At 69.3% G+C, this 112,296-nt stretch carries 107 protein-coding genes and 4 pseudogenes (2 of these 111 only partly in view); 59 read left to right on the forward strand and 52 right to left on the reverse strand.

All coding sequences use genetic code 11. The annotated features are described in order from the left end of the window. The 5 genes from AB0H50_RS11620 to AB0H50_RS11640 all read right to left on the reverse strand — a co-directional run. A protein-coding gene (locus AB0H50_RS11620) for an acyl-CoA dehydrogenase family protein (RefSeq protein ID WP_357450016.1) crosses the window boundary here: on the reverse strand, positions 1-759 show its 5' portion. The gene continues 396 nt to the left of window position 1, outside the view; 759 of the gene's 1,155 nt are visible here — the first part of the coding sequence; it begins with the start codon at positions 757-759; its stop codon lies beyond the left edge, outside the window. After that, the gene (locus AB0H50_RS11625; RefSeq protein WP_357450018.1) at positions 743-2,284 is read right to left on the reverse strand and encodes a 3-hydroxyacyl-CoA dehydrogenase; all 1,542 of its coding nucleotides are present in this window, start codon (positions 2,282-2,284) and stop codon (positions 743-745) included. Before AB0H50_RS11625 ends, AB0H50_RS11620 begins: the two co-directional genes overlap by 17 nt. Continuing rightward, positions 2,284-3,069 carry an enoyl-CoA hydratase-related protein gene (locus AB0H50_RS11630; RefSeq protein WP_357450021.1) on the reverse strand — a complete coding sequence of 262 codons (786 nt, stop codon included), beginning with the start codon at positions 3,067-3,069 and terminating at the stop codon, positions 2,284-2,286. Before AB0H50_RS11630 ends, AB0H50_RS11625 begins: the two co-directional genes overlap by 1 nt. 73 nt (positions 3,070-3,142) lie before the next feature. Beyond that, the gene (locus tag AB0H50_RS11635) at positions 3,143-3,910 is read right to left on the reverse strand and encodes a CoA-transferase (protein WP_357450024.1); all 768 of its coding nucleotides are present in this window, start codon (positions 3,908-3,910) and stop codon (positions 3,143-3,145) included. Then, positions 3,898-4,833: a CoA-transferase gene (locus AB0H50_RS11640; RefSeq protein WP_357450027.1), complete on the reverse strand. Its 936-nt coding sequence runs from the start codon at positions 4,831-4,833 to the stop codon at positions 3,898-3,900. Before AB0H50_RS11640 ends, AB0H50_RS11635 begins: the two co-directional genes overlap by 13 nt. Positions 4,834-4,939: 106 nt before the next feature. Between AB0H50_RS11640 and AB0H50_RS11645 the strand changes: the two genes are divergently transcribed. Continuing rightward, a complete protein-coding gene (locus tag AB0H50_RS11645) occupies positions 4,940-5,854 on the forward strand; it encodes a LysR substrate-binding domain-containing protein (protein ID WP_357450029.1) in 915 nt (304 codons plus the stop codon). Between the two features lie 6 nt (positions 5,855-5,860). Here the strand turns inward: AB0H50_RS11645 and AB0H50_RS11650 are convergent, their stop codons facing one another. The 7 genes from AB0H50_RS11650 to AB0H50_RS11680 form a co-directional block, all read right to left on the reverse strand. Then, positions 5,861-7,018: an acyl-CoA dehydrogenase family protein gene (locus tag AB0H50_RS11650; RefSeq protein ID WP_357450032.1), complete on the reverse strand. Its 1,158-nt coding sequence runs from the start codon at positions 7,016-7,018 to the stop codon at positions 5,861-5,863. 97 nt (positions 7,019-7,115) lie between these two features. Then, on the reverse strand, positions 7,116-7,874 hold the full coding sequence (locus AB0H50_RS11655; protein WP_357450035.1) for a hypothetical protein: 759 nt from the start codon (positions 7,872-7,874) through the stop codon (positions 7,116-7,118). 79 nt (positions 7,875-7,953) lie between these two features. Then, positions 7,954-9,204: an ABC transporter substrate-binding protein gene (locus AB0H50_RS11660; protein WP_357450038.1), complete on the reverse strand. Its 1,251-nt coding sequence runs from the start codon at positions 9,202-9,204 to the stop codon at positions 7,954-7,956. Then, positions 9,194-10,261 carry a branched-chain amino acid ABC transporter permease gene (locus tag AB0H50_RS11665; RefSeq protein WP_357450041.1) on the reverse strand — a complete coding sequence of 356 codons (1,068 nt, stop codon included), beginning with the start codon at positions 10,259-10,261 and terminating at the stop codon, positions 9,194-9,196. The genes AB0H50_RS11660 and AB0H50_RS11665 overlap by 11 nt, the downstream gene beginning before the upstream one ends. Further along, positions 10,258-11,139, reverse strand: a complete 882-nt coding sequence (locus AB0H50_RS11670) for a branched-chain amino acid ABC transporter permease (protein ID WP_357451520.1) — start codon at positions 11,137-11,139, stop codon at positions 10,258-10,260. Before AB0H50_RS11670 ends, AB0H50_RS11665 begins: the two co-directional genes overlap by 4 nt. 2 nt (positions 11,140-11,141) lie before the next feature. Beyond that, positions 11,142-11,867, reverse strand: a complete 726-nt coding sequence (locus AB0H50_RS11675) for an ABC transporter ATP-binding protein (protein WP_357450043.1) — start codon at positions 11,865-11,867, stop codon at positions 11,142-11,144. Then, positions 11,864-12,622, reverse strand: coding sequence for an ABC transporter ATP-binding protein (locus tag AB0H50_RS11680; RefSeq protein WP_357450046.1), 759 nt, complete (start codon positions 12,620-12,622; stop codon positions 11,864-11,866). The genes AB0H50_RS11675 and AB0H50_RS11680 overlap by 4 nt, the downstream gene beginning before the upstream one ends. Before the next feature lie 225 nt (positions 12,623-12,847). On the opposite strand from AB0H50_RS11680, the gene AB0H50_RS11685 reads away from it, so the two are divergent. From AB0H50_RS11685 to AB0H50_RS11705, 5 genes are all read left to right on the forward strand, one after another. Then, positions 12,848-14,131, forward strand: a complete 1,284-nt coding sequence (locus tag AB0H50_RS11685; protein WP_357450049.1) for a helix-turn-helix domain-containing protein — start codon at positions 12,848-12,850, stop codon at positions 14,129-14,131. A gap of 79 nt (positions 14,132-14,210) precedes the next feature. Next, positions 14,211-15,692 (forward strand): long-chain fatty acid--CoA ligase, encoded by a 1,482-nt coding sequence (locus AB0H50_RS11690; protein ID WP_357450052.1) that lies wholly within the window; start codon positions 14,211-14,213, stop codon positions 15,690-15,692. A gap of 66 nt (positions 15,693-15,758) precedes the next feature. Beyond that, the gene (locus AB0H50_RS11695; RefSeq protein ID WP_357450055.1) at positions 15,759-15,884 is read left to right on the forward strand and encodes a hypothetical protein; all 126 of its coding nucleotides are present in this window, start codon (positions 15,759-15,761) and stop codon (positions 15,882-15,884) included. 362 nt (positions 15,885-16,246) lie between these two features. Continuing rightward, complete coding sequence (locus AB0H50_RS11700; protein WP_357450057.1) at positions 16,247-16,648, forward strand: STAS domain-containing protein; 402 nt, start codon at positions 16,247-16,249, stop codon at positions 16,646-16,648. A gap of 203 nt (positions 16,649-16,851) precedes the next feature. Further along, entirely contained in the window at positions 16,852-17,343 is a 492-nt protein-coding gene (locus AB0H50_RS11705; RefSeq protein ID WP_357450059.1) for a hypothetical protein, read from the forward strand. Positions 17,344-17,347: 4 nt separating this feature from the next. Here AB0H50_RS11705 and AB0H50_RS11710 read toward each other — a convergent pair whose 3' ends face one another. Together AB0H50_RS11710 and AB0H50_RS11715 are read right to left on the reverse strand one after the other, a co-directional pair. Further along, positions 17,348-18,298 carry a helix-turn-helix transcriptional regulator gene (locus AB0H50_RS11710; protein WP_357450062.1) on the reverse strand — a complete coding sequence of 317 codons (951 nt, stop codon included), beginning with the start codon at positions 18,296-18,298 and terminating at the stop codon, positions 17,348-17,350. Between the two features lie 148 nt (positions 18,299-18,446). Then, on the reverse strand, positions 18,447-18,638 hold the full coding sequence (locus AB0H50_RS11715; protein WP_357450065.1) for a hypothetical protein: 192 nt from the start codon (positions 18,636-18,638) through the stop codon (positions 18,447-18,449). A 199-nt stretch (positions 18,639-18,837) separates the two neighbouring features. Here AB0H50_RS11715 and AB0H50_RS11720 point away from each other — a divergent pair, with 199 nt between their 5' ends. Then, on the forward strand, positions 18,838-19,329 hold the full coding sequence (locus tag AB0H50_RS11720) for a VOC family protein (RefSeq protein ID WP_357450068.1): 492 nt from the start codon (positions 18,838-18,840) through the stop codon (positions 19,327-19,329). 1 nt (position 19,330) lies between these two features. Here AB0H50_RS11720 and AB0H50_RS11725 read toward each other — a convergent pair whose 3' ends face one another. Then, positions 19,331-19,936 carry a TetR/AcrR family transcriptional regulator gene (locus tag AB0H50_RS11725; protein WP_357450071.1) on the reverse strand — a complete coding sequence of 202 codons (606 nt, stop codon included), beginning with the start codon at positions 19,934-19,936 and terminating at the stop codon, positions 19,331-19,333. A gap of 74 nt (positions 19,937-20,010) precedes the next feature. On the opposite strand from AB0H50_RS11725, the gene AB0H50_RS11730 reads away from it, so the two are divergent. After that, positions 20,011-20,418, forward strand: a complete 408-nt coding sequence (locus AB0H50_RS11730) for a RidA family protein (protein WP_357450072.1) — start codon at positions 20,011-20,013, stop codon at positions 20,416-20,418. Positions 20,419-20,475: 57 nt separating this feature from the next. Here the strand turns inward: AB0H50_RS11730 and AB0H50_RS11735 are convergent, their stop codons facing one another. After that, positions 20,476-20,958 (reverse strand): CinA family protein, encoded by a 483-nt coding sequence (locus tag AB0H50_RS11735; RefSeq protein WP_357450075.1) that lies wholly within the window; start codon positions 20,956-20,958, stop codon positions 20,476-20,478. A 156-nt stretch (positions 20,959-21,114) separates the two neighbouring features. On the opposite strand from AB0H50_RS11735, the gene AB0H50_RS11740 reads away from it, so the two are divergent. Beyond that, positions 21,115-21,378 (forward strand): cold shock domain-containing protein, encoded by a 264-nt coding sequence (locus tag AB0H50_RS11740; RefSeq protein WP_067779444.1) that lies wholly within the window; start codon positions 21,115-21,117, stop codon positions 21,376-21,378. 405 nt (positions 21,379-21,783) lie between these two features. Next, entirely contained in the window at positions 21,784-22,599 is an 816-nt protein-coding gene (locus tag AB0H50_RS11745) for a helix-turn-helix transcriptional regulator (protein WP_357450078.1), read from the forward strand. Positions 22,600-22,684: 85 nt separating this feature from the next. On the opposite strand, the gene AB0H50_RS11750 is transcribed toward AB0H50_RS11745, so the two are convergent. Beyond that, the gene (locus AB0H50_RS11750; RefSeq protein ID WP_357450080.1) at positions 22,685-23,494 is read right to left on the reverse strand and encodes a VOC family protein; all 810 of its coding nucleotides are present in this window, start codon (positions 23,492-23,494) and stop codon (positions 22,685-22,687) included. 141 nt (positions 23,495-23,635) lie between these two features. Beyond that, positions 23,636-24,694 (reverse strand): alpha/beta hydrolase family protein, encoded by a 1,059-nt coding sequence (locus tag AB0H50_RS11755; RefSeq protein ID WP_357450083.1) that lies wholly within the window; start codon positions 24,692-24,694, stop codon positions 23,636-23,638. Positions 24,695-24,832: 138 nt separating this feature from the next. Between AB0H50_RS11755 and AB0H50_RS11760 the strand changes: the two are divergent. The 3 genes and pseudogenes from AB0H50_RS11760 to AB0H50_RS11770 all read left to right on the forward strand — a co-directional run. After that, a pseudogene (locus tag AB0H50_RS11760) lies at positions 24,833-25,015 on the forward strand (aldo/keto reductase); the annotation flags it as partial. A 100-nt stretch (positions 25,016-25,115) separates the two neighbouring features. Beyond that, positions 25,116-25,355 (forward strand): annotated as a pseudogene (locus tag AB0H50_RS11765) (aldo/keto reductase); the annotation flags it as partial. Between the two features lie 258 nt (positions 25,356-25,613). Next, positions 25,614-27,026 carry a hypothetical protein gene (locus tag AB0H50_RS11770; protein ID WP_357450086.1) on the forward strand — a complete coding sequence of 471 codons (1,413 nt, stop codon included), beginning with the start codon at positions 25,614-25,616 and terminating at the stop codon, positions 27,024-27,026. On the opposite strand, the gene AB0H50_RS11775 is transcribed toward AB0H50_RS11770, so the two are convergent. After that, positions 27,013-27,996 (reverse strand): TIGR03557 family F420-dependent LLM class oxidoreductase, encoded by a 984-nt coding sequence (locus AB0H50_RS11775; protein ID WP_357450088.1) that lies wholly within the window; start codon positions 27,994-27,996, stop codon positions 27,013-27,015. The two genes, AB0H50_RS11770 and AB0H50_RS11775, sit on opposite strands and share 14 nt — an antisense overlap. Before the next feature lie 223 nt (positions 27,997-28,219). Here AB0H50_RS11775 and AB0H50_RS11780 point away from each other — a divergent pair, with 223 nt between their 5' ends. The 6 genes and pseudogenes from AB0H50_RS11780 to AB0H50_RS11805 all read left to right on the forward strand — a co-directional run bounded on the left by AB0H50_RS11780 (position 28,220) and on the right by AB0H50_RS11805 (position 33,183). Further along, positions 28,220-29,221 (forward strand): glycosyltransferase, encoded by a 1,002-nt coding sequence (locus AB0H50_RS11780; RefSeq protein ID WP_357450090.1) that lies wholly within the window; start codon positions 28,220-28,222, stop codon positions 29,219-29,221. A gap of 111 nt (positions 29,222-29,332) precedes the next feature. Continuing rightward, positions 29,333-30,349, forward strand: coding sequence for an iron-containing redox enzyme family protein (locus tag AB0H50_RS11785; protein WP_357450093.1), 1,017 nt, complete (start codon positions 29,333-29,335; stop codon positions 30,347-30,349). A gap of 31 nt (positions 30,350-30,380) precedes the next feature. Next, entirely contained in the window at positions 30,381-31,031 is a 651-nt protein-coding gene (locus AB0H50_RS11790) for a HemK2/MTQ2 family protein methyltransferase (protein WP_357450095.1), read from the forward strand. After that, a complete protein-coding gene (locus tag AB0H50_RS11795; RefSeq protein WP_357450097.1) occupies positions 31,009-31,218 on the forward strand; it encodes a CDGSH iron-sulfur domain-containing protein in 210 nt (69 codons plus the stop codon). The genes AB0H50_RS11790 and AB0H50_RS11795 overlap by 23 nt, the downstream gene beginning before the upstream one ends. Then, positions 31,217-32,215, forward strand: a pseudogene (locus AB0H50_RS11800) (thiamine pyrophosphate-dependent enzyme); the annotation flags it as partial. The gene AB0H50_RS11795 and the pseudogene AB0H50_RS11800, both read left to right, overlap by 2 nt. A 134-nt stretch (positions 32,216-32,349) precedes the next feature. Further along, positions 32,350-33,183, forward strand: coding sequence for an RNA polymerase sigma factor SigF (locus AB0H50_RS11805; RefSeq protein WP_357450100.1), 834 nt, complete (start codon positions 32,350-32,352; stop codon positions 33,181-33,183). Positions 33,184-33,189: 6 nt separating this feature from the next. Here the strand turns inward: AB0H50_RS11805 and AB0H50_RS11810 are convergent, their stop codons facing one another. Beyond that, positions 33,190-33,780 carry an LppA family lipoprotein gene (locus AB0H50_RS11810; RefSeq protein ID WP_357450103.1) on the reverse strand — a complete coding sequence of 197 codons (591 nt, stop codon included), beginning with the start codon at positions 33,778-33,780 and terminating at the stop codon, positions 33,190-33,192. Between the two features lie 274 nt (positions 33,781-34,054). Here AB0H50_RS11810 and AB0H50_RS11815 point away from each other — a divergent pair, with 274 nt between their 5' ends. Next, positions 34,055-34,576, forward strand: coding sequence for a hypothetical protein (locus AB0H50_RS11815; protein WP_357450106.1), 522 nt, complete (start codon positions 34,055-34,057; stop codon positions 34,574-34,576). Between the two features lie 56 nt (positions 34,577-34,632). On the opposite strand, the gene AB0H50_RS11820 is transcribed toward AB0H50_RS11815, so the two are convergent. From AB0H50_RS11820 to AB0H50_RS11830, 3 genes are all read right to left on the reverse strand, one after another. Then, on the reverse strand, positions 34,633-35,814 hold the full coding sequence (locus AB0H50_RS11820; RefSeq protein ID WP_357450108.1) for a cation:proton antiporter: 1,182 nt from the start codon (positions 35,812-35,814) through the stop codon (positions 34,633-34,635). Between the two features lie 3 nt (positions 35,815-35,817). After that, complete coding sequence (locus tag AB0H50_RS11825; RefSeq protein WP_357450111.1) at positions 35,818-36,297, reverse strand: TrkA C-terminal domain-containing protein; 480 nt, start codon at positions 36,295-36,297, stop codon at positions 35,818-35,820. A 68-nt stretch (positions 36,298-36,365) separates the two neighbouring features. Further along, a complete protein-coding gene (locus tag AB0H50_RS11830) occupies positions 36,366-37,028 on the reverse strand; it encodes a TetR/AcrR family transcriptional regulator C-terminal domain-containing protein (protein ID WP_357450114.1) in 663 nt (220 codons plus the stop codon). Positions 37,029-37,202: 174 nt separating this feature from the next. Here AB0H50_RS11830 and AB0H50_RS11835 point away from each other — a divergent pair, with 174 nt between their 5' ends. After that, positions 37,203-38,339, forward strand: coding sequence for an alpha/beta fold hydrolase (locus tag AB0H50_RS11835; protein ID WP_357450116.1), 1,137 nt, complete (start codon positions 37,203-37,205; stop codon positions 38,337-38,339). Positions 38,340-38,411: 72 nt separating this feature from the next. On the opposite strand, the gene AB0H50_RS11840 is transcribed toward AB0H50_RS11835, so the two are convergent. The 3 genes from AB0H50_RS11840 to AB0H50_RS11850 all read right to left on the reverse strand — a co-directional run bounded on the left by AB0H50_RS11840 (position 38,412) and on the right by AB0H50_RS11850 (position 41,301). Then, on the reverse strand, positions 38,412-39,539 hold the full coding sequence (locus AB0H50_RS11840; RefSeq protein WP_357451523.1) for a lipase family protein: 1,128 nt from the start codon (positions 39,537-39,539) through the stop codon (positions 38,412-38,414). Between the two features lie 614 nt (positions 39,540-40,153). Continuing rightward, entirely contained in the window at positions 40,154-40,543 is a 390-nt protein-coding gene (locus AB0H50_RS11845; RefSeq protein ID WP_357450119.1) for a DUF5360 family protein, read from the reverse strand. A gap of 197 nt (positions 40,544-40,740) precedes the next feature. Next, a complete protein-coding gene (locus tag AB0H50_RS11850) occupies positions 40,741-41,301 on the reverse strand; it encodes a hypothetical protein (protein ID WP_357450122.1) in 561 nt (186 codons plus the stop codon). A 493-nt stretch (positions 41,302-41,794) separates the two neighbouring features. On the opposite strand from AB0H50_RS11850, the pseudogene AB0H50_RS11855 reads away from it, so the two are divergent. The 6 genes and pseudogenes from AB0H50_RS11855 to AB0H50_RS11880 form a co-directional block, all read left to right on the forward strand. Continuing rightward, positions 41,795-41,965, forward strand: a pseudogene (locus tag AB0H50_RS11855) (SDR family oxidoreductase); the annotation flags it as partial. Positions 41,966-42,208: 243 nt separating this feature from the next. Beyond that, positions 42,209-43,399, forward strand: coding sequence for an FAD-dependent oxidoreductase (locus tag AB0H50_RS11860; protein ID WP_357450125.1), 1,191 nt, complete (start codon positions 42,209-42,211; stop codon positions 43,397-43,399). 137 nt (positions 43,400-43,536) lie between these two features. Further along, on the forward strand, positions 43,537-44,490 hold the full coding sequence (locus AB0H50_RS11865; RefSeq protein ID WP_357450127.1) for an RNA polymerase sigma-70 factor: 954 nt from the start codon (positions 43,537-43,539) through the stop codon (positions 44,488-44,490). A 29-nt stretch (positions 44,491-44,519) separates the two neighbouring features. Then, a complete protein-coding gene (locus AB0H50_RS11870; RefSeq protein ID WP_357450130.1) occupies positions 44,520-45,578 on the forward strand; it encodes a hypothetical protein in 1,059 nt (352 codons plus the stop codon). Positions 45,579-45,908: 330 nt separating this feature from the next. Beyond that, positions 45,909-46,235, forward strand: coding sequence for a hypothetical protein (locus AB0H50_RS11875; protein ID WP_357450133.1), 327 nt, complete (start codon positions 45,909-45,911; stop codon positions 46,233-46,235). Positions 46,236-46,293: 58 nt separating this feature from the next. Continuing rightward, a complete protein-coding gene (locus AB0H50_RS11880; RefSeq protein WP_357450136.1) occupies positions 46,294-46,668 on the forward strand; it encodes a hypothetical protein in 375 nt (124 codons plus the stop codon). A gap of 23 nt (positions 46,669-46,691) precedes the next feature. On the opposite strand, the gene AB0H50_RS11885 is transcribed toward AB0H50_RS11880, so the two are convergent. Next, a complete protein-coding gene (locus AB0H50_RS11885; protein WP_357450139.1) occupies positions 46,692-47,234 on the reverse strand; it encodes a YaeQ family protein in 543 nt (180 codons plus the stop codon). A 157-nt stretch (positions 47,235-47,391) separates the two neighbouring features. Here AB0H50_RS11885 and AB0H50_RS11890 point away from each other — a divergent pair, with 157 nt between their 5' ends. Both AB0H50_RS11890 and AB0H50_RS11895 read left to right on the forward strand, forming a co-directional pair. Continuing rightward, on the forward strand, positions 47,392-48,315 hold the full coding sequence (locus tag AB0H50_RS11890; protein ID WP_357450142.1) for a LysR family transcriptional regulator: 924 nt from the start codon (positions 47,392-47,394) through the stop codon (positions 48,313-48,315). A gap of 145 nt (positions 48,316-48,460) precedes the next feature. After that, a complete protein-coding gene (locus AB0H50_RS11895) occupies positions 48,461-49,996 on the forward strand; it encodes a DHA2 family efflux MFS transporter permease subunit (RefSeq protein ID WP_357450145.1) in 1,536 nt (511 codons plus the stop codon). Positions 49,997-50,157: 161 nt separating this feature from the next. Here AB0H50_RS11895 and AB0H50_RS11900 read toward each other — a convergent pair whose 3' ends face one another. Continuing rightward, positions 50,158-50,589 (reverse strand): SRPBCC family protein, encoded by a 432-nt coding sequence (locus AB0H50_RS11900; RefSeq protein WP_357450147.1) that lies wholly within the window; start codon positions 50,587-50,589, stop codon positions 50,158-50,160. A 143-nt stretch (positions 50,590-50,732) separates the two neighbouring features. Between AB0H50_RS11900 and AB0H50_RS11905 the strand changes: the two genes are divergently transcribed. The 3 genes from AB0H50_RS11905 to AB0H50_RS11915 all read left to right on the forward strand — a co-directional run bounded on the left by AB0H50_RS11905 (position 50,733) and on the right by AB0H50_RS11915 (position 52,670). Next, the gene (locus tag AB0H50_RS11905) at positions 50,733-51,827 is read left to right on the forward strand and encodes an LLM class flavin-dependent oxidoreductase (protein WP_357450150.1); all 1,095 of its coding nucleotides are present in this window, start codon (positions 50,733-50,735) and stop codon (positions 51,825-51,827) included. Next, positions 51,824-52,009, forward strand: coding sequence for a hypothetical protein (locus AB0H50_RS11910; protein WP_357450152.1), 186 nt, complete (start codon positions 51,824-51,826; stop codon positions 52,007-52,009). Before AB0H50_RS11905 ends, AB0H50_RS11910 begins: the two co-directional genes overlap by 4 nt. 112 nt (positions 52,010-52,121) lie before the next feature. Then, positions 52,122-52,670 (forward strand): YceI family protein, encoded by a 549-nt coding sequence (locus AB0H50_RS11915; RefSeq protein ID WP_357450155.1) that lies wholly within the window; start codon positions 52,122-52,124, stop codon positions 52,668-52,670. Positions 52,671-52,800: 130 nt separating this feature from the next. Here AB0H50_RS11915 and AB0H50_RS11920 read toward each other — a convergent pair whose 3' ends face one another. After that, positions 52,801-53,673: a hypothetical protein gene (locus AB0H50_RS11920; protein ID WP_357450158.1), complete on the reverse strand. Its 873-nt coding sequence runs from the start codon at positions 53,671-53,673 to the stop codon at positions 52,801-52,803. A gap of 645 nt (positions 53,674-54,318) precedes the next feature. Between AB0H50_RS11920 and AB0H50_RS11925 the strand changes: the two genes are divergently transcribed. The 6 genes from AB0H50_RS11925 to AB0H50_RS11950 are packed head-to-tail and all read left to right on the forward strand — an operon-like array spanning position 54,319 to position 59,550. Beyond that, complete coding sequence (locus tag AB0H50_RS11925) at positions 54,319-55,698, forward strand: ATP-binding protein (protein WP_357450161.1); 1,380 nt, start codon at positions 54,319-54,321, stop codon at positions 55,696-55,698. After that, positions 55,698-56,129, forward strand: a complete 432-nt coding sequence (locus AB0H50_RS11930) for a roadblock/LC7 domain-containing protein (RefSeq protein WP_357450164.1) — start codon at positions 55,698-55,700, stop codon at positions 56,127-56,129. The genes AB0H50_RS11925 and AB0H50_RS11930 overlap by 1 nt, the downstream gene beginning before the upstream one ends. Further along, on the forward strand, positions 56,126-56,476 hold the full coding sequence (locus AB0H50_RS11935; RefSeq protein ID WP_357450167.1) for a DUF742 domain-containing protein: 351 nt from the start codon (positions 56,126-56,128) through the stop codon (positions 56,474-56,476). Before AB0H50_RS11930 ends, AB0H50_RS11935 begins: the two co-directional genes overlap by 4 nt. Then, complete coding sequence (locus AB0H50_RS11940) at positions 56,451-57,056, forward strand: ATP/GTP-binding protein (RefSeq protein WP_357450170.1); 606 nt, start codon at positions 56,451-56,453, stop codon at positions 57,054-57,056. The genes AB0H50_RS11935 and AB0H50_RS11940 overlap by 26 nt, the downstream gene beginning before the upstream one ends. After that, complete coding sequence (locus AB0H50_RS11945) at positions 57,053-58,309, forward strand: cytochrome P450 (RefSeq protein ID WP_357450173.1); 1,257 nt, start codon at positions 57,053-57,055, stop codon at positions 58,307-58,309. Before AB0H50_RS11940 ends, AB0H50_RS11945 begins: the two co-directional genes overlap by 4 nt. A 14-nt stretch (positions 58,310-58,323) precedes the next feature. Then, entirely contained in the window at positions 58,324-59,550 is a 1,227-nt protein-coding gene (locus AB0H50_RS11950; protein WP_357450176.1) for a cytochrome P450, read from the forward strand. 41 nt (positions 59,551-59,591) lie between these two features. Here AB0H50_RS11950 and AB0H50_RS11955 read toward each other — a convergent pair whose 3' ends face one another. From AB0H50_RS11955 to AB0H50_RS11965, 3 genes are all read right to left on the reverse strand, one after another. Beyond that, positions 59,592-59,975 (reverse strand): DUF1304 domain-containing protein, encoded by a 384-nt coding sequence (locus AB0H50_RS11955; RefSeq protein ID WP_357450179.1) that lies wholly within the window; start codon positions 59,973-59,975, stop codon positions 59,592-59,594. Positions 59,976-60,104: 129 nt separating this feature from the next. Continuing rightward, a complete protein-coding gene (gene glpK / locus AB0H50_RS11960) occupies positions 60,105-61,613 on the reverse strand; it encodes a glycerol kinase GlpK (protein WP_357450182.1) in 1,509 nt (502 codons plus the stop codon). 8 nt (positions 61,614-61,621) lie between these two features. Next, positions 61,622-62,395, reverse strand: a complete 774-nt coding sequence (locus AB0H50_RS11965; protein ID WP_357450185.1) for an IclR family transcriptional regulator — start codon at positions 62,393-62,395, stop codon at positions 61,622-61,624. Positions 62,396-62,535: 140 nt separating this feature from the next. Between AB0H50_RS11965 and glpK (AB0H50_RS11970) the strand changes: the two genes are divergently transcribed. The 3 genes from glpK (AB0H50_RS11970) (at position 62,536) to ald (ending at position 67,230) form a co-directional block, all read left to right on the forward strand. Next, positions 62,536-64,050, forward strand: a complete 1,515-nt coding sequence (glpK, locus tag AB0H50_RS11970; protein WP_357450188.1) for a glycerol kinase GlpK — start codon at positions 62,536-62,538, stop codon at positions 64,048-64,050. A 79-nt stretch (positions 64,051-64,129) separates the two neighbouring features. Next, on the forward strand, positions 64,130-65,884 hold the full coding sequence (locus AB0H50_RS11975) for a glycerol-3-phosphate dehydrogenase/oxidase (protein ID WP_357450191.1): 1,755 nt from the start codon (positions 64,130-64,132) through the stop codon (positions 65,882-65,884). Positions 65,885-66,120: 236 nt separating this feature from the next. Continuing rightward, positions 66,121-67,230, forward strand: coding sequence for an alanine dehydrogenase (gene ald, locus AB0H50_RS11980; protein WP_357450194.1), 1,110 nt, complete (start codon positions 66,121-66,123; stop codon positions 67,228-67,230). Between the two features lie 24 nt (positions 67,231-67,254). Here the strand turns inward: ald and AB0H50_RS11985 are convergent, their stop codons facing one another. Continuing rightward, positions 67,255-67,722 carry an Lrp/AsnC family transcriptional regulator gene (locus AB0H50_RS11985; RefSeq protein ID WP_357451526.1) on the reverse strand — a complete coding sequence of 156 codons (468 nt, stop codon included), beginning with the start codon at positions 67,720-67,722 and terminating at the stop codon, positions 67,255-67,257. Between the two features lie 329 nt (positions 67,723-68,051). Here AB0H50_RS11985 and AB0H50_RS11990 point away from each other — a divergent pair, with 329 nt between their 5' ends. Both AB0H50_RS11990 and AB0H50_RS11995 read left to right on the forward strand, forming a co-directional pair. Next, positions 68,052-68,954, forward strand: coding sequence for an EamA family transporter (locus AB0H50_RS11990; protein WP_357450197.1), 903 nt, complete (start codon positions 68,052-68,054; stop codon positions 68,952-68,954). A gap of 328 nt (positions 68,955-69,282) precedes the next feature. Beyond that, the gene (locus AB0H50_RS11995) at positions 69,283-70,959 is read left to right on the forward strand and encodes a hydrogenase maturation protein (protein WP_357450201.1); all 1,677 of its coding nucleotides are present in this window, start codon (positions 69,283-69,285) and stop codon (positions 70,957-70,959) included. 33 nt (positions 70,960-70,992) lie between these two features. Here AB0H50_RS11995 and AB0H50_RS12000 read toward each other — a convergent pair whose 3' ends face one another. From AB0H50_RS12000 to pruA, 3 genes are all read right to left on the reverse strand, one after another. Next, a complete protein-coding gene (locus AB0H50_RS12000) occupies positions 70,993-72,444 on the reverse strand; it encodes an amino acid permease (RefSeq protein WP_357450203.1) in 1,452 nt (483 codons plus the stop codon). Between the two features lie 184 nt (positions 72,445-72,628). Then, positions 72,629-73,594 carry a proline dehydrogenase family protein gene (locus tag AB0H50_RS12005; RefSeq protein WP_357450206.1) on the reverse strand — a complete coding sequence of 322 codons (966 nt, stop codon included), beginning with the start codon at positions 73,592-73,594 and terminating at the stop codon, positions 72,629-72,631. Beyond that, positions 73,594-75,258, reverse strand: a complete 1,665-nt coding sequence (gene pruA / locus AB0H50_RS12010; RefSeq protein ID WP_357450209.1) for an L-glutamate gamma-semialdehyde dehydrogenase — start codon at positions 75,256-75,258, stop codon at positions 73,594-73,596. The genes AB0H50_RS12005 and pruA overlap by 1 nt, the downstream gene beginning before the upstream one ends. A gap of 136 nt (positions 75,259-75,394) precedes the next feature. Here pruA and AB0H50_RS12015 point away from each other — a divergent pair, with 136 nt between their 5' ends. Further along, positions 75,395-77,032 carry a helix-turn-helix domain-containing protein gene (locus tag AB0H50_RS12015; protein WP_357450211.1) on the forward strand — a complete coding sequence of 546 codons (1,638 nt, stop codon included), beginning with the start codon at positions 75,395-75,397 and terminating at the stop codon, positions 77,030-77,032. A 112-nt stretch (positions 77,033-77,144) separates the two neighbouring features. On the opposite strand, the gene AB0H50_RS12020 is transcribed toward AB0H50_RS12015, so the two are convergent. Next, complete coding sequence (locus tag AB0H50_RS12020; protein ID WP_357451529.1) at positions 77,145-77,861, reverse strand: uracil-DNA glycosylase; 717 nt, start codon at positions 77,859-77,861, stop codon at positions 77,145-77,147. Between the two features lie 262 nt (positions 77,862-78,123). Here AB0H50_RS12020 and AB0H50_RS12025 point away from each other — a divergent pair, with 262 nt between their 5' ends. Genes AB0H50_RS12025 through AB0H50_RS12035 form a run of 3 tightly spaced genes read left to right on the forward strand, consistent with a single transcriptional unit; the run spans position 78,124 to position 79,516 of the window. Further along, positions 78,124-78,486, forward strand: coding sequence for a hypothetical protein (locus AB0H50_RS12025; RefSeq protein WP_357450214.1), 363 nt, complete (start codon positions 78,124-78,126; stop codon positions 78,484-78,486). After that, the gene (locus AB0H50_RS12030; RefSeq protein WP_357450216.1) at positions 78,483-79,127 is read left to right on the forward strand and encodes an LUD domain-containing protein; all 645 of its coding nucleotides are present in this window, start codon (positions 78,483-78,485) and stop codon (positions 79,125-79,127) included. Before AB0H50_RS12025 ends, AB0H50_RS12030 begins: the two co-directional genes overlap by 4 nt. A 29-nt stretch (positions 79,128-79,156) precedes the next feature. Beyond that, positions 79,157-79,516, forward strand: coding sequence for a DUF488 family protein (locus tag AB0H50_RS12035; RefSeq protein ID WP_357450219.1), 360 nt, complete (start codon positions 79,157-79,159; stop codon positions 79,514-79,516). 92 nt (positions 79,517-79,608) lie between these two features. Here the strand turns inward: AB0H50_RS12035 and AB0H50_RS12040 are convergent, their stop codons facing one another. Together AB0H50_RS12040 and AB0H50_RS12045 are read right to left on the reverse strand one after the other, a co-directional pair. Then, positions 79,609-80,676: a GNAT family N-acetyltransferase gene (locus AB0H50_RS12040; protein WP_357450222.1), complete on the reverse strand. Its 1,068-nt coding sequence runs from the start codon at positions 80,674-80,676 to the stop codon at positions 79,609-79,611. A gap of 154 nt (positions 80,677-80,830) precedes the next feature. Then, a complete protein-coding gene (locus AB0H50_RS12045) occupies positions 80,831-81,451 on the reverse strand; it encodes a QsdR family transcriptional regulator (protein ID WP_357450225.1) in 621 nt (206 codons plus the stop codon). 106 nt (positions 81,452-81,557) lie between these two features. Here AB0H50_RS12045 and fabG point away from each other — a divergent pair, with 106 nt between their 5' ends. The 4 genes from fabG (at position 81,558) to AB0H50_RS12065 (ending at position 85,311) form a co-directional block, all read left to right on the forward strand. Next, a complete protein-coding gene (gene fabG / locus AB0H50_RS12050) occupies positions 81,558-82,319 on the forward strand; it encodes a 3-oxoacyl-ACP reductase FabG (RefSeq protein ID WP_357450228.1) in 762 nt (253 codons plus the stop codon). Between the two features lie 200 nt (positions 82,320-82,519). Next, positions 82,520-82,945 carry a hypothetical protein gene (locus AB0H50_RS12055; protein ID WP_357450231.1) on the forward strand — a complete coding sequence of 142 codons (426 nt, stop codon included), beginning with the start codon at positions 82,520-82,522 and terminating at the stop codon, positions 82,943-82,945. 60 nt (positions 82,946-83,005) lie between these two features. Next, on the forward strand, positions 83,006-85,099 hold the full coding sequence (locus tag AB0H50_RS12060; RefSeq protein WP_357450233.1) for a serine/threonine-protein kinase: 2,094 nt from the start codon (positions 83,006-83,008) through the stop codon (positions 85,097-85,099). 68 nt (positions 85,100-85,167) lie between these two features. Further along, positions 85,168-85,311, forward strand: coding sequence for a hypothetical protein (locus AB0H50_RS12065; protein WP_357450236.1), 144 nt, complete (start codon positions 85,168-85,170; stop codon positions 85,309-85,311). 52 nt (positions 85,312-85,363) lie between these two features. Here AB0H50_RS12065 and AB0H50_RS12070 read toward each other — a convergent pair whose 3' ends face one another. The 6 genes from AB0H50_RS12070 to AB0H50_RS12095 form a co-directional block, all read right to left on the reverse strand. After that, positions 85,364-85,870, reverse strand: a complete 507-nt coding sequence (locus tag AB0H50_RS12070; protein ID WP_357450239.1) for an SRPBCC family protein — start codon at positions 85,868-85,870, stop codon at positions 85,364-85,366. Positions 85,871-86,087: 217 nt separating this feature from the next. Further along, entirely contained in the window at positions 86,088-88,874 is a 2,787-nt protein-coding gene (locus tag AB0H50_RS12075; protein WP_357450242.1) for a DUF5682 family protein, read from the reverse strand. Beyond that, positions 88,871-89,986 carry an AAA family ATPase gene (locus tag AB0H50_RS12080; RefSeq protein WP_357450245.1) on the reverse strand — a complete coding sequence of 372 codons (1,116 nt, stop codon included), beginning with the start codon at positions 89,984-89,986 and terminating at the stop codon, positions 88,871-88,873. Before AB0H50_RS12080 ends, AB0H50_RS12075 begins: the two co-directional genes overlap by 4 nt. 13 nt (positions 89,987-89,999) lie before the next feature. Continuing rightward, complete coding sequence (locus AB0H50_RS12085) at positions 90,000-91,373, reverse strand: VWA domain-containing protein (protein ID WP_357450248.1); 1,374 nt, start codon at positions 91,371-91,373, stop codon at positions 90,000-90,002. Beyond that, a complete protein-coding gene (locus AB0H50_RS12090; RefSeq protein WP_357450251.1) occupies positions 91,370-92,746 on the reverse strand; it encodes a hypothetical protein in 1,377 nt (458 codons plus the stop codon). The genes AB0H50_RS12085 and AB0H50_RS12090 overlap by 4 nt, the downstream gene beginning before the upstream one ends. Then, a complete protein-coding gene (locus tag AB0H50_RS12095; RefSeq protein ID WP_357450254.1) occupies positions 92,746-93,240 on the reverse strand; it encodes a hypothetical protein in 495 nt (164 codons plus the stop codon). Before AB0H50_RS12095 ends, AB0H50_RS12090 begins: the two co-directional genes overlap by 1 nt. A 342-nt stretch (positions 93,241-93,582) precedes the next feature. Here AB0H50_RS12095 and AB0H50_RS12100 point away from each other — a divergent pair, with 342 nt between their 5' ends. The 3 genes from AB0H50_RS12100 (at position 93,583) to AB0H50_RS12110 (ending at position 96,861) form a co-directional block, all read left to right on the forward strand. Next, positions 93,583-95,130, forward strand: coding sequence for an NAD(P)/FAD-dependent oxidoreductase (locus AB0H50_RS12100; protein ID WP_357451532.1), 1,548 nt, complete (start codon positions 93,583-93,585; stop codon positions 95,128-95,130). 144 nt (positions 95,131-95,274) lie between these two features. Further along, entirely contained in the window at positions 95,275-96,063 is a 789-nt protein-coding gene (locus AB0H50_RS12105; RefSeq protein ID WP_357450257.1) for an SAM-dependent methyltransferase, read from the forward strand. A gap of 72 nt (positions 96,064-96,135) precedes the next feature. After that, a complete protein-coding gene (locus AB0H50_RS12110; RefSeq protein WP_357450260.1) occupies positions 96,136-96,861 on the forward strand; it encodes a ferritin-like domain-containing protein in 726 nt (241 codons plus the stop codon). On the opposite strand, the gene AB0H50_RS12115 is transcribed toward AB0H50_RS12110, so the two are convergent. Further along, entirely contained in the window at positions 96,862-99,390 is a 2,529-nt protein-coding gene (locus AB0H50_RS12115) for an Hsp70 family protein (RefSeq protein WP_357450263.1), read from the reverse strand. Next, positions 99,377-99,763, reverse strand: coding sequence for a hypothetical protein (locus AB0H50_RS12120; protein WP_357450266.1), 387 nt, complete (start codon positions 99,761-99,763; stop codon positions 99,377-99,379). The genes AB0H50_RS12115 and AB0H50_RS12120 overlap by 14 nt, the downstream gene beginning before the upstream one ends. A gap of 153 nt (positions 99,764-99,916) precedes the next feature. On the opposite strand from AB0H50_RS12120, the gene hutH reads away from it, so the two are divergent. Both hutH and hutU read left to right on the forward strand, forming a co-directional pair. Further along, positions 99,917-101,488: a histidine ammonia-lyase gene (hutH, locus tag AB0H50_RS12125; RefSeq protein WP_357450268.1), complete on the forward strand. Its 1,572-nt coding sequence runs from the start codon at positions 99,917-99,919 to the stop codon at positions 101,486-101,488. Next, entirely contained in the window at positions 101,485-103,146 is a 1,662-nt protein-coding gene (gene hutU / locus AB0H50_RS12130) for a urocanate hydratase (RefSeq protein WP_357450271.1), read from the forward strand. Before hutH ends, hutU begins: the two co-directional genes overlap by 4 nt. A gap of 10 nt (positions 103,147-103,156) precedes the next feature. Here the strand turns inward: hutU and AB0H50_RS12135 are convergent, their stop codons facing one another. Beyond that, on the reverse strand, positions 103,157-104,269 hold the full coding sequence (locus tag AB0H50_RS12135) for a PQQ-dependent sugar dehydrogenase (RefSeq protein ID WP_357450274.1): 1,113 nt from the start codon (positions 104,267-104,269) through the stop codon (positions 103,157-103,159). Between the two features lie 632 nt (positions 104,270-104,901). On the opposite strand from AB0H50_RS12135, the gene AB0H50_RS12140 reads away from it, so the two are divergent. Then, positions 104,902-106,542: a CocE/NonD family hydrolase gene (locus tag AB0H50_RS12140; RefSeq protein WP_357450277.1), complete on the forward strand. Its 1,641-nt coding sequence runs from the start codon at positions 104,902-104,904 to the stop codon at positions 106,540-106,542. A gap of 124 nt (positions 106,543-106,666) precedes the next feature. On the opposite strand, the gene AB0H50_RS12145 is transcribed toward AB0H50_RS12140, so the two are convergent. Next, positions 106,667-107,599, reverse strand: a complete 933-nt coding sequence (locus AB0H50_RS12145; RefSeq protein ID WP_357450280.1) for a DUF5995 family protein — start codon at positions 107,597-107,599, stop codon at positions 106,667-106,669. 433 nt (positions 107,600-108,032) lie between these two features. On the opposite strand from AB0H50_RS12145, the gene AB0H50_RS12150 reads away from it, so the two are divergent. Then, complete coding sequence (locus tag AB0H50_RS12150) at positions 108,033-108,569, forward strand: nuclear transport factor 2 family protein (RefSeq protein ID WP_357450282.1); 537 nt, start codon at positions 108,033-108,035, stop codon at positions 108,567-108,569. A gap of 215 nt (positions 108,570-108,784) precedes the next feature. Here AB0H50_RS12150 and AB0H50_RS12155 read toward each other — a convergent pair whose 3' ends face one another. Next, complete coding sequence (locus AB0H50_RS12155) at positions 108,785-109,231, reverse strand: DUF4345 domain-containing protein (protein WP_357450285.1); 447 nt, start codon at positions 109,229-109,231, stop codon at positions 108,785-108,787. A 62-nt stretch (positions 109,232-109,293) separates the two neighbouring features. Here AB0H50_RS12155 and AB0H50_RS12160 point away from each other — a divergent pair, with 62 nt between their 5' ends. After that, positions 109,294-109,890: a TetR/AcrR family transcriptional regulator gene (locus AB0H50_RS12160; RefSeq protein ID WP_357450288.1), complete on the forward strand. Its 597-nt coding sequence runs from the start codon at positions 109,294-109,296 to the stop codon at positions 109,888-109,890. An 80-nt stretch (positions 109,891-109,970) separates the two neighbouring features. On the opposite strand, the gene AB0H50_RS12165 is transcribed toward AB0H50_RS12160, so the two are convergent. Both AB0H50_RS12165 and AB0H50_RS12170 read right to left on the reverse strand, forming a co-directional pair. Continuing rightward, positions 109,971-111,629 carry a serine/threonine-protein kinase gene (locus tag AB0H50_RS12165; RefSeq protein ID WP_357450291.1) on the reverse strand — a complete coding sequence of 553 codons (1,659 nt, stop codon included), beginning with the start codon at positions 111,627-111,629 and terminating at the stop codon, positions 109,971-109,973. Positions 111,630-111,708: 79 nt separating this feature from the next. Then, positions 111,709-112,296 carry the 3' portion of an LLM class F420-dependent oxidoreductase gene (locus AB0H50_RS12170; RefSeq protein WP_357450293.1) on the reverse strand. Its footprint extends 333 nt past the window's final position, so only the last 588 of its 921 coding nucleotides appear in the window; its start codon lies beyond the right edge, outside the window; it ends in the stop codon at positions 111,709-111,711.

Consider the following 112,296-nt stretch of genomic DNA (forward strand, 5'->3'; position numbering starts at 1 on the left):
CTGCGCGACTCCGACGCTGCCCGCGGCCACGGAGATGCGCCCTTTGGCCAAGGCGCCCAACGCGATACCGAGACCCTTGCCCACCGCGCCCAGACGCGCCGAGTCGGGCACTCGGACTTCTTCGAACGACAGCGCGGCCGTGGCTTGCCCGCGCAGCCCGAGCTTGCCGTGGATGGTCGTCGCCGTGAAACCCGGTGTGTCCGTGTGCACGAGGAAGGCGGTGATGCCTTTGCCGCCCTCGGCCGAGGTGCGCGCGAACACCAGGGCGACCTTGGCCCAGGTGCCGTTGGTGATGAACATCTTCTCGCCGGAGATCACCCAGTCGTCGCCGTCGCGCACCGCCTTGGTGCGCAGCGAGGCCGCGTCGGAGCCGCTGTCGGGTTCTGTCAGCGCGAAGCAGCCGAGCGCGCGGCCCGCGGTCAGCTCCGGGAGCCACCGGTGTTTCTGCTCGTCGGTGCCGTGCGCGGCAATCGATTTGGCGACCAGCCCGAGCGACACCGAGACGATGCCGCGCACAGCGGAGTCGCCGCGCCCGAGTTCCTCGCAGACCAGGATGTAGGAGAGCATGTCGACCTCGGTGCCGCCGAATTCCTCGGCGATGCCGAGCCCGAGGAAGCCGAGTTCGCCGAGTCGTTCGACGATGGCAAGGTCGACGGTTTCGGCGCGGTCCCAGTCGCGCGCATGCGGGGTGATCTCGGTGTCGACGAAATCGGCGGCCAGCGCGCGGATCTCGCGGTGCGTGTCATCGAGAACGAACATCGGTTCCTCGGTTCGGGAGCAGGTCTTCGGGACGGGCGCCCCTGGCGTGCAAGGGGATCCGCTGCTCGGCGCGGGCACGGAGCCAGGTGCTCACCCGGTAGCGGGGATCGCGGGTGTAGGCGTACAAGCCGTCGAGTATCGCGGTGATCCGCTCGGTGCCGACCGACTCGCCGAATTCCAGCGGTCCGAGCGGATAGCCGAGACCGAGGCGCGCGCCGCGATCGATGTCCTCGGGTGTGCCGATGCCGTGCTCGGCGAGGGCGCAGGACAGGTTCACTATGGCGGCCAGGATCCGTTGCGCCACAGGGGCGGTGACGTCGGCGGTCGGTGTCGGGGTGTAACCGGCGGCGGCCAGGACGCGCAATGCCGGTGCGACGACGACGAGGTCGACGGCACCCGGCACGATCACGGTGAGGCGGCGGCGATCGATCCCGAGCGGATCGATGCCGAGGGTGCGGGCAGGGTCGAGGCCGTAGCGGGCGGCGACCCGATAGGTCGGTTCGCCGATCGGCAGGACGAGCGAGACCACCTCGGCGCCGGGAGTTTCGAGCACCGTCGCTCCGGATCGCCGCAGTATCGCCGCGAAATCGGGGTGATTGTGGACATGGACCGGGATGGCCGCGGCGTCCGGCGTGATCTCGGGCTCGGCGGGCAGCCGCGGTGCACCGTCTTCGTAGCGGTAGAACCCTTCGCCCGTCTTGCGTCCGAGCAGACCGGCGGCGACGCGGGTGGCCGCGATCGGGGAGGGCCGAAGGCGCGGGTCGCCGTAGAACCCGGCGGAGACGGTCTCCATGACGGGATGGCTGACGTCCAATCCGGTGAGGTCCATCAGCTCGAACGGGCCCATCCGCAGGCCGAGGGTGTCGCGGACGATGCGGTCGATGTCGGCGGGGGAGGCGACCTGTTCGGACAGGATGGCCAGCGCCTCGCTGGGCAGGGCGCGCCCGAGGTGGTTGACGAGGAACCCGGGGGTGTCCCGCGCCAGGATCGGGGTGTGGCCCAGCCGGGTCACGAAAGATGTTGCGGTGTCGAGCAGTTCGGGCGCGGTGCGCAGGCCCGGAACGACCTCCACCAGCGACATCAGCGGAACCGGGTTGAAGAAGTGCAGCCCGATGAGCCGAGAGGGATCGTGCAGCGCCGACGCGATCGCGGTGATGGACAGCGAACTGGTGTTGGAGGCGAGCACGGCGTTCGGCGTCGCGCTCTCCAGTTCGGCGAAGATCGCCTGCTTGACCGGAAGCTTCTCGACCACGGCCTCGATCACCAGATCGATGTCGGCGGCGGGTGCGGTCGGGGCGGTGCCCGCCGTGAGCCGCGCCAGGATGGCCTCGCCCTCCTCGGCGCTGCGTTTGCCCTTGTCGACGGAGCGGTGAACCATCGACGCGACGAACTCGAGCGCGGCGCGCACCGCGGCGTCGTCGGCGTCGGTCAGCTCGACGCGGTATCCAGCGGTCGCGGCGACCTGCGCGATGCCGCGGCCCATCGCGCCCGCGCCGACGATGCGAATGCGTTCGATCGGTTCCATCAGTGTCCTTCGTAGGTCGGGGAGCGCTTGGCGAGGAAGGCGGCGATGCCCTCGGCGTGATCGGCGGTGTCGAACAACATTTGAAAAGTCGTGCGTTCCAAGGCGATCGCGGTGTTCAGCGGAGCGTTCTCGGCGTGCCGCGCAATGCTGCGGATCGCGCGGACGTTCAACGGCGGCTGGCGCAGGATGGTCGCCGCGATGTCGACGGCCGCGTCCAGCGCGGTGCCGTCGGGCACGATGTCGGCGACGATGCCGATCTGCTGTGCGGTCACGGCGTCGATCGGCTCGCCGGTGAGCACCATGCGCAACGCGCGCGCCCGTCCTGCCCGCTGCACGAGGCGGCTCAGTCCGCCCGCGCCCGGAATGAGCCCGACCCGGATCTCCGGCTGGCCGAACCGCGCCGACGCCCCGGCGACGACGAGATCGCACGCCATCGCGAGTTCGCATCCGCCGCCGAACGCGTAGCCTTCGACCGCGGCGATCACGGGTGTGCCGAGTTCGTCGAGCACCGAGAACACCTTGCCGGTCTCCTGCGCGAGCAGATCGGTGGGGCGGTACGTGCTCATCTCCTTCAGGTCCGTTCCCGCGACGAAAACGCCCGCGTCACCGGTGAGGACGACGGCGCGTACGGCGCGATCGGCGTCCGCTGCCGAAAGTTCTTCAGCGAGCAGCATTTTCGTCGGCAGATTCAGCGCGTTGCGGGCCTGCGGCCGGGAGATGCGCAGCACGCGGATGCCCGCGTGTTCACCGGACAGGTCGGAACGGAGGACGGAAGCTTCACTCATGCCGAGACCTCGCTGGCGCTCGGCCCCGATATGCGCGAGGCGCGCTGGCACAAATTTCGCTCACTGCGTTCGTTCATCGGAGATACACCCTGGTCGGATCGATGGTGGTGCGCAGCAGGTCGAGCTCCGCTGCGGTCGGGGGTTCGGTGACGGTGACGGTGCCCGCCACCCGAAGCGGCCAGCCGGTGGCGGCCAGTACTTGCTCGACGGAAACGCCGGAATGCGTTGCGGTGAGCCGCAATTGGCCGTCTTCATCTGCTGTGAGCACGCCGAGTGGGGTGATCACGGTCGTCACGCCGCGCCCCCGGGTGCGCACCCGAGGCTCGGCCCGGCGCGCCACCGACGGCGCCGGGCTGGTGGTGAAATCGAGCCGCTCGACGAACGAGCGCGGGTCGTGGCGCCGCAGGACCACGAAGACCTCGTCGGCGTTGGCCATCACCTCGGTGGCCCCGCCCGCTCCGGGCAACCGCGCGGCTGGAGCCGCGTAATCGCCGATCACGGTGCTGTTGAGGCTGCCGAAGGGATCGATCTGGGCCGCGCCGAGAAAGCCGACGTCGATGTAGCCGCCCTGCAAGACGTATCCGAAGAGCGCGTGCATCCCGAGGATCGCCTCGGCACCGGTGGCCAGCGGTGCGTCGCCGATGGTCTGCGGCAGGCGCGGGGGATGCGCGCCGCAGACCCCCGACTCGTACACCTGCTCGAGGTCGGGCGAGGTGGTCGCCCGCGCCAGCGCTACGGCGAGGGTCGGCAGGCCGATCCCGGCGAAGACCCGGCGTTTGCCGCGCAGGTGGCGGGCGCTGAGCACGGTCAGCAGCTCACTGGTGGTCGTCACGGGGTGCATCCGTAGTCGACGGGGTGGGACATGGCGGGCTCCGGGATGAGGCGGTCGAAGTAGCCAGTACCGAGTTTTTCCAGGTAGGCGGCGTGATCGGGCAGGTCGTAGATCCATTCGTGCAGCCACCGGTCCAGCGCGGCGGGGTCCTTGCTGATCTCGGGCCAGGATCGGTAGAAGTCGTTGTCGCGGTCGTAGTACCCCTGCACGAAGGAGGGATGCGCACCGCGCGGGCACTCGACGACCGCGTCGACCGCGAATCCGGGGATCACGGTGCGGTTCGGGTCGGCGCGGATCACCTCGTCGTCGACGATCTCCTCGACCACGACGATGGTGCGGGCCGACGCGAACGCCACTTCTTGGAGCGGGCCGAGAATGCCCCACGCCTGGACGTTGCCCGCGCGGTCGGCGCGTTGCGCGTGCAGGATCGCGACGTCGGGCCGCATCGGCGGGACCACGTAGATCTCCTCGACACCGCCGTCCGGGTCGGGGAACGGCGACGCCACCTTCGCGATGCGCGGATTGTGCGCGGGCAGATCGCTGCCCGCGTACGAACGCAGCGGGTAGAAGGGAAGATTCGCGGCTCCGGCGAGATAGCGGGCGAGCAGGCCGAAGTGGCTGTACTCCTCGATCTCGATGCCGCGCGATTCCCCGCGCTCCACGGCCCTGCGGATGGCGTGCAGTGAGCCGACCGAGCTGTTGCCGGTGAACGAGAAGATCATCGCGCGCGCCGCGCCCGCCGCGATCAGCTGGTCGAAGACGATGTCGGGCGTCATCCTGACCAACGTCAGGTCGCGCCTGCGCTGGCGGATCAGTTCGTGACCGGCGGCGACCGGGATCAGATGGGTGAATCCCTCCAAGGCCACGGTCGCGCCGTCGTCGACGAACGCGGCGATGGCCTCGCGCATCGTCAGCTGCTTGGACCGGGGCATCGGGCTCCTTCGTTCGGATCGATCCTCACGGTGCCTTGTTCGACCGATATAGTCCAATACTCAATTCGCAATGCAGTGATACCGATTCTTACCGAATGGGGACGTCGTGGAGTTCCGTCATCTCGCCGGGTTCGTCGCGGTCGCCGAGGAGTTGCACTTCGGCCGCGCCGCCGAGCGCCTGCACATGGCCCAGCCGCCGCTGAGCCAGCAGATCCGTGCGCTGGAAAAGGAACTCGGGGTCGCGCTGTTCGAACGGAACACGCGCTCGGTGCGGTTGACCGCCGCGGGCGAGGTGCTGCTGCCGCACGCGCGCAAGGTGCTCGACGACATCGAGCTGGCCAGGCGGGCGGCGGTCGCCTCCGGCCGTGGCGAGGTCGGCCGGGTCTCGATCGGCTTCGCCGGCGCCAGTAGCCACGAGGCGCTGCCGACGCTGACCAGGGCGGTGCGCGCCGCGCACCCCGGCATCGAGGTGCGCCTGCGCGGGCAGACCTACGCGGGCGCCGCGCTGAACCTGGTCGCGGCGCGCGAGCTGGATCTCGGTTTCGTCCGGCTGCCGGTGCGGCGCGAGGGCGTCGCGGTGCGGGTGATCCAGTACGAGCGGGTGGTCGCGGCGCTGCCCGTGGAGCATCCGCTCGCCGACGCCCCCGACATCGATGTCGCCGACCTCGCCGACGACGCCTTCGTCACCTTCCCCGGCACGCAGGGATCGAGCGTGCGCGACCATCTGGTGCGCACGGCGCTCGACGCCGGGTTCACACCGCGCATCGTGCAGGAGGCCCCGGACTCGTACACGATCCTCGACCTGGTCGCCGCCGGGGTCGGCGTGACGCTGACTGTCTCCTCGGTGCAGCACATCCACCGGTCCGGCATGGTCTACAAGGAATTGCGCGGCGACGTGCCCGCGCTCGCCTCCGCCCTGGCCTGGCGGGCCGACAACACCTCGCGCGCCCTCGCCGCCGTGCTCGAGGTGGCCGAAGAGGTGCTGCCGACCCCGCCCGAGCCTGCGCCGGGCGAGCGCTGAAATCCGCTACAGGCCCATGTCTTTGGCGATGATCATGCGCATCACCTCGCTGGTGCCGCCGTAGATCCGGTTGACGCGGTTGTCGGCGTAGAGCCGGGCGATCGGATACTCGGTGATGTAGCCGTAGCCGCCGTGCAGTTGCAGGCAGCGGTCGATCACGCGGGAGGCGGTCTCGGTGCAGAACAGCTTCGCCGAGGCGGCGTCGGCGGGCGTCAGCTCGCCGCGATCGTGCGCGGCCAATGCCCGATCGACGACCGCTTCGGCGGCGTCCACCTCGGCACGGCAGGCGGCCAGCTCGAACTTGGTATTCTGGAAGCTGGCCACCGGCTTGGCGAATACCAAACGGTCCCTGGTGTATTGGTGCGCGAAGCGGACGGCCGCCTTGGCCTGGGCGTAGGCGCCGACGGCGATGCTGAGCCGCTCCTGAGGCAGGTTCTGGCCGAGGTAGGAGAAGCCGCGGTGCTCCTCGCCGAGCAGATCCTCGACGGGCACCCGGACGTCGGTGAAGGTGAGTTCGGCGGTGTCGGAGACCTTCAGACCCAGCTTGTCCAGCTTCCGCCCGACGGAGTAGCCGGAAGAGCTGGTGTCCACCACGAGCAGGGACAGGCCGTAGCGGCGGTCCTCCGCCGTGGTCGGGGCGGTGCGCGCGCACACGATGACCCGGTCCGCGTGCACGCCGCCGGTGATGAAGGTCTTGGCGCCGTTGAGCACGTAGTGCGTGCCGTCCTCGGACAGGGTCGCGGTGGTGCGGATGCCCGCGAGATCCGAGCCGGTGCCGGGTTCGGTCATGGCGATGGCGAACATCGTCTCGCCGCTGACGAACCCGGGCAACCAGCGCCGCTTCTGCTCCTCGGTGGCCAGCGCCTTCAGGTACGGAAGGCACAGCGACACATGCACACTGGAGCCGCCGAAGGATACCGCGGCGCGCGCGATCTCCTCGGTGAGCACGGCCTGGAAGGAGAACGATTCGATGCCTGCGCCACCGTATTCGGTGGGCACCTCGATGCCGAACACGCCGAGTTCGCCGAGCTTGTAGTAGAAGTCGCGGGGCACGATGCCGTCGGCGTACCACTTGTCGTAGACCGGCACGACCTCGGACTCGATGAAGGACCGGACGGTCTCCCGGAACGCCTCGTGGTCGGCCTCGAAAACTTCTCTGCGCACGATGATTTCCTTCCATGTCGGGGCGGCGCATGAGCACCGCCGAGCAGGCCTGCCCGGTTGTGCGCCGGACAGGCCTGCGGGTTGTGTTCTCGCGGAACTACTTCGGGGGCGCCGGAACCGAGGGGTCCTTGCAGTAGGGCAGTTCCGCCGGGCAGGGGGCGATGATGGTGGAGAAGTACTGGAACGCCGAGAACAGCGCGATCGGGCCGCCCACCGTGATCAGTCCGACCATGGCGCCCACCGCGCCCAGCGTGGCGGCGCCGAGCACGCACCCGGCGATGGTGGCGCCGACCCAGGGCAGCAGCAACGCGATCACCGGGCTGGCGACCGTGGCGCCTGCCGCCCCGCCGAGCAGGCAGCCGACGCCGCCGCCGAGCACCGCGCCGACGACAGCGCTGACCGCGGCGCTGATGGTCATCCGCTGGGCGAACACGCCGAGCGCGGATTGGTCACGCGGCGTGAAGGATTCGGCGACCTGCTTGGCCGCCTGATCCGTGCTGATGACCTCGTTCGGCGACACCGCGGCCACCGGCTTTCCGCCCTCGCGGGACGGGGTCAGGATCGCGCGGTCACCCTCGACCCGCGCCGCGATCGGATACGCCATGGCGTCCATGCGGTAGGTGAGCGGCACGGCGGCGACGGGGGTGTCGTGCGTGTCGGTGACCACCAGCTGGTCCGCGACCACGCGCAACTTGCCGTCGCCGATGGTCACCACGGCGGAATCACCTTGGCGGGTGACCTCGTAGTGCACCGCACCCTGTTCCTCGGCGGGCTGGGCGTTGGTGACGCCCGCACCGCCGACACCGACGGCAACGGCCGCCAGAGCTGCGGTCACGACGCTGTTTCGCAGTTTCATTGTTGATCCTCATCGATCGGTTTTCTTCGTGCTTGCCGACGACGCCGGAATGCGCCGCGGCACGTGGTGGGGGAGTGGTTTACCGGCCGGTGTCGATGACGTCGCCGGTGAGCACCCAGTGGTCACCCTCGAACCGCTGGATGCGCAGGGACTCCATCGGGAACGCGTCGCCTTCGCCGGTCTTCAGCGTGATGCCGGGCAGCAGCAGGTCGATGCCGACATCGTTCAGCGAGCGCATGGCGTCGCGAAGTCCCTCGCGGGTGGGGCATTTCGCGGCTTCCATCGTCTTGTGGAAGCTCTCGGCGGCCGACCAGCCGACCACGGTGTACTGGTTGGTCGGGTCGGCGCCGGGCGCGTACTTGGCCAGCTTTTCTTGGTAGAGACGCATCGCGGGATCGGCCGACCACTGCGGGTCGGACGGGTCCTTGGTGAACGCCGCCGACACCACGCCCTGGGCGTTGTCCAGGCCGACCGGTTTCAGCGTGCTGATGGTGTTGGCCACCTGGGTCAGGATGTGCAGCGGGTTCCAGTCGGTGTTGCGCCGCTCGGCGGCCAGTGCCTGGGAAGCGAACTTCGGCGTGGAGAAGTTCAGCAGCACATCGGCTTTCGAGCCCGCCAGATTGCGTACCTGCGGTTCCACGGTCGGGTCGGTGACCTCGTAGCTCTGCTCGGCGACCACCCGGACGCCGCTGCCCGCGACGGCCTCGGTGAAGCTGGTCAGCAGGTCCTTGCCGAAGTCGTCGTTCTGGTAGAGCACGGCCACGGTCGCGTCGGCCTTCTGCTGGCGCACGTACTGCGCGAAGGCGCGGCCCTCGGCGCGGTAGCTGGGCTGCCAGCCGATGGTCCACGGATGTCCGTCGTCCGCACCCCATTTCGTCGCGCCACCCGCGACGAACACCTGGGGTACCTTGCGCTGGTTGAGGTAATCCCACACGGCGGAGGAGGTGGGGGTGCCCAGCGTCTGGAAGACGGCGAACACCTGATCCTGCTCCACCAGCCGCCGGGTCTCCTCGACGGTCTTGGGCGGCTGGTAGCCGTCGTCGCGGACCAGGTACTCGACAGTGCGGCCACCGATTCCGCCGTGCTCGGCGTTGAGGTAGTCGAAGTAGGCGCGAACGCCCTTGGGCAGCTCGCCGTAGGCGGAGGCCGGACCCGACAGCGGGTAGACCCCGCCGAGCTTGATGCTGCTGTCGGAGATGCCGGTGGTCTGCTGACCACGGCATTCGCCCTGCCCGACGGTGCTGCCCGCGTCGCCGCGGCCGCCGCAGCCGGAGACCGCGAGCAGGACGGCGGCCGCGACGCCGGCGGCGCGGATTGCCTTAGTGCGCATTGTTCTTCCCTTTCCGAACGAGACGTTCGAGCCAGCGCGCCGTGCGGCCGATGAGTCCGGCCAATCCGTTGGGCGCGAGGTACATGACCGCGATGATCAGCAGCCCGAAGATCACTCCGGGGGCGGCCTGGTTGAGGTCCTGGGCGAAGCTCGGGACGTACATCACGAAGAGCCCGCCGAGCAGCGGCCCCCACTGGCCGCCGAGCCCGCCGACCACCAACCCGGCCAGCAGCGTGATGGACAACCCGACGGCGAAGGAATCCGGGGAGACGAACCCGATCACCCAGGTGTAGACGCAGCCTGCCGCTCCGGCGAGCATGGCGCCGCAGGCGAAGGCGAGGGTCTTGTAGAAGGCCAGGCGCACGCCCATCACCTCGGCGGCGATCTCGTTGTCGCGGATCGCGTGCAGCGCCCGGCCGACCCGCGACCGCAGCAGCCCGGCCACCAGGAGGAAGCTCGTGACAGTGACGAGCAGCGCCAGGAAGTACAGCCACTGGTCCTCGGCCAAACCGGTCCACACCGGCGGCGCGGGCTTGGTCAGCGTCAGCCCCATGGAGCCGCCGGTGACCGACTCGAACCGCTTGAGCAGCGGCACCAGGAAGATCGCGATGGCCAGGGTGACCAGCGCCAGATACAGCCCGCGCAGCCGCAGCGCGGGAATGCCGAGGGCGAACCCGAGCGCGAAGGCCACCGCCGCGGCGACCGGAAGGGTCGCGAAATACGGTGTGTCCCAACGGTCCATCAACACCGCGCTGGTATAGGCGCCGACGGCGAAGAACGCTCCGTGCCCCAGCGAGATCTGGCCGGTGTGCCCGACCAGTAGGTTCAAGCCGAGCAGGGCCACCGCGTAGATCATCGCCAGCGCCAGCTGGAAGGTGCGGAACGGCACCAGCTGGAACGGTGCGAGACAGGCGATCAGCAGCAGCGCGCCGATCGCGAGCCATGACCAGTCCGGCATCCGAAGTCGTCGCGATTCGGTGCGCGGGGAGACGGTTTCGGTCGGCGGAGTGGACGTTTCCGCCGCGACGGATGTGTTTCGAGTTCCCATGTCGCTCATACCCGTTCCACCACCGCGCGACCGAACAGCCCCTGCGGTCGCAGCAGCAGGACACCGAGAATGATCACCAGTGGCACGCCGATCTTGAGTTCGGTGCCGATGACGTCGAGGTAAGCGCCGGTGAGGGTTTCGGCGACCCCGACGATGAGCCCGCCCGCCACCGCGCCGCCCGGGCTGTCGAAGCCGCCGAGCGTCGCCGCCGCGAAGGCGTAGATCAGGACGCCGCCCATCATGTTCGGCTCGAGGAACAGCAGCGGCGCCGACAGCACCCCGGAGACCGCGCCGACCAGCGCGGCCAGGCCCCAACCCAGCGCGAGCACGGTGCCCACCCTGATGCCGACCAACCGCGCCGACTGCGGGTTGCAGGCGACCGCTCGCATCGCCAGGCCGATCTTGGTGTAGCGAAACAGCAAGTACAGCAGGCCCATCACCGCGGCCACCACCGCGAGCACACCGAGGCTGCCGTATCCCGCGGTGACGCCGCCGGCGCGGAAAGCGCCCTCCGGGAATGGGTTCGGGAACGACTTGACCTGGTAGGACCAGATCCAGCCCGCCGCGGCGTTGACGAAGAAGAACAGGCCGACGGTGACGATCACCAGCGTCAATTCCGGTGCGCCTTCGACGGGCCGGATGATCACGCGTTCGATCAGCATGCCGCCGAGGAACGACACCGCGAGCGTGGCGGGCAGCGCCAGCCAGAACGGCCATCCGCTCTCGACGAACTGCCAGGCCAGGAAGGCCGAGAACATGGCAAGCTCGCCCTGGGCGAAATTGACGATGCCGGTGAACCGGTAGATGAGCACCAGCGCCAAGGCAAGCCCGGCGTAGAGCGCTCCGGCCGTGAGGCCTTCGATGATCTGTTGCAGAAATCCGGCCATGGTCACACCCGGTATCCGAGATAGGATTCGGCGACCTGCTCGTCGGCCTTGATCTGGGCCGCGGTGCCGGACAAGACGATTCGGCCCGTTTCCAGGACGTGCGCCCGGTGCGCGGTGCCGAGCGCGAGATGCGCGTTCTGCTCGACGACGATCACGGTGGTGCGCTCCTCTTCGTTGATGGTGTGCACGATTTGAAAAAGCTCCTGGGTGACCAGGGGCGAGAGGCCGAGCGATGGCTCGTCCAGCAGCAGCAGCCGGGGCCGGGACATGAGCGCCCTGCCGATCGCCAGCATCTGTTGCTGACCGCCGGACAGTCCGCCCGCGGTCTCGCGCAGCTTGTCGCGCAGGATGGGGAAGAAGTCGAAGACCCGGCGCAGGTCGGCCTCGGTGCGGACACGGTCGCGGTGCTGATAGGCGCCGAGGCGGAGGTTCTCCTCGACGGTCAGCGGCAGGAAGGTGCCGCGGCCCTCGGGCACGTGCGCGACGCCGAGGCGGGCGATGGCTTCCGGTGTGCGGCCGGTGATTTCGGCGTCGCCGAGGCGAACCGCCCCGCGCACCCGGATCATCCCGCACAGTGCCCGCAACAACGTCGTCTTGCCCGCGCCGTTGGGGCCGAGGATCGCGCAGACCTCGCCGCGGGCCACCGAGAAGCTCAACCCGTGCAGCACCTTGGCCGCGCCGTACCCTGCGCGCAGATCGGTGATGGTGAGGAACGGTTCGTCGGTCATGCCGCTGTCCCCAGGTAAGCCCGGATGACCGCCGGATCGCGTTGCACCGCTTCGGGTTCGCCCTCGGCGATGACCCTGCCGAATTCCAGGCACACCACCCGATCGCAGGTGCCCATCACGAATCCCATGTGGTGTTCGACGACGATGACCGTCAGGTCGAACTCGGTGCGCAGGGCGCGTAGGCGCTCGGCGAACACGTCGACCTCACCGTGGCTGAGTCCGTTGACCGGCTCGTCGAGCAGCAGCAGGCGCGGCCCGACGGCCAGCGCGCGCGCCAGTTCGATCCGCTTGAGCGTGCCGAACGGCAGGCCTGCGGCCGGATGGTCCGCGATGTCGGCAAGGTCCAAGCGCTCCAGCAAGGCGTCGACCTCGGCGCGCAGCCGCCGTTCCTCCTTGCGCACCCCCGGCAGCCGCAGGCTCGCGGAGACGAAGCCGGCGCGAGCCCGGTGGTGCGCGCCGACGAGGACGTTGTCCCGCACCGACATGCGGGGGAACAGGCCGAGGTTCTGGAAGGTGCGGGCGATGCCGAGTTCGGCCAGCGCGTCCGGACGAACGGTCAGCAGGTCGTCACCCTGGTAGCGCATGACGCCTTCGGTGGGCTGGTACCGCCTGGTCAGGCAGTTGAACAAGGTGGTCTTGCCCGCGCCGTTCGGACCGATCAGGCCGACCATCTCGCCCGGCGCCACGGCGAAGCCGACGTCGTGCAGGGCGGTGATGCCGCCGAAGCGAACGGTCAGGTGGGATATCTCGAGCATTCGTCCTCCGGCCCGCGTCCGAGACGTGGGTGAAAATTCCGAGCGGGTCGGCGCAGTCTCCGTGGACTGGCCTGTGGATCGTGGTCAGCGTAAAGACCCTGGTCAGGGCGCACATCGGACGCGGAGGCCCAATCTCGGACGTCCGGTTTGTCCGGCGTGGACAGGGTGGATGTCTCGTTCGGGCCGGTTGACACTCGCGACGAGGGCCGTGGAGTATGCCGGGTTATGTCAGCTGGATCACATTCGATCGGCGTTTCGGCGCCGGTCCAGGCCGAGCGCACGCGGATCGTGGGCAGTGTCTTCGAGCACGCGCACGACATCGCCGACGCGGGCATGTCCGCGATCCTGGCGCAGGTCCCCGGGTACGCGGCGCGCGATACCGCCTTCCACACCGACGTGCACGACCAGCTGACCCGCCTGTGCCGGACCGGGCTCGGTGCGCTGCTGGACAAGCGCCGCGTCACCACCTCCGACATCGCCTACGCCCGGCGGGCCGCGGCGCGCCGGGCGCAGTCCGGGCTGACGCTGGTCGACTACATCTCGGCGTTCCGGCTCGGCCAGCAGGCGATCTGGAAATCGCTGGTCGCCCACGCGGGCGATTCGGAGGCCGGGCGCGACGCGGCGCTGTCGATGGTCGTTCCGCTCACCCGCTATTGCGATTTGATCAGCACCCAGGCGGCCAACGCGTATCTGGAATTCCAGCAGTACCTTTCGGCGGAGGCCGGGCGTGACAGCCGGGAGCTGGTGGAGTGCCTGCTGGACGGCGTGCTGCCGGACCGGGGTCCGCAGCTGGCCACGGCGCACGCGCACGGCCTCGGCACGGAGCGGGCCACGGCCATGGTGGCGGTGACCGCGGTCGTGTTGCGGACGGCGGATCGCGGGCAGCCGGGTGATTCCGAAGCGGCGGCCAGGCACATCGCCTCGGCCGCGCTCGCGCGCACCGGGGTCAACGGGCTGCGCACCCTGTCGGTGGTGCGCGGTTCGGAGATCGTCGCGCTTCCCGCGCTCGCCCGCGACGGCGCCACCGACGAGCTGTGCGCGCGGCTGCGGCGGACCCGCGACAAACTGCACGCCGAGGGCATCACCCTGGCCATCGGCGTCAGCACCGCGTTCACCGAGATCGCTCAGTTTCCCCGCGCCTACCAGCAGGCCCGTTCCGCGCTGGACCTGCTGCCCGAAGACGGCGGAGTCCTCGCCCTGCCGCATCTCTCGCCGTTCCGCTACCTCATGCTGCGCGCCGACGACACCGTCCGTCAGCTGGTGGATCCGCGCATCGCCGCCGCGCTGGCCGAGGACCGGATGCGGGGCGGGATGCTGGCCGACACCATCCGCGCCTTCGTCGCCGCCGACATGAACCTGCGCGAAGCCGCCGACGCGCTGCGCATCCACCACAACACCGCCAAGTACCGCCTGCGGCGCATCCAGGAACTCACCGGCCGCAACGTCCGCAGCGTCCACGACCTGGTCGAGCTGCTCGTCGCCATCGAACTGCACGCCGCTCCGAAGTAACGCGCGAAACAGAAACTTGCACCGCTAGTTTCCCTGCTCTACGGTGGCATAAACTTGCGTCGTTAGTTTTGGAGGTGGCATGAACGCCACGCTGTCGTTGGCGAGCATTCTGGCCGAGCAGGCGCGCCGCCGCCCGGATCGGATCGCGTTGATCGAGGGCACGCAGCGCATCACATTCGCCGAGCTGTGGGCGCAGGCCCGCGAACAGGCCGCCGCCCTCATCGGACTCGGGGTGCGTCCCGGCGACCGCGTCGCGCTGATGTGCCCGAATACCGCCGAGTTCCCGCGCGCCTACTACGCGATCCTCGCCGCGGGCGGAGTGGTGATCCCGGTGCATCTGCTCCTGACGGCCGACGAGGCCGCTCACGTGCTGCGCGACAGCGGGGCGACGCTGCTGGTGTGCCACGAGCAGTTCGCCGGTGTCGGGCAGGCCGCGGCGGCCGCGGCGGGCATCGGCTGTCACAATCCGAATACCCTTGCGGCGGAACCGATCAGGTCGTACGTCTCGCGTGCGCCCGGCGACCCGGCCGTGGTGTTCTACACCAGCGGCACCACCGGCAAGCCGAAGGGCGCCGAGCTCAGTCACCTGAACATGGTCATGAACGCGACGGTGAACGCCTTCGACGCCAACGACGTGCGCAGCGACGACGTCGCGCTCGGCGCGCTCCCGCTGTTCCACATCTTCGGACAGACCGTCTCCATGAACTCCACCTGGCGCGCGGGCGCGACGCTGGTGTTGCAGCCCCGCTTCGACCCCGACGCGGCGATCCGGCTGATGCACGCCGAGGGCGTCAACACCTTCCACGGCGTGCCGACCATGTACGTCCGGTTGATCACCGCCGCCACGAAACTCGGTGCGCCACAACTGCGTTTGTGCATCTCGGGCGGCGCGTCGCTGCCGCAGCCGGTGCTGGAGACCTTTCACGACCTGTTCGGCACCCGGATTCTGGAGGGGTACGGGCTCTCGGAGACCTCGCCGACCGCGGCGGTGAACCAGCCGGACTTCGGGCCGCGCGCGGGCACCGTCGGGCACGCGGTGTGGGGCGTGGAGGTGGAGATCGCCGACCCCGCCGCGCCGGACGAGATCGTCCTGCTGCCGGCCGGAGAACTCGGCGAGATCGTGATTCGCGGGCACAACGTGTTCAACGGATACATCGGCAACCCCGAGGCCACCGCGCGTGCCGTGGTGCAGGGCTGGTTCCGGACCGGCGATCTAGGCGTGAAGGACGCCGACGGGTATGTGACGATCGCCGACCGGATCAAGGACATGATCATCCGCGGCGGCTTCAACGTGTACCCCAGCGAAGTGGAAGAGGCGCTGCTGTACCACCCCGCCGTCGACGCGGTCGCGGTGATCGGCCTGCCCGACAAGACCTACGGCGAGGAGATCTGCGCGGTCGTCGTCGCCGGAGGACCACTGACCGCGGAGGAGATCGTCGCCTTCGGCCGCGAGCGCCTCGCCAAGCACAAATATCCGCGCCGCGTGGAGTTCGTCGACCAGTTGCCTCTCGGTCCGAGTCACAAGGTGCTGAAGCGCGAACTCGTGCGCCGCTACGGCTGAAGCCGCTGGTAGCCGGATGTTCGCCGAAGGAATGTTCGATACCGATCCGGGTAGGCGAAGAGCGGGGTGGAGGACGACACCGGAGAGGAGGTGCTCGCGGTGATGATGGACATGGACATGTTCGGGCAGCTCATGGGGATGCTGCGCGGATTGTGGAACAACATGTTTCCCGGCATGCCGATGATGATGTGACGCAGCAGTCGATGAAGGGGGTGGATAACGGGTTGGCAGCCGAACCGCAGGGGGATTCGAGGGGGTTCCGACAGAAGGCCCCGGCGAGCAAGCGCAGGTAGACAGGTCCTTCGCCGCAAGAGGTGAAATGCGATCGTCCACCGGCCTATGCTTGGAGCACAACAAGGAGGGCGGCCGGGGCCGCGGATCGTGGCTACGATCGCGCGACGCCGAGTGCCGAAGGACAGGCCGGCCGCAGGCTGAGATCTTCAGACGAGCACAGTCCCACGCGGTTCTCGGGCGAATCGCACCGACCAGGTGACGCCGTTCGACGGCGGCGGCAGGTCGACAGGTGGGACACCATCCCGTTGGGAGGTTCTGCGATGTCGACGAAAATCGTTGTGCGGTCCGGCGTCGGGCGAACGCACCATCACATGCGCGACAAGCGGCGGCCCGGGGGACGCTCGGTGGCCATGCGCGGCAACTGCGTGGTGATGGTGGTGGACGGCGAACTGGATCTCGCCGGGCTTCCCGAATTGTGCGCCGCACTCGACGCCATTCCCGAGCGCGGCTGCAGTGCGGTCGTCGTCGACTTCCGCGCCACTCGTTTCGTCGGGATACGCGCCGCCCTCGCGTTGGGAGAGTACAAGCGGCAGCTCGCCGAACAGGGCATCGACCTGCGCTTGGTGTCGGGTCACGCCGAGATCGACCGGGTGCTCGACCTGGTCGGGGTGCGCGCGCTGTTCTGCTACTACATCAGTCTTGACGAAGCACTCGGGCCGTGAGCCGCCCGCGCTGAATTCCTCGAAGCACGGGTGCGCTTCGTTTTCTGGACAGGGTCCCGTCGAGACTTCGTTCTCTGTGTTGTGGGGTCCTGTCGCGTGTTGACAGGCTTGACTCCGGTGGTCGTGCCCGCGTCGTCGGTTGCGGCGGTCGCCGACAGTCGATCCCGCGCGACCCAACGCTCGGGTTGTGCGAAGGAGTTGCCATGCTCGAGACGAGCCCGTCGGTGGCAGATCCCAGTGGCATGCCTCCCATCGAGCGGCAGACGGCCGCGGTGCGGGATCCGCACATGGTCCTCCGGGAACTGGCGTCGGGCTTCCCCGCGGGCGTGCTCGTCGGGCTCACCGTCCGCTCCGGTGCCGAGATCGAGGTCATGGCGTGGTCATCGCCGCGCGCGAAGCTGGCCGAAGAAGCGCAGCTGATCAGCGAGACCGCGCCGAATCGGCTGGCGCTGCACGAGGAATCCGCCGTGACCGTCGCCGATCTGGATACCGAGACCCGCTGGAGCGAGTGCCGGGCACAGCTGCGTCTGCTCGGTCTGCGCTCGCTGCACTGCCGCAGGGTGGCCGGAGCCAAAGGCCGGATCGCGGTGCTCGACCTCTACGCCGACCGGTCGAACGTCCTCGGCGCGGACCTGGACGTCGCGGTCGAGGCCGCCTGCCACCAGATCGCGGCGATGCTGGACGGCGGCGAGTGACCCGTCAGTCGTGCAACGTCGTCTGCGGCGCGACGCCGTAGGCCTGGCGGTAGGCGCTCGCGAACCGGCCGGGATGCGCGAAACCCCAGTTCGCGGCGACGCTCGTGACGGTGAGCCCGCTACCGGACGCGCCCGCGCGCAACTGCTCGTGCGCTCCTGCCAACCGCACCGTTCGCAGATACGCCATGGGCGTCGAATCCAGGTGCCTGCGGAACGCGAGCTGGACGGCACGGATGGTCACGTGCGCGCCCGCCGCGATGTCGGCCACGGTGATCGGCTCGTTCGCGTGCGCCTCGATGTAGGCGATGGCACGGCGCAGGGTGTCCGGGTGGGCGTCCCTGCGGTCCACGACCGTCGGATCCGGCGACGCGTTGTTCGGGAAGGCTTGCAGCACGCTGGCCGCGAGACACTGACCGGCGGAGGCGGCGATGAGTGGCGATTCCCGCGCCTCGGGCACCGCGAGGACGTGCTGGCGCAGCCACCGGATCACTTGGCGCAACTGAGCGATCGCGGTATCCGAGACCGGACGATGGTGCAGCAGGCGTACCGGTTCCTCGCGGCCGGGGATCGCGGCGGCCACCTGGGTGAGCAGCTTCGGGTCGAACATGGTGAGCCGGTAGCGCGCGCGGCGCACCACGCCGGAATACGGTTCGTCCGGCGGTGCGATCATCGCCAGGTCGCCCGACACGAAGGTGTCGGCCGAGCCGTCGGCGAAGGTCTCCTCGATGGCGCCGCTCTGCATGTCGCACAGGCACACGCGGCCGAGCGGATCCGCGCGGTACGCCATGTCGAACCCGAGTTCGAGCTGGTCGTCGCTGATCGTGCCGAGCACGTCGCGGGCGACCTTCGCGTGCGTCCGCTCCTGACTGCTGCCGATCCGCATCTTGGTGTAGGCCGCGTTCAGCATCGCTTCGGTCGCGGCGAGATCCTCGCTGTCGAATACGAACGTGTCCATCGCTGCTCCGCCTCAGCCGTGCCCGCTGGCGGGCGACTGTCGAACGACCGCCCGCGGCGCTCGACGTGCGAGCACACGGGGGCGAAGTCCCCAGGGTAGTCCGATTCTGGTTCGGCCGTGCCGAAGCGTGGACGCGGCGGCGGAGGTGTCAGGGTTGCGGGTTGTCCGGCGGGGCCGGACGCGGGAGTTTGGGGCGAGGAGTCAGGACGTCCTCGTCGGACGGTTCGGGATCGCGCCATTCGTCGGCGTGGTTCGACGGGCTGGCGTGCAATGCGCCGTGGAGCTCGCGGGCGAGTTCGTCATCGCGCTTGGGGCCGTGCTTGCTGTTTCCGCGTTCCATCGTGTCCTCCTCTCGCGCTGGCCGATAGTGCCGCAGCGGTACTTCGCCGGTTACCCAGCGTCGCGGCGGCGAATCCGGCGGATCGCGAGCCGGACGAACTAAGTTGTTCGAATTGAGGGATTAAGCGAAGTCGCTTAACGTCGGTTCATGAACGACAGGCATTCGCGAGCCGACCCGACGATCGAACGCAGGACCCGGCATGGGTTTCTGTGATGGGCCGATCACCCAGATCGCGTGGGTGACCGACGATATCGAGAAGGCGGAACGCTTCTTCGTCACGCATTTCGGCGTGCGGAAATGGACACGCATCCGCGGCGTCGAATTCGGCCCGCGCACGTGCACCTACCGGGACCGTCCCGCCGATTTCACCGCGCACATCGCGCTGTCGTATCTGGACGACATGCAGCTCGAATTGATCGAACCGGTGCGCGGGGAAAGCATCTACGCCGACTTCCTCGCCCGCTGCGGTCCCGGCCTGCACCACGTGTGCTTCGAACCAGCGGACTTCGACGCCGCCGTGGATGCGGCCGCGCACGACGGCCTTCCGGTGTTGCAAAGCGGCGAGATGGGCGGGGATATGCGTTTCGTCTACATCGACGGCGCCGCCGAGGGCGTGCCGTACATCGAACTCGCCCACATCGGAGACGGCATGCGCGCGTTCTTCGACGAGGTGAAGCGCTCGGCGTCCTGACTCAGAGCCGCCAGCCCGCGTGCACCGATCGGCGGCACCGGGTCCGCTCGTCGCCCGCCGCGACGAACAGGGCGGTGAGCAGGGGAACGCCGTTCGCCAGTGTCTCGCGGGGGAGCGGGCCGGTCGCGACGAGGGAAGCGAGGCCATGGCCGATGGTCCAGCTCTGGGTGGCCAGCTCCAGCGAGTCGACGTCGGACCGGAGGCGACCCGTGTCTTTCGCCCGGTCCACCGTGACGACCAGGCGATGCAGCGTCTCGTCGGCCGCGGCCGAATCCTCCAGTTCGAAGCCCGCGTCGAACATCACGCGATAGAGGTCGGGATTCTCCAGCGCGTTGACGACATAGGCGGCGCCGAGCGCCGCGAGATCCCGTACTGGATCGGACGTCTCGGCCACCTCGCCGAGCGTGGTCGACAGCCGGGTGAACCCCTCCTGCCGCAGCGCGCGCCACAGGCCGTCCATGCCGTCGAAATAGGTGTAGACGGCCATGGTCGACACGCTCGTGCCCGCCACCAACCCGCGCAGGGTGACCGCCTCCCGCCTGCGCAGCATCTGCGCGGCGCGTTCGAGCAGCATCGACCGCACGTGCGGATTCTTGGTGCGCGCCATGGCGCAACAATACATAGCATTGTTATGGTTTGGTCGACCGCAGTCGCGGAACCGAACGACGTGCAGGAGGAGCCATGGCCATCACGCTGGTCAATCCCGAGGGTTTGCCCAAACCCGATGTGTATCGCCAGCTTTCGATCGCCCAGGGCAGCAGGCTGGTGTTCCTGGCGGGGCAGGTGGCCCGCGATGCCGAGGGCAACAAGGTGGGGGAGGGGGATTTCGCGGCGCAGGTCGAACAGGCCTACCTCAATGTGGCCACCGCGCTCGCCGAGATCGGCGGCTCGTTCGACGACGTCGCGAAGCTGACGATCTACGTCGTCGACTGGAACGAGGAGAAGTACCCGCTGCTCGGCGAGGGTGTGGCGCGCGCCGCGGCGAAACTGGGTATCGATCCGGTCAAGCCGATCACGCTGCTCGGCGTCGCCGCGCTGGGCGAGCCCGACCTGATGGTCGAGGTCGAGGCGACCGCCGTCCTCGACTGACCGCGATGATGATCTCGGTGACGCTGCGGGCGGGTCTGACCCACGCCGCGCGCCGAATCAAAGATCCTGTGCACGTAAGGATTTCGCAGCGTCCACCAGCATGTCGAGCGCGTGGCCGACCGTCTGGTCGAGGACGCGGTCCGGGCCGCCGTCGAACGTGCGATGCTCGGCGCGCACCTCGCCGTCGGTGGCCACCGCGAACCAGACCGAGCCCGCGGGTTCGCCGTCCTGCGGGTCGGGTCCGCCGACTCCGGTGACCGCGACCGCGGCGGTAGCGCCCATGAGCGCGCGGACGCCGGTCGCCATCGCCCGCGCCGCGGTCTCCGAGACGACCGGCACGTCGGGCACGTCGAGCAGCCGGTGCTTGACGTCGGGGTGATAGGCCACCACACCACCGCGGAACCAGTCGCTCGAGTCCGGCGCGGCGCCGAGCGAGCAGGCCAGCCGACCGCAGGTGAGCGATTCGGCGACCGCGATGGACAGGCCGTGGTCGAGGGCGAGTCGCGCGAGTTCGGCGGCCCGTTCGTCTGCCTGCGTCACGAGCTTCGCCTCCTGTGTCGGGGTCCGATCCGACGTTACCGGCGTGCGGCGCCCGGCGAACATCGGCCCCCGGGCGCTGTTTCGATCGCGGCGAATCGGGAAATCGGCGGGCACCGGCTGCTCGCAGGGGGCGGCTCGGACCCGGAGGTGATGCCCATGACGCCTGCACGGTCGGGAACTGCGAGCTGGTCGCGCGGGAGGGTGGCGTGGTTCGACGCGCCGAAAGGGTTCGGATTCATCGAACCCGCGTCGGATCCACGCGCATTGGTGTACGTGGACTATTCGAGTATCGAGATGGTCGGCTATCGCACCCTCGTGGAGGGGCAGCCGGTCGCGTTCATCCGATCGCGGGAACGGCCCGAGGCCGTTGTCGTGCGTGTGCTGGCCGAGGGCGTCCGAAAAGGGCGAGTGGCGGCCTGAACGCGAGCGCCCGGACGGGTCGGCGGCAGTGGCCGGCCCGTCGGCGTTCGCGTGCAATACCATTCGCGGCCGATGCCGACTGCCGTACCGAGCAACCGCTCGACGAGGCCGCGGTCGGCGCCCGACCTGTTCTCCAGCAAGCCGACCGGGCAGGCAGACGCCTCGTCGGCCGAGCCGCGAACCCGATCACCGATCTCGATGCGGCCAACCAACTCTCGACCCTCCGGTCGCGTATTTCCCCTGGTAGCGGCTTCGGCGGCGGGGGTCGTACGGAGCAGCCGGGTGGCGAACCGGGGCGACACGCCGCGCTTGCGGGCTGGCTCCGATTAGCTGGATCATTGCCATCGCTACGGTTATCCTCCGAGGCAATCGGTCGCCCAGCCGGTTCCACGCCGGTGCACCGCGATGACCGACGTGCCCGGGAGGATTGCTGTGGTCGAACGGCCGAGCGGAGACGGCGACCGGCATACGGTGCGCCCGCCGACATTCGGCGGAATGCTCCGGCAGCTGCGCGACAACCGCCACATCTCCCGGGAGAAGCTCGCCACGGTCACCGGCATGAGCGCCAGCTACGTCACCCACCTGGAGAAGGGCGAGCGCGATCACCCGACGCGGTCGGTCGTCGAGGCGCTGGCCCGCTCGCTCGACGGCGTGCGCGAACTGAGCCGAGCCGAGCGCAGGCATCTGTTCGATCTGGCGGGGCTGACCGACACCGTGATCCCCACGGTGGACCAATTGCGCGCCGACATCACCCCGGCGATGCGGCACGGGCTCGAGCTGCACGGCCCCAATCCGGCGGGCTACGTCGACTCCCGCTGTAACCTGTTGGCCTGCAACGCCGTCGCCTCCGCCATGCTGCACGACCTGCCCGAAGGCGCCAACCTGCTGCACTGGATCTTCGGCGACCCGGTGGCCGCGGACGTCCTCGTCGACTGGGAACGGGCCGCGCGACTCTCGGTCGCCACGCTGCGGGCGCGCATGGGCCGCACGCCGCCGGGCGAGTGGTCGGCCGCGCTGCTCGACGAACTCGGCAGGTATCCGGACTTCCGTCGTATGTGGGGCGACGGTGTAGTGGATTTCGCCGACGCCTCGGCGGTCCTGCGTCTGCGTGAGCGCGAGACCGGCCGCCCGATCGTCGTCGACTTCCAGATGTACGAGGTGGATAACGGAGGCTATCCGGGGTGGGTCCGCTTCTTCGTCGGCCTGCGCCGCGCGGCCTGAGGGCGCTGCCGAACCGAGTCCGCCCGCGCATCGTGGATGCGCGGGCGGAGCTACGACCGGCGATATTTCACGGCGGGGCGCTCGGTCAGCTCGGCGTCGGCGGCGCGCCGACGGCGCGCGACGGATCGATGACCGCGAACACCTCGCCCTGCTGGCCCCGGAGCACGCCCATCCTGCCGAAGGGGCTGTCGTCGGGTCCCGCCAGCACGGCGGCGCCGAGCTCGGCCGCCTTGGCGAGCGCGGCGTCGGTGTCGTCCACCTGGAACCAGGCCAGCCAGTGCGGGGGCGCCTCGGTCTGCCGTCCCTTGGTGTCGTCGTTCATGCCGCCCGCGACGTCGCTGCCCGACGGCACACTGAATGTCGAGTAGACGAAGTTCTGGCCGTCGCCGATCTCCTGGTAGGTGTAGCCGAAGACCGAGGAGTAGAACTGCTGTGCCTGCTGGTATCCGGGGGTGTGCAGCTCGTTCCAGCAGTACGCGCCGTGCTCGTTGTAGATCTGGGCGCCGGTGTGCCGTTTCGCTTCCCACACGCCGAAGGCCGCGCCGGTCGGGTCGGTGGCGACGAACATGCGGCCGACGTCGAGCACGTCGAACGGCGGCATCAGGACGGTGCCGCCCGCGGCGGTCACCTTCTCCGCCACGGCGTCGGCGCGGTCGGCGGCGAAGTAAGTCGTCCACACGGAGGGCATCGCCATGTTCTCCGGCTTGGGTCCGATGCCAGCCGCCGGAGATCCGTTGCGCATCGCCATCAGATAACCGCCCGCTTCCGGCGGTCCGCCCTCGATGTCCCAGCCGAACAGCGCCGAGTAGAACTCCTTGGCCCGGGCCGGGTCGTCGACCTGGCAGTCGACCCAGCACGGCGTGCCCTGCGGCCAAGCGGTGTCACGGGTAGGCATATCCGTTCCTCCTACTGATCGAAGATCAATGAGTGGATGTCAGCATTGCCCTGGCAACCGGTCGGCACCCAGCCTAAACCGTGCCGTCGCGGTGGCACGCGCGAATGCCAGGAGCCGCGGCCCACGCGGTCGATCGCTGGATCAGACGGGCAGCTCCAGACCGCGCGCGAGCACCGACCACGACGCCTTCAGCGCGTCGAGCCAGTAGCCCCAGGAGTGGGTTCCGGTCGGCGGGAAGTCGTAGGTCGCCGGGATGCCGAGCGCGTTCAGCTTGGCTTGCAGATTGTGGCTGCAGTAGTTGACGCCCGCCTCGATCAGGCCGCCGAGGATCGCCTGGTTCGCCAGTCCGCCCACGCCGGGCAGCGTGAACGGGCCGTTGAGCGTCTCGTAGGGGCCGGGCAGCCCGCTGCCGCTGGAGATGAACAGCTCCACTCCGCGCAACTTCTCGGCGTTCACGTACGGGTCGTTGGCCGCCCACATCGGATCGCCGAACGGGCCGTACATGTTGTCGGTATCGGCGCCGCCCCAGACCCCGACGGACAGATTGACGAATGTGTACCCGATCCGATCGCTGATCTGCGCGCACCCGCTGTAGGCCGCCGCGGCGCGGTAGAGGCCGGGCGCGGCGATCGGTATTTGCAGCACCGAGGTGCCCGAAGTCGACAGTCCCGCAATGGCATTCAGGCCATTGGTGCCGAGCGCGCCGTCGATCAGCGGCGGTAGTTCCTCGGTGAAGAAGGTCTGCCACTTGTTCACGCCCAGCTTCGGATCCGGCGCACGCCAATCCGCGTAGTAGCTCCACGCGCCGCCGATGGGCTGCACGACGTTGACGTCCTTGGTGCCGAGGAACTCCAGCGCCTGCGGTGTGCGGTGATCCCAGTTCGCGGTGCCCTCGCCGCCGTCCGCGCCGGACAGCAGGTACAGCGTCGGGCGTGGCGCCGACGTGTCGGCGGGGCGCTGCACGGTGATGGTGACCGGCTTGTCCATGGCCGCCGAGTACACGCTCAGCCTCAGGTGCCGGTCGTCCTCGATGGTGAAATCCAGTATGCGCGAACCGTCCGCCGCCACCGGGCGGGCGAGCAACGCGCCGTTCGCGATGATCGGATCGGCGTGCGCCGTGCCGGGGACGAGCGTGCTGACAATCGCCGCGGCGACCGCCGCCAGCACGATCGCGGGCCTGCCGAGCGCTCGCCGCTCCATGGTGTACCTCCGTGACTCGTCCGGGTCGGTCGCACACTGTCAGGCACACCGTACTGGCTATCGAGTAACCACTCGGCTATCTCCGCGCGGCGCGCCGCACGGCTCAGCGCCCGGTCAGGCAGTCGGCGAACAGGCGCCATGCTCGTCGACACCAGCGACGGCTACGGGATCGACGGCCACAACGAACAACTGATCGGTCGCGCGATCCGCGGCCGCCGCGACGAGGTCATCGTCGCCACCAAGTTCGGCTTCCGCATCCCCGAAGGCGCGGCGGCGCACAAATTTCCGGTCGGCTTCGCGTTCGGCGAGCTCGCCGTCAACGCCGAGCCCCGCTACGTGCGCGGCTACGCCGAGCAGAGCCTGCGCAACCTCGGCACCGACGTGATGGTTCGACGCGGCCGATCTCACGGCGAACAACGACTCTTACGCCGCGTTGCACGGTATCGCGACCGAGCTCGGCATCAGCCGGAGCCAGTTGGCGCTCGCCTGGCTGCTGCACCGGGATCCGCACGTGGTCCCGATCCCGGGCAGCCGCACGCCGGCGCACATCGAGGACAATCTGTTCGCGGCGAACGTCGGCTTGCATGCCGACACACTGCGTCGCATCGATGAGGTCCTCGACGGTGTGGAAGCGGTGGGGGCGACGCTGCTGGAGAACTGATCTCGGCGAGGGGTCGGGTGCGTGAGTACTGGCCGGACGTCGGCAACCGCGGCCATAGCATCGCGGTCGCGGTCTGCGCCGGTTCATGATTCGATGGGGCATCCTTATCCCGGTCGTGTCGTCCCGGCGCGCCGACTGGATTCGCGACGCGGCAAATCTATAGTTTTGCTGGCAACGACGCATCGACTATGAATGTGGGGTGTTGTTCACACTCGTGATCACTTGCCTGCCATCGGATCTCCACGGTCGGAGGTCGATTTGACCATAGAGCACCCCATCGAGGACGAGGTCACGCAGCTGGCGCGGCGGGTCGAAAAGGCCCGCGGACGGCTCGCCTATCAGTTCGACCCGGCTCTGACCGAGGCGTTGTCCGAAGACGAACTACACGCCGAACGCGATCTCGCCGAGCGAATTCGCGAACAGGACCGCGGACAGCGGTGGAAAGAGGTACAGGCCGCCGCGGTCGCCTCCGACCGCGCCAGGCACACGGCGGAGGAAATCGCGAAGGCCGATATGCGAGATCTGTTGCTCGCCCGCAAGGCGATCGCCGCGCAGCGGCGCGAATCCAGCCCGCACGCGAAGCTCGCCTCGTTGTACCGGCACCGCGCCTGGTCGCTGCGCGCGCTGGCCGGCGTGGTCGGTGCGGGCATGCTGTGGTCCGCGGTCAACGTGCAGCACAACATCGCGCCGGGCGGAGCAAGTGATCCGCTCTACTGGTTCAGCTACCTGCTGGAAGGGATGATCAGCGTCTGTCTGATCATCATCATGATCGGCACCAACAAGGTGGCCGAGTGGGGCGTCATCGACAACCGCCGCCAGGTCGCCGCCGCCGAAATGGCGCTGCTGACACTGACCGTCGGCCTCAACACCTACCCGTACCTGCGCGCCGGACAGTGGTACGAGGTGGCCGTACACGCGATCGCACCGGTGATGATCGGTGTGGCCCTGCTGATTCACGATGCCGCCAGCGCGCGATACGGCCTCGCCATTCATCGGGCCACCGAACAGGTCCGCGAACTGCCCGACCCGGCCGAGCAGATCCGCCGCAGCTTGCCCGCGGTCGTCAATCTGCGCGCCGCCGCCGCGGCCGCCGCGGCCGAACGTCCCATGGTGCGCGTCGCCGAGCGGGAGACCGTCGAGGAGCGGTACGAGCAGCCGGAGGCCGTCGCCGAGCTGATGGCGCCCGATGTGGAGGACGGCTTCGCCGAAGCCCCGCGGGCCGCGAGCAACGGCAAGGTGTCCGCCAACGGGGCGGCGGGCGCGGCCTTCATCCCGAAGAAGGCCGAGCCGAAGAAGGCCGAAAAGCCCGCCGCGGCAGCCAAGGTGGACATGCCGGTGGCCGAGCCCGCTCCCGCGCGGACGCCGGAGCCGGTGGCCGCCAAGGTGGTCGTCCGGCAGACCCCGCCGCCGCCGACCAAGCCGATCGAGATCGACAAGCCGGCCGCGGCTCGCCCCGGCAAGGAGAACAAGGAGAAGGCGAGCGCGAAAGAGCGCAACGCGGCGCCGCCGGATCCGGACGGCGCCATGCACGAGGTGGTTCGCTCGTCGGGTATCTACGACACCGGGCAGTTCCGCATCGCCGAGGCGCTCGAACAGGAGCTCGCCGAGATGCAGGAGGCGCGCAGGCGGGCGCGTGCCACCGCCAGGCGCTCGGCGCTCAGCTCGGACTAGCGGCCGGGGTGAGCGAGCGGCGCAGCCGCTGATCGAGTTCGTCGCGATAGAACTCGAGGAAGCCGTCCGGGTCCGGTCCGGCGTTCTGGAGGGCCAGATGGTCGAATCCGGCGTCGGTGTAGGCGCGGACGGCCTTGACGTAGCGCTCCGGATCGCAGCCGCAGGTGAAGTGGTCGCGAATGTCCTCCTCGCGCACGGTGGCGCTGGCGGCGACGAAGTTGACCGGGTTGGGTAGTTCGCTCATGACCTTCCAGCCGGACAGCGCCCAGCGGGTCGTCTCCAGCGCGGCCTGCGCGCCTGCGTGCTCGTCAGGGGCCCAGGCCAGCGGCACCTCCGCGTAGCGCGGCCCCGTGCCGCCGTTCTCACGGTAGTGCCGGACGATCTCGGGGTCGGCGTCGGTCGCTAAAAGGCCGTCGCCGAATTCGGCCGCGAGCTTCGCCGACGAGGGGCCGCCCGCCGCGACCGCGATCCGCGGCGGCTCGTCGGGCAGATCGAAGATCCGCGCGTCCGAGAGATGCAGGTACTGGCCCGAGTAGGACCGATAGCCGCCGCTCCACAGCAACCGGATGATGTCGAGCGCTTCGCGCAGCATGTCGTGGCGCACCCGCACCGAGTCGGGGAACTCCAGGCCGACGATGTGCTCGTTGAGCCGTTCGCCCGAGCCGACGCCGAGGGTGAAGCGTCCGTCGGACACCAGCGCCATGGTGGCGGCGGCCTGCGCCACGATCGCCGGGTGGTAACGCAGGATCGGACAGGTCACGCCGGTGGCCATGCCGACGCGGTCGGTACGCGCCGCGATGGCGCCCAGCACCGTCCAGGCGAACGGGGAATGGCCCTGATTGTCGAGCCAGGGGTGGAAGTGGTCGCTGATCTCGACGAAATCGAAGCCGGCGCGCTCGGCCTGTACAGCCTGGCGCATCAGCTCGGCGGGACCGAAACCCTCTGCCGCCAGCTTGTATCCGATCTGCATCGCTACCTCCTCGGCTGGATGGTGTCGCTGGTGGGCCACCGACCGCCTACCCCCGCCGGCTTCCAGCAAACGAAGCGCCGAGGTCACCGGGGAAACGTGATCTAGGTTTGCCTCGTCCGCGCCAGGGTAGATCCGCATCATCGCAGGTAACAGCAGATCCGCCGGGAGGTCCGATGACCAGAACGGAAACCGGCGCGGGACCCACCGGACCGTGGAGGGTCACGTGATCGGCTACTACATCCACCACCACGGCTCGGGCCATCTGCTCCGCGCTCGCCGCATTCGCGCCTGCCTCGCGCAGCCGGTGACCGCACTGTCCTCGTCGGCCTTGTCCGACGACGAGGCCTTCGACGACGTCGTCCACCTGCCTTCCGACAACCCCGCAGCGGCGATCGGCGATCCCACCGCCGCCGGGGTCCTGCAATGGGCGCCCCGGCACAACCGGGGGCTCGCAGAACGGATGGCGACGATCGCGACGTGGCTGGCGACCGCCCGGCCGGACGCGGTGGTGGTGGACGCGTCCGTCGAGGTCGCGCTGCTGGCCCGCCTGCACGGCGTGCCCGTCGTCGGCATGGCGCTGCCCGGCGCCCGCGCCGATCCCGCCCACCAGCTGATGTACCGCGTCGCCGACCGGCTGATCGCCGGGTGGCCACGCGATCTCTACGATCCGCTGTGGCTGCGCCCGTACACCGACAAGACCAGTTACGTCGGTGGCATCACCCGATTCGACGGCCGACCTCCGGTGTTTCCGCCACCCGGCGGGCGGCCGACCGTGCTGGTCGTCGGCGGTGCCTGCGGCGGCGCGTTCACCGCGGCGAAAGTGCGCGCCTGTGCCCTGCGTCATCGCGAATACCATTGGCGCACTATCGGATTGGGTGACTGGATGGACGATCCGTGGCCGGAGCTGTGCCGGGCCGACGTGATCGTGACGCACGCGGGACAGGGCGCGGTCGCCGATGTCGCCGCTGCCGCGAAACCCGCCGTCGTGGTGCCTGCGCCGCGTCCGTTCGGCGAACAGGAAGCCACCGCGCGGACGCTCGCGTCGGCAGGCATGGCGCTCACGGTGGATCGCTGGCCGGATCTCGACGACTGGCCCGCCCTGCTGGCACGGGCGCGCGAGCTCGATACCGGCCGCTGGCGGGCGTGGCAGGCGCGCGGCGCGGCCGTGCGAGCCGCCGCGACCATCGCCGAAGTCGCCGCCGAACGCCTGCGCTCCGTTTCGTGAACCGCGGTGTTTCGTGAACCGCGGTGTCTCGTGAATACCGCGGTCGTCGCGAGCCCATGAACGCGGCACGGACGGGCGATAACCACCGCGCGAGCCGGGTAAGCGACCGACATGACAGCGACCATCGCCTCGAAAGCCCATCCTCTGCCCGACCCGCGTGGTGACCTGTCCGCGGCGGTGGTCGACCTGTTGCGCGGCGCGCCGGGCCGGGTCGTACCGCGGCCGGGGCCGATGGATCCCTTCGACGAGGATCTGCTCCTCGCCCTGCACACCTGCTACGAGCTGCACTACTACGGCTTCGACGACGTCGATCCCGGCTGGGAGTGGGATACGGGTCTGCTGACTCTGCGCGCCGCGATGGAACAGCGTCTCCTGAACGCGCTGCGCGACGCGGTCCCCGGCGGGACGGATCTGGAAGGGGAACTCGAACAACTGTGCGTCACGCCGCTGGAAGCGAGCGGGCCCAGCCAGTTCCTGCTCGATCGCGGCGAATGGTGGCAGATGCGGGAGTACCTCGTGCATCGCTCGCTCTACCACCACAAGGAGGCGGACCCGTACGCCTGGGCGATTCCCCGGCTGCGCGGTCAGGCGAAGGCGTCGCTGGTCGCGGTCGAGTTCGACGAGTTCGGCGGAGGGCGCGGCGAACGGGTACACGCCAGGCTGTACGCGGATCTGATGGCCGCGGCGGGCCTGAACCCGGACTACCTGCACTACCTGAACGTCATCCCCGCGCCGATGTTCGCGCTGATGGACACGATCTCGCTGCTCGGTCTGCACCGGTCACTGCGCGGGGCACTGGTCGGGCATTTCGCGACCGTGGAGATCAGCTCGCCGCCGGGCGCGCAGCGGATGGTGCGAGCGCTGCGTCGCCTCGATGCCGACCCGGCGTGCACCCGGTTCTACCGCGAGCACGTGGAAGCCGACGCGGTGCACGAACAGGTCATGCGCCGCGACGTGATCGGCGATCTGCTCGCCCAGGAGCCCGCGTTGACCGAATCGGTGGTGTTCGGCATCCAGGCGACGAATCTGCTGGAGGACCGGTTCGCCGATCATGTGCTCGGCTGTTGGGAGGCGGGCCGCAGTTCGCTGCGCGACGGCGAGCCGGGTTCGGCGGCGCCGGACGATTAGGTCGGCGCTATCCGGCTATCCGCTGTACGTGATGTTGATTCGACCGCCGTGGGTGTACCGTCCGCAATCGGACACCTGGTTGCTGGCCAGGGCGCTGATCGAAGCGGGCCTCCCGCGCGGTGCCCACGTGCTCGACGTGTGCACGGGCAGTGGGGCGCTGGCGATCGCCGCCGTGCGCGGCGGAGCCTCGGCGGTCACCGCCGTGGATATCTCGCGCTCCGCCGCGGTATCCGCGTGGTTGAACTGCCGTGTGCGGGGGATAGGGGCGGAGGTGATCCGGGGCGACTTCGCGTCGGTGCTGAGTGGACGCCGATTCGATCTCGTCCTGGCCAATCCGCCCTACGTCCCCGCACCGGAGCGGGAGCACCGCGGCGCCGCGCGGGCCTGGGATGCGGGCGAGCGCGGTCGCGGGGCCCTCGACCGGCTGTGCCGGATGATGCCGGGTCTGCTGAATCCGCGCGGCGCGGCGCTGGTCGTGCACTCGATGCTGTCCGATCCGGACAGCACCCTGAACCAATTGCGCGACGCGGGCTTGAAAGCCGCGATCGTGGCCCGCCACACCGTGCCGTTCGGGCCCGTGTTGCGCGGGCGCGCCGATTGGCTCGCCTCGAACGGGCTGATCGAACCAGGCCAGGACAGCGAAGATCTGGTGGTGATCCGTGCCGACCACATCCGAAAATGAGCCGTGGCGAGTCACTTTCACCGCCGACGGCCCCGCCCTCGTCGAGGGGCCGGTCGAACTCGTGACCGCAGACGGCAAGACCATCCGCTGCGACCGCTTCCAAGTCGCGATCTGCCTGTGCCGCCGGTCCGAGAACTACCCCCTGTGCGACACCAGCCACCGCAAACATCGCCGCGCCACCGCGTAGCAAGCCGAGCTACGAGCTGATGCGCGACTGTGACACCCTGCTGATCGTCGGCTCCAATTTCCCGTACTCGCAGTTCCTGCCCGAGTTCGGCCGGGCGCGTGCGGTGCAGATCGATATCGACGGCACCATGATCGGGATGCGGTACCCGACCGAGGTGAACCTGGTCGGCGACGCCAAATCGACACTGGCCGAGCTGATTCCGCTGGTCCAACGCAAGTCCGATCGGTCGTGGCGGGAGACCGTGGAGAAGAACGTCGCCCGTTGGTGGGAGACGCTGGAACGGCAGTCCATGCTGGACGCGCGGCCGCTCAATCCGATGCGGGTGGTCTGGGAACTGTCCGAGCGCATCCCCGACGACGCCATCGTCACCGCGGATTCGGGCTCCTCGACCAACTGGTACGCCCGGTGCCTGCGCTTCCGCGGTCAGATGCGCGGTTCGCTCTCCGGCACATTGGCGACCATGGGGCCTGGCGTCCCGTACGCCATCGGCGCCAAGTTCGCCCATCCGGGCAGGCCGGCGATCGCACTGGTCGGCGACGGCGCCATGCAGATGAACGGGCTCGCCGAACTGCTCACCATCGCTCGCTACCGGCGCCGGTGGTCGGATCCGCGGCTGGTGGTCTGCGTCTTCCACAACAACGATCTCAATCAGGTGACCTGGGAGCTGCGCGCGATGGGCGGCGCACCGAAATTCGAGGAATCCCAATCGCTTCCGGATGTGTCCTACGCGGAGGTCGCGCGGGTCATGGGGCTGGCCGCGATCACCGTCGAATCCACCGACGAGCTCGGGCCCGCATGGGACCGCGCCCTGCGCGCCGACGAACCGGTGCTGCTCGACGTGAAATGCGATCCCGAGATGCCGCCCATCCCGCCGCACGCCACCTGGGACCAGTTGAAGGACACCGCGGAAGCCGTGCTGCGCGGCGATCCCGACGCCAGGCACTTCATCGCACAGGGCGTGAAAGCCAAGGCGCAGGAATTCATGAGGAGGGGTTGAGGGGCCCATTCTCTGATGCCGTCGCGGGTGGTCGTCGGCACAGATGACCGGCGATTCTCTCGCGATCACGTTTCGGTAACGGCAACGCGGGTATCCAACCAGAGTCGAATTCGGTTGGAAACGAGGTAGATCGGATGAAACAGGAATCGACGGTGCGCACCGCGGACGACGACATCGCCCGGACCGACACCTACGACAACATCGAGCCGTGGTTCGAGAAGCTGGCGAGCCTGGATGTGAACGACCCGGACCGGCAGCGGGTGCGGGAGGACATCGTGCGGATGTGCTTGCCGCTGGCCGAACACATCGCGCGTCGCTTCGCGGGCCGCGGCGAGGCGTTCGACGACCTGCACCAAATCGCCCGGCTCGGGTTGGTGCAGGCCGTGGACCGCTTCGACGTCTCCCGCGGCAGTTCGTTCCTCTCGTTCGCGGTACCGACCGTCATGGGTGAGGTGCGGCGGCATTTCCGTGATCGCACCTGGTCGGTGCGGGTTCCGCGGCGGCTCAAGGAGATTCGGCAATCGATCGGGCCCGCGACCGATGTGCTCGCGCAGCGGCTCGGCCGGATGCCCACCGCGCGCGAACTCGCGGCCGAGCTGGACGTCGAGCTCACCGAGATCACCCAGGCGCTGGTCGCGAGCAACGGCTACCAGTCGAGCTCGCTGGACACGGCGTACCGCGACGGCGACGACGACGGTTCCACGCGGGCGGCCGTGGACTCTCTCGGCGCCGAGGAGCCGTGCTATCGGCTGCTGGAAGACGCGATGGCGGTGCGTCCGCTCATCGCCGAACTGCCGGAGCGGGAGCGGGAGGTGCTGGTGATGCGGTTCTTCGAGAACAAGACCCAGGCGCAGATCGCCGAGCGACTCGGGGTGTCGCAGATGCAGATCTCGCGCATCCTCGCCAAGACGCTGAAGACGTTGCGGGAACGGGCGCTCGGCGAGGAGAGCGAGCACCTGGCCGCCTGATCGCCCTCACCCGCCTGCCGTGTGGCCGTCGGGCAACCGGCAGCCCACCGTCGCGGTGATCGTCATCGACCGCCGGTCGGCGAGAATCGACAGCTCGGTGTTGTTGTCCCACTTCCCGCCGTCCCCGCCTTCGAAGGTGACATGCCGGTCCGGCGATGCGCTGTCGCCGGGCAGCATGTCCGTCGCGCCGACGGACGCGGCCAGCGCGCGGGCCGTCTCCTGGAAACCGGGCCACGTCCCCTCGGGCAGCGTACCGTCGGCTCGATAGCGCGGCAGGACTACGCGCCTGCCGCCGGTGTGCTCGTACGGTCCGTAGCAGGGGCCGAATGCCCGGTCCTCGGTTCGGCTCCAGCGCAGCGCGGGATCGATCGCCGAGGCGGCCGCCGCGATCCGGTCGACGACCGCCGCGACCTGCCGCTCGGTCTCCTCGGAAGACGGCAAATCGGTCAATTCGGCTGTGGCGGCCGCGATCTCGGCGGGGGAGGGCGGCGGCGCGGGTTCGCCGAGCAGGGTCGCGCAGCCGCCGGTTGTCAAGACCGCTACCGCGATAACGGCGGGCCAGCGCACAGCGACGGTCGGCCGTCGAGGTCCGGTCATCGTCGTCTCCCACGTTCCCCGCGGCCGCACGGATCGTGAGCGCGCTTCTCCGGCAATCCTATTCGCGACCGGCGATGCGCGGGCAAGATCGCGACGCGCCGCGAGCGTGGAGCCGCCACCCCGTGGCGACCCGTCGTAGATGCCGATTCCCGAGACATCCGCCGATCTTTTGGATAGTTTGACAATCGTTCAGTGAAGATCTGGCAAACACTATCCCCGGCCCGGAGGCGACGGAGGTTCGCGCGCCGCGCGGCCGACTAGGAAGGGATGGGCGGTGACGGGGAAATCCGAGGCGGGCGAACATATCGGGCGTCCGGCGCAGGGCAGGGAGGGACCGGGGAACGTGGTGACCATCGCTCAGTTGCGGGCAGTCTTGGCGATTCTGCGCATCGACCCGGACAAGGCGGATCCGCCCTTCGACGGACCGCGGGACGCCACCACCGAGCGCGCGCTGCTGGTCGGTCTGCTGCAACACGTGGTCGGCGGTGAGTCGTGTCAGGCGAACGCCGCGCACGAGGACCCCGCCGAGCGGATGTGCGCCGACGCCGTCGAGTTGCACGACCGCATCGACGCCATGGCCGCCGACGCCATCGCCGAGCCCGCCCCGGTGCTGCTCGCCGCCGCGGTCCGGTCGGCCGACGCCACCGCGGCGATGCTCGAACTGAGCCGCAGTCCCGCGGGTGGCGAGGCCGAAACCCGTTGGCGGCGTGCGCTGACCGATTTGGGGCAGGCCTATCACCTGCTCAACGACGAGTACGTCGGCCGATCGAACACCACGACGGCGCCGCTGCGCTGAGTCGTCTGGTGGTGCGAGCGGCCGGGTGGTGCGAGGGCCGGAGTGGCGAGCGCCTGTCAGACGGGACGGGCCGCGCGGCGGTCGCGCCACACCAGGACAGGCTCGACCACGCGCGCCGCTATCGGACCGAGCACCGCCATGAGCAGCACGTAGGTCGTGGCCAGCGCCGCGAACTCGGTCGGCACCGCGCCCGCGGTGACCGCCAATCCCGCGATGACGATGGAGAACTCGCCGTGCGCGACCAGTGCTGTGCCCGCGCGCGCCCGCCCGTAGCGCGAGCTCCCCGCGCGCTTGGCGGCCCACCAGCCGGTGGCGACCTTGGTGGTCGTGGTGACCGCGGCGAGCAGGCAGGCCCAGCCGAGCACCGGGGGGATGGTCGCCGGATCGGTGCTCAGTCCGAACAGCACGAAGAACAGCGCGGCGAAAAGATCGCGCAGGGGCTCCAGGATCTTGGTGGCGTTGTGCGCTGTCGAATCCGAGATCGCGATGCCGAGCAGGAATGCCCCCACCGCCGCCGAGACCTGCAGTGCGGAGGCGAGTCCGGCGACCAGCAGCGCGGAACCGAGCAGCTTCAGCAGGAAGATCTCGCGGTCATCGCTGTCCACGATCATCGAGACGTATCGTCCGTAGCGCAGCGCGACCACTAGCACGACGGTGACAACGAGCAGCGCGATCCCCACGGTGGTGAGACCGGCCAGGAATCCGGTGCCCGCGAGCACCGCCGTCAGCACCGGCAGATAGCCCGCCATCACCAGATCCTCGAACACCAGGATGGACAGGATCGTCGGCGTTTCGCGGTTGCCCAGCCTGCCGAGATCGTTGAGTACCTTGGCGACGATGCCCGAGGAGGAGATGTAGGTGACGCCCGCCATCGCGATGGCGCCGGTCAGGCCCCAGTCGAGGAAGAGGGCGACCAAGACGCCGGGGGTGGCGTTGAGCACGAAGTCGAGCACACCGGCGGCCCAGGAACGGCGCAGGCCGGTAACGAGCTCGGCGGCGCTGTACTCCAGGCCGAGCAGCAGCAGGAGCAGGACGACGCCGATCTCGCTGGCCAGGTGAATGAACGAATCGACTTGGTCGAGTTCGACGAGGCCGCCTGTGCCGAACAGCAGGCCGCCGACCAGGTACAGCGGAATCGGCGACATGCCGATGCGGGCGGCGACGCGCCCGAGCAGACCGAGACCGAAAAAGACCGCGCCCAGCTGAATCAACGCGAGCGCGGTTTCGTGTGCCACCATGCCTCAGCCGTCCGTGAGGATGACGGCGGCGGCCTCTAGGCCCTCCGCGGTGCCGACGACGATCAGGACGTCGAAGGCGTTGAACACGAAATCCGGACCGGGCGAGGCGATCGCGTGCCCGGCGCGCACCACCGCGACGATGGACGACTTGGTGCGCGTGCGCATTTGTGTGTCGCCGAGCGGCCTGCCGTCGTAGGGGGACCCGCCGCGCACGGTGAGCTGGCGGGTCGTGACACCGTCGAATTCGCGGTGCTCCTCCTGCAATTGCGCCACCACCTGCGGGGCGCCGAGCAGATTGGCGAGCAATGCCGCTTCGCGCCGGGTGAGCGGGATCTGGTCGGTGACGTCGGGGTTGTCGGGCTTGCCGATGATCAGGTCCAAAGTGCCGTCGCGGTGGTCGATCACGCCGACGCGCCGGTTGTTCTTCAATGGAAAGTCTTTGCGTACACCGATTCCCGGCAAGGGTGTTACCTCTACGTTCACGACTTCACCCTATCCGGACAATTCGGGCGGGCTGCGGTCGCCGGAGGTGTACCGCGCGCGGTCGTGAGTCAGTTGCGATCGGGTTGTGCGGCGCGGACCGCGCGGTAGCGGTCGGCGAGTCCGTCCAGCAAGGCTTGGAGTCCGACCTCGAACGCGTCCTCGTCGATGCGGTGTTGCCGTTCCGCGAGCAGATGGGCCTCGCTCAGGTGCGGGTAGTCGCCGCCGTACACGGTGGCGTCGGCGGGGAAGCCCGCGGCGAACGAGGCGAGTGCGGACCCGGTGACGAAGTAGCGCATCAGCGCGCCGACGGTGGTCGCCTCGCGGCGCGGCCAGCCCGCCGCGACGAGGCCGCCGAACACCGCGTCGGCGATGCGCAGCGCATTGGGACGGTGGCCAGGGCCGCCCGCGAGTGCCGGGACGATGTTCGGATGGGCGGCCATGGCGGCGCGGTACGAGTGGGCCCAATCCCGCAGCGCCGTGCGCCAGTCCGGATTCTCCGCGCCGAGCGCGGCGAACATGCCGGTGTCGACCTCGCCCAGCACCGCGTCGGCAACGGCATCGATGAGTTCGTCCTTGGTGCCGACATGGTTGTAGAGCGAGGGGCCTTGCACGCCGAGCTCGGCGGCGATTCGCCTGGTAGACACCGCCGCCATGCCCTCGGTGTCGAGTAGCGTCAGCGCGGTGGCCACGATGCGTGCTCGTGTGAGCAGCGGGTGGCGGGGTCGGGCCACGGGTTTGCCTCCTTGTCCTGTCGCAGCATTGTCGCAGGAGACAAAAACTTGCGCCGCTAGTTTATCGACCTTACGGTGAATCGGAAACTTTCATCGCTAGTTTTGGAGCGTGATTCCATGCGGGTTGTCTCTCGAGGACGAGTCAGGCACAGACCCATCGAACGACTGCGGGGCGTGCTCGCGGCAACCATCGTCGCGGGCGTGACGGCGCTCGGCACGACTCACGCCATCGGTCCGGCGGCGGCCGCGCCGGAGCCCGCGGCGGGCGCGTCCGCATCGATCGAGCAGCAGCTCGCGGATCTGATCGGCGCGGGGCTTCGGCCCGCGCCGGACGGCAGGCAGGTGCAGCCCATCGTGGACACCGGCAGTGGCTCGGGTTCGGCCGGGCGCAGCCACGCCTCCCAGGTCGCCGGCGAGGGGCCCGAGGTGTCGGCCTTCCTCGCCGCGTTCGTCAACGGGCTGGCGCATCCCGACGCGGCGCCGCCCAGCGCCAATCGGCCGGATTGCCGTCCTAGCGCGGAACATCCGCGGCCGGTGGTGCTGGTGCACGGCACCTGGCTCAACGCCTACGACACCTTCGCGTACATGTCGCCGCGGATCGCCCGCGAAGGGTACTGCGTCTTCACATTCAACTTCGGCCGCGCGAGCTTGTTCGAGGGCGGCGGCCTCGGTCCGCTGCTGCCCGGCCGCAACGGCGTGGGGCCGATGGAGGATTCGGCGCGTCAACTGCGCGACTACGTCGACACCGTGCTGGCGGCCACCGGCGCCGACAAGGTCGACCTGGTCGCGCATTCGCAGGGCGGACCGGTCTCGAGCCAGTACCTGAAGTTCGAAGGCGGCGCGGACAAGGTGGGCAAGCTCGTCTCGTTCGGAGGCACCAACCACGGCACCTCGCTGATGGGCATGGCGACGCTGGGGCGGCTGATGACCAATCTGGGCATCAACATCCTCGGCTTCTACCGGCCGCTGATCGGCCAGGCCAATATTCAGCAGGTCGTGGGTTCGGAGTTCTATGCCAACCTGAACCGGGACGGCGACACCGTGCCCGGCATCGAGTACACCGCGGTCGGCACCAGGCACGATCAGATCTCGAACCCGTTCGAATGGACTTTCCTGCAGCCGGGTCCCGACGCCCCCGTGCAGAACATCACCCTGCAGAACGGCTGCGAGCAGGACATGTCCGATCACCTGACGCTGATGTACTCGCCGCGCGCCGCTGCCATCGCGCTGCGCGCCTTGGACCCGCGGGCATCCGTCGAGATGACGTGCACGTTCAACCCGTGGATGATCGGCGGCGGCGGTTCGCTCTGACGCCCGGCGCGACCGCCCGGATACGAAGGGACGCCCGGCCGGAAGGCGGGGCGTCCCTTCGGATTCGGACGATCAGCAGCTGGTCGGCACCGGTTCGCCGCGGAAGCGGGACTCGACGTAGTTCCACGCGTCGGCGAAGCCGGCGACCGCCGCGGTCATGTGCTCGGCGATGTCGTAGGGCACCAGTTTCACCGGGGCGCCCGCCTTGCAATACCGGTTGGCGGTCTCGGCCAGCGAGTCGAACGGCGTCAGCGTGTCGTAGCGGCCCTGCCACAGGTAGGTCGGCACCGTCGGCACGCCGGGGAAGCGGCGAAGGCTGTTCTCGTGCAGCACTTCCCGCGCCTCGGGGCTGTCCATCAGGCTCTTGGACGCGGCCATCTGGTCCGCGCTGCGGAAGGCGCCGTGGAACAGCAGGAAGCGGCGGCAGGCGTCGTGGGTGAACTCGCGGAACCACAGGCCGTTCTCGTTGAGCTGATCCGAGATCGGCAGCCGCTCGGGGTACTCCCGTTCCAGGCCCATCGCCGCGGCGAACGCGAGGCCGAAGCCGGGGTGCGGCTCGAAGCCGAGGCCGAGCGCCATCTCCTCGAGGTCGGCCGGGATGCCGCCCGCCACGGCCGCGGTCAGCTTCAGATCGGGAGCGTAGGTCGGCTGCAGCGCGGCGGCCCACGCGGTGGCCATGCCGCCGCCGGAGTAGCCCGCGATCGCGACCGGCGAACTGCCGAGGCCGAGTTCGGCGACCTTCTGCACCGCCTTCACGCTGTCCAGCGTGATCATCCCGCTGAGCTTGGCGGCGCCGTAGGCGACGGTGGGGCCGAGGTAGTCCGGCATCGAGATGGCCCAGCCGCGGCCGATCGGCAGCATGGCGCCGACCGCGTCCTGCAGTTCACCGTTGAACAGCGACCGCGACGGGTTGCACCGGGAGCCGAGCGAATTGATCAGCGCCTGGTAGGAGACCAGCGGTGGGTTGCGCACTCCCGCGGGCAGCAGCACGGTGGTGACGGCCATGATGGGTTTGCCGCCGGAGTTGGTGGAGCGAAAGGCCACCTGCCAGCCTTCGGTCCCGACGTAGAGGGTCGTGTCGATCCTGCGGGAGCGGACGACGTCGCCGGGCTGCAGCGTGGCCAGTTCGGCAGGCGGGTTGTAGAACGGATCCGGATCCGGTTCGGGGTAGAGGGGGCTGGCTTGCGCCGGAGCACCCATCACACCTACGGACAGGATGCTCAAGAGGAGGATCAGTATTCGAGTCGCGACTTTGAACACGGTCTTTCTTTCCGGCATCGGGCAACGCTGATGGACGACCGTGGGACGAGGGGCCGCGGCGGCCATCGGTGAGCTGGTTGGCAGTGTGGAAAACGACGCGGTGGAACAACTTCGGTCACCGCGTGAACAGTGGGTGATCGGAACGGGTCGCTGGAGACGCGCGCACGCCATTGCCGTCGTGGCGAATGGTTCGTGGCAGGCTGGCGCACCTCCTTCGCCTCCGTGGCTGCCCCGGGGCCGCAGGCGGCGGCACCATATCTCGGCGAACATATCGCAACCAAGATCATAGCGATGATTGCGACACACGGACGTTGGTGATTATCACAACAGTCCGGTGCGCCGGCCGTGCTGTGTCACACGGGAGCCGCGGTCGCGGTTTGCTGTCGCGACCTGTGGGTACGACTCGAAGTTCGTTGCGCCCGAGTAGAATTCGAACCCAACATAGCTGTCTGACCGAGTTCGCCGAAGCGGCCGTGATCAGCGGGATTCATCGCGACAAGAGGTGTTCACGCGCGCGGAACGAGCGGTAGCGATCGGCCAGCATCGTGAATTTGCTAGCGGGTGGCGGAGTTAACCATCATGACGGTCATGGCGACGCCGGGGAAGAGCAGCAACCAAGCGTTCGGGATCCACCAGGCCGGATCGAAGTCGCAGCGCACCAGATAGAAGTTCAGCGCCATCAGGCCCGCGGCAGCGGTCGCGGTGAGCGAGACGAGCATCATGCGCTCGGCCAGCGGCGGCTGTCGGTGCGCCACAGCGAGACTCGCGAGTCCGATGCCGATGGCTGCGAGATCGAGCCCGAGGAACGACCAGTTCCATTGCTGCAGAAAGGGATCCGTTCCGACAGTGACCGCGCCGAGCGCGGTCGCGACCCAGTAGGCGAGGAAGCCGAGATCGGTCAACAGCATGATGCGTTTGGTGCGAGCGAAACGGGCGTCGGCCATGCGGCGTGCCTCCTGGGCGGGCCATCCGGGCGGGCGCGCGCAGGTGGGCGCCCGGTGGCGAGCCTAGCGCAGACGGCACACCGGCGCCGTTCCCGAACGTGCTGCGACGCAGCCGGATACGCCGCCGCACCTCGGGTGTGGCCGATCGCCACGCGCCGTCACCGGAGCGGAATCCGGTGACGGGCGGCGGATCTCTGTCAGGGAGTGGCGAAGCCGATCAGCGCGCCGATGCCCGCGCCGATCGGGACGGTGACCAGTGCGCCGACGCCGCCGAGGAAGAAGCCGATCACCGCGCCGATGCCCGCGCCGATCAGCGCGCCGACCGCGGCGTTGTGCTGCTTGCGCGCGATGGTCTCGTCGTACTCGACGAGTTGGCGCATGTGCTGGGTGGCGGCCGCCGGTGCCCCCGCGGGCGTGAGGGTGAGCGTCCGGCCCGCGTCGGTGATCTGCGGTGTCAGGCCGAAGGTCTGGCCCTGGGCGGTGAAGCCCAGCGGCAGGGTCGCGACGATGCGGCCCGTGGCGTCGGTGAGGCTGACCGTCCGCGCGTCGGCGCCGAGGCGGAATGCGCCGTCGTCGACGGTGGTGACGATACCGTTGCCGTCCGAGGTCGGTCCGGTGGTGTAGCCGACGCCGTGGTCGACGCCGCGCACGGACACCTCGGCGGCGGGGTCGGTGGGCTGGGCACCTGCCGTGCCCGCGGATATTCCGATGGCCCCGATCGCGAGCAGAGCGGAAGCGGCGAATTGATTGACTCTCATCGTGTTTCCCTACGTGTTTCGTTCGGGCAAGACAGCCGATGCGTCCCCAAGAGGCCGTTGGTCGGCCGCCTTCATCCTACGTCCGAACCTGCGAAACGGGCGGTTTTGCGAAATCTCCACCGAGGAAACGCATTCCGGGCATCGCGCGCGTTCGCCTCGTCACGTCGGCGATGGCGTGGCGAGAGCGAAAATGTAGGCAAGATCGCTGTCCGCGTTCGGCTTTCAGCTATTCCCAGGCGCACCGGCGTTGCCGCCCGAGTATCGGCAACGAAATGTCGGCGTGATCGGTCGCAATGGAAATCGTCGTCAGGGCTCGAGAGTGGGGTTGCCATCGGTGCGCTGCGCCGGGTGGACGGTGTAGACGACCGACGATTGCCCGGCCTGCACATGGAGGCGGGGGTGGTTGAGTACCCGGACGGCGGACGCTACGCGGTGGCGGTGTTCGCGCGCAGCGGCGAGCTCGGCACCCGCCGCATCGACGTCGACCTGGGTGCCGCTCGGCCGTCCCGGCCACGCGCGGGAAGTCGCGTCGGTGGTGGCGTTTCTCGCCACGCCCGCGGCGAGGTATGTGACGGGAGCATCGTTCGTGGTGGACGGTGGGATGCTGCTCATGGGGCCGCAGGCCAGCGTGCTGCTCGCCCATGAGAAGTGGCGGCAGGTCTGAACCCGCCGCCACTGCTCGTCAAACAGGTACTGCCTGCGGCCCGCCGTGTCCATGCCGACCGCCTCGATGTATCCGTTCGGGCGTCTGCCGCGCCTACCTTTCCGATCTGCCCCGTCCGTCGTCCGGCAAAAGTGCCGCGTGTAACGCAAGCCGGATTGTCCGAGTGATCTGACTCACAGGATGTCAGGAATCTCGTCTCTGCGGTGTCTTGTTCACGAGCCTCTCGGAACGAAGGAGACACCCATGAGCAAGAACATCGATGTGGTCGTGGTCGGCGGCGGATACGCCGGTGTGATGGCGGCCAATCGCTTGACGCAGCGCGACGACGTGCGGGTGACTGTCATCAATCCGCGCCCGGTCTTCGTCCCACGGCTGCGCCTGCACCAGCTGGTGGGCGGAACCCACGACGCGATCGTCGACTACGAAGAGATCATGGCCGAGGGTGTCCGGCTGGCCGTCGACAGCGTGACGCGGATCGACGCATCCGGGCGGCGCGTGATGCTGGCCGAAGGCGACAGCATCGGCTACGACTATCTGATCTACGCGGTGGGCAGCGAGAGCGCAGGCCAAAGGGTGCCGGGCGCGGCCGAGTTCGCTTACCCGATCGCGACCCTGGAGACGGCCCAGCGGTTGCGGTCGGTGCTCTACGACACGCCTTTGTCGGCTGCGGTGACGGTCGTCGGGGGTGGTCCGACCGGCATCGAGACGGCCGCGGAGCTGGCGGAGCAGGGTCGCACCGTCACGTTGGTCTGCGGCGGCGTCGTCGGTCCGTATCTGCACCCTCGGGCGCGGCGCACCGCCCGCAAGTACCTCGCCGGGCTGGGCGTCAGCGTCGTCGAAGGCACCGATACGTCGGTCACCGCGGTGACGCGGGAGGCCGTGGAACTCAGGGACGGCCGCAGGTTGGCGAGTCAGGTCACCATCTGGACCGTGGGCTTCGGTGTGCCGGATCTGGCCGACCGCAGCGGGTTGCGCACCGATGCCGCCGGGCGCCTGCTCACCGACGAAACACTGACCAGCGTCGACGACGAGCGCATCGTCGCGGCGGGCGACGCGTCGGCGCCATCCGACCTGCCGTTCCGGATGAGCGCCTACGCGGCGGGATGCCTTGGCGCCCATGCCGCCGACACCGTACTGAACCGGATCGCGGGTGAGCGGCCCGCACCGATCGACCTGTCGTTCCCCGCCATGTGCATCAGCTTCGGCCGCAACACCGGGATCTTCCAGCTCGGCCGCAAGGACGACACCGCGATGCCGCTGTACTTCAGCGGGCGTGCGGGCAAGAAGCTCAAGGAGTTCTCCTGCGCCGCCAGCGTCAAACACTTGGTGGCCGAAGCGCGTAAGCCCGGTGCGCATAGCTGGCCCAAGGACGGCAAGCACAGGCCGAAGCTGCTGCAGGCCGAGCAGGCCCCCGCGGCGGCGCCGGTCGCGTAGGACACCCACCGCCGTCGACGCGCCTGGCTGCCGATGACTTCGATGTGCGGCAGGGCTCGCAATCGTGAGCGCTGCCGCACCGGCGACCCGGTGGGCTGGATCGAACGGCAACCGAGGGGAGACGGGAGAGGATCTCGATGGATACGACAAGCGGCGGGCAGTGGAAGGCCGACAGCGCGACAGCGGGCCGGGACGGCGGCGACCACACCACCGCCGAGGCGACGGAAACGTTCGTCGCCCACCGCAACCTGCTTTTCACCGTCGCATACGAGATGCTCGGCTCGGCGGCCGACGCCGATGATGTCTTGCAGGAGACCTGGATGCGCTGGGTCGAAGTCGACCGGATGCACGTCAGCGAACCACGCGCCTACCTGGTTCGGATCACCACCCGCCAAGCGCTCAACCGGCTGCGGTCGATGAAACGCCGCAGGGAGGCCTACGTGGGCTCGTGGCTGCCCGAGCCACTGCTCACCACCGCGGACGTCGCCGCCGATGTCGAACTCGCCGAGAGCGTTTCGATGGCGCTGTTGCTAGTGCTCGAGACGTTGACCCCGACCGAACGGGCGGTGTTCGTGCTGCGCGAAGCCTTCGGGATGGGCTACGACGAGATCGCCGCCGCGGTCGACAAGACGACCGCCGCCGTGCACCAGATCGCCCACCGAGCCCGCCGCCACGTCGAAGCCCGCAGGCCACGTCGCGCGGTCACCGCGCAGCAAGCCGACGCAGCCGTCGAGGCGTTCCGGCGCGCGCTCGAGACCCGCGACCTGCAGGGCCTGCTCGACGTCCTGGCCCCCGATGTGGTGGCGATCAGCGACGGCGGTGGCATCAAGCGGGCCACACCGCGGCCGGTCCTCGGTGCCGACAAGGTGGCCCGCTTCATCGTCGGCGGCCTCACCAAGAACGACGTCGCGCTCACCGTCGAGGCGACCGCGGTCAACGGCAGCCCCGCACTGGCTCTCTACGTGGATGGGCAACTCGACGGCGTCATCGCGATGCACGTCGAGGACACCCACATCACCGGCCTCTATTACGTCCGCAACCCGCAGAAACTGACCCACATCGACTCCGAAACCGCCCTCACCCTGCGATGAACGCCGGATACGTCCCTCGAGGAGTAGACATGACCCCGCGAGCCCCGCTCGCCACCGACACCCTCCCGTCGCGATGGCCGACGGTCGCCGCAGCAGTCCTCCTGCTCACGGCCGTCACCAGCGTGCTGCTCACCGCCTTCGCATGGCCGTCGGTGCGGTCGTCGGTCCACGATGTGCCGATCGCGGTTGCCGGGCCTGCCAGCGCGATCGCACCGATCCGAACCGCGCTCGATCGACGTCTGCCTGGCGGCTTCGAGATCACCGAGGCTGCCGACACCGCCGCCGCTGAACAGCTCGTCCGCGACCGGCAGGTATACGGCGCGATCGACCTGAGCTCCGGTACCCCGCAGGTCATCGTCGCCTCCGCGGCGAGCACCGCGGTCGCCCAGACCCTCCAGACCATAGCGACCGGCCTCGGCCAGACAGACCGATCCGGCACCGCGGTCGCCGTTCACGACCTCGCCGCACTGCCCGCCGACGACCCGCGCGGAGCCGGATTGGCCGCAGGCGCCCTGCCGCTGGTCATGGGCGGACTGCTGGCCGCCGTGTTGCTGACCCGGCTCGTCCACGGCGCCGTCCGCCGGATCACCGGTGCACTCGCTTTCGCGGTGACCGGCGGCCTGGCCGTTACAGCGATTCTTCAGTTCTGGTTCGGCTCGTTGAGCGGGTACTACCCGGCCAACGCCGGCGTCGTCGCCCTGACGATCGCGGCCACCTCGCTGACCGTCCTCGGGCTGGAATCCCTGCTCGGCTTGCTGGGAATCGGAATCGGCGCCGTCGCAATGATGCTCATCGGCAACCCGCTGTCGGGTACGGCGACCGCACCCGAGATGCTCCCCGGCTGGTCCGGCGCGCTCGGCCAGCTCCTGCCTCCCGGGGCCGGTGGACGGTTGCTGCGATCGACCGCGTTCTTCGACGGCCGTGGCGGCGCGTCCGCCGTCACCGTCCTCGTCGCTTGGGTCGCGCTCGGCGCAGTGCTCTGTTTGGCAGGCGGATTGCACGCGAGCAGGGCCGCCGCCCGAGCCACCGCCGAATCTCGCATGGTCCGCACATCCTCGGCCGACAGCACGTCGGCGCCTTCGAGCTGACCAACACCTGGGGGCGGTCACGACCTTCGGCGCCCGTCGCCCCGAGCAGGTGGACGGCTGGCGTGGTGCGGGTTCGGTCGAACCGACCCTCTCCGACATCGAGGAGATCGCCACCGCCATCACCGAGACCGGCGCGGGCACCGGTCCCGCTCGCCCCTGACCCGTCGGCGTCTGCCGTCGGCCCGGTACGATTCGGCACGGCCGCTCGCCGAAGGACTACCTGCCGGGCCGAGGCGGCGGGACGGCCGCCGTCCCATTCTGCAGGACCCGATATGCGGGTTGCATCCCGAATTGTTCGCGAAACCGGGTTCAGCCCATATGATCTCGCCCATGAGAAAACTCGCACACCGCCGGACCACCTTCCTCGCCGGAGCCGTCATCGCCGCCGTGCTCCCCGTGGCGGGAGCCGGGTACGCATTCGCCGCGGACCCGGCCACCGACGCCTACCTCCAGGCGGCGAAGGAGGCCTGCGAGTCGGCGGGCTTCCAGCTGAACACGAACGTGGCGGCCGCCGGCTTCCGCTCGGCGACCGCGCCGTGCCTGGACTCGCGCACGCTGGCCGTGGTGCAGGTGCCCGTCGCGAACGGGACGGCGTGCTCGATCCTGGACGGCGTCTTCACCCGTGAGGGCACCGCCTTCGACGGCGTCTGCCGGTAGTCGTTCCGCTCTAGCCGAACACGGCCCTCCGCTGTCACGCGCACGGAGGGCCGTCGTCGTGTTCGGAGCCGCCGAGGGAGAGGTGCTCCTCGACCCCCGCGACAACGTCGAATTCGCCGACGCGGAATGCGAAAATCCCGACACCGGGCTCGGCGCCACGATTACCTTCGGCTCTATGACGAACACTTCGTCGGAACGACGCTACGACAGCCGAACCAAGGCAGTCCGGCTGCAACTCCAGGAACTGATGCTCGCCTACTCTCCCGTGAGCCAGAACTCCTCGAACCGAGCGGCTTTCGCTCAGGAAGACCAGCGAATCTTCACCCAGCACGTGCCCGTCGGCGGGTACGGCAGCGACTGCGCGAGCTGCGGGCGCCGCTGGCCGTGCCCGCAGGTCGAATCCCTGCGCGACGCCGGGCATTACATCCGCTGACCCCTCGGAGTCGTCATCGACCGTCAGGTGAGGCGGTGCTCCTCGACCGGGGTGCTCAGGACCGTTCCGTTCAGGTCGAGGTAGAGCAGGCGTTCGGTGACGGAGAGGGTGACGGTGTTGCGGCGTTCGACGGCGGCGACGGCGGCATCGATGAAGGCGCGGTCGAAGCTGTAGACGGGGATCTCGTCGGCGCGGTGGACGCGTTTCCCGGCGAGCTGGGCGAGCACTTTGGCGGGGTCGCGATGGGTGTAGACGGCGACGCGTCCGGCCAGCTTGCTGCCTCGGTGCACGCGCTCGGCGTCGGGCGCGCCGACCTCGATCCAGGCCGTGGTGCGGCCGGTGAGGTCGCGGACCAGCACCGCGGGCTCGTCGGTGGACGACACGCCGCCGTCGCTGAAGGTGATGCCTTCCTCGTACTCCAGGCAGTAGGCCAGCAGGCGCGTCAGCATGAACTCGGCCGTCTCGGATGGGTGGCGCGCCACGCGTAACTCCAGCTCCTGATAGACACCACGATCGATGTCGGCCAGGTGAACGGTGAAGGTGTGCAGTGTCGCGCTGAGGGCCATAGGAGCAGAAGCTTAATCGCCCTGCCGACCGCCGATGCCCGGCCGAGCGCCACACAGCTTCCATACGCCGCGCAGCGGCAGCACGTCCGCGGGGCATCGAACGTATCTGTGGCAGGGGAGCCGGTCCAGCCATTGGCGGGTCAATAGACTTTGGGTCATGGGGAATCGGCAGGTCAATGGGGTGGCGGATCTGACGCACCTGCGAACCTTTCTCGCGGTGTACCGCGCTGGGTCGATCACCGCGGGCGCCGCGCAGGTGGGGCTGTCGCAGCCGACGGTGACCACGCAGCTGCAGACGTTGGAGAAGCGACTCGGGCGGCCGCTGTTCGATCGGCTGCCGCGCGGCGTCGCGGCGACGGCCGCGGCGCACGAGCTGGCCGCCAGGCTGGCCGGGCCGATGGACGCGTTGGAGGCGATCGCGGGCGGCGCCGAACCGGAGACCGCCGTGCCCGAACCTCCGGTGCTGCTGGCAGGCCCCGCCGAACTGCTGGCCACCATGGTGGTGCCGACGCTGGCCCCGCTGGTGGCCGACGGCGTACGGCTGACGCTCACCGCGGGACTCACCGACGACCTGCTCGCCGGTCTGCGCGCCGGAACTTACGACCTCGTCGTGGCCACCACCCGCCCGCGTGGTCGCACCGTGCTCGCCGAGCCGCTCGCCGACGAGGAATTCGTCCTCGTCGCCGCGCCCGACCTGGCGCGGCGCGTCGACACCGCCCGGCTGCGCGCGGGCGACCCGTCGGCATTATCCGAGCTCCCCCTGCTCAGCTATGCCGCCGACCTGCCGATCCTGCGCCGCTACTGGCGCCACGTCTTCGACACCCGCCTCGTGGCCGAACCGGCGCTGATCGCCGGGGATCTGCGCGCGGTGCTCGCCGGCGTGGTCGCGGGCGCGGGCGTCAGCGTCGTGCCGCGCTATCTGTGCGCGGGCGAACTCGCGTCGGGCGCGATCACGGCGCTGCTCGAGCCGGCCGATCCGCCGATCAACACCGCCTTCCTGGCTCGCCGCCCCGGCGGCTCCCCGCGCCGCCACGTCGAACTGGTGCGCCGCCATCTGCTGCACGCGGCCAGAGACTGGTGATTCCATCCGCGCGCCGAGCGGGACCGGTGCTCCGCCGTATCTTCCTCCGGGAACCGCACGGATCTTTCCAGCCGGAATCGCCGAGTTCTCCTCGGAGTCGGCGAAACCGCTGGTTCTCCGGGCGAAGAAATGACAGTCTTAACCGGTGACACAACCTCCGGATATTCAGGCGGCGGGACCGGATCCGTCCTCGGACACACTGGACGCCGCCGTCTTCAAGGTGGCGGGCGTGGTCGTGCTCGGCGCGATCATGTCGATCCTCGACATCACCGTCGTGACGGTCGCGCTGCCGACCTTCCAGCTCGAATTCGGCACCACCTACGCGATCGCCGCGTGGACGATGACCGGCTACACGCTGGCGCTCGCGACCGTCATCCCGCTCACCGGATGGGCGGCGGACCGATTCGGCACCAAGCGCCTCTACATGGCGGCGCTGACGTTCTTCGTGCTCGGTTCGCTGCTGTGCAGCACGGCATGGAACATCGAGTCGCTCATCGCGTTCCGCGTCGTTCAGGGCATCGGCGGCGGCATGCTGATGCCGCTCGGCATGACGATCATGACCCACGCGGCGGGCCCGCAGCGGGTCGGCCGGGTGATGGCGGTGCTCGGTGTTCCGATGCTGCTCGGTCCGATCGGCGGCCCGATCCTGGGCGGCTGGCTGATCGACGCGTTCAGCTGGCACTGGATCTTCCTGATCAACCTGCCGATCGGCATCGTCGCCCTTGTGCTGGCCTTCCTGATCTTCCCGGCCGACAAGCCGGAGCCCTCGGAGTCGTTCGACTTCCTCGGCATGCTGCTGGCCTCGCCGGGGCTCGCGCTGTTCCTGTACGGCGTCTCCTCGATTCCGGAGGCGGGCACCGTCACCGCGCGAAAGGTTGTCGTCCCGGCCGTGATCGGCCTCGTGCTGCTGGTGGCGTTCGTCTTCCACGCGCTGCGGGTCAAGCATCCGCTCATCGACCTGCACCTGTTCCGCAACAAGGCGCTGACCGCCTCGGTGCTGACCATGGTGCTGTTCGCCATCGCGTTCTTCGGCGCGGGTCTGCTGCTGCCGAGCTACCTGCAGCAGGTGCGCGGTGAGTCGGCGCTCGCGGCCGGTCTGCTGATCGCGCCGCAGGGCTTCGGCGCGATGCTCACCATGCCGATCGCTGGCCGGTTCGTCGACAAGTACGGTCCGGGCAAGATCGTGATGATCGGCATCGTGCTGCTCGCGCTGGGCACCGCCTTCTTCACCCAGCTCGAGGCGGACACGTCCTATCCGATCATGTGCCTGGCGCTGCTGGTGATGGGTCTCGGCATGGGCTGCACCATGATGCCGATCATGACCGCCGCGATCCAGACGCTGACCCACCAGCAGGTGGCGCGCGGTTCGACGCTGATGAACATCATCAACCAGACCGCGGGCTCGATCGGCACCGCCACCATGTCGGTGGTGCTGACCAACCTGCTGAAGGACCAGCCGCTGGCCGGACCCGCGATCGTCGCGAACTCCGATCCCGCCGTCGCGCAACAGCTCGGACCCGACGCCGTCGCCGCGGGCCTGGATCAGGCCGCGCAGGCGTTCAGCGACACCTACATCGTCGCGCTGGTCCTCATCGTGCTGACCCTGGTCCCGGCGTTCTTCCTGCCGCGGACCAAGCCGGCGACGACGCAGGACGCCGACGCGAAGGTGCTGGTGCATTGAGGGCGCAGGCGCTGGTTCACTGGGCCGCTGGTTCACTGGGCGTGACGGCGCTGGTTCATTGAGCGTCACGGCGCTGATGCACTGAGTTCGCAACGCTGCCAACCGATTCGGGCCCACGGCGATCGACGCCGTGGGCCCGAATCGTTTCCCGGCCGCGGCCTTCACCCGTAGAGCGCGACGAACTTCTGCAGCGAACGCTCGATATCGCCCTTCACCGCGCGGGCGACGCCCGAGCCGATCGGCCCGAACAACGGCGCTCCGCCGAGCTCGATGTCGACGGTCACCTCGGACCCGGATCCCTTGGGAGCGACCAGAAGTCCCAGCGAGAACTTGGTGCCGCCCTTGCCGGAACCGTTCAGCACCAGCTTGCGCGGCGGCTCGGCGGTCGTGACCTTCCAAGTCACGCGGTTGCGCAGACCCTTCACCGACGCGACGCCCACCAACTCGGTCCCGACGGTCAGCTGCTCCGGAACCGCACCGCGCCACGACTCGTGCATGGTCAGCCATTTGTCCAGCTCGGACAGATTGGCGGTGTGCGACCACGCCTCTTCCGGGCTGATCGGGACGTCCACGGACACCTCGAGCTTTGCCATACCGCGCATGGTATCCGGTACCAGCGGTTCTCCCTCGCTTCGATCGCGGCCGCCGACTGTGAGCCCTGCCACTGCGGAATATGCCGCGGCGCAGTGCGGTTACTATGGTTGCCAAGTCAACCAAATGAGCTCGAGGAGGCCTCGTGCAGTTCGGAATCTTCACCGTCGGTGACGTCACCGCGGATCCCACGAACGGCCGCACCCCCAGCGAGGCCGAGCGGATCAAGGCGATGGTGACGATCGCGCAGAAGGCCGAGGAGGTGGGGCTCGACGTGTTCGCCACGGGCGAGCACCACAACCCGCCGTTCGTGCCGTCCTCGCCGACCACCATGCTCGGCTACCTCGCCGGGCGCACCGACCGCATTCAGTTGTCCACCGCGACCACGCTGATCACCACCAACGACCCCGTCAAGATCGCCGAAGACTTCGCGATGCTGCAGCACCTCGCCGACGGACGGGTCGACTTGATGCTCGGCCGCGGCAACACCGGACCCGTCTACCCCTGGTTCGGCAAGGACATTCGCGACGGCATCGCGCTCGCGATCGAGAATTACCATCTGCTGCACCGGCTCTGGCGCGAGGACGTGGTGGACTGGGCAGGCAAGTTCCGCACGCCGCTGCAATCCTTCACCTCCACGCCGCGCCCGCTCGACGACGTGCCGCCGTTCGTCTGGCACGGATCGATCCGCAGCCCCGAGATCGCCGAACAGGCCGCTTATTACGGCGACGGCTTCTTCGCCAACAACATCTTCTGGCCCAAGGAGCACTTCCAGCGGCTGATCGAGCTGTACCGCCGCCGCTACGAACACTACGGGCACGGCGCCGCCGACCAGGCGATCGTCGGTTTGGGCGGACAGGTGTTCATGCGCAAGAACTCCCAGGACGCGGTGCGGGAATTCCGCCCGTACTTCGACAACGCGCCGGTCTACGGTCACGGTCCCTCGCTCGAGGAGTTCACCGAGCAGACCCCGCTCACCGTCGGCAGTCCGCAGCAGGTCATCGACAAGACGCTGACCTTCCGCGAGCACTTCGGCGACTACCAACGCCAGCTCTTCCTCGTAGATCACGCCGGGCTGCCACTGAAAACCGTGCTGGAGCAACTGGATCTGCTCGGCGAGGAGGTGGTTCCGGTGCTGCGCGAGGAGTTCGCCGCCCGCCGTCCCGCCCACGTGCCGGATGCACCGACGCACGCGTCCTTGCTGGCCGAGCGCACTCCGGCGCAGGAGGTGATCTCGTGACGACCTCGCGGATCGCGGTGGTCTCGGGCGGCCTGTCGCAGCCCTCGTCCACCAGGCCGCTGGCCGACCGCTTGGCCGCCGCCGAACGCGTGCTCGCCGGACGATCGGCGGTGCGTCCGCCGGATCCGTATCGCGACACGACGCCGTTCGAGGACCTGCTCGCCGGGCGTCTGCCTGGCTGACGGGGGATAGTCGTTGCGCACCGCCCCGGTGCGCAAGAACAGGGCGGCGCCGAGGATGTCGCGCCCGATCATTGTAGTAATTGAAAGTTCTACCAACTCCAAGGAGCGCACCATGACCACCGGAATCGCCAAGGGACTGACCGCGGGCACCTGGGTCGTCGACCCCGCCCACTCGACCGTCGGTTTCTCGGTACGCCATCTGATGGTGAGCAAGGTCCGCGGCCGGTTCACCGACTTCGACGCCAAGCTCGTCATCGGCGAGGACGGCACCGCGTCGGCCGAGGCCGAGATCCGGGTGAACTCGCTGACCACCGACAACGAGCAGCGCGACGCCCACCTGCGCACCGCCGACTTCTTCCACGCCGAGCAGTTCCCGGCAATGACCTTCAAGTCCACCGGATTCCGGCTGAACGGCGAGGAATTCGTCGTCGACGGCGAGTTCACCGTGCGCGGCAACACCAAGCCGGTCTCGCTGAAGGTCGAATTCCTCGGCGTGAACGCGGGGATGGGCAACGGCCCGGTCGCCGGTTTCGAGGCCACGACTGTGGTCTCGCGTCGCGAGTTCGGCCTCGACATCGACATGCCGCTGCCGGACGGCGGCGCGGTCATCGGCGACAAGATCACCCTGACGTTGGAGATCGAAGCCGGCTTGCAGGGCTGAGGTCGGGCCCGGCCGAGGGCGATCGGGGGGCGCGGACTCTCGCGAGCGCGACGCGCGACCCGTCGATCGCTCTCGGCCAACGAGCCGATCGCGTCCTTTGCCACGGTTCGGACGGATCAGCGCGGACGGATCAGATCGGATCGAATGCGCACAGCCGCCACGCGCCGCCGGACCAGTCGCGGTACTCGGCTCGATAGCGGATGTCGGGGTGTCGCTGATAGCGCACGGTGACCTCGGCGCTCGCCGCGCTCGGCAGCATCGGATCGCCCAGCCACCGGTAGCTCGTGATCTCGACGACCCGCCCTGGACCGCGGGTCTCGGCGTCGGCGGCCATCGCCTGGCGCAGCCGTTCCCGCTCGTCGGCGGGAACGGCGAAATCCACTCGCTCGCCCAGCTTCCCGCACGCCACGGTGCGCAGCGCCACCGGATCGGCGACGCCGAACGCGTGAACGGCCTTGCGGGTCGCCAGCCGGATCGCGTCGACGACCGGCGGAATCGGCCCGCCGCCGGTCGATTTCTCGGCCGCGCACGGCGTGGTGGCGACGACCGACAGATAGCGCTTGCCGTCGGTGTCCCGCACCTCGAAGCCGACCTCGAAACCCCTGTCGTCGCGCCGATACCCGCCGCGGCGGCCGGTTAGCCCCTTGTCGACGGGCATCGTGAACCCCCGCTCGGCCATCGACTTCAGTGCCGCTTCCGTCGCGTCGACCAGCCCCGGCGACGGGTCGGCGAAACGATCGCCTACCGACAGCTTCCACGGCGGGCCGACGGTCCGCGCCGACGCGTTGGTCGCGCACCCGTGCCGCGTCACCTCCGCACCGTAGGAGCGGGCCGGATCCGGCGAGAGGGCGAGCAGATTGTCGAACACGGCGTATTCGGCCTGTTCGACGGTGAGACCCGTCGACTGCAGAACCTCGGCGTTGCCCGGGCCGCGGCTGTAGGGATCGCAGGCGGTCGCCATGGCGGCCAGCGCGAGCACGATCAGCAGTCGCCGCGCCCTCATCGCCGGACGCATCGGCGCCGGCCCGGCCTGCCGGACGCGGCGATTTCGGCGCCGGTCGTACGGACTTCCGCGGTGCTCTGGTCTGGCTCCATGATTGCTTCCCCCGGTTCGGTTCTGTCGTAAGAGTGTTTCGTCTACTCCGACGCGGCGGCCGCCCGCGCGGTTCCCTGCCGGGCCGGAATTCACCGAACAGCGCGCCATTCCATCGGTCGATGATTCCGGACGGAATGGCTTGGCGGCGGGTGCAATCGGCTGCGTTACTTTCGTTTTCCGACGTCAGAAATCCTTTTGGTCACGAAAGGCGAAGCCGGTCAGCAGCATCCGTCGAGACTTCGCTGAGATGCTGCTAGGGTTGGCGAGTCGTCGGGTTCTGGGCTGGTCGGAATCGCTTCGGTCAGCCGGCGGTCGATTCGCTGATCGCTTGTCCTGCAGGCACTGTGAGGTGTGCGGTGAGCCTCCGGTGGGTGCCTTCGGGGCGCCGGATCCTCCGACGCGCAATGGATCCGATCGGGCGTCATGCGGTCGGTGTCGTGAGGAAATAAGGTAAGACGGAGATCTGTAGTGGCAGGGTGCTGGTTCAGGCGCGGACCGTAACGGGGCGGGGCATCGGGGGGACGTTGGATCGCGTCAACGACGAGAGAACTGATGAATCTGGATATCGCCGTACTTGTTCCATGGATCCTCGCCACGCTGCTGGTCGCCGCGGTCGTCTATCTGATCACCGCATTGCGTCGAGCGCAGGCAAAGACCGAGTCTCTACTGGAAGACCAGCGCAAACGCGACGAGGCGCTGGATCGCTTCGCCGGACAGACGATGCCCGCGATCACCGACGCGGTCCGGCGCTTCGAAGCGCCGACCGGCACGATCGAAGTGCCGACGGGACTGCAGAATTCGCGGCTGGCCCAATGCCTGCAGTGGATCGGCGACCGCTACGCCGATGACCTTCGCCTGGTGCAGACCGAGACGAGGGACCGGGCCCTGCTCGAGGCCGACGCGCACGCCAGGCAGGCGATCCAGGCCGCCGAGGAGGCGGTGCGCGCCGAGGTCGGCGGTGCCGCGCGCGACGCGACCAGCGGCGCGGTGCGCTCCTTCGGCACCTCGGTGGTGAGCCTCGGCGCCGACGTCAGCCAGGTGGTGAGCGCCGCGCTGCGCGCGCACCGAAACGACGACGTGTACGCCACCCTCACCCGCATCGACCACACGGTCCAGCAGATGATCCGCCAGGCGCAGTCCTACGTGATCGTGTGCGGCGGCCTACCGGGCAGGCGCTGGCCCGCCCAATCGCTCACCGACGTGGTCGGCGGCGCCACCGGTCGCGTGCGCGACTACCTGCGGGTGCGCCCCACCCAGTTGGACCGCGTGGTCGTCAGCCGAGCGGTGGAACCGCTCGTGCACACCCTGGCCACCCTGCTCGACAACGCTCTGCGTTACTCGCCGCCGACCTCCTTCGTGGATGTCAGCTTCCAGGAGGGGCACCACGGCGTCACCGTCATCATCGACGACGCGGGCGTGCGGATGAACGCGGAGCAGATGGAGGAGGCCAGGCAGGTGCTCGCCAGCGAGCGCCCGGTCGACATCCACCAGCTAGGTCCGTCGCCGAAGGTCGGTTTCCCCGGCGTCGCCGCGCTCGCACGGCGCTACGGGTTCACGGTCTACATCGACGGGCCCAACGCCTACGGAGGCATGCGCGCGATGGTGTACATCCCCGAGGCCCTGCTCGCCGCGCCGGGCGGGAGCGACACGACGACCGCGGCCACCCCGGCCGAGGCTCCTGCGCCCGCACCCGAACCGGCGCCCGCGCCGCGCAAGGAAGAGCCGGAGGGCACCCCGTCCACGGTGCACGAGATCACCGAGGGCGGCCTGCCGAAGCGGCGCCGCCGCGAGGTGGCGCCCGCGATCGGAACGCGAGCCAGGAATTCCGGCGCCGAGCCCGCGCTCGGCAGGCCCGATATCGCCGCCGCATGGCACACCGGTTCCAAGAGCGGCCGCGCCGCCGCCGAACAGACGGAAGGGATGACACCTTGATGGGCACACCGACTACCGCCATGGCCGACAGCAGCAACAAGCTCGGCTGGCTACTCGAGGATCTCAGCATTCCAGGCGTCCGCTTCGCGGTACTACTATCCGACGACGGACTACGCATCGCGCACTCGAAGGGCATCGCACGCGACGACGCCGAACGGTTCTCCGCGGCCGCCTCGGGACTGCGGTCCCTCGGCAAGGCGCTCGGCGAGTTCTGCGGCGGTCTGGAAACGGGCTTGCGCCAGAACATGACCGAATACGACGACGGGATGATCTTCATCACCGCCGCGGGGGAGGGCGCGCTGCTCGGCGTCTCCACCACCGCGGACATCGACGTCAGCCTCATCGCGCACCGGATGAACGAACTGGCCGCGCGCGTCGGACACGAGCTCGGCAGTCAGTCTCGGCAGAGGACAGACAGCAGCTTGTCATGACCAGGTCCCGCCGCGACCCGGATCTCGTTCGGGCCTATGTCCGTACCGGCGGGCGTTCGCGTGCCACTCGCGAGCTGGATCTGGTCACGCTCGTGGTCGCGGCGCTGGCGCCGCCGCCGGGAGCAGGCCCGGACGCGCGCCGTGTGATGAACCTGTGCAGCGGGCGCGGCGTCCTTTCCATCGCCGAGATCGCCGCCTACCTGGACATGCCGCCGTCCGTGGTGAAGATCGTCGTCGCCGATCTCATGGACGGCGGCCATTTGAGCACGCCAACCCCGGCCGAGAACCTGCCGGAGATAGCCCTGTTGGAGGAGGTACTGAATGGGCTCCGCGCTCTCTCGGCCTGAACGTGTCGTCGACTATGTGCCGGAGACCGTGACCCGATCGGTCAAACTGCTGGTGGCAGGCAATTTCGGCGTCGGCAAGACCACGTTCGTCAGCAGCATCTCCGAGATCAAGCCGCTGCGCACCGAGGAGACCATCACCGAGGCCAGCATCGGCATCGACGACATGGCGGGCCTGCCGGGGAAGACGCAGACCACCGTCGCGATGGACTTCGGCCGCATCACGCTGAATCCGCAACTGGCCCTCTACCTTTTCGGCACGCCCGGTCAGCAGCGCTTCGTGCCGCTGTGGGAGGAACTGGCCCGCGGTGCCCTCGGCGCGCTGGTGCTTGTCGACACCCGGCGCATCGAGAAGGCCGACGAGGTGCTCTCGGTGCTCGAGGAGCGCGGCGTGCCGTATTCGGTGGCGGTCAATCAGTTCGAGGGAGCCAAGCACTATCCGCTCGATGAGGTCCGTGACGCACTCGACCTCACCGAGGGCACGCCGCTGACGATGCTGGACGCGCGACATCGCGGCACGTGTCTGCAATCGCTGATCACGCTCGTCGAATTCTTGTTCCACCGTCTGGAGTCCCGACTTTGACAACGCCTCCGCACGCTGCGCCCGCCGGTGTCTGCCCCGTCCCGCACAGTTCGCCGGTCGACACCAACGGCCCGCGAGTACAGCTCTACACCGAGGAATTCGCCGCCGATCCGCACCACGCCTACCGGCAGATGCGCCGCCAGTACGGTTCGCTGGTGCCGGTCGAGCTGTCGCCCGGCGTGCCCGCCACGCTGGTGATCGGTTATCACACCGCGCTGCGAATCCTCAACGATCCGGAGCACTTTCCGGCCGACCCGCGCACCTGGCAGCAGAACGTGCCCGGCGAGTGCCCGATCCTGCCGATGCTGGAATGGCGACCCAACGCGCTGCGCAGCGCGGGCCTCGAGCACCTGCGCTACCGCGAGGCCAACCTCGCCGCGGTCGCCGGGGTCGACCTGCACGCCATGCACGCGACCATCGAGCGCGTCGCGATCCCGCTGATCAACGCGTTCTGCCAGGACGGTGCGGCGGACCTGATCAGCCAGTACGCCTTCCCGCTCGCCTTCGCCGTACTCAACGAGATGCTCGGCTGCCCCTCCGATATCGGCCAGCAAGTGGCCACCGGCATGGCCGCCATCTTCGAGGGCGTGAACGCCGACAAGGGCAACGCGATGCTCACCGACGCGCTGCACGAGCTGACCACCCGCAAGCGCAAGGAGCCGGGCGATGACATCGCCTCCCGGCTGATCGGCCACTCGGTCGGGCTCGACGACGTGGAGATGATCCACCAGCTGGTCACCCTCTACGGCGCGGGCATCGAGCCGGAGCAGAACCTGATCGTGAACACGCTGCTGCTCATGCTCACCGACGACCGGTTCGCCGGAAACCTGTTGGGCGGCAGCCTGTCCACCCGCGACGCGCTGGACGAGGTGCTGTTCACCGACCCGCCGCTGGCGAACTACTGCGTCTCGTATCCGAGGCAGCCCATTCTGATCGACGGCAACTGGCTGCCTGCGCACCAGCCGGTGGTCATCAGCATGTCGGCCTGCAACAACGATCCGGCGATCGATGCGGGCGATTACACCGACAACCGTTCGCATCTGGCGTGGAGCACGGGCCCGCACGCCTGTCCGGCGCGGTCGGCGGCGTACATGATCGCCCAGGATGCGATCGATCAGCTGCTCGACGCGCTGCCCGAGCTGCGGCTTGCGGTGCCCGTGCATCAATTGTCCTGGCGGCCTGGGCCTTTCCATCGAGCTCTGGTGTCCCTTCCGGTCACCTTCCCGAAATCCCCTCCGCTGAACCTGCATTAAGGAGAGTGCCCCCGATGGACAGTCAGCCCCTCGTCCTCGATCCCACCGGCGCCGATATCCAGGGCGAGTCCGCGCGGCTGCGCGAACGCGGACCGGTCGTGCTCGTCGAGCTGCCCGGCGGCGTCCGGGCCTGGTCGATAACCGATGCCGAACTGCTGAAGAAGCTGCTGGTCGATCCTCGGGTGTCCAAGGACGCGCGCCAGCACTGGCCCGCGTTCATCAACGGCGAGATCCCGCAGGACTGGCCGCTGTTCCTGTGGGTGGCGGTGAACAACATGTTCACCGCCTACGGCGCCGAACACCGGCGACTACGCAAGCTGGTGGCGCCCGCGTTCACCCATCGCCGCACCGAGGCGATGCGCCCGCGCATCGAGGCCATCACCGCGGCACTGCTCGACGAATTGGCCGCCGCGCCCGCGGGTGAGCCGGTGGATCTGCGGGAGGGTTTCGCGTATCCGCTGCCGATCCAAGTGATCTCGGAGCTGATGGGTGTGCCGGAGTCGCTGAACGCGGGTCTGCGCACCTGCGTGGACGGCATCTTCGACACCTCGCTCACTCCCGAGGAGTCGCAGGCCAACTACATGGAGATGTACCGGATCCTCGGCGAGCTCGTCGCCTACCGGCGCGAGCAGCCCGGCGACGACATGACCAGCCTGCTCATCTCGCATCGCGACGACGAGGACGGCGCCCAGCTCACCGACCAGGAGCTGATCGACACGCTGCTGCTGGTGATCAGCGCGGGCCACGAGACCACGGTCAACCTGCTCGACCAGGCCATCTACGCGCTGCTGACCCATCAGGAGCAGCGCACCGACCTGCTCGAGGAGCGGGCCGCGTGGTCCGATCTGATCGAGGAGTCGCTGCGGTTCGAGGCGCCGGTCGCGCACCTGCCGCTGCGCTACGCCGTCGACGACATCGAACTCGACGGCGGCGTCCGCATCGCGAAGGGCGAGCCGATCCTGGCGTCCTACGTGACCGCCAACCGCGACCCGAAGGTGCACGGCGACACCGCCGACGTCTTCGACGTCCACCGCGCCGAAAAGGATCACCTCGCTTTCGGTTACGGCGCGCACCACTGCCTCGGGGCTCCGCTGGCGCGCATGGAGGCCGCCGTGTCGCTGCCCGCGATCTTCGAGCGGTTCCCGAACATGCGGCTGGCCGCCGCGGCGGAGGAACTCGGCACGGTGGCGAGCTTCATCTCCAACGGTCATCGCCGCCTGCCGGTGTACCTGAACCCGTAGTGCGCTCGCGGGGAGGGACACTCGGCGTCCTCTCCCCGCGTTCAGATCTGTGTGAGGAGTCCCGCGAGCAGGGTGAGGGCGGGCAGTGTCCCTTGTATCAGGGCGGCTTTGACGAAACGCCGGTCGGTCGCCACCAGGACGCCCGCCGCGGCGACCATCGACCCGCAACCGATCAGCAGCAGCGCCCAGCCGGCCTGCGGGAGTGTGGGCAACAGCAGCGCGCCGATCAACGTGCCGATCGCGAGAAACAGGTTGTACCAGCCTTGGTTGAAGGCCCAGGGCTGGACGGCCGCGAGATCCGCTCGCTCGACGTGGAACGTCCCCGCGTACACCTTCGGCTCGGCGAAGCGCAGTGATTCGAGCACGAAGATGTAGCCGTGCAGCAGCGCCGCGAGCACGGCGAGTATCTGGACGACCGTGAGCACGATGCCCCTCCTCGGTGGGCGCCGACGCGGCGACGCGGTGTACCGGACGAATTCGAGCCTTTGCTTCCAGCACCGTAACGTCGGCGCGGCGAACGACTTGCCGACGCGCCGACGGGCTCCGCTCGCGGTTCAGGCCTCGCCCGGCTCGTTCCAGTTGTAGGTGAGCTCGGCGGCGCGCGACCATCTGCGGTACTCACGCTCCCGGCGCTGCTCCGGCATGGTCGGCAGCCACCGGCTCGCGGTGCTCCGATTGCGGCGCAGCCCTGTCATGTCGGGCCAGAGACCGACCGCGAGGCCCGCGGCGTAGGCCGCGCCGAGCGAGACCGTCTCGGAGAACAGCGGCCGTTCGACCGGCACCCCGAGCGCGTCCGAGATCTGTTGCATGAGCAGGTTGTTGGAGGTCATGCCGCCGTCGACGCGCAGTTCGGCGAGCGCGTAGCCGGTGTCGGCGTTCATTGCGTCGACCACTTCTCTGGTCTGCCACGCGGTGGCCTCGAGCACCGCGCGGGCCAGATGCCCCTTGGTGATGTAGGAGGTGAGCCCGGCGATGACCCCGCGCGCCTCGGACCGCCAGCGCGGCGCGAACAGCCCGGAGAACGCGGGCACCACGTAGCAGCCGCCGTTGTCCTCGACGGTGCTTGCGAGCGTTTCGATTTCGGGCGCGGCCTCGATCAGCCCGAGCCGGTCGCGCAGCCACTGCACCAGCGTCCCGGTCGCGGCCATCGAACCCTCCAGCGCGTACCGGGCGGGTTCGCCGCCGATCTGGAACGCCACCGTGGTGAGCAGTCCGTGGGTGGAGCGCACCGGCGTCGTTCCGGTGTTGGTGAGCAGGAAACTGCCGGTGCCGTAGGTGCATTTGGCCTCACCGGCGGCAAAACAGGTCTGGCCGAACAGGGCCGCCTGCTGATCGCCCAGCGCGGCCGCGATCGGAATGCCCGCCTCGGTGTGGCCGTACACCTCGGCGTTGGACCGGATGCCGGGCAGCATCGCGCGCGGGATGCCGAAGAAGTCGAGCAGCCGGTCGTCCCAGTCCAGGGTGCCGAGATTCATCAGCATGGTGCGCCCGGCATTGGTCACGTCGGTGACGTGCACGCCGCCGCGCGGGCCGCCGGTGAGGTTCCAGATCAGCCAGCTGTCCATCGTGCCGAACAGCACCGCGCCACGCTCGGCGCGCTCCCGCAGCCGCTCGTCCCGGTCCAGCAGCCACCGGATGCGCGGCGCCGCAAAGTAACTCAGCAGCGGCAGGCCGCAGCGCCGGACCACCTCCTCGGCTTCGGGGCGGCGGGCGAGCCGGGTGACGAGGTCCTCGGTGCGGGTGTCCTGCCAGACGATCGCGTTGCCGATCGGCGCGCCGGTCTCGCGGTCCCACAGCACGGTGGTCTCGCGCTGGTTGGCGATGCCGATCGCCACCACCTGGTCGGTGGCCACGCCCGCCTTGGCGATGACCCGGTCGACCAACGCCGCGACATGGCGGCGGATCTCGGCGGCGTCGTGCTCGACCCGTCCCGCGGCAGGGTAGAGCTGCCGGTGCTCGCGCTGCGCGATCGAAACCAGTTGTCCCGCCGCGTCGTACAGGATCGACCGGCTGGACGTGGTGCCCTGGTCGATAGCCATCACATAGCGGGCGCGTGTGCTCATGCGTTCGCTCATCGGCCCACCCGCGGCCGTTCGGCGCTCAGATCGCGGGAAACGGCGCTCGCGGTGGTGCGCACCAGCTCGATGAGCCGAGGGCGGACGCCCGGATCGGTGATCCGGTCGACGGCGCCCACCACGGCGAGCGCGCCTACCACGCGTCCGCCCGCGTCGCGCAGCGGCGCCGCCACCGAGGCGCGCTCGAAGGCGAATTCGGCGACGTCCTCGGCGTAGCCCTGCGCGCGTACCCGCGCGATCTCGGCGTGCACCGCGCGCGGCGCCGTCACGGTGCGCCGGGTGTAGGCGGGCAGCGGCGCTCCCGCGACGCGTTCGGTCAGGCCGGGCGTGTAGGCCAGCAGCACCTTGCCGAGCGCGGTCGCGTGCAACGGAAGTTCGACGCCGACGCGGAGGGTCTGCTCGGTGCCGTCGGGCCGGAACACGTGGTGCACGATCGAGACGCCCTCGCCCCGCAGCGCCCCGATCCGCACCGATTCGCCGGATCGCGCGGCCAGCGTGTCGGCCCAGCTCATCGCGTAGGAGCGCAGCACGTTGGTGTCGAGCCGGGCGTCGGCGAGCCCGAGCGCGGCGGCGCCGATCAAATATTTGCCGGTGCTGTCGTCCTGCTCGATGTAGCCGACCCGTTGCAAGGTGCGCAGCAGACCGTGCGCCGTCGCCTTGGGCAGACCGAGCGCGCCCGCGAGCTCGCTGACGCCGACGCCGAAGGGCGCCTCCGCCACTACGCGCAGGATCGCGGCGGCGCGTTCGATCGACTGAATGGGGCCCGGCACGGAGTCGACTCTACTGCCGACGACCCACAACGTTCGACAATGTCGAACGAGCACCGTTGTCGCGGCATCGCCCGCTGCCTACCTTCGGCATGGGTACCGGCCGCCACGCGCGGCGGGCAACGGACAAATGGAGAGAACGCATGCCAGACCTCATCGGTGCGGTCGACCAGGGCACCACGAGCACCCGCTTCATGGTCTTCGACCACGCGGGTGCCGTCGTCGCCCGGCACCAGCTCGAACACGAGCAGATCCTGCCGCGGCCCGGCTGGGTCGAGCACAACCCGGTCGAGATCTGGGAACGCACCTCGGCCGTCATCCAGACCGCGTTGAACTCGCACGGCCTGCGCGCCGCCGACCTGGCCGCGATCGGCGTGACCAACCAGCGCGAGACCACCGTCGTCTGGAATCGGCGCACCGGACGCCCGTACCACAACGCCATCGTCTGGCAGGACACCCGCACCGACCGGATTGCCGCCGAGCTGGAATCACGTGCGGGACAACTGATCCGGCACCGCACCGGGCTGCCGCCCGCCACCTACTTCGCGGGCGGCAAGATCCGCTGGCTGCTGGAGAACGTCGACGGCCTGCGCGCCGCGGCCGAGCGCGGCGAGGCACTGTTCGGCACCATCGACACGTGGCTGCTCTGGAATCTCACCGGCGGCGTCCACGGCGGCGTGCACGTCACCGACGTGACCAATGCCAGCCGCACCATGCTGATGGACCTGGAAACCCTGGACTGGGACGACGAACTGCTGGCGCTGTTCGACATTCCGCGCGCCATGCTGCCGACCATCCGCCCATCCGCGGTGCCCGAGGGCTACGGTCGCGCCACCGCGCACGGCCCGCTGGCAGGCGAGGTTCCGGTCGCCGCGGCCGTCGGCGATCAGCAGGCGGCGATGATCGGGCAGGTGTGCCTGTCCCCGGGCGAGGCCAAGAACACCTACGGCACCGGTAATTTCCTCCTGCTCAACACCGGGGGCACGCCGGTGCGTTCGAAGAACGGGCTGCTCACCACCGTCTGCTACCAGTTCGCCGGACAGGCTCCGGTGTACGCGCTGGAAGGCTCCATCGCCGTCACCGGCTCGGCGGTGCAGTGGCTGCGCGATCAGCTCGGCATCATCCAAGGCGCCTCGCAGAGCGAGACTTTGGCGGGGGAGGTCGCCGACAACGGCGGCGTGTACTTCGTCCCGGCGTTCTCCGGCTTGTTCGCGCCGCACTGGCGCTCCGACGCGCGCGGCGCGATCGTCGGGCTGACCAGGTACGCCACCAACGCGCACATCGCGCGGGCCACCCTGGAGGCGATCTGCTACCAGACCCGCGACGTCGCCGACGCGATGTTCAAGGACTCCGGGGTGGCGCTGGAGGTCCTCAAGGTGGACGGGGGAGTCACCGCCAACAACCTCTGTATGCAGATCCAGGCCGACGTGCTCGGCGTGCCGGTCAGCCGTCCTGTGGTGTCGGAGACCACCGCTCTCGGCGCCGCCTACGCCGCGGGCCTCGCCGTCGGATTCTGGGGCGGCACCGACGAATTGCGAAAGAACTGGCGCGAATCCGCGCGCTGGCGACCGGAGTGGACCGAGGACCAGCGGGCCGCCGGATACGAGGGCTGGCACAAGGCCATCGGCCGCACCCTCGACTGGGCGCCCACGCACTGACGCCGTGCCACCGGCAACTCGCGCCCACCGACCACTTGCGCACGCGCGCACCACTTTTCGAACACAGAAGGAGACCGACATGGTCGACCGTTCTCTCACCTCACCGGTCGCGATGAGCCCGGACGAGCGCACCCGCGCCCTGGACGCCATGGCGAGCGCCGAACTGGACGTGCTGGTCATCGGGGCGGGCGTGGTCGGTGCGGGAGCCGCGCTCGACGCGGTGACCCGCGGGCTCAGCGTCGGCCTGGTAGAGGCCCGCGACTACGCCTCCGGCACCTCCAGCCGGTCGTCGAAGCTGGTCCACGGCGGCCTGCGCTACCTCAAGCAGCTCAACTTCGCCTTGGTCTTCGAGGCGCTGCGGGAGCGTTCGCTGATCCTGGAAACCCTGGCGCCGCACCTGGCCAAGCCCGTGGAGTTCGTCTACCCGCTGGAACGCCCCGGCCTCGACCGGGCCTGGGTGGGTGCGGGCGTCGGCGTGTACGACGTGCTCGGCGCGGGACGCGGTGTGCCGCAGCATCATCGGCATCTGGGTAAGCGGGCCACGTTGCGGCGCTTCCCCGGAGCGAAGCGCGGCGCGGTGCGCGGCGGCGTGAGCTTCTACGAGGGTCAGCTCGACGACGCGCGCCACACCATGATGCTGGCGCGCACCGCCGCGAGCCACGGCGCGCTGGTCGCCTCCAGCGCCAGGGTCGTCGACTTCCTGCGCGAGGACGGCCGGATCGTCGGCGCGATCGTGCACGACCTGGAGAGCGGCAGGCACATCCCGGTCCGCGCCAAGCGCACGGTGAACGCGGCCGGTCCGTGGACCGACGAGATCCAGGAGATGCTCGGCGGGTCGAGCGATTTCCGTATCCGCACCTCCAAGGGCGTGCACATCGTCGTCCCGCGCGACCGGATCGACTCGGAGACCGGCCTGATCACCGAGACCGAGAAGAGCCTGCTGTTCGTGATCCCGTGCCCGTGGAGCGAGGACCACTGGGTCATCGGCACCACCGACACCGACTGGGACCACGACCTGGCCCACCCCGCCGCCACCCGCGCCGATATCGATTACATTCTCGCCCAGGTGAATCGGCTGCTGGAGCAGCCGATCGACCACGACGACATCGTCGGCGTCTACGCCGGTTTGCGGCCCCTGCTGGCGGGCGCTTCCGAGCAGACCAGCGCGCTCTCGCGGGAGCACACGGTGGCGACGCCGGTGCCCGGCCTGGTGATCGTCGCGGGCGGCAAGTACACCACCTACCGGGTGATGGCCAAGGACGCCATCGACGCCGCGGTCGCGGATCTGCCGGGGCGGGTGGCCCGGTCGTGCACCGAGCGGGTGCCGCTGGTCGGCGCCGACGGGTACCGCGAGCTCTCGTTCTCCCGGGCCCGGCTGGCCGACGAGTTCGGCGTCGACCTCGCGACCGTGGAGCACTTGCTCGGCCGGTACGGCAGCGCGGTGACGGAGCTGCGCGAGATCATCGCAGCGCAGCCGGAACTCGGTGCCCCGCTGGGCAATTCCCGTTACCTGCGGGCCGAGATCGTCTACGCGGTGACCCACGAGGGCGCCCTGCACCTCGACGACATCCTCACCCGCCGCACCCGCCTTTCGGTGGAGACCGGCGACCGCGGCGTCCTGGTCGCGGCCGAGGTCGCGCGGCTGGTCGCCCCGTACCTCGGCTGGGACGAGGAGCGAGTCGAGCGCGAGATCGAGACCTACCGGGTCCGCGTCGAGGCCGAGCTGCGCGCCAACGAGCAGCCCGACGACCGGTCGGCCGACGTGGTGCGGCTCAGCGCGCCGGACTCGCGGGGGATCGCGGGGGCGCAGGAAGGGGACCGGGTATCCGTGTAGCCGGTCCGGGCGCGGCCTCCGCGCCCGGACCCCGGCGGAACGGGGCGAAGATGATTCGACCGGGCTACCGTAGTAGCGAGCTGTCTCGTTGATCACGCGTGTGTATCGCCCAATTAGAGAATCATCTTCGGATTACTGGATCTGATCTCGCAGAATTTTCATACTGAGACCTGTCGCGATCCCTATCGATAGGGATTCGCTCTGACTCGAACGCCGACGAGACGACAGGAGTGCTGATGAAGATCGGGATCCCCCGCGAGGTCAAGAATCACGAGTACCGAGTGGCGTGCACGCCCGCCGGTGTCCGTGAACTTGTCGCTCGCGGACACGAAGTGTTCCTCGAGGCCGGGGCGGGCGCCGGATCGGCCTTCGAGGACGCGGCCTACGGATACGTCGGCGCGCGCGTGCTGCCGACGGCCGACGAGGTCTGGGCCGCCGCGGACCTGGTGCTGAAGGTGAAAGAGCCGGTGGCCGAGGAGTATTCGCGGATGCGCGCCGGGCAGATGTTGTTCACCTATCTGCACCTGGCCGCGTCGAGGGAGTGCACCGACGCGCTGCTGACGTCCGGTGTCACCGCCCTCGCCTACGAGACCGTGACCGGCCGCGACGGCGGCCTGCCGTTGCTGGCCCCGATGAGCGAGGTCGCGGGCAGGCTCGCGCCGCAGGCGGGCGCGTACCACCTGATGCGCAGCGAGGGCGGCCGCGGCGTGCTGATGGGCGGGGTGCCCGGGGTGCGCCCCGCGAAGGTCGTGGTGCTCGGCGCGGGAGTGGCGGGCCGCAACGCGATCGCCGTCGCGGTCGGGATGCGTGCGGAGGTCACCGTGCTGGACGTGAACATCGCCCGGTTGCGCGAGGTCGACGAGCAGTACCACGGGCACGTGCGCACCGTCGTCTCCAACGCGCTCGAGGTCGAGAACCTGGTGCGCGAGGCGGATCTGGTGATCGGCGCGGTGCTTGTGCCGGGCGCGAAGGCGCCCGAGCTGGTGTCGCACGACCTCGTCGCCCAGTTGAAGCCGGGCTCCGTGCTGGTCGACATCGCCATCGACCAGGGCGGCTGCTTCGCCGATTCCCGCCCGACCACCCACGCCGAACCCACCTACCGGGTGCACGATTCGGTGTTCTACTGCGTCGCGAACATGCCGGGCGCGGTGCCGAACACGTCCACGGTGGCGCTCACCAACGCCACCCTGCCGTACGTCATCGCTGTCGCCGAGCGCGGCTGGCGCGCCGCTGCCGCCGCCGATCCCGGCCTGGCCGCGGGGCTGAGCACCCACGAGGGGATGCTGCTGTCCGAATCCGTCGCCGCCGCACACGGTTACACCGCGGAGCGGCTCGTCGCCGCCTGAGCGCCGCGCGTCCGGCCGCCGCGCTCAGCGGCCGGGCACCGGTGTCTGCGGGCGTAGGTGCTCGAAGATGAGGATCGTCTCCGTCGAGGACACCGCGGGGTCGGCGCTCAGGTGCTCGAGTACGAAACCGCGCAGCTCGTCGGTGTTCTCGGTGGCGACGTGGATGAGGTAGTCGTCGGCGCCCGCGATGAAATACACATTGAGCACTTCGGTCAGCGTCGCGAGCCGCTTGCCGTACTCGGCGAGATGCTGACGCGAATTCCCGTGCAGCCGTACCGCGATCATCGCCTGCAAGCCGCGTCCGAGGGCAGCCGGATCGATATCGGCGTGGAAGCCGCGGATCACGCCGCGCTCCACCAGCGCCCGCACTCGCCCCAGGCAGGTCGACGGCGCGATACCGGCCGCCGCCGCCAGTGCGTTGTTGGTGATGCGGCCGTCGCGCGCCAGTTGGTCGAGCAGGATGCGGTCGACGTCGTCGAGGGGGACCGGCATGCGGGCCCGGCGCGGGGCGGTCTGCGATCGAGGTGCGGCTGAATCCTTGCTGGACACCGACTCGATCGTAGCGAATGGGATTCGATTCCGAGCCCGATCGTCCGAACAATCCTCGATCGGACGCGATCGAGGAGGGGCCGGCTCCCGTGGCTATCATCGACGTCGTGGACACCTACTGGCACGCCGTCACGCCGCCACCGGTCGCCTGACGGGCGCACCCGCGGCGAATCCGTTTCGCATTCCGGCCTGCCATCGGGCGGTCAGGAGCACGGTCGTGCGCTCGTTTCGATTCCCACCCTCCTGGAATTCGAGAACGGAAGTGCACCGTCGTGTCCGACCACGTCATCGTCCCGCTGCGCGGGCCCCTGCCCATCCTCACCGCCGCCGTTCTGTGGGGCAGCACCGGAACGGCCAGTTCGCTCGCCCCCGGCGGCGCGCCCGCGGCGGCCGTCGGCGCAGCCGGGCTCGCGCTCGGCGGGCTGCTGCTCGTCCTGACCGGCCTCGGCGCCCGTCCCTCCTTCAGCGGCCCCGAGTGGCGGTCGCTGACCGTGGGCGCGGTCGCCGTCGCGGGATATCCGCTCACGTTCTACCCGGCGGTCGCGCGCACGGGTGTGGCCGTCGCGACGGTCGTAGCGCTCTGTAGCGCACCGGTTTTCGCGGGCCTGATCGCCGGGCTGCGCGACCGCTCCCTGCCGAGTACGCACTGGGTCTGCGCCACCGCGGCCGCGGTCCTCGGCTGCGCCGTCCTCGTGCTCGGTCCTCGTTTCACCGGAGCGCCGGGCGGGGTGGACGGGCTCGGTGTCGCACTCGCCGTCCTCGCCGGACTGACCTACGTGCTGTACTCACGGATCGGCGGGGAGCTGATCGGTCGCGGCCACCCCTCCGGCACGGTGATGGGCGTGCTGTTCGGCGTGGCCGGGCTGCTGGTGCTTCCGGTACTGCTCGCGGCGGACACCGCCTGGCTCGGCACGGTGCGCGGGGCGGCGGTCGCGGTGCATCTGGCCTTCTTCACCACGTTCCTGGCCTACCGGCTCTTCGGCTACGGTCTGCGACACACGCCGGTGGAGGTGGCCACCACGCTCACCCTCGCCGAGCCTGCCGTCGCCGCGGTGCTGGGCGTGGTGATCGTCGGCGAGCGCCTTCCGCTCGTATCGTGGTGCGGCCTGGCGGTTTTGGGCGCGGGGCTGGCGCTGCTCACGCTCGCGCCTGCTCGGTCGAGCCGCGCGGAGTGAACAGTCGCGGGTCCGGGATCGGATTCGGTGCCGGACCCGCGCCCGTTGGGCTTCGAATCGCAGATTTGCGGGCCGGTCGATTCGACTCGAGCGATAATGGCACAGCTTTCGAATTGGCGTTCCCGCTCGAGAAGTACCTGTTCATCGCGCGCGATTTCCGCATTGTCGACCCGGATGTTCCATAACGCCGATTTCGTCGGGCAACCGCGCAGTCGCAATGGTGAAGGCGAACGTCAACGAGCGCGCGGATCGTCGCACCGAGTGTTGTCTGTGGAAGACGTAAAAGCTCTCTACCACACGATGGAGGGTCCCTTTGCGAATTCTTTTGGTGGCCAGTGCATTCAACAGCCTCACCCAGCGCATCCACGCCGAACTGCGTGCCCGCGACCATCACGTCGGCGTCGAACTGGCGCTCGGCGACGAGGCGTTGCGGGCGGGGGTGGCGGCGTTCCGCCCGGAAGTGATCGTGGCGCCCATGCTGACCACCGCGATACCGAAGGACATCTGGTCCGCGTACACCGTCCTCATCGTGCACCCGGGACCGGTGGGTGATCGCGGGCCCTCGTCCCTCGATTGGGCCATTCACGACGGTGAACGCGAGTGGGGTGTGACCGTGTTGCAGGCGGTCGAGGAGTTCGACGCGGGACCTGTCTGGGCTTCTGTGCCGTGCACCCTCGCGGCCTGCGGCAAGAGCGAGCTCTATCGCAACGAGGTCGCGGATGCCGCGGTGCGGGCCGTACTGATCGCACTCGGTCGATTCGCCCGCGGCCGATTCGAGCCGGAACCGCCGGACTGCCTCCGGCCGGACGTCAGGGGACGGCTGCGGCCCTATCACGACCAGCGATACCGCCGAATCGACTGGGCGGCCGACGAGACGGCGGTCGTGCTGCGGAAGCTGCGCGCCGCCGATTCACAGCCGGGCGTGCTGGACGAGCTGTACGGGCGGGAGTTCTACCTGCACGGCGGCCACCATGAGGACCGGCTGCGGGGCAGCCCCGGCACGATCGTCGCCACCCGCGACGGCGCGATCTGCCTGGCGACCGGCGACGGCGCGGTGTGGGTGCCCCAGCTGCGCCCTCGCCGCGCGGCGGGCGGCCCGCCGACATTCAAGCGGCCCGCCACAGACGCGCTCGGTTCCGCGTTGCCCGCATCCATTCCGGAAATACCAGTGACACCCGAGGCGGCCGCCGTTCGGGACACCTGGTCCGAGCTGCGCTACCGGGAGGAGGGCGCCGTCGGCTACCTCGAGTTCTCCTTTCCCGGCGGCGCGCTGAGCACCCGCCAAAGCCGCACGCTGCTGGCGGCGTACCGGCAGGCTTGTGCGCGACCGATCGACGTGCTCGTCTTGGGCTCGGCCCGCGACATCTTCTGCACAGGCATCCACCTGAACGTCATCGAGGCGGCCGCCGACCCGGCGGTCGAATCCTGGCTCAACATCACCGCGATGAACGAGGTCGTGGAGGCGATCCTCACCACCACGGACAAGCTCGTGATCGCCGCGCTCGCGGGAAACGCGGCGGCGGGCGGCGTGATGCTGGCACTGGCCGCGGACGAGGTGTGGTGTCGCGAGTCGGTGGTGTTGAACCCGCACTACCGCCTGATGGGCCTGCACGGTTCGGAGTACTGGACCTATCTGCTGCCCCGGCGCGTCGGCGCGACAGAGGCCGAGCGCTTGACTCGGGAGGCGCTCCCGGTCGGAGCCGCCGCGGCCGCGGCGCTCGGCCTGGCGGACCGTGTCGTCCCCGGCGATGCCGAAACCTTCTGGAATTCGACACGACGAGCGGCCGCACGCCTGGCGGGTAGCGCGGAGTTGGTGCAGCGCCTCGTGGCGAAGAAGCAACGCCGCGCCACCGACGAGTCGGCCAAACCGCTGAACGCCTATCGCGACGAGGAACTGGCCCGGATGCATCGCGACTTCGCTCCGGGCCAGCCGTACCACGCGCTGCGGCGGGACTTCGTGCACAAAGTGCCTCCGGCCGTGACCCCGCCGCATCTCCTCGGCTGACCCGCGCGCGGCCGACTCGCCTCGAACGGTCGGTTATGCCCGGGCGCGCTCATCGGCCGGAGGCGGTGCGGCGGGACCGGTCTGCTGGAGCTTGGAGTGGGTGCGCGAGTACCCGAGATAGATCACCAAGCCGATCACCAGCCAGGTTCCGAAGCGCGCCCAGGTCTCCCACGGCAGCGACAGGATCAGCCACACCGAGAACACCACGCCGACGATCGGGACGACCGGCATGAACGGCAGCCGGAAGGTGCGCGGCACTTCGGGCCGGGTGTAGCGGAAGACCAGCACCGCCACGCAGACCACCACGAACGCGCTGAGGATGCCGATGTTGGTGAGCTCGGCGACCAGGTCGATCGGCAGCAGACCCGCGAGGACGGCCGAGCCGAAGCCGACGATCCACGTGACGCGGGTCGGCACCTTGCGCTCCGGATGGGTCTTGGCGAACCATTCGGGCAGCAGCCCGTCGCGGCTCATCGAGTACCACACCCTGGTCACCCCGAGCATGAAGGTGAGCACCACGGTGATGATGCCGACGATGGCGCCGACCGCGATGACGTTGGCGACGCCGGGCATGCCGACGGACTCGAAGGCGGTGGAAAAGCCGCTCTCCGGGTCGATTTCGGTGTACTTCTGCATGCCGGTGAGCACGAGGGTGGCCAGGACGTACAGCACCATCGCGATGGCCAGCGAGTAGAGGATCGCCTTGGGCAGATGTTTCTTGCCGTCGACCGACTCCTCGGCCGCGGTGCTCATCGCGTCGTAGCCGAACACGGCGAAGAACACGGTGGCCGCGCCGGTCATCACCGCGCCGGTGCCGTACGGGAAGTAGGGGGTGTAGTTCGCGCTGTCGATCTGGAAGACGCCGAGCACGATGATCAGCAGCACGAGGGCGACCTTGATGCCGACGGCCACCGTCTCGAACCGGCCGACGCTGCGAATGCCGCGGGACAGCACCCATGCGGTCCCGAGGCAGAACACCATCGCGAACACGTCGACCACGTGGCCTTCGCCGGTCCCGGAGGCGCCGAGCATCCAATCCGGCAGCGTGATGCCCACCTGATCGAGCAGGAACCCGAAATATCCGGAGACACCGATCGCGACCACCGCCGCCACCGCGATGTACTCCAGCAGCAGATCCCAGCCGATGAACCAGCCGACGAACTCGCCGAGCGAGACGTAACCGTAGGTGTAGGCCGACCCGGCCTTGGGCACCATGCCGGCGAACTCGGCGTAACACAGCGCCGCCGCCGCGCTGGCCAGGCCGGCCACCAGGAAGGACAGCAGCACGGCTGGGCCGGTGGTCTTGTTGGCGACGCTGCCCGCGAGGGTGAAGATGCCCGCGCCGATGATGCCGCCGACGCCGATCGCGGTGAGCTGCCACACGCCGAGGTGTTTGGCCAACCGTTCGTCGGTGGGCGTCTCGTCCTCGACTTCGACGAGGGGCTTGCGGCGCAACATCTGGTGGCGCAACTCCGCGAGGGACATGCGGCTTCCTTTCTCCGCTGCGTTCGGCTCAGGACGCCCGGGTCGCGGGGCCTGCGCCGTAACGCGGATCACACTGATGGCTGTCAGCTAATCGGACCACGAATGCGGTGTGATCGGTGAGTTGGATAAATATTGTTCCGCCCGGCTTGGCCGATCGGACAAAGCCGGGCGGAACGCGGGGCCGTCAGCGCCGGTTGGCCGGGGCCAGCGCGCGCAGGAAGAATGCCAGGTTGGCGGGCCGTTCGGCGAGCCTGCGCATGAAGTAGCCGTACCACTGGTCGCCGTAGGGCAGGTACACACGGACCTGGCGGCGGTCGCCTGCGAGGCGGCGCTGCTCGGCGTCGCGGATGCCGTAGAGCATCTGGAACTCGAACTCGTCCGCCTTGCGGTCGGCCTCGGCGGCGTAGCGCCGCGCCGCCTCGATCATCGCCGGGTCGTGGGTGGCCACCATCGGATACCCCGCGCCGTCCATCAGGATGCGCAGGCACCGCAGGTAGGCGGCATCCACGTCGGCGGCCGACTGAAACGCGACCGACTCCGGCTCCCGGTACGCCCCTTTGCACAGCCGGATCCGCGAGCCCGGCCCCGCGAACTCGCGGCAGTCGGCCTCGGTGCGCCGCAGGTAGGCCTGGAGCACGGTGCCGGTGCCGGGGAAGTCCGCGCGCAAGTCGCGGACGATGGACAACGTCGAGTCCGTGGTGGTGTGGTCCTCGGCGTCGACGGTGACCGCGACTCCCGCCGCGTCGGCGGCGGCGCAGATGTCGCGGGCGTTGTCGAGGGCGATCCGGTGCCCGTCGCGCGGCAGGGATTGGCCGAGCGCCGAGAGCTTCAGCGAAACCTCCAGCGGCCGAACGATTCCCGGTTCCGCGGCGGCGGGCAGTTCGGCGAGCGCCGCGAGCAGTTCGCGATAGTGCGAGACGGTGTCACGCGCCTTGGCCGGGTCGGTGGTGTCCTCGCCCAGATAGTCGATGGTGACGAACCGGCCCGAGTTCCGCAGCGCCTCGGTCGCCGCGATGGCCTGCGGTTCGGTCGACCCGGCCACGAACCGGTCGACGAGCGAGCGGGTGGTGCGCATCCGCGTGACGCCGCGCTCCAATCGCGGCGAGCGAGCGGCCGCGAGCAGCGCGGGCCGCAGCAGTCCGGCGGGCATCACCGCACCTCCGTCTCGAGGCCGGGCGTCGGGGCCTGGTGCGGATAGCGGTGGTCGGTGGGCGGCACGAAGGTCTCCTTGATGGTGCGGGCGGAGGTCCAGCGCAGCAGGTTCTGCGGTGACCCCGCCTTGTCGTTGGTGCCCGACGCGCGCGCCCCGCCGAACGGCTGCTGGCCGACCACGGCGCCGGTGGGTTTGTCGTTGACGTAGAAGTTGCCCGCCGCGAAGCGCAACCGGTCGGTGGCCGCGGCGACAGCGGCGCGGTCGTCGGCGACGATCGAGCCGGTGAGTCCGTAGGCGGTCCCGCGGTCGACGAGTTCCATTGCCGCGTCGAAGGATCCGGGCGCGGAGTCGTCGTAGACGTGCACGGCCAGGATCGGTCCGAAGTACTCGGTGCGGAACGCCTCGTCGGCCGGATCGTCGCCGAGCAGCACCGTCGGATCGACGAAATAGCCCACGCTGTCGTCGGTCCGGCCGCCCGCCGCGATGGTCAGCCCCGGAGTCGCCTTCGCGCGGGCGATGGCGTCGGCGTTCTTGTCGAAGGCGCGCCGATCGATGAGCGCACCGCCGAAGTTGCCGAAATCGGTGACGTCGCCGTAGGTCAGCGCGCCTACCTTGTCGATGAAATCGGCGCCCATCCTCGCCCACACCGAGGCCGGGATGAACGCGCGCGAGGCGGCCGAGCACTTCTGGCCCTGATAGTCGAACGCGCCGCGGATCAGCGCGGTGCTGAGCACGTCCGGATCGGCGGAGCTGTGCGCGAGCACGAAGTCCTTGCCGCCGGTCTCCCCGACCAAACGCGGATACCCTTGGTAGCGTTCGAGATTCATCGCCACTGTGCGCCATAGATGGCGGAAGGTCGCGGTCGATCCGGTGAAATGCACACCGGCGAGCCGCGCGTCGGCCAGCGCCACTTCCGAGACCTCCTGGCCCGCTCCGTGCACCAGGTTGATCACGCCGGGCGGAAGGCCGGCCGCCTCCAGCAGTTTCATGGTCCAGTACGCGGCCACCGCCTGGGTCGGCGCGGGCTTCCACAGCACGGTGTTGCCCATCAGCGCGGGCGCGGTGGGCAGATTGCCCGCGATGGCGGTGAAGTTGAACGGGGTGATCGCGTAGACGAAGCCCTCCAGCGGCCGGTACTCCAGCCGATTCCAGACGCCAGGCGTGGAGATCGGCTGCTCGGCCAGGATCTGGCGCGCGAAATGCACGTTGAAGCGCCAGAAGTCCACCAGCTCGCACGGGGTGTCGATTTCGGCCTGGTAGGCGGTCTTGGATTGGCCGAGCATCGTCGCGGCGGCGAGGGTTTCGCGCCACGGCCCGGCCAGCAGGTCGGCGGCGCGCAGGAACACCGCGGCCCGGTCCTCGAACGACAACGCCCGCCAACCGGCCGCGGCCGCGGTGGCGGCCTCGATGGCGTCCTGCACATCTCGGTGCTCGGCGAAAGTGACGGTGCCGAGTACTGCGGCGTGCCGATGTGGCTGCACCACCTCGACGGCCGGGCCCGCCGTGCGGCGATGCTTGCCGCCGATGACGTGGTGAACCTCGGTCGGTGTCGCCGCGAGTCGGTCCAGTTCGGCGTGCAGCCGCTCCCGTTCGGGTGTGCCGGGGGCGAAGCTGCCGACCGGTTCGTTGACGGGCGTGGGTGTGGTCGCGATGGCGTCCATGGATCCTCCTGCCTGGTCGGAGCTGGTCAGCGCAGTCAACTCCGGGAAAGCCCGGCGCAGGATCGGTCGATGGGACAAAGATGGGAGTCAGTTGTTGTCCGATCGGCCGAAGCCGAGCGGAACGAAAGGTGTGAGCGTGGTCACCGAGGAACCGGGCCGCCGGGCGGGCGTGCCGCTGCGCGAACTGCTCGACGCGCTCGACAGCACCGTCATCGATCTGGTCGAAGCGCCCGAGGGCGACGCGGTCGCGATCGGCTCGGTGGCGCTGCTGGACAGCGACGATCTCGGCGAGGCGCCCGGGACGCCAGTGGACATGGCGCTGCTGGTGGGTGTGCGGGAGTCGGCGGTGCGACGCTGGCTCGGTGACATCGCCGCCCGCCCGCCCGAGCAGCGACCGCGCGCGATCCTGCTCAAGTCGACCGCCGAATCCGCCGCGGTGCGCGGTGCCGCCCGCCGGTCTCGGGTCGCGGTGGTCGTGGTGCACCGCAAGGCGCGTTGGGACGCGGTGCTGGCGCAGGCCCGCCGCCTGCTCGACCGGGCCGGCCGCCCCGACGACTCGCTCACCACCGACACCGACCTGTTCGGGCTGGCCCAGATCGTCGCGCAGAACGCGGGCGGCATGGTTTCCATCGAGGACCCGCATTCGCACGTGCTCGCCTATTCGGCCTCCGACGACTCGGCCGACGAACTGCGCATCCTGTCGATCCTCGGCCGTGCGGGCCCGCGCGACTACCTGCGGGTGCTGAACGACTGGGGCGTGTTCGACCGGTTGCGCCGCAGCGACGAGGTGATCGACCTGCCCGCGCACGAGGAACTGAACATCAAGCGCCGCTTGGTCGTCGGCATCCACGCGACGGCGGTCGAGGGCGGGTCGCGCACGCTCGGCTCGATCTGGTTGCAACAGGGGGACCGGCCGTTCGAGCCGGACGCCGCCGAGGTGTTGCGCGGCGCTGCCGCCGTCGCGGCCCGCGTCATCGCGCGCTCCTTGGATGCGCCGTCCACCGAAACACTGCTGCTGCAAAGGCTTTTCGGGACGCACGGCGAGGGTGTCGACATACCGTCCGTGGCGGGCGCGCTGCGCGTCCCGGTGCACGGACCGGCGGCCGTCGTCGGATTCGCCGTGCATTCGCCCGCGAAGGAACGGCATTCGGCGCTCGGCAGCGTGATCCGCCTGCACGCGAGCTCATTTCGTCCCGATTCGATCGCGACCGTGCTCGGCGACCGCGTCTACGTGCTGCTGCCGGGATACCGGTCCGCGTCGTCGGTCGTCGCGTGGACCCGGCAGCTGGTCGACCAGCTGGAAGCCGGACGCGGCGCGGTCCTGCGCGCGGGCATCGCCATTCCCGTCGCCGGCCTCACCGAGGTGGCCGCCGCACGCGCCGAGGTCGATCGGGTGCTGGACAGCACCGCCGCCACCTTCCCGCGCGGCCGGGTGACCACCCTCGCCGAATCCCGCACCGCCGTGCTGCTCGGGGAGATCTTCGATCTGCTCGCCACCCGCGACGATCTCCGCGACCCCCGGGTGCGCGCGCTGTTCGACTACGACCGCGACCACGGCTCGCAACTCGGCGAGAGCGTCGAGGGCTACCTGCGCGAGCACGGCGACGTCCGCCACGCGGCCGCCGCACTACGAGTGCACCCGAACACCTTGCGCTACCGCTTGCGCCGCGCCGAGTCCATCACCGGCATCGGCCTGACGGACCCCGCGGACCGCCTGCTGCTCGAACTCCAGCTCGCCCTGCACCGCCGCGGAAGTGGTTCCACGTCGAACTGACTTCGCCGCAGCCGATTTCGCTTGGGCGAGAACGACTTCCAGCAGAGGCGGCCTGGGAACCGGTTGGTCTCACTCCCGATCTCCGGGGTGACATCGGTGGCGTGAGACGAAATCAGGTGTGACCTAGACCGGCTGCCGCCTTGGCGTCGGTCAGCACGGCTTCGAGCATGGCGGGGGTGAGCCTCTTGGTGAACGTATTTTGCTGGCTGACGTGGTAGCAGCCGAACAGTTCCAGCTCGGCGCGGCCCGCGACGGCGGGCGCGAGCGTGTAGCGCACGCCGTGCCCGAACTTCGGGCGCGGGCGCGGCACCACCCAGCCCGCCTCGGCCAGCGCGGGCAGCGCCGCCCGCCACCCGAACGCGCCGAGCACCACGACCGCCCGCACCGTCGGCGCCAGCAGACCGAGCTCGAGGTCGAGCCAGCCGCGGCACCGATCGCGTTCGTCGGGTGCCGGTTTGTTGTCCGGCGGCGCGCAGTGCACGGGCGCGGTGACGCGGGCGCCGAGCAGCTCCAGCCCGTCGTCGCGGCGCACGGAGGTCGGCTGGTTGGCGAGGCCGACGGCGTGCATGGCGGCGTAGAGCACGTCCCCGCTGCGGTCGCCGGTGAACATGCGCCCGGTGCGGTTGCCGCCGTGCGCGGCGGGCGCGAGACCGATGATCAGCAGCCGGGCGTCGTCCGGGCCGAAGCCGGGAACCGGACGGCCCCAATAGGTTTCGTCGCGGAAGGCGGCGCGCTTCTCGCGCGCCACCCGTTCCCGCCATGCCACAAGGCGCGGGCAGGCGAAGCAATCGGCGACCGAGGCGTCGAGTTCGGCGAGGGTGTGGCACATGGGTGTCACTCGATCACGACCGTCGCCCGGCCGCGGCGGAACGGTCCCGGTGCCGGTCGCCATGCCTGCAGGATAGGTCCGCCCGGCAGGTAGCGGCCGGTTAGCCCGTATCGACTTGATCACGAACCGGGCGGTTGCCACCCCGTGTGAAACGGCGGTACGTTGCGATGGAACGGGAGGTCGATTTCCCGTGGTCGCACCGGCGTCGGCGACGCGATGTGCACGAGCGTGAACCGTGAGCAATCCAGTTGAGGTGCCGTCTTTGTCCGGCGCCGTCCGTGATCTTGTCGGCGCACATTGTGCGCCGCGACGCAGCGAGGTGGACATGACCGAGGGTTGGCCGAGTTCGATCGGTTCGTTCGACGGCATCGTCCAACGGTTCTTCGGCTCGGGAGGCGCGCAGCCCGGCCCGGCCGGCCGCGCGGCGACAAGCGAGACGCCGACGCTCGATGAATACAGCCGCGATCTCACATCGCGCGGGCAAACCGTCGAAGCCGAAGTCCGAGCGGTGGTCCCTTCCGTGCGGTACTATCGCGACGCCTATCCGGAAAGCGTCGGTGAGGCGGTGGAAACCGCTGGGGGAGTGGGATATTGGGCGAACACGAGCGGACGGTGGCGCACGTGAATTCCCGGGAGGATCTGCTGCGCCGGATCAGGGACGCACTGGTCGAGCTACCCGATGACGAACGGGTGGTGCCGGTGCCGCGCGCCGCCGCCCGCTACGGCTCCGGCGCCGAGCGCAGCGGCCTGGCCGAGCTGGTCGATCTCTTCGCCGAGCGGTTGGCGCAGCATGGCGCGCAGCTGCGCCGGATCACCGCAGCGGCCATCCCGGACCAGGTGGACGCCGCGCTGCGTGAGCACGGCGTGCGCTCGGTGATCGCCCCCGACGGACTGCCCGGCGAATGGCTGGCGGGGTGGGCCGCCGAGGAAGGGCATCGCATCGTCCCCGACAGTCCGCTGGCGGCGGCGGGCGAGGCGGAACAGGTCGACGCGGTGGTCACCACGTGCGCGGCCGCGGCCGCCGATGTGGGCGTCCTGGTGCTCGACGGCGGCGAGGGACAGAGCCGCCGACCGTCGTCGCTGGCGCCGGACTGTCACGTCTGCGTGGTGCGGGCCGAACAGATCCAGCCGTCGCTGCCGGAGGTGATGGACCGGCTCGACCCGCGCCGCCAGACCATCATGGTCGCAGGCCCGTCCGCGACCGCCGACGCCGTCGCGCCGGGGGTGCACGGGCCGCGCAGGCTGATCGTGCTCGTCGTGGAGTGAACCGGGTGACGCTGCGGAAGGACGCGAACGTGAGTGATTTCCGGACCAAGCGGATCTACGAGGACCCGAGCGACGACGACGGCCGCCGCGTGCTGGTCGACCGGCTGTGGCCGCGCGGCATCAGCAAAGAGCGGGCCCGAATCGACCTGTGGGACAAGGAGATCACGCCCTCGAACGAGTTGCGCTCCTGGTTCCACCACGACTCCGCCGCCGATTTCGCCGAGTTCGCCCGGCGCTACGAGGCCGAATTGTCCGGCGAACCGCAGCGGCGCGGTCTCCGGGAACTGCGCGAGCTGGCGGCCGAGCGTCCCGTCACCCTGGTGACCGCCGCGAAGGACCCGGCGCACAGCCACGTCGCGGTGCTGCTCGACCAGCTGCGCGAGCACTGACGCCGGCTCCGTCGCCGAAGAGTCGTGCTTCAGGCTGGGACGGCTCGCGCCACCGCCTCGATCGCGCCGGATCGGTCGATCGCGCCGGATCTTCAGGCCAGCTCGGCGGTGCCGACGACCTCGTCGCCCTCGACCCGCGGTCGCGCGCCGAGACCGGTGTGGATCAGCCGCCGCGCAGCGGTGTTGTCCGGTGTGGTGACGGCGGTGACGCGGCGGGCGCCGGTCCGAGCGGCGAGCTCGCGCAACCGAGCCGCGACGCGCCCGCCGACGCCCCGTCCGCGGTGCGAACGGCCGATCCACACGCCCGCCTCGACCTCCTCGCCGTGCGGTTCGAGCCGCGCCGCCCCGACGACCAACCCGCCGACCGTGATGACGAAGGTGCGTTCGTTCGGGCAGGTGGGGTGTAGCGCGCGGTCGCGGTGAAAGGCGAGGAACGCCTCCTTCCGCTGTTCGGTCCAGCCGGGCGGACCCGGCACCGGCGCCATGACCTCGAGCGGGTCGGCGTCGGCGACGGCCGCGTCGAGCAGGAGCGGGAGGTTGTCCTCGCTGAGTGCGATCAGCTCGACGACAGGTTCGGTGCGCTCGCGCAGGATCGCGTCGGCTCGCTCCAGCTGCTTCGGCGACCAGAAGGCGGCCCAGTCCGCGGGCTGGCCCAGCTCGCGGCGAATCGACAGCACCCGATCGACGAGAACGACCAGATCGGCGAGCGCGCGCTGGCTCTCGGCGCGGTCCACGAAGCCCATGTGAACGGCGGAGTCACGCACCGTGACGATCCGCGCGAGCAGTGCCTCGGGCAGCTGAACGCAGGCGGGCGTGGCGCGGTTCAGCACCTGCGTGGCCTCGAGCGCGCCCACGGTCCACATGTCGGGCAGCGGCCGGTCCGGATGCTCCGGCCGCCCCGCCAGCGTCAGCGTCGTCTCGATGCCCGCCGACTGCCCGCGCACGAGGTGGATGTCGATCGCGGCGAGGACGGCCTTGAGCAGCGCCTCGGCGCACGCGCCGATCGAGACGGCCTGATCGATCAGCGCGAGCGGTTCGCACGACCCGGTGCTCGTCAGCGCTCGGCGCGCGTGCGCACGCGCCAGCTCCTCCAGCGCGGCGGGCAACCGCTCGTAGTCAACAGCGCCGAAAGCGGTGGGCCACTTGTGAAGTGCTGCCATCGGTCGGCTCCCGAAGATCGTCGTGCGGATATCGGGTTGTAGATTGCCACACCGCACCCCGCCCGGCTCGGGCTTTTTCCCGGCCCACAGACCATTTCGACGCCGACAGTGCCGCCGTCGCTGTGCGGCGTGATCGCTGTGTTGGACGGACCGTTCAGGCGGGGTCGCCGGGGTGGTAGGCGAGGCCGAGCAGGACCGACTGCACTTCGCGCAGCCGGTCGACGTCGTTGCGGATGCCCGCGGCGGTGTCGGTGTAGAGGAACGCCTCGCCCAGGCGAACGAGCGTGTACGCCAACAGCTCTCGTTCCAGGGGCGGGTGGTAGCCGTCCTCCTCTTCCACCCGGGCGATGAGTTCGGCCACGGCCGCGACCGCCCGCGGCTGGACCGGTCCGTCACTGGCGGTGAGGATGCGCAGGCCCGAGATCGGCTCGTTCTCGAAGTAGCGCCGGAAGGGTTCGTTCACCGCCTCCCAGCGGGCGACGCGGTCGAGCACGTCGAGGATGCGCGCCGCGCCACGGGTCCGCCGCTTGGCGTCGGCGCGGGCGATCATCTGCTCGTATTCCTGGAGCAGCATCGCGCCGAGCAGACCGTCCCGCGAACCGTACCAGCGGTAGACCGACGCGCGGCTGAGCCCTAGCTCGGCGGCGATCGCCTGTACGTCGACGCGTTCACCGGCCAGGAAAGCCCGGCGGGCGAGTTCGATGACCTGCTCGCGAGTGGCCGAAGCCGGACGTCCGGGGGATCGGGTGGCGGTGGGTCGCGAGGAAGTGGTCACCAGGTGAATCGTACAGCCGCCAGCATGTCATTGGAGACGCAGTGGCCGAGTTGTATTTTATGGATGTCCCCTCGAATCGGGACCATCCTCGACAGTCAGGAGAACCATGAGCGCCCCGACTTCTCGCACGGCCATCGTCACCGGTTCCGCCCGCGGCATCGGCGCCGCCACCGCACGCAAGCTCGCCGCGGACGGGTTCGCGGTCGCGGTCCTCGATCTGGACGAGGCCGCGTGCAAGCCCGTGGTCGATGAGATCGAGGCCGCGGGCGGCAAGGCGCTCGCGGTGGGCGTCGACGTGTCCGACGAACAGTCCGTCGGAGCCGCCGTACAGCGCGTCGCCGACGAGCTCGGCGCGCCGGCGGTGCTGGTGAACAACGCGGGCATCACCCGCGACAACCTGCTGTTCAAGATGAGCGTCGCCGACTGGGACTCGGTGCTGAGCGTGCACCTGCGCGGCTCGTTCCTGATGAGCCGCGCCGCGCAGAAGTACATGACCGAGGCCAAGTGGGGACGCATCGTCAACCTGTCGAGCACCTCCGCGCTCGGCAACCGCGGCCAGGCCAACTACTCCGCGGCGAAGGCAGGCATGCAGGGCTTCACCAAGACACTGGCCATCGAACTCGGCAAGTTCGGCGTGACGGTCAACGCCATCGCCCCCGGCTTCATCGAGACCGACATGACCGCGGCCACCGCCGAGCGGCTCGGCGTGAGCTTCGAGCAGTTCCGCGAGGCGGCCGCCAAGCAGATCCCGGTCGGACGCACCGGCAAGCCCGAGGACATCGCCAATACGGTCTCCTTCCTGGTCAGCGAGGGCGCGGGATTCGTTTCCGGACAGGTCATCTACGTGGCGGGCGGGCCAACCGACTGACCCGGCGCCGCAGGCGCTCGCGACCGACTCGGCGCCGCAGGCACACACGATTGGCCCGGCGCCACACGGGCGCTCGCGACTGATCCGGCGCAGCAGGGCGCTCGCCGGGGCGTACGGCCACCATGATCGGCGGATGGCGCGATCCGCCGGTGCGGGAGCGATACCATCGGAAGGGGTCGGAGTCCCGGAAGGGGTACAGGATGAGCGTTGACCGCGATGCTCGTCGGCGGTCGATTCGATCCACCGTGGTGGCGAGCGCCTGTGCGGGCGCCGCCGCGATCGCCGTGGCGACGGCGCCCTCCGCGGGCGCCACGGCGACCGGAGTCGGTGTTCTACCCGACCTCGGCTACGGCCTCGCGACCAACTTCGGCACCGGCTGCGGTTACACGATCGAGGCCTACCTCACCGACGCCGTCTCGCCGGTGTACTTCTACGACAACGGTATTCCGCTCGCCACGGTGCGGCCGACCGGCGGGGTCGCGCTGCTGAAGTGGGTGCCTGCAACGCCGGGCAGGCACACCATCAGCGTGGTGCAGGCGCCGGACGACGTCATCACCGCCGACTACGCGGTGTCCGTCGGCACCGGCGTGCACCTCGGCCACGGATGCGTGGTGTTCGGCGGCTGATCCGCGGCCGCCGGGGCCGCGGCGGCTTCCGGGAGCGGGTTCGCGTCACGGAGGATCGATATGACGACCCAGCGCAGACTCGAGGTCGGATCGGTGTTCGGGCCGTACCGGCTGGTCCGGCTGATCGGCCGCGGCGGCATGGGCGAGGTGTTCGAGGCCTACGACACCGGCAAGGATCGCGTCGTCGCCATCAAGGTGCTGCCCGAGCGGCTCGCCGAAGACCCCGTCTACCGCGAGCGGTTCCGGCGCGAATCGCACGCCGCGGCCCGGCTCAAGGAACCGCACGTCATCCCGATCCACGACTACGGGGAGATCGACGGGCACCTCTTCATCGACATGCGCCTGGTCGAGGGCCAGAACCTGCGCGAGGTGCTGCGCGAACGCGCGCCGCTGGAGCCGGCCGCGGCGGTCGAACTGATCAGGCAGGTGGCCGCCGCCCTGGACGCCGCGCACGGCGACGAGCTGGTGCACCGCGACATCAAGCCCGACAACATCCTGACCACGCCGGACGGTTTCGCCTATCTCGTCGACTTCGGCATCGCGCATTCCAGCACCGCCGAGGGCCTGACCGCCGACGGCTCGGCGATCGGTTCGTTCCACTACATGTCGCCGGAGCGGTTCTCCTCGCGCGTGGTGACGCAGTCCGCGGACATCTACGCCCTCGGCTGCGTGCTCTACGAGTCCCTCACCGGCGCCAGGCCCTTCCCCGCCGACACCGACGGCGAGATCATGCGGGCGCACATGGTCGAGCCGCCGCCGCGGCCGAGCAGGCTCCGTCCGGAGATCCCGTCGGCGATGGACACGGTGATCGCCAAGGCGCTGGCGAAGGACCCCGCCGCACGATATGCCGGGGCGGGGGAGTTCGCGGCCGCCGCGCAGGAGGCGCTGCGGGGCGAGGCCGCGATGCCGGTGGTCATGCCCACTCAGGAGGCGGCCACCGGCGACGACACCGTCACGAGTGTGGAAGCCGTTGTGCCGCAGGGTGTTGCAGCCGGGGGTGGGCCGGAGCTCCCGGATGGTGGGCCGCGAATCCGGCCGCTCGTCGACGACGCAGGCGGCGCGCGGCCGGCCGAGCCGCCGAAGCGGACCTTCCGGCAGACGGCGCGCGGACTTGCCGTGCCTGCGCTGGTCGCCGCCGTGATACTCGCGGCGGCAACGGTTCTCGTCGCCTGGATGGTATCGGGCAGGCCCGCCGACGGCACCGCGGTTCCCGATCGCGCCGCTTTGAACCCGGCGGACGTCGACCTGGTGGCCAGTGCCGGTCTGATCGGCTACAAGCGCGCCAATTGCGTGCACCGCGAGCCGGATCCCGCCACGACCGCGCTCGTGTCCTGCGACGCCAACGACCGGACGGGCGCCCCCACCGCCCGCCTTTTCCAGTTCCGCACCCTCGACGGCCTGCGGGACTACTACCGGCATTTCATCCTCGAGGCCTACGACGCCACGAACTGCCCGAACGATCCGCCCGGCGACGACGGTCCCCTGGTGGTGGACGGTGAGACCGTGGGGCGAGATGCTTGCCTGATCAGTCGCGTCGACGACCCGGCGACGCCGAAGCCGGTGCTCGCCGTCGCCGACGAGCGCCTGCTCGCGCTCGGTATCTACATCTGGGCGGACCCGGGTGACCAGCCGACGCGCGATTACGTTGCGTCGCACCATTTCTACCATTTCCTGCCGAAGGAGAAGACGGTCGATCCGGACTTCTTCACCGCCGCTGATCGGCGCGTCCTCGATCACCTGACCGGCGACTACGGGCCGTCGACCTGCAAGCACATGGACCTGCCAGGGGCCAGCACGGCCGAAGCCGCGATCCACTGCGCCACCCGCCGTGGCGACCCCGCTCCCTCGTTCTTCGGTTTCCCGGATCACAGGTCGATGAGTCTCGGGTACCAAGCCGGGCTGGGGCAGGTGTCGGGCCACGCGTGCGGTGGTGGCGGCGCGGACGAGGTGTGGCGCAAGTCGTCGGGGCCCGTCGGCCGGTTCTTCTGCTACACCGACGAGAACGCTACGTTCGGTGCGCGCCCCTGCCTGCTGGCGGTGCATGACGAATTCCGCCTGATGGTCGACGTGTGCGCCTCGGCCAAGGACGATCCGGACGGCAGCGTGAAGTCCGAGGCCGATCTGCTGGGTTGGTTCCGCAGCAATTTCGGCTAGCGCCAAAGGTTTACGGTACGGCCGTCGTTTCCGGCCCGGCGATGAAGCGATCACACAGGAAGCCCCTGTTGCTCTGGCCGGGATGGGCGCTGGCCGCGTCCGGGGTGGTGATGCTGCTGGTTGCGGCGGTCGGTGAGTACAAAGATCATCTGGCGGAGCGTGAGAGACAAGCGAAGCTCGAGCGGATGCGCGAGCAGCGCGACGAGCAATGATGCGGTTCGATGACGCGATCCTCGATGTAGCGACGGAGTGGCCGGGCGGCGATCACACTGTCGTGCCGACTGCGGCGGCGAGGCGGTCGAGCGTGTGGCGCATGGCGTTTCGGTTCTTGCCGGGGAAGCCGACCAATTCGAGTAGCGGCGGCAGCAGATTCGCGGAGTAGTCGAAGGTTTCGCGGACCAGGGTCCGGCCGGGGGAACCCGGTACGGCATGGAGTTCGTACCGCCAGGTGTGCCGTCCGAAGTCATTGCGCCAGGTGATGGCGTGCGGTTCGTCGAATTCGGTGACGGTATTGCTGATCCGGCCGCGATTGATGATCGCCACCGCGACCTGCAGCAGCGAGGCGGGATGCGCATCGGGCGGCCACACGCGCATGCGCACCGCGAATGTGCTGTTCGCGCTCAGCCGTTCGGGCGCGCTCACCACCGCATCGTGGACGGAGCCGGAGCCGTCGATCTCGCAATGCCTGCGCGGGTCGGCAAGAACATCGAAGATGACTTCGGCCGGAGCATCGATGATTCGTTCGGCCTGAACGCACCTGGATTCGGACACTGGAACCTCCCGTGCGGTACGTGACCGCGATCGTGATCCGTTGATCGAACACCATGCTGCCAGGTCATACCGGACTCCGGCACCGACCACGGGAGGATCCGCACGACCTACCCGGGACGGAGAAATCTCCGCGAGCTGTCGCGCGGACACCCGCTCTCCCGCGCGCCGATGGCTTCGGCGTGGCAAGAGAGCGGTCGTCCGGGGCGTCGTTGGCGGCTCAGCTCCCCGCGATGGGGACGAGTGCGGCCAGGGCCGCCGCTGTTTCGGGATGCCGGGTCACCAGCGCCGCGACCTCGGTGTGCGGAGCAGCCGCCGGACGCTGCCACTCGCCGCCGTGGCCGAGCAGCGCGCCGAGCGCGGCGCAGGCCGCCGGGTGGGCGAACAGCAGATCCGTGACCGGTCCGCCCGCCGCCGCGAGCGCGGGTACGGCCGCCGGTCGCGGCGTGCCCGTCCACGGCGGACTCCAGCTGTCCACGGCCGCGAGACCGGAGGGGAAGGTGCGACCCGCCTCCCTGGTGAGGGCTGGAATCAGTTCACCGGCCTGCCCGCGCAGGGTGGTGATCAGCTTCGGCAGCCATGGCAGCAGGACGCTGTCCGGCAGCCGGCCGAACGCCTTCGACAACAGCTCCACCACAAAGGGTTTCAAGGAAGGCACCGGATCCATGGCCTGCACGAAACCGCTCAGGTACTGCGGGAAGGCGGGCACGACGAGCGGGTTGGCCAGCATGTCGTCGCAGCGGGTACGCAGGTCCGGCAGCGTGAGCAGACCGAGCTGCAGGCGCGTCGCCCACAGCAGAGCCACCTTCGCAGGCGCCTCCGGATGCGACTGCAACACAGCGAGTTCGAGCTGGGTACGGTCGCAGCCGAGGGACAGCGCCAGGTTCTCCATGCCGAACAGGAAGCCCAGCATGGCGGCGACCGGCCGCACGCCGGTGTTCTCGTCGGTGAAAGCGGTGGGCAGCAGCGTGCAATAGTGCGCGTAGCCCGCGGTGACGAACCGGCCGCACCAGCCGGGGAGACCGTCCTCGGTCGAACGGAAATAGTTGAGCAGCAACCGGATTCGGCGCAGCACCTCGGGCGCGTCGTCCACCGAACGCTCGGCGGCGAGCAGTTCGACGGCGCGGTGGCCGAGTTCGTCGGCCAGCCGCGGCGACTTCAGGTACAGCAGCGCGTCTTCCACCGCCGCCAGTGCCACCGCGGCCGTCGCGTCGGCCGCCGACACCGCTATGCGCAGCCGTTGCTCGAGCACCTGCTCGATGGTCACGCCCTCGTAGCCGAGCTCGACCAGGGCCCGCTGGTGTTTGCCGAGCGCCAGGTCCCAGCTTTCCTGGATGGAGCTCTCACCGAGCGCACGTGACCCCATGATCGGCCGCACCGCGTCCGACGGCAGCAGCCTGCGCAGGATCCACAGCAGATCCGAACACGGCCGCAGGTGCGGATCGGCCCGCAGATCCAGCAGCGACCGCTGCACGGTGCGCTTGCCGGTGTCGATGCCGAGCGGCGTCAGCCGGTCGAGCACGTCGCGGGCCAGCGGCGGCAGCGCCGCGTAGCCGACCTGGCCGATGCGATCGCCGCCGAGCAGGATCTCGCACAGCTTGCGCACGTCGCGGCGGCCCGGCACGTGGTCCTTCTCGATGCACGTGATCGCCGCGTCCTGGAAGTCGTACGGCGTCGGGCGCGCGCGATTGCGCATGCCCGCCAACAGGATCGAGGTCTCGAACACCGCGATCGCGTCGGCGGTGCTCGCCAGGTAGCCGTTGCGCCGGGCCAGCCGGACGATGTCCACCGACCAGTCGAGCAGCTCGGCCTCGTCGAGCGAGTCCAACCGCGGCGGGGTGGACAGGAACCCGGTCAGCTGGTCGGCCACCGCGGCGGTGGTCACGACGGGCGGCGTGCGTTTGCTCGTCTTCTTGCTCGCGGATTTCTGGCCCGCGAGCTGGAACGGCTTCACACTGCCCCGCCGCAAGCCCTTCGACCAGGTCGCCGCCGCGATCGACACCGACCCCGATGCCAGCCCGAACTGTTCCTCGATGGCCGAGTGGCTGGACGGGATCAGCCCATACTGCCAGGTGGTCTTCGACCGCGGCGTGATCTCGTAGGGCGCGGCGTCGGCGGGGAGGCCGAACTGCTCGACCCGGCTGGCCGCGTGGAACGCCCCGCACACGTACAGGCAGTCGGCCGGGTCCACGCCGGTCGCCTCGAGATGTTCGCGCATCCGCGTCCACATGTAGCGCTCGCGGTTCTCGTCCTCCTCGACGCCGGTGCGGCGCAGGCGGCGGAACAGGCTGCCGATCAGCACCATGACCTGGCGGTAGGTGTCGTAATCGGCGCCTGCCAGCGGTTGTTCGACGTACTGGTCCCACCACTCCGACCAGTGCCGCACCTTGCCGTGGTGCAGCAGGTGCTCCTCCAGTTCGGCGAAATGCGGTCGCAGATCACCGATGTCGATGCCGACGGCGTCGCCGTGCAGCGCGCCGTCCTCGGTGGGCTCCGGCGTCTTGTCGGCGGGTGCGTCACCGTCCGGCGTGCCGCCGTTCGGCGCCCACTGGAAGACATGGTCGGTGGAGCGATCGACGAGCACGAGCTCGACGCCGGGGGTGTCGAGCGCGTAGGAGATGGCCTGGTATTCCGCCGACGCCTCGGTGATCGGCGCGACCACCGACAGCGGCGCCCAGGCGGCCGGGAACCCGTCGAGTTCACCGGCCCACGCCTGCACAGCCACCGGCAGCTTGCAGTTGCGCAGCTCGTCCAGGATCGGTCGCAGGTCTTCGCACAGCTCCAGATAGACGACCTTGGGCCGCTTCTCGTGCAGCCGCCGCACCATCGCCAGTCCCGAGGCGGGCGAATGATGGCAGACCGGGAAGATCTCGAGCTCGACCGCCAGCGCCCGGTCGACGTCGTCGACGATGCCTGCCAAGATGTCCGCGACCGCGCCGGGCTCGGTCGCGAATCGCGTCGCGGCCTCCGCCAATTGCTCGCGCAGCGCGCCGAACGGACCGGTCACGAGAGCCTCGCGATCGCCGCCCGGCCGCCCTCCAGGAACTCCGGCCAGTCCCCGCCCGCGTCCTTGCTGCGCGGTTCGACCACGCCGTGCCAGAACTTGTTGAGAATGGCCAGATCCTCCGGCGCCCGCCGGGCCAGCGAGCCGACCAGCGAGCCCGCGAGCGTCTCGGCCCGCAAAGTGCGGTCGCCGAAGAACTGGCTGTGCAGGATCGCGTCCTCCAGCACGCCGATCTGCTCGGCGGTCGAGAGCGCGGACTCCAGCTTCTCGTCGTCGCTGGTCGCGGCGGCGGCCGCGGAGCGAAGATCGGCGAAGCTGTCGAGCAGGATGTCGAGCAGCGTGGGCGGCAGCTCCAGCTCGATCTGGTGCCTGCGCAACAGTTCCGCGGTGCGGAAGCGCACGATCTCGGCCTCGCTGCGCTTGTTGGTCACCACCGGGATGCGCACGAAGTTGAAGCGCCGCTTCAGCGCCGAGGAGAGGTCGTTCACGCCGCGGTCGCGGCTGTTGGCGGTGGCGATGATGGAGAAGCCCGGCTTGGCGAACACGACGTTGTCGTCGTCGAGTTCGGGGATGGAGACGTACTTCTCGGACAGGATCGAGATCAGCGCGTCCTGCACGTCGCTGGTGGAGCGGGTCAGCTCCTCGAAGCGGCCGATCACCCCCTGCTCCATGGCGGTCATGATCGGCGACGGGATCATCGACTCCCTGGACTGCCCCTTGGCGATCACCATGGAGATGTTCCAGGAGTATTTGATGTGATCCTCGGTGGTGCCCGCGGTGCCCTGGACCACGAGCGTGGAGTTCCGGCTGATGGCCGCGGAGAGCAGTTCGGCGAGCCAGCTCTTGCCGGTGCCGGGATCGCCGATGAGCAGCAGGCCGCGGTCGGAGGCCAGCGTGACGATGCTGCGTTCGACGAAACTGCGGTCGCCGAACCACTTCTGGTCGATCTGCCGGTCCAGTCCGTCGGAGCGCTCGGAGCCGAGGACGAACAGCCGCACCATCTTCGGGCTCAGCCGCCAGGCGAAGGGCTTGGGTCCGTCATCGATCGACTCCAGCCAGTCCAGCTCCTCGGCGTACTTCAGTTCGGCGGGGGCGCGCAGCGCGGTATCGGTCATGGTCTGAGGTCTCCTAGTCGAGAAAGTTCTTGAGTTCGAACACGAGTTTCTGGATGCGGCCCGAGATCACCGGCGTGCCCATGGCTTTGAAGCGTTCCCGGAACCAGGGATTCACGCTCTGGTGCCCGGAGCTGTTGACCGAGCCGACCGGGATCAGCTTCACGCCGTTGCGATGCACGGCCTGCATGCTCTCGTACAGCGGCTGGGAGCGGTCGAACTCGTAGAAGTCCGAGATCCACACCAGCACGGTGTTGGCCGGGTCGACGATCTTGGGCTGGGCCATGGCCATGGCGACGGGGCCGTCGTTGCCGCCGCCGAGGTTGGTGCGCAACAGCACCTCGAAGGGATCGTGCACCCACGGCGTCAGGTCGATGGCGCGGGTGTCGTAGGCGATCAGATGCACGTCGACCTTGGGCAGTCCGGCGAAGATCGAGGCGAGGATGGTGCAGTTCACCATCGAGTCCACCATCGAACCGGACTGGTCGACCACCACGATCATCCGGGCGGGCACGGTGCGCTTGGCGGTCTGCCGATAGAACAGCCGATCCACGTAGAGCCGCTCGTCCTCCGGATTCCAGTTGGTGAGGTTCTTCCAGATCGTGCGGTCCACGTCCAGATTGCGCAGGATGCGCTTCGGCGGCACCGAGCGGTCGATGGTGCCCGCGGTGGTCTGCTGCACCTGGGTGCGCAGCACCTCGGCGACCTGCTCGACGTAGCGCCGGATGAGCGATTTCGCGTTGGCCAGTGCGACTCCGGACAGATTCGCCTTGTCGCGCAACAGCTGTTCGAGCAGCGACATGCTCGGCGTCAGCTGGGAAGCCAGCGCGGGATCGGCGAGCACTTCGCGCAGCCGCATCCGCGAGACCAGGTCGGCCTCGAGATCGGCGAGCACGCCGCGCACCTCGCCGCCGCCCTCCTCGCCGAGCATGCGCCGCAACCAGCCCGCATCGCGCTGCCAGCACGCGAGCTGGGTCGCGCTGACCGTGCCGCCGCCCGTCGCGAAGACGTTCAGCAACAGTTTGGACACCAACGCGGCCGAACGCACCTCACCCGCGCCGATGACCGCATCGGCCTCCGTGTCGACAGGAGTTTGCGGCTCTCCGGCCTCGGCGGCGTCCGATCGCGACTCGTCTCCCTGGCCGCCGGTCATCGATTCCGCGGCACCCACGTGCTCGCCGAGGCCGTCGAATTCGGACCCCAGATCCGGAAAGCGTTGCACGACATTGTCGATCGAGACGCCGGGGTCGAGCAGCGCCGCGGGCAGGCCGAGGTCGTCGACGATCGCGACGCTCGACGTCTCCAGCGCGGGCTGGACTTCGCTGTCGAAAATGCCCGCCAGCAGCCGCCAGTAGAGGATCTGCCGTCGGGTCTCGTTGCTTTCGGTCATTTTCTCAGCAGCCGTCCCGCTCGTTCCCTGAGCACCGCGACCGCGTCGCCCGACTTCGCTTGCGCCTTGACGACTTTCGGGTCCGTCGGGCCACAGGCCCAGTCGCCGCCGTGCACGTCGACCTCGGCGCCCTTGGCCTTCTTGCGCACCGCGAGCGGTCGCAGCGACCACCGCCCGGCGTCCCAGCGCAGCAGACCGAGGCAGGTCGAGGAGCTGTTCACCGCGGCGGGGGTGAGCGGGCCGCAGGTGGGCAGCCGATCCAGTTCGAGTACGAGCCGGTGCCCGTCCAGCTCGATGGCTCCGTCCTTGACCTTGTAGGCCTCCAGGAGGACCGGTTCGCACAGGTGCACCGGATCGCGGTCGAGCGGGGGAACGGCCGGTGCGATTGCGCCCGCCAATCCCACACGCGCCGTGGCGAATGGATCGGCGCTCCCGCCGAGACCGGCGGACTCGTCGTGCCAGATCAAATCGCCGCCCGCGGTCATCGGCATGCCGTCGATGTCGAGGCTGAGCCGCTCGGCTATCGCCTTCATCAGCTGCGGATGGTCGGTGAACAGCTGCCAGATCGCGGGGCCGACGATCGTGTCGACCTTGGCCGCGGCGACACTGACCCGCACCCGGCGCGTCTCACCCGCCGCCGTCTCCAGCAACGCGTACAGCTGAACCTGCACCGCGGTGCCGTGCTCGTGCACGTCGACGCCCAGCGGCAGCAGGCGACCGGACACCGCCGTCGCCTCCGCGAATCCGCCTGTGCGCCAGGACAACAGGAGCGCTCGCGCCCAGAGGTCCGCCCACCGGCGTGCGGGCAGCCGATCCATCGTCGCGACCGGACAGCTGGCGCGCAACTCGGCCGTCAGGCCGTCGAGCAGCACCGCGAGCCTGCGCAGGGCCGGTTCGGCCAGCAGCGCTTCGACGGTCTGATCGGCGGCGGAGACCAGGTCGTGGTCGACGCCGCGCCATCCCGTGATGGCCACCTCCTGTAACCAGGAGCGGCTGCCCGCCGCCAGGTTGTGCGGTGTGTGCGCGGGTTCCGGCTGTTCCCAGGCGGCGCGCTCACGCCCCATGGCCGTGTCCACGCGGTCGAGCAGCGCGTCGTGCACGGCGCCGAGCAGCGCGGCCCGTCCGCCTGCCAGCGCCGAGAGCTCCTCGGGGCCGATCGAACCCGCGCCGAGTTTCGCGACCGCCTCGGCGATCGCGGGCCCGAGCGGGGATCCGCCGGTCGCGGCGGCGAGGTTCGCCAGCGCGGCCGTATGTTCGTCGGTGAGCCGCGCGAATCCGTGGCTCAGCGCGGTGTCGAATCCGGCCACCACGTCGAGCGCCTCCGCCACCCCCGGCAGCGGCTCGAGCAGTTCGGCCACATGTACGCCGAGCATCAGCGGCTCACCCCCGTCGCGGGGAACCACTGCAGCTCGGGGATCGGCGCGGTGCCGCCCGGCAGCTCCAGATACGCCAGATGGCGCAGGAATCGGCTGAACACGACGGCCGCGGGCGCCGGCTCGTGCGAGCAGTTCAGCGCGCCGTACAGGCTCGCGCCCTCGGCGATCTCGACACCCAGATAGCGGGCCACCCGTTCGGCGCCGTACTGCACGACCGCCTCGTCGAGCAGCGCGTCGATGTGCTTGCACGGATACGAACCGCGCAGGCCGCCGCACGGCCGATTGTTGTTGGTGCTGCAGCTGAGTCCGTGTGTTTTCGCCGACACCGACGAGACGTACACCCGCGCGATGTCCGATCCGCTCGACACAACGCCCTGCAACCGCCCGTCCGCCATTTCGACGAAGGGCACTTTGGCCAGTTTGCGCGGCGCCACGATGGGCAGCGTCTGCACCACCGCCGCCCGCTCCCACTCGCGGTCACCCGAGTCCATCGCGTTCCCTCCCGTTTCTCTTCATGACCGAAAACCTACGCGAGCCCACCGACAAGTTCGCGGCCCGATTGTCGATCTTGTGGAAAGCGATAAGCGCTGTACCGCAGTGCTTTTCGGAAGAGGTGACGTTGTCGGTACCGGCTGCTAACCTCGCGCTGGGCGACGCTGTGCACGGCCCAGAAACCCGCTTCCGGCCACACGTCTCAGCCGGTCGAGGGCGGCTCCGCCGTGCCCGTCAGTCAGGACAAGATCTTCGGCCGCAACGGCGACGACCTGTCTCTGGCGCTGCCCGGCGGCGCGTCGGCGCGCCCGGTCCCGGCGCGGCCGTGGTATCGAGGACGGATGACACCGACGCGCTCCTCCTACGACGTCGTTGTGGTCGGCGGCGGCCACAACGGCTTGGTTGCCGCCGCGTACCTGGCACGGGCCGGGCGCTCGGTGTTGTTGCTCGAACGGCAGGCGCACACGGGTGGCGCTGCCGTGTCGGAACGCCTGTTCCCCGGTGTCGACGCGCGAGTGTCCCGGTACTCCTACCTGGTGAGTCTGCTGCCCCCGAGCATCGTGCGTGATCTAGGTCTGCGATTCGAGACCCGCCGCAGGCGGATCTCCTCCTACACCCCGGTCGGCGACGGCGGGTTGCTCATCGACACCGGATCCGAGGCGCGCACCAGGGCGAGCTTCGAACGGCTGACCGGCTCGGAGCGGGACTTCGAGGCGTGGCAGCGGTTCTATGCGCGCACCGGCGCGATGGCGCAGCGCGTATTCCCCACCCTCACCGAACCGCTGCCGACGCGGACGGAAATGCGCCGGATCGTCGCGGACGACGAGCTGTGGGACGCCGTGTTCGAGCGGCCGCTGGGGGAGACGATCGAGGAGACCTTCGCCGACGACACCGTCCGCGGCGTGGTGTTCACCGACGCGCTGATCGGCACCTTCACCCACGCGCACGATCCCACGCTGCGGCAGAACCGCTGCTTCCTCTACCACGTGATCGGCGGCGGCACCGGCGACTGGGACGTGCCGGTGGGCGGCATGGGCGCGCTCACCGACGCGCTGGCGGACGCGGCCCGCGCGGCGGGGGCGGAGCTGATCACCGGATGCGCGGTGACCGATATCGCCAGTGACGGCATCGCGGCGCAGGTGCGCTACGAGGGCGGCACGGTCGGCGCGCGGCACGTGCTGGTCAACGCCGCGCCGCACGAGCTGGCGCGGCTGCTCGGCGCACCGGACGAGCCGAAACCCGAAGGCTCCCAATTGAAGGTGAACATGGTGCTGCGGCGCTTGCCACGCCTGCGCGACAAGGTGACCGATCCCGCCGAGGCGTTCGCCGGGACCTTCCACATCGCCGAATCGTATGCCGGGCTGGAGCGGTCCTATCGGGAAGCGGAAGCCGGAAAGATCCCCGCGGCACCCCCGTCCGAAATCTATTGCCACACCTTGACCGATCCCTCGATCCTGTCCGCCGATGCCGCGGCCCGCGGCATGCACACCCTCACCCTCTTCGGTTTGCACACCCCCGCACGGCTTTTCCGCGACGATCCCGACGCGGCCCGCACTGCGGCAATGAAAGGCGTTCTCGCGCAACTGGACCGGGTGCTGGCCGAGCCGATCACCGAATGCCTCGCCGAGGACGCCGACGGCGCGCCCTGCCTGGAGGTGAAATCCCCGCTCGATCTGGAGCGCGAGGTGGGGCTGCCGGGAGGCCATATCTTCCACCGCGATCTCGCGTTTCCCTACCGCGAGGACGACAGCGCGGTCGATCCGGCCGCGCGCTGGGGCGTCGCGACCGGTGTGCGCAATGTCTTCCTCTGCGGTTCGGGCGCGGTGCGCGGCGGCGGAGTCAGCGGCATCCCCGGCCACAATGCCGCGCGGGCCGTGCTGGAGTCGTGAACCGGACGCCGGACATCGTCGAGCGACCCGCGCCGATCCGCCCGCGATCCCCACCCCGTGGGGGACATCAGCGAACTATCGGATACCGCTACGGGATCGGCTGTACAGTCACCGCGACTTGCCGAATTTCGTCCAGGAGCCACCATGGCAGACAAGCGCCCCATCCGTACCGATATCCCGCATTCGGCGCGAATCTGGAACTACTGGCTTGGCGGTCGCGACTACTACGAGGCCGATCGGATGGCGGGCGAGGCAGCTGTCGCAGCGTTTCCCGAGATCAAGGCGATGGCGATGCAGTCGCGGCAGTTCCTGATCAGGTCGGTGCGGTATCTGGCCGCCGACGCGGGCATCCGCCAGTTCCTCGACATCGGCACCGGGCTGCCGACCATGCAGAACACTCACGAGGTGGCACAGTCGGCCGCCCCCGACGCCAAGATCGTCTACGTGGACAACGATCCGCTCGTCCTCGCGCACGCCAGGGCACTGCTGGTCAACACCACCGACGAGGGCGTGACCACCTATCTGGAGGCGGATTTCCATCGGCCCGAGGTTATTCTCGCCGACTCCCGTCACGTGCTGAACTTCAGCAAGCCGATCGCGATCATGTTCATCGGTGTGCTCGGGCACGCGCGCAGCTACGAGGAAGTGCGGCGCGTGGTGGACACCATGATGGACGGTGTGCCCTCGGGCAGCTACCTCGTCCTGTACGACGGCGCCACCGACGACAAGGCGTATGTGCGGATGTGCGAGAACTACGCCAAAACCGGTGGGGATCCCTACAACCCGCGCAGCTCGGCCGAGATCGCAGGCATCTTCGAGGGACTGGAGATCGTCGAACCCGGTGTGGTGCCGATCAACCACTGGCGCACCGACCAGGCGGCCCACGGCGTGCGCGGCGTCTCGGCGTGGGGCGGCGTCGGCCGCAAACCCTGATCGCGGAGATTCTCACGAAATCTCCACCGCGCCACCCCGATATCGGCGCACCGCGCTCCTAGGGTGGTTCACATGGTGATCGAGCAGCGCGAGTCGAACGAATTTCTCCGTTGGACACGGGAATTCGAGGCGAAGGCGCGGGCGAGGGTGGCGGCGGGCGACCCGGATTGGAGCCGCGGCGCCCGGCTGCATCCGGCCGTCGCGCGCAGTGTGCAGCGGTTCCAGGTCGGCGAGAGCGGAGACGGCGCCGACCTCATCGCCAAAGCCGAACGGGCCGGGGACCCGGTGTACACGGCGGCGGTCCGGTTGTTCGTCGACGAGGAACGCAATCACGCCCGCCTGCTCGCACGGCTGTTGCGCGCGGCAGGGGAGCCGACCATCGCGCACCACTGGACCGACGCCGTGTTCGTCCGTTTGCGCCGAGCGCTGGGGTTGCGCCTGGAGCTGATGGTGCTGATGGTCGCCGAGATCATTGCCCTCCAGTACTATCGGGCGCTGCGCGACGGCTCGGGGGACGCGCTCACCACCGCGGTCGCCGCGCTGATCCTCGATGACGAACGTAGGCACGTCCCCTTCCACACCCAGCGGCTCCGCGCAGCCTTCGCGGGCGTCCGCCTGCCCATCCGCCTTGCCGCCCGGGCTTTCTGGTGGATCCTGCTGATCGGCGCGACCCTCGTCGTCGCGCACGACCACGGCCACGCGCTGCGCCAACTCGGCTGCTCCCGAACCGAATTCGTCCGCGCGACGATCGGTCTCTTCGCGACGGTAGCGCCGACCGCGATACACGGTCGGCAGTGATCAAGAACTCTCGGATTCGTCCGTGGGTCTTTCGACGATCGCGTGCGCGGGATTCACCCGAGCCGCTTCGTGGGCACGGGCCGACTGGAGGGTGATACTCGTGTGCACGGTTCGCGCCGACTCGAGATCCGTTACCTTCATGTGCACCAACCTGTTCACGTCCATTTCCACGGTCACCTCGATATCGGCGGCGCCACGCGGCTGGGGCGTCAGCCCGCCCAGCTCCAGCACCCCGACCTTCCGATTCCGTGACGCGAGCCGGCTCTCGCCTTCGAACAGCTGCACTTGGATGTGCCGTTGATCATCGACGACGGTCGTGAAGTTCATGGATCTCTTGGTGGGCGCCGTGGTGTTGCGCTCGATGATCGGCACGATCCGTCCGTTGACATCCGCGACGCCGAGGGTGGCCGCGCTGACGTCGAGCAACAGCGTGTCCTTGAAATGTCCGCGCAATATGCCTGCCTGGATCGTCGCGCCCAGCACGACGCCGTCGGGAATCACTTCTCTGCGCGGCGGCCGACCGGTGATCTCCTCGACCAGCCCGACGATCGCGGGCATCCGGGTCGCGCCGCCGACGAGCGCGATCTGTTGAAGCTGCGCCGTAGTGAGGTACGCGTCGGTCACGGCACGTTGGATCAGCGTTCGGCAACGGTCGATCAGGTCCCGCGTCAGCTCTTCGAATTCCGCTCTGGTGATGTGGAGTTCCATATCCAGCGGTCCATCCGGGCCCACGCAGATCGTGGGCAAGACGATCTCCGTGGACATCCGGGAGGACAGCTCGATCTTGGCTCGCTCGGCCGCTTCCCGAAGCCGTGCCATCGCCGTCTGGTCCGTCGACAGGTCGATCCCGTGTTGCCCGCGAAAACGTGCCACGGCATGATCGACGAGCCGATCGTCCCAGTCCACGCCGCCGAGCCGGTTGTCGCCGCCGCTGGCGCGCACCTCGACCACGCCTTCGCCGATCTCGAGGACGGAAACATCCAGCGTCCCCCCGCCCAGGTCGAAGACCATGAGCGTTTGATCGGTTTCCGTGTTCGCGCCGTAGGCCAAAGCCGCCGCGGTCGGTTCGTTCAGCAGACGCATCACGTTCAGTCCGGCGAGGGCGGCGGCCTCGACGGTGGCCTCCCGTTGGATCAGATCGAAATGCGCCGGAATCGTGATGACGACGTCTCGTACCGTCGAGCCGAGGAATCGCTCGGCGGCCGAACGCAATTCGGCCAGTATCGTCGCGGCGACGCCGACGGGGGTGTAGGTGCGGCCGAACGCGCGGAAGCGCTTCTCGGTGCCGAGCGCCAGCTTGACGCGGGAGAACGTGTTCGCCGGATTGATCGTCGCCCGCCGCCTCGCCTCTTCACCGACGATCCAGTTCCCGTTCTCGGTCACGGCGGCCACGCTCGGCATCGTCCGGTCACCGATTGCGCTGAGCACGACCCGGACGTCGTCGTCGACGAACACCGCGATGGCGGAGTTGGTCGTGCCGAAGTCGATGCCCACCGCATGCCTGGTCCGCAGACGGTCAACGCTCGGCTGTCGCGACAAGTTCCGTTCGTCTTCGACGGGCAGCTCGCCGAGTCCCCGCGAAAACCACAGCTGCTTGGCGAGTTTCGCCACCGCCGGATCGGGATCGGATACCAGCGCCGTCAAATCCGCCCGCGCTGCGTCCCGAACCTCGGGCCGCCAGCTCCCCAGCAGATTCTCCAGTTCGTGCAGCGCGCCGATCCGCTGCCACGGCAGCTTGCTGCGCAGCGCTTCCCGGATATCGCCCGGCACGTGCTGCGGCCGGGCGGCGACATTGCGGGCGAGGTACAGCGCGCCCTGCACGCTCGCGACGCTGCGCGTCGGGGTCTGGTTCGGGGCGCGACGGCGCACCGTCTCGTGCACGTAGCCGTACAGGTCGTCGATGCTGATCCAGCCGTCGCCGTCGAGATCCGCGGCGCCGGACCGCAATCCGAGCACGACCGCGCTGGTGAACACCGACGGTTCCGCCGCGGCGCGGCTCATCGCCTCGGATTCGTGGCTGAACTGCAGCGCGGTCGACGCGGTGATCACCACCCGGCCGCGGCCGGAGAACGGCTCGCGCACATCGACCGATTCGGCGGCCGACCGCGTGCGCAAGCCGCGGGAGAACGCGCCGCTGTAGCAGCAGTCGAGCATCAATACGGTCTTGTTGGAGCGACTGCCCTCGATCTGGTCGCTGATGAAGGTCGAGTCGATGCCGGTCGAGGCGACGTATGCCTTCTCGGTATCGGTGCCGACCAGATAGAGGCGATTGTGCAGGTCCTTCTGGCCGTGGCACGAGATGTGCAGCAGCAGAAGGTCGTCGCCGGTCGCGCCGCGAAAGAAGGTCTCGATCGCCTTCCGGCACTGCGCGGCTGTCCCGTCGCGCAGCACCTGCACCTCGAATCCGGCGATATCGGGGTCGGCGAGGACCGCTTGGAGTTCCGCCGCGTCGCGCGCCGCCCCGGGCAGTTCGGGGTAGGCCGGATCGTCGTAGTGCTGGTTGGCGATGATCAGACTACGGTTGACCATCGCCCGCCGCTCGCCGCCCCGCGAGGAACCGCTCGATGAGCGCGCGCTCCTCATCCGTTGCGACACTGCTGATTTCGAGTTCGTCATCGCCGAGTCTGATGCGGATCGAGCCGCGTTGGCGGCGCACCAGCCAGCTCTTGGCGACCTCGGTCGCCATCTGCAATACGGCGGGCGAGGACACGATGGCCACGATGGAGGCCACTGTCGTCACGTCGCCCGCGCGGGTGCCGGCCGGGGCGGTGCCGATCACCGGGCGATCGAGATCCTCCAGGCCGAGTTCGTGTAGTTCGGCGAGCAGCAGGCCGCTGTCGTGGCTGAGCAGTTCCGGGTCGGCGCCGTCTTCGACGAGACAGAATTCGACCTGTTCGCGCATCGAGATCCCCCGGGTATGTCGTTGCTGATTCGGATCCTCAATATAGTCGTTTTGCGGGAGCGGGCCGGACGATTCGGTGCGGTGCGGTCGCGCCGGACGCAGGTGGCGACGAGTTCGGACGTGGCGATGCCGAGTCCGGCGCAGAATGGAACCATGCCGGATATCGCGTCGCAGTCGGCCGTGATCATCGATGGGCCGCTGAGCAGGGCACAGGTCGTCGCGGTCGCGCGCGACGGCGTTCCGGTTCGGTTGAGCGCCGCCGCCGAGCAGCGGCTGATCGCCGCCCGAGCGCACGTCGACGCCTTGGCCGAGGCGCCGACGCCGACCTACGGCGTCTCCACCGGATTCGGCGCGCTGGCGATTCGCCACATCCCGCAGCAGCGCCGCGCCGCGCTGCAACGATCGCTGATCCGCTCGCACGCCGCGGGCGCGGGCCCCGCCGTGGAGCGGGAGGTCGTGCGCGCGCAGATGGTGCTGCGACTGCGCACCCTCGCCTCGGGATACACCGGGGCCCAGCCGGCGACCGCGCACGCGCTGGCCGCCGTGCTCAACGCGGGTATCACCCCCGAGGTGCCCGAGTTCGGCTCGCTCGGCTGCTCCGGCGACCTCGCGCCGCTGGCCGCGGTCGCGCTCGCGCTGATGGGCGAAGGCGTCGTGACCGATGCCGAGGGACGCGTGACCGAAGCCCGAGAAGCCCTGCGCGCCAGCGGAATCACGCCCGTCGTGCTGGCGGAGAAGGAGGGGCTCGCCCTCACCAACGGCACCGAGGGCATGCTCGGCATGCTGGTGCTCGCCCTGGCCGACCTGCACCGGCTGCTCGACGTCGCCGACGTCACCGCCGCCATGAGCGTCGAAGCGCTGCTCGGCACCGACCGCGTCTTCGCCGCCGACCTGCAAGCCCTGCGGCCGCACCCGGGCCAGGCACTCGCCGCGGCGCGGATGCGGTCCGCGCTCGCCGGTTCTCAGATCGTGGCCAGCCACCGGGACTGTCATCGGGTGCAGGACGCCTATTCGCTGCGATGCGCGCCGCAGGTGCACGGCGCGGCCCGCGACACCATCGCCCACGCGGAGATGGTGGCCGACCGGGAGCTGGCCGCCGCCATCGACAACCCGGTGGTGCTCGCCGACGGACGCCTGGAATCCAACGGCAACTTCCACGGCGCGCCACTGGCCTACGTGCTCGACTTCCTGGCCATCCCGGTCGCCGACGTCGCGAGCATGGCCGAACGCCGCACCGACCGCATGCTTGATGTCGCTCGCTCCCATGGACTTCCGGCATTTCTCGCCGCCGACCCCGGCGTCGATTCCGGGCACATGATCGCCCAGTACACCCAGGCCGCGCTGGTCGGCGAACTGAAGCGGATCGCGGTGCCCGCCTCGGTGGATTCCATTCCGAGCAGCGCCATGCAGGAGGACCACGTGTCCATGGGCTGGTCGGCCGCACGCAAACTTCGTGTGGCGGTCGACGGGCTCACCACCGTGCTCGCGGTGGAGTACCTCACCGCCGCCCGCGCGCTCGAGTTGCGAGCCCCGCTGCGCCCGGCGCCCGCCACCGCCGCGGCGGTCACGCTGTTGCGCACCAGGGTCGAGGGGCCGGGACCGGATCGGCATCTGGCCCCCGAGATCGCGGCCGCCACGGACCTCATCCGCGACGGCGCGCTGCTACGCGCGGTCGCCCCGCACCTGGACTCGGATCCGGCACCCGGCGAACGGAGGCAGTCATGACCACGGAGCATCCGACAGTGCGTGCGGCGCGCGGCACCCATCTGACGGCCCGCACCTGGCAGACCGAGGCCGCGCTGCGCATGCTGCACAACAACCTCGACCCCGAGGTCGCCGAACGCCCGCACGACCTGGTGGTCTACGGCGGCACCGGCAAGGCCGCCAGGGATTGGGCCAGTTTCGACGCGATCAGCCGCACGCTGACCACGCTCGCGCCGGACGAGACGCTGCTGGTGCAGTCCGGTAAACCGGTCGGTGTGCTGCGGACGCACGAGTGGGCGCCACGGGTGCTGATCGCGAACTCGAACCTGGTGGGGGACTGGGCGACGTGGCCCGAGTTCCGCAGGCTGGAGGCGCTCGGACTGACCATGTACGGGCAGATGACCGCAGGCTCGTGGATCTACATCGGCACCCAGGGCATCCTCCAGGGCACCTACGAGACCTTCGCCGCGATCGCGGACAAACGATTCGGCGGCACCCTCGCAGGCACGCTGACGCTCAGCGCGGGTCTCGGCGGGATGGGCGGCGCGCAACCGCTGGCGGTCACCATGAACGGCGGCGCGGCGCTGATCGTCGAATGCGATCCCGCGCGGGCGCGGCGGCGGCTGCGCGACCGCTACCTGGACGAGATCGCCGACGACGTCGACGACGCGATCCGCCGGGTCACCGCGGCGCGCGCGGAGCGAAAGGCGTTGTCGGTCGGCTTGATCGGCAACGCGGCGGAGCTGCTGCCGCGTCTGGCCGCGGCGGATCTGCCCGCCGACATCGTCACCGACCAGACCTCGGCCCACGATCCGCTGTCCTACCTGCCCCGCGGTGTCGACCTGGCCGACTGGCCCGGCTACGCGGCCCGCAAGCCCGACGAATTCACCGAGCGCGCCAGGGAATCCATGGCCGAACACGTCGACGGCATGCTGCGTTTCCTCGACCGCGGCGCGGAGGTCTTCGACTACGGCAACTCGCTGCGCGGTGAGGCCCGCCTCGGTGGATGCGAAAGGGCCTTCGACTATCCGGGTTTCGTGCCCGCCTACATCCGGCCGCTGTTCTGCGCGGGCAAGGGGCCGTTCCGCTGGGCGGCACTGTCCGGTGATCCCGCCGATATCGCCGCGACCGATCGCGCGATCCTGGACCTGTTCCCGCACAACGAATCCCTGCGCCGGTGGATCGCGCTGGCCGGGCAGCGCGTGGCGTTCCAAGGGCTGCCCGCGCGGATCTGCTGGCTCGGCTACGGCGAGCGGCACCTGGCCGGGTTGCGGTTCAACGAGATGGTCGCGGGCGGCGAGCTGCGGGCGCCGGTCGTGATCGGCCGCGACCACCTCGATTCGGGCAGCGTCGCCTCGCCCTATCGCGAAACCGAGGCGATGGCAGACGGTTCCGACGCCATCGCGGACTGGCCGCTGCTGAACGCCCTGGTGAACACCGCGTCCGGGGCCAGCTGGGTGTCCATCCACCACGGCGGCGGCGTCGGCATCGGGCGGTCGATACACGCCGGGCAAGTGTGCGTGGCCGACGGCACCGAGCTGGCGGGGCAGAAGCTCGAACGCGTGCTCACCAACGATCCGGCGATGGGCGTGCTGCGGCACGCGGACGCGGGATACGAACGGGCCGGGTCCGTCGCGGAGGCGCAGGGCCTGCCGATTCCGTTGCGGGACAACGGCTGAGCGTTCTGGTTCAGCGCGCGGGGAAGCGGAGGATGCGATCGTCGCCGGGGCGCACGTCACCGCGGCCGTCGGTGTTCGAGGTGGTGACCCACAGCGCTCCGTCCGGCGCCACCGCCACGGTGCGCAGGCGGCCGTACCGCTCCTCGAACATCGCTCGCGGTGTGCCCGCCGATCCGTTCACCAGCGGTACGGTCCACAGCCTTTCGCCACGCAGCGCCGCGGCGTAGAGGGTGTCGCCCGCGATGGCGATGCCCGACGGCGACGCCTCGGCCGTGGTCCAGGTGACGACGGGATCGACGTAACCGCGGCCCGCGCCGCCACCGCCCTCCACCGCGGGCCACCCGTAGTTGCGGTTCGGTTCCACGAGATTGATCTCGTCGAGGCGATTCTGGCCGAATTCGGCGGCGAACAACCGTCCCGCCCGATCCCAGGCGAGACCCTGCACGTTCCGGTGGCCGAGGCTGTAGACCGGCGAGTCCGGAGTCGGATTGCCCGGCGCGGGCCTGCCTTCCGGTGTCAGACGCAAGATCTTGCCGTTCGGCGAGGCCGGGTCCTGAGCCAGCGCGCTGCGTGCCGCGTCGCCGGTGCAGACATAGAGCATGCCGTCGGGCCCGAACGCGATCCTCCCGCCATTGTGGTTGCCCGCCTTGGCGATTCCCTCGAAGACGACCTCCGGCGGTCCGTCGAGCCGGAATCGCACGATCCGGTTGTCCGCGCTCGCGGTGAAATAGGCGTACACGTAACCGTTTTCGGCGAACTCCGGCGACACCGCGAGACCGAGCAGCCCGCCTTCGCCGCCCGCGACGACCCCGGGTACGTCGTACACCGCTTCCGGCGGTCGTCCGGGCGCCACTCGCAGGATCTTCCCGGTGTCGCGCTCGGCGACCAGCGCCGTGCCGTCGGGCAGGAAAGCCAGACCCCACGGCACATCGATTCCCTGTGCCACTTCCTCGGGAGCCGCGAGATCCGGCACGCCCGAGGGGCTGCTCGCGACGGTGCTCGTCACGACCGGCGTCGTCGTCTCCTCGGTCTCGGTGCGCTCCGCGCCACAGGCGGCGACCATGAAGAGAGCGAACAGGGCGGCACCGGCCGCTGCCCTACCCTTCACCCGCACAGATCCCATGCTCGTGCTCCCTGTTCGCTCGACCGGCACTGTCCTCGAGTTCGGCGACCGAATCGAGCCCGCACCCCGCTCGTGAGCAGGTCCAGGGCCCAGATCCCGCCGTACTGAAACCCACCCCTTCTCGATCATGCCCTGTGCTCGTGCCGGGAGAAACCCCAACCCGACCCAGCGATATCAGCGCCGTCGTAGATTCCACTACGGAGGTCCGAGACGCGGGGTAAAATTCCCAGCAGGCCGAGATCGGTACAGCGTTTCGAACGTGAAGGCGCACAACGGTACTTGATCCGGACCGTTGGGCCGATTGCCCGGGGATCTTCGTACCCAGATTGTGCGGACACTACGACCAGGGGCGCAGCATGATCATCGAGCGATCTCCCGCGGCAGTCGACGTAGTGAGTACGGTCATACCCATCGAATAGTCATCGCAGCATCGCCGCACCCCGGGAAACGTGATCGCCGAGCGGGCAGCGCAGTGATGTCCGCAGCCAGCCCGCGCAGATTCTGGTCTGGACATCGAATCATTCTCTGCGGCAGGAAGATTCGCTTTCCCGTGGTCCGGCCCTCTTTCCGTGCCCGGTGACCGACGGCGCGCGACAAACCCCTCGGACGAGACTGGATCGAAAGGAACGGACATGTCACAGACCCCCCAGGACCGACTGCGGTTGCTTTCTTCCGATCAGGAAACCGACGTCGACGCGGTCGTGCGCGACCTGCTCACCGGAAACGCCGCGGGCGTCCCGGCCGACCTCGTCGACGACATCGACGCGGTCCGAACTCAGTGCCGCCTCGGCGCCGAGCGGATACCCGGCGACGGAGGCGTGCTGCTCGACGCCTTCGCCGCTTGGCCGCTCACCGGCGGTCCGCACCCGCTGATCATCCTGCCCGCCGGACTCGACCCCACCGGCTGGAAGATGTACGGCGGCGCCATCATCAGGCTGCTGATGCGCCGCTATGCCGTCGTCGCCTACACCGAACGGGGTCTGCCGGGTTCCGAAGGCGAGCTGACGGTGGCCGGGCCCGAGGACATCCGGGACGGGCGCAAGGTCATCGACTGGGCGCTCGACAACAGTGACCTCGACGCCGATCCGGACCGGATCGGCATGGTCGGCATCTCCTACGGTTCCGGCATCAGCCAGCTGGTCGCCAACGAGGACCCGCGGGTCAAAGCGGTCGTCGCGCTGAGCACGTGGGCGGACCTGGGCGAAGCGCTCTACGACAACACGACGCGGCACATCATGGCCGCGCGAGCTCTCGCCGCGATCAGCGACCGGCCAAGCGCCGACCTGCTGAAGGTCCTCGACGACTTCGAGAACAACACCAATATCCCGGCGGTGCTCGACTGGGCCGAACCGCGCTCGCCCGCGCACTTGAACCCGGACGAACAGCGGCCCGTGCCAACCTTTTTCACCAGCTACTGGCACGAAACCATCTTTCCGCAGAACCAGCTGCTCGACTACTTCGATCGCTACCCCGGCCCCAAGCGCCTCGACCTCGCCGTGGGCGATCACGGCGCCGTCGAGATTCCCGGACTCACCTTGGGCGTGTACACCCGGACCACGGAAGCCGCCTACGACTGGCTGGACCACCACTTGCGTGGCCTGGACAACGGCATCGAGCGCGACGGCATCGTGCACACCGAGACCATGCACACCTTCGTCATGGAAGCCTCCGCGGACCTGAAATCGTGGTCGAACTCGATGTTGCGCTACTACCTCGACGCTCCCAGCGGCGGGTCCACCGACGGCGTGTTGACCACGCGGCCGACGCCGTCCAACAGCCAGAGCATTCAAGCGGGCACCGAACAGGTCCAGGCGGCGAGCACGTTGGTGTTCGACGGTTTCCTCGAACGACTCCTCATGCCCAAGCGCCAGCTGCTCGACGACGTCGACCGTAGCGCCGCCGCGGTCTGGACCACCGAGCCGTTCTCGGAGCCCCGGCGCATAGCGGGCGCTCCCGAAGTGCAGGTCACCGTCACCCCGTCCGGCAAGACCGTCACGATCATCGCCTACCTGTTCGACCACAATCCCTTCACCGGCCAGATGCGGATCATCACCCATGCCGCCGTCACTGTGCAGAACCGCGAGGTCGGTCACCCGACCCCGGTGAACGTCCGATTGCAGGCGACCGACTACCGGATCCCAGCCCGTCACAAGCTGACGATGATCATCGACACCAAGGATCATCTGTACGGCGACGAAACCATCGACGGATCCACCGTCACGCTCTCCGCCGAACACGGTCCGGCCTACGTGGACGTGCCCATATCGTCCTGACCGTCGATTCCGGACGCCCCTTCGAGGCGTCGCTACGGCCTGTGTGCACCACACCGCGCGGTGTGGTGCACACAGCTTCGCCGTTCTACCTCCGCGATATGTGAATCTCGATCGGCGGAACCGTTCACAGGCCGCCGAGGGCGGCGAGCACTTCGAAGGCGGCGTCGGCGCTGCGCCAGAGGAGGTCCATTTCGGCGCGGACGGCCGGGGCCAGCGCGGGGTCTCGCAGGGCGAGGCCGTTGCCGAAGATCACGACGTTGGCGCCCGCGTCGGCCACACGGAGCAGGGGGCCGGTCGCGACGCCCGCGCCGAGGACGGCGTCGAGGCCCTCACCGAGGAAATAGAAGCGCCAGAGCGGGCCGAGGTCGCCGCCGTAGACCGCCTTGGTGACCTCGACGATGCGGAAGCCCTCGATAGCGATGGCGTCGACGATCCGGAAGTAGTCGGGTCCGTTCGCGGGGGTGCCGCGCAGCGCCGCCACCGAGAGCGAGAGGTCGATGCTGAGGTGTGCGTTGTAGCCCGCCATCGCGACCAGGGCGGGGGAGAGCAGGCACTGTTTCGTCAGGGCGAAGTAGTGCGCCCAGTGGGGTTCCGTTGCGCCGCCGCTGAATTCGGCGTGCAGGTTGCGCAGGAAGCGGGACAGCAGTTCGAGGCTGATGCGGTGCGACCAGTCCGGATCATCGAAGGCGGCCTCGGCGCGCTGCAGTGGCATCACCGCCGCCTGTTCGATGGCATCGAGCCCGATCGCGAACACGCCACGCCGGTCCCGGTGCTCGGCGAGGATCTCGACGATACGACCGTGGTTGGCGACCGCCTGCTCCAGCTGTTCCATGACCGTGCCGGTCAGCGTGGTCGTATCGGAAAGCTCCACGACGGTGTCCACCTCGGCGGCGGACAGCGGTGTGCCGCAGGCGCTATCGAGGCCGGCGGCGTGTGCCTGCGGTGCGTCGACACCCACCAGCGCCGCGGCGACCAGCAGTGCCAGCGAGACCGCCAGAGCGAGTGTGGTGCGGGCGGTGCCGTTCACGCGTGCGAGACGCGTGCCTGCCGAATTCATCGCTGCTCCGTTTTCCGAGGGCGGGGGCCTGTGTTTTCCGAGGAGTCGCCTGAGGGCGGGGCCAGTCGACCGAACGAGTATCACACGGGTAGTGGCGAATTCCGGTTGTCCGCACTATCGGTGCCGGTGATCCTATGGCGCCGAGATGTTCTGCCGCGACTCCATCGACGTCCGCCGGCGTTGCCAGGGGGACCTCTCGACATCTGGATGAGTCGTCCTGGCACCGGTGTGTTCGGGTGCTTTCGCATCCTGTCTGGCTCATCGCCCATCACGGTTGTGCCCGTTGCTCTCGTCACACCGATCGCGAGGCGACTGCCGACACCGTCCTGCACGAGGTTCACCCGTGCACCCGCTGCCGCGCCGAGAAACCGCACTTGGAGTCTGAATACTCCTGTCCACCAGCATTTCTGGCGTCCATCGCTATCATCGGCCGGTGACCGATGAGAACAAGGCAGTCGTCCAGGACATGTGGCGCGCGTTCGCCGAGCAGGACTTCGACTGTTTCGCCGACTTCTTCACCGACGACGCGGAGTGGCTCGCCCCCGCGGCCAACGCCACCGCCATTACGCTCGAGGTCTCGAGTCACATGACCGGCCGCACCGCAATCGCCGACTATTTCGCCGACGACTTCCCTCGCCTGTTCGTGGAGGATGTCGCAATTACCCACCACGGGGTCTACGCCGAGGGCGACCGAGTCATCGTGGAGCACACCATGAGCGCCACCCTCGCCAATGGCGACCCCTACGTCAACGACTACTGCTTCGTCTTCGAACTCCGCGACGGCCGCATCCACCGCGTCCGCGAATACCTGGACACCTCTCGCGGCTACGAAATGATCTACCGCGAAGTCGCGGAGGGCGAGATACCTGAATCAGCTCCAATGTCTGTCGTTGAGGACATCCACCTCGAATGCGCCTGCGAGGCCGGTGGGCCGGGCGCGTACTGTGCCCCGGCCCGCACGGACAACTAGCTCGAGTTCTACCTCTGAACTGGCGTTTTGCGACCCCGGGTGATCACGGGTGAAGCCCTTGGTCGATCATGTCTTCTTGCGACAGAACGACTTTCGATAACCAAGGGCTTCCGTTTGTGCCCGACGAGCTGGTGGCCGAACTCGACAATCCTCACCGCCCCGACCGGATCACCGAACTCACCAGGCAGGCGCGAGCCCGCAAGCGCACTCGTCCGTTATCGGGCCAGCTCGATCAGGTCCGCATGCGCCGGACGTCCGGTCACCCGTTGCAGTAGCGGGGAAACGACCAGCGGTGTAACGATTTCCACCACCATCATGGCGATGTAGAACCAGTGCGGCCAGCCGACGTAGGCGACCGTCATCAGTCGCACCAGACCGCCGACGAAGAACACCGCCATCAACAGATGGATCAGTCCGGCGTTCCGGTCCAAATCCCGTGCGGCCCATACGCATAGGGCACCGTAGGCGAAGAACAGCACCATCACCATGCGTAGATCGGAGTCCAGCGTCGCGTTCGGCGTATTGCCGCCGATGTAGGTGCTCGGCCCGATGAAGATGTGCGCCAGCGCGATAAGAGCGCAGCTCACACCGAAGATTATGAGAAACCATCGCAATCCAGCTCGCACTGCTTCGCCTCCCGGCCGATGAGCACTGGTAGACACGTGTCAACTAACTACCGGGAGCGTAACCCGCCTAGTAAACACGCGTCAACTACCCTGGGGCGATGCCTCCGCGCCGCCGCCTCACCCCGGACCAGCGTCGCGCCGAAATACTGGACGTCGGCGCGCAGCTGTTCGCCGAACTGCCCTACGACCGGGTGCAGATGGATCAGATCGCGGATCGGGCGGGCATTTCCCGCGCACTGCTCTACCGTCACTTTCCGAAGAAGAGCGCCTTGTTCGCCGCGATCTATCAGCGAGCCGCGGAATCGCTGCAATCCGAGGTCCGGTTCGAACCCGATGTACCGCTCGCCGAGCAGATCGGGGCCGGGCTGGACGCACACCTGGAGTACTTCGCCGCCAACCGCAACACGGTGCTCGCCGCCAATCGCGCATTGTCCGGCGATCCGGTCGTGCAAGCCATCGTCTACGGTGAACACGCCGCGATGCGCGAGGTCATCCTCGGCGCCAGCGGCCTCACCGGCACGGTTCGCGAGACCATGTCCGCAATCCTGACGTCCTGGTTGATGTTCGTGCACACGCTGTGTCTGGATTGGCTGGAAAACGACAGTCTCACGCGCGACCAAGTCCGTTCGACCTGCCTCGGAGCCCTGACCGGAGCGCTGGCGGCACTTGATGATTCGCCGCAGCCGCCGAACTGACATCGCCCCGGTCATACCGGCGCGCACCTACCTTGCCGTCACCGACGGGATCTGCCAAAAGCGATGGCGGGGTAGACGGCTCAGCCGCGATGCAGAGTGCCCGCGATGGTGCCGCCGAAGACGCCCGGCGTGCTGTAGGACAGCGAGCCGTCCGGCTGGAGCCGCACCGTGGAGGTGGAACCGCCGTCGGTGCAGTCGGCGGGACTGTCGGCGGTGAGCCGCGCGACGAAGGTGAGCTGGTTCTCGGTGGCCGCGGTGAGTCGTTCGTTTCGCGCGCAGCGCTGCTGGGACAGCTTGCCGGTGTTGGCCGAGGTGGCCACCTCCTGACCGACTTCGCCTTCCCGGACGCTCAATTCGATGTCGAAGGTGACCAAGCCGTCCGCGGCGGTGCCGCGCCAGGCGCCGACGAAGGCCCTCGGCACGCTCGTCACGGCCGCGCCGGTCGCGGTACTCGAAGCGCCGGTGATCGGAGCGGCCGACGCGGAGGCCCCGCTTCCCCCGTTGTCGCCGCCGGACCCGCGCAGCTGGGCGCCGATGACGAACGCGCCGATCGCGACCACCACGCAGGCGACCAGCAGTCCGGCCAGCAGCGGGCCGCGGCGAACATGAGCCTGCTGGCTTCCGGTGGTCGCACCCGCGGGCTGGGCGGCACTCTGCGCTGCGAAAGGCCCTTGTCGCGCGGGTTGCCACTGCGAATAGCTCCGCTGACCGGTCGGATCCGGCGGCGCCGCATCGGCGATGCGCGGCCGACCGAGATCCTGCCCGCCGGGCGCGGAGGCGCCGGGGGATACGCTCAGCTCGGCGGGCACGTCCACCGGCCCGGAATCCAGGTCGAGCAACCGCACCGCGCGCACGCTCATTTCCTCCAGGACCGGCGGCGGCAGCCACCCCGCGTGCTCGGGCACCCCGAGCGCGGCCAGGTCGTCGAGCAGCCGGTGTGGTGTCGGCCGAGTGGCGGGATCCTTGGCGAGGCAGGACGCGACCAAAGGCCGCAGCCGATCCGGCACGGCGTCCAGGTGCGGGTCCTCGTACACGATGCGCCACAGCATCTGCATCGTCTCGCCCGCACCGAACGGGCCGTGCCCCGCGGCCGCGAACGCCAGCACGCCGCCGAGGGCGAACACATCGCTCGCCGGACCGACCGGCTCGCCGGTCACCTGCTCCGGACACATGAAACCCGGTGAGCCGATGACCTTTCCGGTGGTGGTCAGCGCGGTGTCCTCGACGGCGCGCGCGATGCCGAAGTCGATCACCTTGGGCCCGTCCACGGCGAGCAGCACATTGGACGGCTTCAGATCGCGATGCACCACCCCGGCCTCGTGCACCGCCACCAGCGCCTCGGCCAGGTCTCGGGCCAGCACCAGAAGCGTGTTCTCCGAGAAGGTGCCGAACCGCTCCACCGCCTCGGACAGCGCGAACCCCGCCACATACCCGGTTGCCAGCCAGGGCGGGTCGGCGTCCACGTCGGCGTCGAGCACGGGGGCGGTGAAGCGTCCGCCGACCTGCTGCGCCGCCGCCACCTCGCGCCGGAACCGGGTCCGGAATTCGTTGCCGCCCACCAGATCCGGACGGATCACCTTCACCGCCACGGTGCGACCGCCCGCGTTGCGCCCGAGATAGACCCGTCCCATTCCGCCCGCTCCGAGGACGCCGAGAAGCCGGTAGTCGCCGATCCGTCGCGGATCGTTCGTGCCGAGCGGTTGCATCGCGCAGTCGGTTCCCTTCGAACGGTCGAACATCGAAAGGCTACCGACCCGAACCCGGCAGCACCGAGCGGCGCGACGACCCCGGTTCGAGGGGCAGCCGCGCCGCGCGGCGTCAGAGCTGGGACTTGACCTTGTCCGCGATCAGCTCCAGGTGCGCGAGGTCGTCGAGGTCGAGGATCTGCAGGTAGATGCGGCTCGCGCCGATCTCGGCGAAGCGGCCGATCTTGTCGACCACTTCGTCCGGCGAGCCGGCCAGCCCGTTCGTCTTCAGCTCGTCCACCTCGCGGCCGATGGCGGCGGCGCGGCGGGCGATCTCGGCGTCGCTGCTGCCGACGCAGGCCACCAGGGCGTTGGAGTACACCAGGTCGTCGGCGCGGCGTCCGTACGACTCGGCCGCGGCGCGGACCCGCTCGAACTGGCGGGCGCTGTCGTCCAGCGAGGCGAAGGGCATGTTGAACTCGCTCGCGTACTGCGCGGCCAGCCGCGGCGTGCGGGTGGCGCCGTGGCCGCCGATCAGCACCGGCACCGGGTCCTGCACCGGCTTGGGCAGCGCGGGGGAGTCGGTGAGCTGGTAGTGCTTGCCGTCGAAGCTGAAGGTGTCGCCGTGCTTGGTCGCCCATAGCCCGGTGACGATCGCGAGCTGTTCCTCGAAGCGCGCGAACTTGTCCGAGGGGAACGGGATGCCGTACGCGGCGTGCTC

The organism is Nocardia sp. NPDC050793 (genome assembly GCF_040654065.1).
Lineage (GTDB): Bacteria > Actinomycetota > Actinomycetes > Mycobacteriales > Mycobacteriaceae > Nocardia.

What these genes read in the sequence shown, in the direction of transcription:
- AB0H50_RS11625 (WP_357450018.1), bottom strand. Translation starts at nt 2,284, where the DNA reads ATGGAACCGATCGAACGCATTCGCATCGTCGGCGCGGGCGCGATGGGC.
- AB0H50_RS11900 (WP_357450147.1), bottom strand. Translation starts at nt 50,589, where the DNA reads ATGGCAAAGCTCGAGGTGTCCGTGGACGTCCCGATCAGCCCGGAAGAG.
- AB0H50_RS11785 (WP_357450093.1), top strand. Translation starts at nt 29,333, where the DNA reads ATGACAGCGACCATCGCCTCGAAAGCCCATCCTCTGCCCGACCCGCGT.
- AB0H50_RS12165 (WP_357450291.1), bottom strand. Translation starts at nt 111,629, where the DNA reads ATGTTCGACCGTTCGAAGGGAACCGACTGCGCGATGCAACCGCTCGGC.
- AB0H50_RS12160 (WP_357450288.1), top strand. Translation starts at nt 109,294, where the DNA reads ATGCCTCCGCGCCGCCGCCTCACCCCGGACCAGCGTCGCGCCGAAATA.
- AB0H50_RS11845 (WP_357450119.1), bottom strand. Translation starts at nt 40,543, where the DNA reads ATGGCCGACGCCCGTTTCGCTCGCACCAAACGCATCATGCTGTTGACC.
- AB0H50_RS11840 (WP_357451523.1), bottom strand. Translation starts at nt 39,539, where the DNA reads ATGGGTGCTCCGGCGCAAGCCAGCCCCCTCTACCCCGAACCGGATCCG.
- AB0H50_RS11920 (WP_357450158.1), bottom strand. Translation starts at nt 53,673, where the DNA reads ATGAGGGCGCGGCGACTGCTGATCGTGCTCGCGCTGGCCGCCATGGCG.
- AB0H50_RS11660 (WP_357450038.1), bottom strand. Translation starts at nt 9,204, where the DNA reads ATGCGCACTAAGGCAATCCGCGCCGCCGGCGTCGCGGCCGCCGTCCTG.
- AB0H50_RS11715 (WP_357450065.1), bottom strand. Translation starts at nt 18,638, where the DNA reads ATGGAACGCGGAAACAGCAAGCACGGCCCCAAGCGCGATGACGAACTC.
- AB0H50_RS11810 (WP_357450103.1), bottom strand. Translation starts at nt 33,780, where the DNA reads ATGACCGGACCTCGACGGCCGACCGTCGCTGTGCGCTGGCCCGCCGTT.
- AB0H50_RS12085 (WP_357450248.1), bottom strand. Translation starts at nt 91,373, where the DNA reads ATGACCGAAAGCAACGAGACCCGACGGCAGATCCTCTACTGGCGGCTG.
- AB0H50_RS11755 (WP_357450083.1), bottom strand. Translation starts at nt 24,694, where the DNA reads ATGGAGCGGCGAGCGCTCGGCAGGCCCGCGATCGTGCTGGCGGCGGTC.
- AB0H50_RS11700 (WP_357450057.1), top strand. Translation starts at nt 16,247, where the DNA reads ATGTCGACGAAAATCGTTGTGCGGTCCGGCGTCGGGCGAACGCACCAT.
- AB0H50_RS12055 (WP_357450231.1), top strand. Translation starts at nt 82,520, where the DNA reads ATGAGCGTTGACCGCGATGCTCGTCGGCGGTCGATTCGATCCACCGTG.
- AB0H50_RS12020 (WP_357451529.1), bottom strand. Translation starts at nt 77,861, where the DNA reads ATGTGCCACACCCTCGCCGAACTCGACGCCTCGGTCGCCGATTGCTTC.
- AB0H50_RS11720 (WP_357450068.1), top strand. Translation starts at nt 18,838, where the DNA reads ATGGGTTTCTGTGATGGGCCGATCACCCAGATCGCGTGGGTGACCGAC.
- AB0H50_RS12140 (WP_357450277.1), top strand. Translation starts at nt 104,902, where the DNA reads ATGTCACAGACCCCCCAGGACCGACTGCGGTTGCTTTCTTCCGATCAG.
- AB0H50_RS11930 (WP_357450164.1), top strand. Translation starts at nt 55,698, where the DNA reads ATGGGCACACCGACTACCGCCATGGCCGACAGCAGCAACAAGCTCGGC.
- AB0H50_RS11820 (WP_357450108.1), bottom strand. Translation starts at nt 35,814, where the DNA reads ATGGTGGCACACGAAACCGCGCTCGCGTTGATTCAGCTGGGCGCGGTC.
- AB0H50_RS11665 (WP_357450041.1), bottom strand. Translation starts at nt 10,261, where the DNA reads ATGAGCGACATGGGAACTCGAAACACATCCGTCGCGGCGGAAACGTCC.
- AB0H50_RS11750 (WP_357450080.1), bottom strand. Translation starts at nt 23,494, where the DNA reads ATGCCTACCCGTGACACCGCTTGGCCGCAGGGCACGCCGTGCTGGGTC.
- pruA (WP_357450209.1), bottom strand. Translation starts at nt 75,258, where the DNA reads ATGGACGCCATCGCGACCACACCCACGCCCGTCAACGAACCGGTCGGC.
- AB0H50_RS11870 (WP_357450130.1), top strand. Translation starts at nt 44,520, where the DNA reads ATGACCCCGCGAGCCCCGCTCGCCACCGACACCCTCCCGTCGCGATGG.
- AB0H50_RS11705 (WP_357450059.1), top strand. Translation starts at nt 16,852, where the DNA reads ATGCTCGAGACGAGCCCGTCGGTGGCAGATCCCAGTGGCATGCCTCCC.
- AB0H50_RS11885 (WP_357450139.1), bottom strand. Translation starts at nt 47,234, where the DNA reads ATGGCCCTCAGCGCGACACTGCACACCTTCACCGTTCACCTGGCCGAC.
- fabG (WP_357450228.1), top strand. Translation starts at nt 81,558, where the DNA reads ATGAGCGCCCCGACTTCTCGCACGGCCATCGTCACCGGTTCCGCCCGC.
- AB0H50_RS11635 (WP_357450024.1), bottom strand. Translation starts at nt 3,910, where the DNA reads ATGCACCCCGTGACGACCACCAGTGAGCTGCTGACCGTGCTCAGCGCC.
- AB0H50_RS11655 (WP_357450035.1), bottom strand. Translation starts at nt 7,874, where the DNA reads ATGAAACTGCGAAACAGCGTCGTGACCGCAGCTCTGGCGGCCGTTGCC.
- AB0H50_RS11680 (WP_357450046.1), bottom strand. Translation starts at nt 12,622, where the DNA reads ATGCTCGAGATATCCCACCTGACCGTTCGCTTCGGCGGCATCACCGCC.
- AB0H50_RS12000 (WP_357450203.1), bottom strand. Translation starts at nt 72,444, where the DNA reads ATGTCCCTCGCGGAGTTGCGCCACCAGATGTTGCGCCGCAAGCCCCTC.
- AB0H50_RS11925 (WP_357450161.1), top strand. Translation starts at nt 54,319, where the DNA reads ATGAATCTGGATATCGCCGTACTTGTTCCATGGATCCTCGCCACGCTG.
- AB0H50_RS11915 (WP_357450155.1), top strand. Translation starts at nt 52,122, where the DNA reads ATGACCACCGGAATCGCCAAGGGACTGACCGCGGGCACCTGGGTCGTC.
- hutH (WP_357450268.1), top strand. Translation starts at nt 99,917, where the DNA reads ATGCCGGATATCGCGTCGCAGTCGGCCGTGATCATCGATGGGCCGCTG.
- AB0H50_RS12090 (WP_357450251.1), bottom strand. Translation starts at nt 92,746, where the DNA reads ATGCTCGGCGTACATGTGGCCGAACTGCTCGAGCCGCTGCCGGGGGTG.
- AB0H50_RS11860 (WP_357450125.1), top strand. Translation starts at nt 42,209, where the DNA reads ATGAGCAAGAACATCGATGTGGTCGTGGTCGGCGGCGGATACGCCGGT.
- hutU (WP_357450271.1), top strand. Translation starts at nt 101,485, where the DNA reads ATGACCACGGAGCATCCGACAGTGCGTGCGGCGCGCGGCACCCATCTG.
- AB0H50_RS11690 (WP_357450052.1), top strand. Translation starts at nt 14,211, where the DNA reads ATGAACGCCACGCTGTCGTTGGCGAGCATTCTGGCCGAGCAGGCGCGC.
- AB0H50_RS11745 (WP_357450078.1), top strand. Translation starts at nt 21,784, where the DNA reads ATGACCGACGTGCCCGGGAGGATTGCTGTGGTCGAACGGCCGAGCGGA.
- AB0H50_RS11670 (WP_357451520.1), bottom strand. Translation starts at nt 11,139, where the DNA reads ATGGCCGGATTTCTGCAACAGATCATCGAAGGCCTCACGGCCGGAGCG.
- glpK (WP_357450188.1), top strand. Translation starts at nt 62,536, where the DNA reads ATGCCAGACCTCATCGGTGCGGTCGACCAGGGCACCACGAGCACCCGC.
- AB0H50_RS11730 (WP_357450072.1), top strand. Translation starts at nt 20,011, where the DNA reads ATGGCCATCACGCTGGTCAATCCCGAGGGTTTGCCCAAACCCGATGTG.
- AB0H50_RS11790 (WP_357450095.1), top strand. Translation starts at nt 30,381, where the DNA reads ATGTTGATTCGACCGCCGTGGGTGTACCGTCCGCAATCGGACACCTGG.
- AB0H50_RS12060 (WP_357450233.1), top strand. Translation starts at nt 83,006, where the DNA reads ATGACGACCCAGCGCAGACTCGAGGTCGGATCGGTGTTCGGGCCGTAC.
- AB0H50_RS12135 (WP_357450274.1), bottom strand. Translation starts at nt 104,269, where the DNA reads ATGGGATCTGTGCGGGTGAAGGGTAGGGCAGCGGCCGGTGCCGCCCTG.
- ald (WP_357450194.1), top strand. Translation starts at nt 66,121, where the DNA reads ATGAAGATCGGGATCCCCCGCGAGGTCAAGAATCACGAGTACCGAGTG.
- AB0H50_RS11865 (WP_357450127.1), top strand. Translation starts at nt 43,537, where the DNA reads ATGGATACGACAAGCGGCGGGCAGTGGAAGGCCGACAGCGCGACAGCG.
- AB0H50_RS12110 (WP_357450260.1), top strand. Translation starts at nt 96,136, where the DNA reads ATGGTGATCGAGCAGCGCGAGTCGAACGAATTTCTCCGTTGGACACGG.
- AB0H50_RS11875 (WP_357450133.1), top strand. Translation starts at nt 45,909, where the DNA reads ATGAGAAAACTCGCACACCGCCGGACCACCTTCCTCGCCGGAGCCGTC.
- AB0H50_RS11805 (WP_357450100.1), top strand. Translation starts at nt 32,350, where the DNA reads ATGAAACAGGAATCGACGGTGCGCACCGCGGACGACGACATCGCCCGG.
- AB0H50_RS12095 (WP_357450254.1), bottom strand. Translation starts at nt 93,240, where the DNA reads ATGGACTCGGGTGACCGCGAGTGGGAGCGGGCGGCGGTGGTGCAGACG.
- AB0H50_RS11675 (WP_357450043.1), bottom strand. Translation starts at nt 11,867, where the DNA reads ATGACCGACGAACCGTTCCTCACCATCACCGATCTGCGCGCAGGGTAC.
- AB0H50_RS11940 (WP_357450170.1), top strand. Translation starts at nt 56,451, where the DNA reads ATGGGCTCCGCGCTCTCTCGGCCTGAACGTGTCGTCGACTATGTGCCG.
- AB0H50_RS12115 (WP_357450263.1), bottom strand. Translation starts at nt 99,390, where the DNA reads ATGGTCAACCGTAGTCTGATCATCGCCAACCAGCACTACGACGATCCG.
- AB0H50_RS12145 (WP_357450280.1), bottom strand. Translation starts at nt 107,599, where the DNA reads ATGAATTCGGCAGGCACGCGTCTCGCACGCGTGAACGGCACCGCCCGC.
- AB0H50_RS11685 (WP_357450049.1), top strand. Translation starts at nt 12,848, where the DNA reads ATGTCAGCTGGATCACATTCGATCGGCGTTTCGGCGCCGGTCCAGGCC.
- AB0H50_RS11985 (WP_357451526.1), bottom strand. Translation starts at nt 67,722, where the DNA reads ATGCCGGTCCCCCTCGACGACGTCGACCGCATCCTGCTCGACCAACTG.
- AB0H50_RS12105 (WP_357450257.1), top strand. Translation starts at nt 95,275, where the DNA reads ATGGCAGACAAGCGCCCCATCCGTACCGATATCCCGCATTCGGCGCGA.
- AB0H50_RS11850 (WP_357450122.1), bottom strand. Translation starts at nt 41,301, where the DNA reads ATGAGAGTCAATCAATTCGCCGCTTCCGCTCTGCTCGCGATCGGGGCC.
- AB0H50_RS11975 (WP_357450191.1), top strand. Translation starts at nt 64,130, where the DNA reads ATGGTCGACCGTTCTCTCACCTCACCGGTCGCGATGAGCCCGGACGAG.
- AB0H50_RS12040 (WP_357450222.1), bottom strand. Translation starts at nt 80,676, where the DNA reads ATGGCAGCACTTCACAAGTGGCCCACCGCTTTCGGCGCTGTTGACTAC.
- AB0H50_RS11725 (WP_357450071.1), bottom strand. Translation starts at nt 19,936, where the DNA reads ATGGCGCGCACCAAGAATCCGCACGTGCGGTCGATGCTGCTCGAACGC.
- AB0H50_RS12005 (WP_357450206.1), bottom strand. Translation starts at nt 73,594, where the DNA reads ATGCCCGCCGGACTGCTGCGGCCCGCGCTGCTCGCGGCCGCTCGCTCG.
- AB0H50_RS12100 (WP_357451532.1), top strand. Translation starts at nt 93,583, where the DNA reads ATGACACCGACGCGCTCCTCCTACGACGTCGTTGTGGTCGGCGGCGGC.
- AB0H50_RS11935 (WP_357450167.1), top strand. Translation starts at nt 56,126, where the DNA reads ATGACCAGGTCCCGCCGCGACCCGGATCTCGTTCGGGCCTATGTCCGT.
- AB0H50_RS11640 (WP_357450027.1), bottom strand. Translation starts at nt 4,833, where the DNA reads ATGCCCCGGTCCAAGCAGCTGACGATGCGCGAGGCCATCGCCGCGTTC.
- AB0H50_RS11775 (WP_357450088.1), bottom strand. Translation starts at nt 27,996, where the DNA reads ATGCAGATCGGATACAAGCTGGCGGCAGAGGGTTTCGGTCCCGCCGAG.
- AB0H50_RS11710 (WP_357450062.1), bottom strand. Translation starts at nt 18,298, where the DNA reads ATGGACACGTTCGTATTCGACAGCGAGGATCTCGCCGCGACCGAAGCG.
- glpK (WP_357450182.1), bottom strand. Translation starts at nt 61,613, where the DNA reads ATGAGCACACGCGCCCGCTATGTGATGGCTATCGACCAGGGCACCACG.
- AB0H50_RS11890 (WP_357450142.1), top strand. Translation starts at nt 47,392, where the DNA reads ATGGGGAATCGGCAGGTCAATGGGGTGGCGGATCTGACGCACCTGCGA.
- AB0H50_RS11630 (WP_357450021.1), bottom strand. Translation starts at nt 3,069, where the DNA reads ATGAGTGAAGCTTCCGTCCTCCGTTCCGACCTGTCCGGTGAACACGCG.
- AB0H50_RS11950 (WP_357450176.1), top strand. Translation starts at nt 58,324, where the DNA reads ATGGACAGTCAGCCCCTCGTCCTCGATCCCACCGGCGCCGATATCCAG.
- AB0H50_RS12080 (WP_357450245.1), bottom strand. Translation starts at nt 89,986, where the DNA reads ATGACCGATACCGCGCTGCGCGCCCCCGCCGAACTGAAGTACGCCGAG.
- AB0H50_RS12120 (WP_357450266.1), bottom strand. Translation starts at nt 99,763, where the DNA reads ATGCGCGAACAGGTCGAATTCTGTCTCGTCGAAGACGGCGCCGACCCG.
- AB0H50_RS11740 (WP_067779444.1), top strand. Translation starts at nt 21,115, where the DNA reads ATGACGCCTGCACGGTCGGGAACTGCGAGCTGGTCGCGCGGGAGGGTG.